At 35.3% G+C, this 115,343-nt stretch carries 96 protein-coding genes, 1 tRNA gene and 2 pseudogenes (2 of these 99 cut by a window edge); 42 read left to right on the forward strand and 57 right to left on the reverse strand.

Annotated features, from left to right (window positions below):
• Together NBT05_RS04465 and NBT05_RS04470 are read right to left on the reverse strand one after the other, a co-directional pair.
• Nucleotides 1-307, reverse strand: the start of a protein-coding gene (locus NBT05_RS04465; RefSeq protein ID WP_265772254.1) for a thiopeptide-type bacteriocin biosynthesis protein. Its footprint begins 563 nt before the window's first position; the window shows 307 of its 870 coding nt (coding positions 1-307); its start codon is at nucleotides 305-307; the stop codon falls past the left edge of the window.
• Nucleotides 308-313: 6 nt separating this feature from the next.
• A complete protein-coding gene (locus NBT05_RS04470) occupies nucleotides 314-2,548 on the reverse strand; it encodes a lantibiotic dehydratase family protein (RefSeq protein WP_265772255.1) in 2,235 nt (744 codons plus the stop codon).
• A 140-nt stretch (nucleotides 2,549-2,688) separates the two neighbouring features.
• Between NBT05_RS04470 and NBT05_RS04475 the strand changes: the two genes are divergently transcribed.
• A complete protein-coding gene (locus NBT05_RS04475) occupies nucleotides 2,689-3,453 on the forward strand; it encodes a UDP-2,3-diacylglucosamine diphosphatase (protein WP_265773208.1) in 765 nt (254 codons plus the stop codon).
• A 122-nt stretch (nucleotides 3,454-3,575) separates the two neighbouring features.
• On the opposite strand, the gene NBT05_RS04480 is transcribed toward NBT05_RS04475, so the two are convergent.
• Nucleotides 3,576-3,649, reverse strand: a tRNA-Ala gene (locus tag NBT05_RS04480).
• Between the two features lie 272 nt (nucleotides 3,650-3,921).
• Between NBT05_RS04480 and NBT05_RS04485 the strand changes: the two genes are divergently transcribed.
• The 7 genes from NBT05_RS04485 to NBT05_RS04515 all read left to right on the forward strand — a co-directional run bounded on the left by NBT05_RS04485 (nucleotide 3,922) and on the right by NBT05_RS04515 (nucleotide 9,179).
• Entirely contained in the window at nucleotides 3,922-4,422 is a 501-nt protein-coding gene (locus NBT05_RS04485) for a GNAT family N-acetyltransferase (protein WP_265772256.1), read from the forward strand.
• Nucleotides 4,419-5,756, forward strand: a complete 1,338-nt coding sequence (locus NBT05_RS04490) for an MATE family efflux transporter (protein ID WP_265772257.1) — start codon at nucleotides 4,419-4,421, stop codon at nucleotides 5,754-5,756. The genes NBT05_RS04485 and NBT05_RS04490 overlap by 4 nt, the downstream gene beginning before the upstream one ends.
• Nucleotides 5,757-5,760: 4 nt before the next feature.
• The gene (locus NBT05_RS04495) at nucleotides 5,761-6,528 is read left to right on the forward strand and encodes an enoyl-CoA hydratase/isomerase family protein (protein ID WP_265772258.1); all 768 of its coding nucleotides are present in this window, start codon (nucleotides 5,761-5,763) and stop codon (nucleotides 6,526-6,528) included.
• Nucleotides 6,529-6,709: 181 nt separating this feature from the next.
• The gene (locus tag NBT05_RS04500; RefSeq protein ID WP_265772259.1) at nucleotides 6,710-7,162 is read left to right on the forward strand and encodes a 6-pyruvoyl trahydropterin synthase family protein; all 453 of its coding nucleotides are present in this window, start codon (nucleotides 6,710-6,712) and stop codon (nucleotides 7,160-7,162) included.
• 176 nt (nucleotides 7,163-7,338) lie between these two features.
• Entirely contained in the window at nucleotides 7,339-7,641 is a 303-nt protein-coding gene (locus tag NBT05_RS04505) for a nucleotidyltransferase family protein (protein WP_265772260.1), read from the forward strand.
• Nucleotides 7,631-7,972, forward strand: a complete 342-nt coding sequence (locus NBT05_RS04510) for a DUF86 domain-containing protein (protein ID WP_265772261.1) — start codon at nucleotides 7,631-7,633, stop codon at nucleotides 7,970-7,972. The genes NBT05_RS04505 and NBT05_RS04510 overlap by 11 nt, the downstream gene beginning before the upstream one ends.
• Before the next feature lie 274 nt (nucleotides 7,973-8,246).
• Nucleotides 8,247-9,179 carry an alpha/beta fold hydrolase gene (locus NBT05_RS04515; protein ID WP_265772262.1) on the forward strand — a complete coding sequence of 311 codons (933 nt, stop codon included), beginning with the start codon at nucleotides 8,247-8,249 and terminating at the stop codon, nucleotides 9,177-9,179.
• A gap of 2 nt (nucleotides 9,180-9,181) precedes the next feature.
• On the opposite strand, the gene NBT05_RS04520 is transcribed toward NBT05_RS04515, so the two are convergent.
• Nucleotides 9,182-9,526: a hypothetical protein gene (locus tag NBT05_RS04520; RefSeq protein ID WP_265772263.1), complete on the reverse strand. Its 345-nt coding sequence runs from the start codon at nucleotides 9,524-9,526 to the stop codon at nucleotides 9,182-9,184.
• A gap of 56 nt (nucleotides 9,527-9,582) precedes the next feature.
• Nucleotides 9,583-11,277 carry a single-stranded-DNA-specific exonuclease RecJ gene (recJ, locus tag NBT05_RS04525; RefSeq protein WP_265772264.1) on the reverse strand — a complete coding sequence of 565 codons (1,695 nt, stop codon included), beginning with the start codon at nucleotides 11,275-11,277 and terminating at the stop codon, nucleotides 9,583-9,585.
• 526 nt (nucleotides 11,278-11,803) lie between these two features.
• Between recJ and NBT05_RS04530 the strand changes: the two genes are divergently transcribed.
• Nucleotides 11,804-12,394, forward strand: coding sequence for a carboxymuconolactone decarboxylase family protein (locus NBT05_RS04530; RefSeq protein ID WP_265772265.1), 591 nt, complete (start codon nucleotides 11,804-11,806; stop codon nucleotides 12,392-12,394).
• A 318-nt stretch (nucleotides 12,395-12,712) separates the two neighbouring features.
• Here the strand turns inward: NBT05_RS04530 and NBT05_RS04535 are convergent, their stop codons facing one another.
• The 5 genes from NBT05_RS04535 to NBT05_RS04555 form a co-directional block, all read right to left on the reverse strand.
• The gene (locus NBT05_RS04535) at nucleotides 12,713-13,306 is read right to left on the reverse strand and encodes a uracil-DNA glycosylase family protein (RefSeq protein ID WP_322874207.1); all 594 of its coding nucleotides are present in this window, start codon (nucleotides 13,304-13,306) and stop codon (nucleotides 12,713-12,715) included.
• A 102-nt stretch (nucleotides 13,307-13,408) separates the two neighbouring features.
• The gene (locus NBT05_RS04540; RefSeq protein WP_265772266.1) at nucleotides 13,409-13,882 is read right to left on the reverse strand and encodes an RES family NAD+ phosphorylase; all 474 of its coding nucleotides are present in this window, start codon (nucleotides 13,880-13,882) and stop codon (nucleotides 13,409-13,411) included.
• 1 nt (nucleotide 13,883) lies between these two features.
• Nucleotides 13,884-14,369: an antitoxin Xre/MbcA/ParS toxin-binding domain-containing protein gene (locus tag NBT05_RS04545; RefSeq protein ID WP_265772267.1), complete on the reverse strand. Its 486-nt coding sequence runs from the start codon at nucleotides 14,367-14,369 to the stop codon at nucleotides 13,884-13,886.
• Between the two features lie 136 nt (nucleotides 14,370-14,505).
• Nucleotides 14,506-15,177, reverse strand: a complete 672-nt coding sequence (gene rsmI / locus NBT05_RS04550; RefSeq protein WP_265772268.1) for a 16S rRNA (cytidine(1402)-2'-O)-methyltransferase — start codon at nucleotides 15,175-15,177, stop codon at nucleotides 14,506-14,508.
• Between the two features lie 3 nt (nucleotides 15,178-15,180).
• Nucleotides 15,181-16,077 carry a hypothetical protein gene (locus tag NBT05_RS04555; protein WP_265772269.1) on the reverse strand — a complete coding sequence of 299 codons (897 nt, stop codon included), beginning with the start codon at nucleotides 16,075-16,077 and terminating at the stop codon, nucleotides 15,181-15,183.
• 143 nt (nucleotides 16,078-16,220) lie between these two features.
• Between NBT05_RS04555 and NBT05_RS04560 the strand changes: the two genes are divergently transcribed.
• The 6 genes from NBT05_RS04560 to NBT05_RS04585 all read left to right on the forward strand — a co-directional run bounded on the left by NBT05_RS04560 (nucleotide 16,221) and on the right by NBT05_RS04585 (nucleotide 23,318).
• Nucleotides 16,221-16,856 (forward strand): thymidine kinase, encoded by a 636-nt coding sequence (locus NBT05_RS04560; RefSeq protein ID WP_265772270.1) that lies wholly within the window; start codon nucleotides 16,221-16,223, stop codon nucleotides 16,854-16,856.
• Nucleotides 16,853-17,965 (forward strand): alanine racemase, encoded by a 1,113-nt coding sequence (gene alr / locus NBT05_RS04565; protein ID WP_265772271.1) that lies wholly within the window; start codon nucleotides 16,853-16,855, stop codon nucleotides 17,963-17,965. Before NBT05_RS04560 ends, alr begins: the two co-directional genes overlap by 4 nt.
• A gap of 84 nt (nucleotides 17,966-18,049) precedes the next feature.
• Nucleotides 18,050-18,475: a large conductance mechanosensitive channel protein MscL gene (mscL, locus tag NBT05_RS04570; RefSeq protein ID WP_265772272.1), complete on the forward strand. Its 426-nt coding sequence runs from the start codon at nucleotides 18,050-18,052 to the stop codon at nucleotides 18,473-18,475.
• 195 nt (nucleotides 18,476-18,670) lie between these two features.
• Nucleotides 18,671-19,675 carry an aspartate-semialdehyde dehydrogenase gene (locus NBT05_RS04575; protein WP_265772273.1) on the forward strand — a complete coding sequence of 335 codons (1,005 nt, stop codon included), beginning with the start codon at nucleotides 18,671-18,673 and terminating at the stop codon, nucleotides 19,673-19,675.
• 499 nt (nucleotides 19,676-20,174) lie between these two features.
• Nucleotides 20,175-22,325, forward strand: a complete 2,151-nt coding sequence (locus tag NBT05_RS04580) for a prolyl oligopeptidase family serine peptidase (RefSeq protein ID WP_265772274.1) — start codon at nucleotides 20,175-20,177, stop codon at nucleotides 22,323-22,325.
• Nucleotides 22,326-22,343: 18 nt separating this feature from the next.
• The gene (locus NBT05_RS04585) at nucleotides 22,344-23,318 is read left to right on the forward strand and encodes an ABC transporter ATP-binding protein (protein WP_265772275.1); all 975 of its coding nucleotides are present in this window, start codon (nucleotides 22,344-22,346) and stop codon (nucleotides 23,316-23,318) included.
• 192 nt (nucleotides 23,319-23,510) lie between these two features.
• On the opposite strand, the gene NBT05_RS04590 is transcribed toward NBT05_RS04585, so the two are convergent.
• From NBT05_RS04590 to NBT05_RS04700, 23 genes and pseudogenes are all read right to left on the reverse strand, one after another.
• Entirely contained in the window at nucleotides 23,511-24,872 is a 1,362-nt protein-coding gene (locus tag NBT05_RS04590; RefSeq protein WP_265772276.1) for an ATP-binding protein, read from the reverse strand.
• Complete coding sequence (locus NBT05_RS04595; RefSeq protein WP_265772277.1) at nucleotides 24,850-25,692, reverse strand: N-acetylmuramidase family protein; 843 nt, start codon at nucleotides 25,690-25,692, stop codon at nucleotides 24,850-24,852. The genes NBT05_RS04590 and NBT05_RS04595 overlap by 23 nt, the downstream gene beginning before the upstream one ends.
• A gap of 48 nt (nucleotides 25,693-25,740) precedes the next feature.
• The gene (locus tag NBT05_RS04600) at nucleotides 25,741-29,910 is read right to left on the reverse strand and encodes a hypothetical protein (protein ID WP_265772278.1); all 4,170 of its coding nucleotides are present in this window, start codon (nucleotides 29,908-29,910) and stop codon (nucleotides 25,741-25,743) included.
• A gap of 53 nt (nucleotides 29,911-29,963) precedes the next feature.
• Nucleotides 29,964-31,568 carry a contractile injection system tape measure protein gene (locus tag NBT05_RS04605; protein ID WP_265772279.1) on the reverse strand — a complete coding sequence of 535 codons (1,605 nt, stop codon included), beginning with the start codon at nucleotides 31,566-31,568 and terminating at the stop codon, nucleotides 29,964-29,966.
• Nucleotides 31,569-32,483 (reverse strand): DUF6734 family protein, encoded by a 915-nt coding sequence (locus NBT05_RS04610; protein WP_265772280.1) that lies wholly within the window; start codon nucleotides 32,481-32,483, stop codon nucleotides 31,569-31,571. It abuts the gene before it with no gap.
• Nucleotides 32,446-34,098 carry a DUF6734 family protein gene (locus tag NBT05_RS04615; RefSeq protein ID WP_265772281.1) on the reverse strand — a complete coding sequence of 551 codons (1,653 nt, stop codon included), beginning with the start codon at nucleotides 34,096-34,098 and terminating at the stop codon, nucleotides 32,446-32,448. Before NBT05_RS04615 ends, NBT05_RS04610 begins: the two co-directional genes overlap by 38 nt.
• Nucleotides 34,099-34,125: 27 nt before the next feature.
• Nucleotides 34,126-34,965 (reverse strand): DUF6734 family protein, encoded by an 840-nt coding sequence (locus NBT05_RS04620; protein WP_265772282.1) that lies wholly within the window; start codon nucleotides 34,963-34,965, stop codon nucleotides 34,126-34,128.
• 16 nt (nucleotides 34,966-34,981) lie between these two features.
• Nucleotides 34,982-38,149 carry a PKD domain-containing protein gene (locus NBT05_RS04625; RefSeq protein ID WP_265772283.1) on the reverse strand — a complete coding sequence of 1,056 codons (3,168 nt, stop codon included), beginning with the start codon at nucleotides 38,147-38,149 and terminating at the stop codon, nucleotides 34,982-34,984.
• Between the two features lie 384 nt (nucleotides 38,150-38,533).
• Complete coding sequence (locus tag NBT05_RS04630) at nucleotides 38,534-39,166, reverse strand: hypothetical protein (RefSeq protein WP_265772284.1); 633 nt, start codon at nucleotides 39,164-39,166, stop codon at nucleotides 38,534-38,536.
• Between the two features lie 15 nt (nucleotides 39,167-39,181).
• Nucleotides 39,182-43,672 carry an eCIS core domain-containing protein gene (locus NBT05_RS04635; RefSeq protein ID WP_265772285.1) on the reverse strand — a complete coding sequence of 1,497 codons (4,491 nt, stop codon included), beginning with the start codon at nucleotides 43,670-43,672 and terminating at the stop codon, nucleotides 39,182-39,184.
• Nucleotides 43,673-43,706: 34 nt separating this feature from the next.
• Nucleotides 43,707-46,469 (reverse strand): hypothetical protein, encoded by a 2,763-nt coding sequence (locus NBT05_RS04640; protein ID WP_265772286.1) that lies wholly within the window; start codon nucleotides 46,467-46,469, stop codon nucleotides 43,707-43,709.
• Nucleotides 46,457-49,744: a baseplate J/gp47 family protein gene (locus NBT05_RS04645; protein ID WP_265772287.1), complete on the reverse strand. Its 3,288-nt coding sequence runs from the start codon at nucleotides 49,742-49,744 to the stop codon at nucleotides 46,457-46,459. The genes NBT05_RS04640 and NBT05_RS04645 overlap by 13 nt, the downstream gene beginning before the upstream one ends.
• Before the next feature lie 9 nt (nucleotides 49,745-49,753).
• Entirely contained in the window at nucleotides 49,754-50,170 is a 417-nt protein-coding gene (locus NBT05_RS04650) for a GPW/gp25 family protein (protein WP_265772288.1), read from the reverse strand.
• Between the two features lies 1 nt (nucleotide 50,171).
• Nucleotides 50,172-50,462 (reverse strand): PAAR domain-containing protein, encoded by a 291-nt coding sequence (locus NBT05_RS04655; protein ID WP_265772289.1) that lies wholly within the window; start codon nucleotides 50,460-50,462, stop codon nucleotides 50,172-50,174.
• A 25-nt stretch (nucleotides 50,463-50,487) separates the two neighbouring features.
• Nucleotides 50,488-52,233 carry a type VI secretion system tip protein VgrG gene (gene vgrG, locus NBT05_RS04660; protein ID WP_265772290.1) on the reverse strand — a complete coding sequence of 582 codons (1,746 nt, stop codon included), beginning with the start codon at nucleotides 52,231-52,233 and terminating at the stop codon, nucleotides 50,488-50,490.
• Nucleotides 52,234-52,959, reverse strand: a complete 726-nt coding sequence (locus NBT05_RS04665) for a LysM peptidoglycan-binding domain-containing protein (protein WP_265772291.1) — start codon at nucleotides 52,957-52,959, stop codon at nucleotides 52,234-52,236. It lies immediately after the preceding gene.
• Nucleotides 52,960-52,970: 11 nt separating this feature from the next.
• Nucleotides 52,971-53,132, reverse strand: a complete 162-nt coding sequence (locus NBT05_RS04670; protein ID WP_265772292.1) for a DUF5908 family protein — start codon at nucleotides 53,130-53,132, stop codon at nucleotides 52,971-52,973.
• 10 nt (nucleotides 53,133-53,142) lie between these two features.
• Complete coding sequence (locus NBT05_RS04675) at nucleotides 53,143-53,589, reverse strand: phage tail protein (protein WP_265772293.1); 447 nt, start codon at nucleotides 53,587-53,589, stop codon at nucleotides 53,143-53,145.
• On the reverse strand, nucleotides 53,589-54,032 hold the full coding sequence (locus NBT05_RS04680; RefSeq protein WP_265772294.1) for a phage tail protein: 444 nt from the start codon (nucleotides 54,030-54,032) through the stop codon (nucleotides 53,589-53,591). The genes NBT05_RS04675 and NBT05_RS04680 overlap by 1 nt, the downstream gene beginning before the upstream one ends.
• A gap of 37 nt (nucleotides 54,033-54,069) precedes the next feature.
• Nucleotides 54,070-55,983, reverse strand: a complete 1,914-nt coding sequence (locus NBT05_RS04685) for a phage tail sheath family protein (protein WP_265772295.1) — start codon at nucleotides 55,981-55,983, stop codon at nucleotides 54,070-54,072.
• A gap of 28 nt (nucleotides 55,984-56,011) precedes the next feature.
• Nucleotides 56,012-56,986, reverse strand: coding sequence for a hypothetical protein (locus tag NBT05_RS04690; protein WP_265772296.1), 975 nt, complete (start codon nucleotides 56,984-56,986; stop codon nucleotides 56,012-56,014).
• Between the two features lie 26 nt (nucleotides 56,987-57,012).
• The gene (locus NBT05_RS04695) at nucleotides 57,013-57,609 is read right to left on the reverse strand and encodes a DUF4255 domain-containing protein (RefSeq protein ID WP_265772297.1); all 597 of its coding nucleotides are present in this window, start codon (nucleotides 57,607-57,609) and stop codon (nucleotides 57,013-57,015) included.
• A 431-nt stretch (nucleotides 57,610-58,040) separates the two neighbouring features.
• Nucleotides 58,041-58,932: pseudogene (locus NBT05_RS04700) on the reverse strand (IS1595 family transposase); the annotation flags it as partial.
• 95 nt (nucleotides 58,933-59,027) lie between these two features.
• Between NBT05_RS04700 and NBT05_RS04705 the strand changes: the two are divergent.
• Nucleotides 59,028-59,537 carry a helix-turn-helix domain-containing protein gene (locus NBT05_RS04705; RefSeq protein WP_265769609.1) on the forward strand — a complete coding sequence of 170 codons (510 nt, stop codon included), beginning with the start codon at nucleotides 59,028-59,030 and terminating at the stop codon, nucleotides 59,535-59,537.
• A gap of 36 nt (nucleotides 59,538-59,573) precedes the next feature.
• On the opposite strand, the pseudogene NBT05_RS04710 reads toward NBT05_RS04705, so the two are convergent.
• Together NBT05_RS04710 and NBT05_RS04715 are read right to left on the reverse strand one after the other, a co-directional pair.
• Nucleotides 59,574-60,692 (reverse strand): annotated as a pseudogene (locus NBT05_RS04710) (transposase); the annotation flags it as partial.
• Nucleotides 60,693-60,736: 44 nt separating this feature from the next.
• The gene (locus tag NBT05_RS04715) at nucleotides 60,737-61,051 is read right to left on the reverse strand and encodes a transposase (RefSeq protein ID WP_265771900.1); all 315 of its coding nucleotides are present in this window, start codon (nucleotides 61,049-61,051) and stop codon (nucleotides 60,737-60,739) included.
• A gap of 101 nt (nucleotides 61,052-61,152) precedes the next feature.
• Here NBT05_RS04715 and NBT05_RS04720 point away from each other — a divergent pair, with 101 nt between their 5' ends.
• The 4 genes from NBT05_RS04720 to NBT05_RS04735 all read left to right on the forward strand — a co-directional run bounded on the left by NBT05_RS04720 (nucleotide 61,153) and on the right by NBT05_RS04735 (nucleotide 63,970).
• Entirely contained in the window at nucleotides 61,153-61,539 is a 387-nt protein-coding gene (locus NBT05_RS04720; RefSeq protein ID WP_265773210.1) for an IS630 family transposase, read from the forward strand.
• 115 nt (nucleotides 61,540-61,654) lie between these two features.
• Nucleotides 61,655-62,635 carry an IS30 family transposase gene (locus NBT05_RS04725; RefSeq protein ID WP_265770627.1) on the forward strand — a complete coding sequence of 327 codons (981 nt, stop codon included), beginning with the start codon at nucleotides 61,655-61,657 and terminating at the stop codon, nucleotides 62,633-62,635.
• Between the two features lie 273 nt (nucleotides 62,636-62,908).
• Nucleotides 62,909-63,418, forward strand: coding sequence for a helix-turn-helix domain-containing protein (locus NBT05_RS04730; protein WP_265769609.1), 510 nt, complete (start codon nucleotides 62,909-62,911; stop codon nucleotides 63,416-63,418).
• A gap of 213 nt (nucleotides 63,419-63,631) precedes the next feature.
• Complete coding sequence (locus tag NBT05_RS04735) at nucleotides 63,632-63,970, forward strand: transposase (RefSeq protein WP_265772299.1); 339 nt, start codon at nucleotides 63,632-63,634, stop codon at nucleotides 63,968-63,970.
• A 1,363-nt stretch (nucleotides 63,971-65,333) separates the two neighbouring features.
• On the opposite strand, the gene NBT05_RS04740 is transcribed toward NBT05_RS04735, so the two are convergent.
• The 6 genes from NBT05_RS04740 to NBT05_RS04765 form a co-directional block, all read right to left on the reverse strand.
• On the reverse strand, nucleotides 65,334-65,942 hold the full coding sequence (locus tag NBT05_RS04740; RefSeq protein ID WP_265772301.1) for a type 1 periplasmic binding fold superfamily protein: 609 nt from the start codon (nucleotides 65,940-65,942) through the stop codon (nucleotides 65,334-65,336).
• A gap of 11 nt (nucleotides 65,943-65,953) precedes the next feature.
• A complete protein-coding gene (locus NBT05_RS04745) occupies nucleotides 65,954-68,329 on the reverse strand; it encodes a TonB-dependent receptor (protein ID WP_265772302.1) in 2,376 nt (791 codons plus the stop codon).
• A 509-nt stretch (nucleotides 68,330-68,838) separates the two neighbouring features.
• Nucleotides 68,839-69,687 (reverse strand): alpha/beta hydrolase family protein, encoded by an 849-nt coding sequence (locus NBT05_RS04750; RefSeq protein WP_322874197.1) that lies wholly within the window; start codon nucleotides 69,685-69,687, stop codon nucleotides 68,839-68,841.
• 19 nt (nucleotides 69,688-69,706) lie between these two features.
• Nucleotides 69,707-72,439, reverse strand: a complete 2,733-nt coding sequence (locus tag NBT05_RS04755) for a PD-(D/E)XK nuclease family protein (protein ID WP_265772303.1) — start codon at nucleotides 72,437-72,439, stop codon at nucleotides 69,707-69,709.
• A 383-nt stretch (nucleotides 72,440-72,822) separates the two neighbouring features.
• The gene (locus NBT05_RS04760; protein WP_265772305.1) at nucleotides 72,823-74,223 is read right to left on the reverse strand and encodes an OmpA family protein; all 1,401 of its coding nucleotides are present in this window, start codon (nucleotides 74,221-74,223) and stop codon (nucleotides 72,823-72,825) included.
• 502 nt (nucleotides 74,224-74,725) lie between these two features.
• Entirely contained in the window at nucleotides 74,726-77,875 is a 3,150-nt protein-coding gene (locus NBT05_RS04765; protein ID WP_265772306.1) for a UvrD-helicase domain-containing protein, read from the reverse strand.
• Nucleotides 77,876-78,034: 159 nt separating this feature from the next.
• On the opposite strand from NBT05_RS04765, the gene NBT05_RS04770 reads away from it, so the two are divergent.
• Nucleotides 78,035-78,643: a superoxide dismutase gene (locus NBT05_RS04770; protein ID WP_265772307.1), complete on the forward strand. Its 609-nt coding sequence runs from the start codon at nucleotides 78,035-78,037 to the stop codon at nucleotides 78,641-78,643.
• A gap of 65 nt (nucleotides 78,644-78,708) precedes the next feature.
• On the opposite strand, the gene NBT05_RS04775 is transcribed toward NBT05_RS04770, so the two are convergent.
• The 5 genes from NBT05_RS04775 to NBT05_RS04795 form a co-directional block, all read right to left on the reverse strand.
• Nucleotides 78,709-79,533 carry a DUF5694 domain-containing protein gene (locus NBT05_RS04775; protein WP_265772309.1) on the reverse strand — a complete coding sequence of 275 codons (825 nt, stop codon included), beginning with the start codon at nucleotides 79,531-79,533 and terminating at the stop codon, nucleotides 78,709-78,711.
• Between the two features lie 243 nt (nucleotides 79,534-79,776).
• Complete coding sequence (locus NBT05_RS04780) at nucleotides 79,777-81,675, reverse strand: amidophosphoribosyltransferase (protein ID WP_265772310.1); 1,899 nt, start codon at nucleotides 81,673-81,675, stop codon at nucleotides 79,777-79,779.
• A gap of 242 nt (nucleotides 81,676-81,917) precedes the next feature.
• The gene (locus NBT05_RS04785; protein WP_265772311.1) at nucleotides 81,918-82,844 is read right to left on the reverse strand and encodes a PfkB family carbohydrate kinase; all 927 of its coding nucleotides are present in this window, start codon (nucleotides 82,842-82,844) and stop codon (nucleotides 81,918-81,920) included.
• Between the two features lie 309 nt (nucleotides 82,845-83,153).
• Nucleotides 83,154-83,789 carry a ribonuclease H family protein gene (locus NBT05_RS04790; RefSeq protein ID WP_265772312.1) on the reverse strand — a complete coding sequence of 212 codons (636 nt, stop codon included), beginning with the start codon at nucleotides 83,787-83,789 and terminating at the stop codon, nucleotides 83,154-83,156.
• Nucleotides 83,790-84,067: 278 nt separating this feature from the next.
• Nucleotides 84,068-84,652 carry a phosphoribosylglycinamide formyltransferase gene (locus NBT05_RS04795; protein WP_265772313.1) on the reverse strand — a complete coding sequence of 195 codons (585 nt, stop codon included), beginning with the start codon at nucleotides 84,650-84,652 and terminating at the stop codon, nucleotides 84,068-84,070.
• A gap of 148 nt (nucleotides 84,653-84,800) precedes the next feature.
• Between NBT05_RS04795 and NBT05_RS04800 the strand changes: the two genes are divergently transcribed.
• The 5 genes from NBT05_RS04800 to pyk all read left to right on the forward strand — a co-directional run bounded on the left by NBT05_RS04800 (nucleotide 84,801) and on the right by pyk (nucleotide 89,118).
• Nucleotides 84,801-85,034, forward strand: a complete 234-nt coding sequence (locus NBT05_RS04800) for an acyl carrier protein (protein ID WP_025742158.1) — start codon at nucleotides 84,801-84,803, stop codon at nucleotides 85,032-85,034.
• An 18-nt stretch (nucleotides 85,035-85,052) separates the two neighbouring features.
• The gene (fabF, locus tag NBT05_RS04805; protein WP_265772314.1) at nucleotides 85,053-86,306 is read left to right on the forward strand and encodes a beta-ketoacyl-ACP synthase II; all 1,254 of its coding nucleotides are present in this window, start codon (nucleotides 85,053-85,055) and stop codon (nucleotides 86,304-86,306) included.
• 8 nt (nucleotides 86,307-86,314) lie between these two features.
• Complete coding sequence (rnc, locus tag NBT05_RS04810; protein ID WP_265772315.1) at nucleotides 86,315-87,049, forward strand: ribonuclease III; 735 nt, start codon at nucleotides 86,315-86,317, stop codon at nucleotides 87,047-87,049.
• 150 nt (nucleotides 87,050-87,199) lie between these two features.
• Entirely contained in the window at nucleotides 87,200-87,691 is a 492-nt protein-coding gene (locus NBT05_RS04815) for an IPExxxVDY family protein (RefSeq protein WP_265772316.1), read from the forward strand.
• On the forward strand, nucleotides 87,691-89,118 hold the full coding sequence (gene pyk / locus NBT05_RS04820) for a pyruvate kinase (protein WP_265772317.1): 1,428 nt from the start codon (nucleotides 87,691-87,693) through the stop codon (nucleotides 89,116-89,118). The genes NBT05_RS04815 and pyk overlap by 1 nt, the downstream gene beginning before the upstream one ends.
• Before the next feature lie 80 nt (nucleotides 89,119-89,198).
• Here pyk and NBT05_RS04825 read toward each other — a convergent pair whose 3' ends face one another.
• The 4 genes from NBT05_RS04825 to NBT05_RS04840 form a co-directional block, all read right to left on the reverse strand.
• Nucleotides 89,199-89,603 (reverse strand): response regulator, encoded by a 405-nt coding sequence (locus NBT05_RS04825; RefSeq protein ID WP_265772318.1) that lies wholly within the window; start codon nucleotides 89,601-89,603, stop codon nucleotides 89,199-89,201.
• Between the two features lie 6 nt (nucleotides 89,604-89,609).
• A complete protein-coding gene (locus NBT05_RS04830; protein WP_265772319.1) occupies nucleotides 89,610-91,061 on the reverse strand; it encodes a PAS domain-containing sensor histidine kinase in 1,452 nt (483 codons plus the stop codon).
• A gap of 141 nt (nucleotides 91,062-91,202) precedes the next feature.
• Entirely contained in the window at nucleotides 91,203-91,598 is a 396-nt protein-coding gene (locus NBT05_RS04835; RefSeq protein ID WP_265772320.1) for a DUF2721 domain-containing protein, read from the reverse strand.
• A gap of 55 nt (nucleotides 91,599-91,653) precedes the next feature.
• Complete coding sequence (locus NBT05_RS04840; protein ID WP_265772321.1) at nucleotides 91,654-94,470, reverse strand: VPS10 domain-containing protein; 2,817 nt, start codon at nucleotides 94,468-94,470, stop codon at nucleotides 91,654-91,656.
• Between the two features lie 132 nt (nucleotides 94,471-94,602).
• Here NBT05_RS04840 and NBT05_RS04845 point away from each other — a divergent pair, with 132 nt between their 5' ends.
• On the forward strand, nucleotides 94,603-95,895 hold the full coding sequence (locus NBT05_RS04845) for an aminopeptidase P family protein (RefSeq protein ID WP_265772323.1): 1,293 nt from the start codon (nucleotides 94,603-94,605) through the stop codon (nucleotides 95,893-95,895).
• Nucleotides 95,896-95,994: 99 nt separating this feature from the next.
• Here the strand turns inward: NBT05_RS04845 and brnQ are convergent, their stop codons facing one another.
• Nucleotides 95,995-97,278: a branched-chain amino acid transport system II carrier protein gene (gene brnQ, locus NBT05_RS04850; RefSeq protein WP_265772325.1), complete on the reverse strand. Its 1,284-nt coding sequence runs from the start codon at nucleotides 97,276-97,278 to the stop codon at nucleotides 95,995-95,997.
• A 109-nt stretch (nucleotides 97,279-97,387) separates the two neighbouring features.
• Here brnQ and NBT05_RS04855 point away from each other — a divergent pair, with 109 nt between their 5' ends.
• Entirely contained in the window at nucleotides 97,388-98,173 is a 786-nt protein-coding gene (locus NBT05_RS04855; RefSeq protein WP_265772326.1) for an alpha/beta fold hydrolase, read from the forward strand.
• Nucleotides 98,174-98,376: 203 nt separating this feature from the next.
• Complete coding sequence (locus NBT05_RS04860) at nucleotides 98,377-98,652, forward strand: hypothetical protein (protein WP_265772327.1); 276 nt, start codon at nucleotides 98,377-98,379, stop codon at nucleotides 98,650-98,652.
• 9 nt (nucleotides 98,653-98,661) lie between these two features.
• Here the strand turns inward: NBT05_RS04860 and thiL are convergent, their stop codons facing one another.
• Complete coding sequence (gene thiL / locus NBT05_RS04865) at nucleotides 98,662-99,711, reverse strand: thiamine-phosphate kinase (RefSeq protein WP_265772328.1); 1,050 nt, start codon at nucleotides 99,709-99,711, stop codon at nucleotides 98,662-98,664.
• 226 nt (nucleotides 99,712-99,937) lie between these two features.
• On the opposite strand from thiL, the gene NBT05_RS04870 reads away from it, so the two are divergent.
• From NBT05_RS04870 to NBT05_RS04925, 12 genes are all read left to right on the forward strand, one after another.
• Entirely contained in the window at nucleotides 99,938-100,267 is a 330-nt protein-coding gene (locus NBT05_RS04870) for a HesB/IscA family protein (RefSeq protein ID WP_265772329.1), read from the forward strand.
• A gap of 129 nt (nucleotides 100,268-100,396) precedes the next feature.
• Entirely contained in the window at nucleotides 100,397-101,842 is a 1,446-nt protein-coding gene (gene sufB, locus NBT05_RS04875; RefSeq protein WP_265772330.1) for a Fe-S cluster assembly protein SufB, read from the forward strand.
• Between the two features lie 29 nt (nucleotides 101,843-101,871).
• Nucleotides 101,872-102,309, forward strand: a complete 438-nt coding sequence (locus tag NBT05_RS04880; RefSeq protein WP_265772331.1) for a hypothetical protein — start codon at nucleotides 101,872-101,874, stop codon at nucleotides 102,307-102,309.
• A 38-nt stretch (nucleotides 102,310-102,347) separates the two neighbouring features.
• Nucleotides 102,348-103,100: a Fe-S cluster assembly ATPase SufC gene (gene sufC / locus NBT05_RS04885; RefSeq protein WP_265772332.1), complete on the forward strand. Its 753-nt coding sequence runs from the start codon at nucleotides 102,348-102,350 to the stop codon at nucleotides 103,098-103,100.
• Between the two features lie 259 nt (nucleotides 103,101-103,359).
• Nucleotides 103,360-104,673, forward strand: coding sequence for a Fe-S cluster assembly protein SufD (sufD, locus tag NBT05_RS04890; protein WP_265772333.1), 1,314 nt, complete (start codon nucleotides 103,360-103,362; stop codon nucleotides 104,671-104,673).
• A gap of 223 nt (nucleotides 104,674-104,896) precedes the next feature.
• Nucleotides 104,897-106,111, forward strand: a complete 1,215-nt coding sequence (locus tag NBT05_RS04895) for a cysteine desulfurase (protein WP_322874208.1) — start codon at nucleotides 104,897-104,899, stop codon at nucleotides 106,109-106,111.
• 170 nt (nucleotides 106,112-106,281) lie between these two features.
• On the forward strand, nucleotides 106,282-106,989 hold the full coding sequence (locus NBT05_RS04900) for a DUF4377 domain-containing protein (RefSeq protein WP_265772334.1): 708 nt from the start codon (nucleotides 106,282-106,284) through the stop codon (nucleotides 106,987-106,989).
• 39 nt (nucleotides 106,990-107,028) lie between these two features.
• Entirely contained in the window at nucleotides 107,029-107,454 is a 426-nt protein-coding gene (locus NBT05_RS04905) for a SufE family protein (protein WP_265772336.1), read from the forward strand.
• 12 nt (nucleotides 107,455-107,466) lie between these two features.
• Nucleotides 107,467-107,793 (forward strand): SUF system Fe-S cluster assembly protein, encoded by a 327-nt coding sequence (locus NBT05_RS04910; RefSeq protein ID WP_265772337.1) that lies wholly within the window; start codon nucleotides 107,467-107,469, stop codon nucleotides 107,791-107,793.
• Nucleotides 107,794-108,107: 314 nt separating this feature from the next.
• Nucleotides 108,108-108,620 (forward strand): DUF2480 family protein, encoded by a 513-nt coding sequence (locus NBT05_RS04915; RefSeq protein ID WP_265772338.1) that lies wholly within the window; start codon nucleotides 108,108-108,110, stop codon nucleotides 108,618-108,620.
• Nucleotides 108,621-108,781: 161 nt separating this feature from the next.
• Nucleotides 108,782-109,735, forward strand: a complete 954-nt coding sequence (locus tag NBT05_RS04920) for a DUF3078 domain-containing protein (protein ID WP_265772339.1) — start codon at nucleotides 108,782-108,784, stop codon at nucleotides 109,733-109,735.
• Nucleotides 109,736-109,891: 156 nt separating this feature from the next.
• On the forward strand, nucleotides 109,892-110,914 hold the full coding sequence (locus tag NBT05_RS04925) for a DUF3078 domain-containing protein (protein WP_265772340.1): 1,023 nt from the start codon (nucleotides 109,892-109,894) through the stop codon (nucleotides 110,912-110,914).
• 254 nt (nucleotides 110,915-111,168) lie between these two features.
• Here the strand turns inward: NBT05_RS04925 and hflX are convergent, their stop codons facing one another.
• A complete protein-coding gene (gene hflX / locus NBT05_RS04930) occupies nucleotides 111,169-112,377 on the reverse strand; it encodes a GTPase HflX (protein ID WP_265772341.1) in 1,209 nt (402 codons plus the stop codon).
• A gap of 154 nt (nucleotides 112,378-112,531) precedes the next feature.
• Between hflX and NBT05_RS04935 the strand changes: the two genes are divergently transcribed.
• Nucleotides 112,532-113,500, forward strand: coding sequence for an endonuclease (locus NBT05_RS04935; RefSeq protein ID WP_265772342.1), 969 nt, complete (start codon nucleotides 112,532-112,534; stop codon nucleotides 113,498-113,500).
• Nucleotides 113,501-113,838: 338 nt separating this feature from the next.
• Here NBT05_RS04935 and NBT05_RS04940 read toward each other — a convergent pair whose 3' ends face one another.
• From NBT05_RS04940 to NBT05_RS04955, 4 genes are all read right to left on the reverse strand, one after another.
• Nucleotides 113,839-114,606, reverse strand: coding sequence for an IS5 family transposase (locus tag NBT05_RS04940; RefSeq protein ID WP_265770084.1), 768 nt, complete (start codon nucleotides 114,604-114,606; stop codon nucleotides 113,839-113,841).
• A 71-nt stretch (nucleotides 114,607-114,677) separates the two neighbouring features.
• Nucleotides 114,678-114,959: a type II toxin-antitoxin system RelE/ParE family toxin gene (locus tag NBT05_RS04945; RefSeq protein WP_265772343.1), complete on the reverse strand. Its 282-nt coding sequence runs from the start codon at nucleotides 114,957-114,959 to the stop codon at nucleotides 114,678-114,680.
• Entirely contained in the window at nucleotides 114,944-115,189 is a 246-nt protein-coding gene (locus tag NBT05_RS04950) for a hypothetical protein (RefSeq protein WP_265772344.1), read from the reverse strand. Before NBT05_RS04950 ends, NBT05_RS04945 begins: the two co-directional genes overlap by 16 nt.
• Before the next feature lie 77 nt (nucleotides 115,190-115,266).
• On the reverse strand, nucleotides 115,267-115,343 hold the 3' end of the coding sequence (locus tag NBT05_RS04955; RefSeq protein ID WP_265772345.1) for a DUF5689 domain-containing protein. 1,327 nt of this gene lie beyond the right edge of the window; only the last 77 of its 1,404 coding nucleotides appear in the window; its start codon lies off the right edge, out of view; it ends in the stop codon at nucleotides 115,267-115,269.

Below are 115,343 nucleotides of genomic sequence, written 5' to 3' on the forward strand. Positions count from 1 at the left end.
AGGTATCTATTTGGATTTTATGTACTATCTCATGTTCTACATAAGATAGTATCAGCGACTGTACAGTCGTCATTACTTTTTCTAAAAAATTATTGTTCGTTAAACGAAATCGAACGCGAATATGCGTATCCGGGTCAGCGTACCGGATAAAAAACCAGCGATCGATCCAATCTTGTGCCAAAGCTTGATCACTAATAACCGAAACCATTTCATTTAAAATCATATCAGATGACCTCGCACCGCAATAGATTTTATAATAAAGCCATGAATCCCCAGGAATAAAAGTTCGTTGTATTTCGTTTGTCATTACTATTTAATTGTTACTGGTATGATCCATATTTTTATAAAGCGAAATAATAATCTGATTGGTAAAAGGTTTTTTCTCTTTATTTTGCACCACACAATGTTCCGGAAGGGACAGAAATTCTTCAAAATAACAAGTATTCCTGTTTTTAACAGTATCCCAAAGCATATGTAAACAAGTCGAATTATCCGAATCTATTAACAACGTATTATCTCCATCTACCAGCGAGAAATATTGAGGAATTTGCCATTGCTTTTTCCATTCAGTAAAAGCCTGCTGATCTTCGTTTATTTTAGTAAAATTTGGTTTTATATCCTTCACTCGAAATTTCCATTGTGCTTTCGAAATAATAAAGTCACGGTAACAAACACGTGGGAGAAACGTATTTTCTTCTAAAAATGACCCCCAATTAAAACCTACCGAAGAACGTTTGTTTTGATTTTGCAAGTCACAAACAAACTGATAAATGGGCAATGCATTGTAGCTGTAATTATGGGCGTTACTTAACCTGGGTTTTACCTCTTTGTTTAATTTTTTGGAACGTAATACAATACGATTGTTCTTTACAGAAATTAGCAGATCCTCGACAAGTATCTGTTGATCCACGGGTAAACTAGACTTCGCGAGATAAGGGATTTCATAATCTCGGTTTACTTCCCTTTTTAAAATATTCCCGGTTCGGGATTGCGGTAAATGGATAATTTCGGCTAGAATACATTCTTTATCATTATTTTCTTCGATACTTACAATCTTATTTACTTGTTCCCTAATTTCAGGATGACCGGTAGTAAACCTTCCCAATAAATTTGCAGCCGAACTCCCCCCGATCGAAGATAAAAACATACGTTCTTCCCCGTTAATCTTTAACAAAGTACCCATGGCAGACATGGTGTCCGGCAGATCATCATAATGCTCAGGAAAAGAAGCAATATCTTCAGCTAAAATTTCGATCTGATAGGTATTTTTACTTTCTTTTAGTTTTTTCTCAAGAATTTCCTGGAAAGTACTTTTTGTATAGCTTTTTTGTTCTGAATAACGTATGGGAATGTTAAGATCATCTAAAAAAGGGGTAGTATCTGAAGCTTCCTGGTTTTGTAAATAACCAATACCTACCTCCGTATCTAAAGCAGTAGTCAATGGAACTTCCCGCGTTTCGTATCGCTTCACAAACGCATTTCTAAAAATATCCAGATTGGTTTCTCTAGGTGCCGGGGTAATTTTACTAAAAAAGGCTAGTAATTTGGCGGTTTTATACCCCCATTTTTTAGCTATTGACTTTTTAGTTACTACTGGATAAAGGTCGGTTTGCAGTTTATATTTATGATCCGTTTTTATTTGTAGGGTATCAATGAGATTGAGTAAATCCGAATAAATCGCTACTGAATTACTTACAACATGATCGATTTTAGAAAGTTCCTGGATAAATCTGCTTAATGTTTTCGTTATCAAATTAGCAGGGACAATATCTTGAAGTATATTCTTTACACCAGTTAATAAATCCGAACCCGTTAAAGCAGGCTCCAATTCGCTAACTAAAATCTGATTACTAATTAACTGATCTATAAATTCTGTGGCTACTTCTTCTGAAATATCAGGATCTTTACATAATAGTTTAACTAGAGTTTGTAAACTTGTTCCTTTTTTAGCAACATCTAAAATCTTGGATACATATTCTGAGTCATAAATAGCTTCAATAGCATGTTCTCGATCCGCCTTCTCATTATAAGAGTATTCTACGTAGCGATATTGGGAACCAATCCGGTATAAACTGGAGTTTGGGAACCATTGTAACCGTTTTTTAATAGCTACGTCTTCCGCTAATTTTTGCGATAAGCTGACCAAAAGGTTCATGTCCAGACGGGTTTGCCGCCGATATTCCTTACTAAAACCCAACTCCATTTGGGTACTTTTATCAAAAGAAATCATACTACATCCCGCAAAAAGCCCGAAGGGAGTACAACGTGAAGTACTCCGGGTGATATATTTTAAAATGGCATAGCGCAATTTATCTGATTCCTTTTTAGAAAAGGTAGTAGTAGCATCGTTCCATCTTTTCCATTGTTCATACAAGGCAGGAGAAGCAATAAACAGTGCCTCTTTAAAAATGGTATTATTCCAAAATTCAGCAAGAAAATCTCTGTTGACACCTTCATTTTCAAAAAACTCTATATAAAGGCTAATCGGAAAAACTGGAGTACGTAGACAAGCCTTTTCTAAAAAAAGGTAGGGGTTTTCAGGTTTCAAAAAGTTACGGTTTGCGTAGTTAAGTTGCAAATATAAAGGATTCTATAGAATTCTAGCGTACGTATATGCATCAGATACGTGGTTATACTTGTAAAAAGCCATTTTCAGAATTAGTATCTTTAACCCATAATTTATGTTTTATGCATATACCGCCGGGTAAAAAAATATATTTTGCCTCTGATCAACACTTGGGTGCACCTACTAAAGAAGAAAGCAGGATTCGGGAACGTCACTTTATCAATTGGCTGGATCAAATAAAAGCAGATACTGCGGTACTTTTTCTATTGGGTGATCTTTTTGACTTTTGGTTTGAATACCAAACCGTAGTCCCTAAAGGATTTACCCGGACTTTAGGAAAATTAGCAGAATTTACAGATCAGGGGATCCCGGTACATTATTTTGTAGGAAATCACGATTTATGGATGAGTGGCTACTTTGAAGAAGAATTAGGAATTCCTGTTTATCACCAACCTAAAGAATTTACTTTTAACGGCACTACTTTTTTTATAGGTCATGGAGATGGTCTTGGACCTGGTGATAAAGGTTATAAACGAATGAAAAAGGTGTTTACCAATCCGATAGCCAAATGGTTTTTCGGATGGTTGCATCCCGATCTGGGGGTAAAACTGGCTCAATATTTATCGGTAAAAAATAAGCTTATTTCCGGAGATGAAGACATTACATTCTTAGGGGAAGATAACGAGTGGTTGGTACAATACTGCAAGAAAAAACTACAACAGAAAAAAAGGGATCACTTTATTTTTGGTCATCGGCATCTACCGCTACAGATACCACTTGGGCAAAACGCTGTATATACTAATTTAGGTGACTGGATTATACATTATACGTATGCAAGTTTTGATGGTCAAACTTTACAATTAGAGAAGTATCATACACAAGCCTAGCTTAATCTGTTAGAATAATATAAATGACGAGTTGATTGTAGTTATAATAAACTCGTGGGCATTACAAAATCCTATTTTTATACTCGTATAAAATAAAAAACCACCCTTTCAGGTGGTTTTTGTGGAGCATATCGGAGTCGAACCGATGACCTCTACGCTGCCAGCGTAGCGCTCTAGCCAGCTGAGCTAATGCCCCCAGGGATAAAGCTTTTTTAATTTCCGGTCAAAAATACAAGAATATTATTAACAACTGCTAAATTCTTTACAAAATCTATCTGTTCCTTTAGCATTTTTTATAGCTAAATGAATATTGAATGGCATAGAAGATTTATAAAGAAAAAAATTGAAGATCAAGGCAAAAAACGCAGGCATAGTCATAGCTAAGGCGAGGCTTTTTAACGCAGAGATTCAGGTTTTTTCTATGAAAAATCCTATTATTTGATGTTGATTTAGCTATATCTTTGAGCCATGATTAGAAAAGCAATCGAATCTGATATTGATATGATCCACCGATTAACGCAATCTTGTGCGAAAGCAATGATTGCAAAGGGTATTTATCAGTGGAACGAGCATTACCCTACCCGATCCCGATTTGAAAAAGATATAGCTTTAGGAGAACTGTACCTTCTGGAAGAAAACCATATGATTAAAGGAATTATCGTCATTACTCCCACCATGGATGAGGAGTATATTCCCATACAGTGGTTGACTTCTTCGGATGAAAATATATATATTCATCGATTGGCAGTACACCCCGAGTATTGGCATAACGGATACGCCCGAAAACTCATGGACTTTGCCGAAACCTACGCTCAGGAACAAAACTATCCATCTGTCCGCTTAGATACCTTTAGTAAAAACAAGCGAAACCATACATTTTATGAAAATCGCGGGTATCAACGATTAGGAAATATTTTTTTTCCAAAACAAAGTGAATTTCCATTTTACTGCTACGAACTGGTATTTTGAAAACGAATATTTCTTTTAAACAGATCAACAAACTGGCCGTTCCTGCCATTATCGCCGGGATCGCTGAACCTTTGCTTTCCATAACAGATACGGCAATTGTGGGTAATATAAAAGAATTCGGAACAGAATCCCTGGCAGCTGTAGGTATCGTAGGTTCTTTTTTATCCGCACTTATTTGGATTTTGGGTCAGACCCGAAGCGCTATTTCAACCATTATATCTCAATACCTGGGTGCTGATAAAATAGAAGAAGTAAGGACCTTGCCAGCGCAAGCCATATTTTTAAACCTGGTATTAAGTGTCTTTTTGCTTGGCACCACCTTGTCTTTTGCTGAAACCATTTTTACCCTATATAACGCTTCTGATAAAATATTGGAGTTCTGTAAACTGTATTACGGCATTCGGGTATGGGGGTTTCCATTGACCTTATTCACATTTGCCGTTTTTGGAATTTTTAGGGGTTTACAAAATACGTTTTGGCCTATGGTCGTAGCAATTTTTGGGGCTTTACTTAATATTGTTTTGGATATTTTATTAGTGTACGGAGTTGAAGACTTTATTTCTCCTATGGGTATTGCCGGTGCCGCCTGGGCCAGTCTTTTATCACAACTGCTGATGGCAATCATCGCCGGAGTACTTCTGGTGGTAAAAACCTCGATTTCCTTACGATTGACCCTTCCTTTTCATAAAGAACTACGCACGTTGATCTTTATGAGTCTAAACCTCTTTTTACGTTCTATTGCCCTCAATATCGCATTATACCTTGCTACTGCGTATGCTACGGATTACGGGCCTGAATATATCGCCGCCTATACGATTGCCATGAACATCTGGTTGTTTGCTGCTTTTTTTATCGATGGGTACGGAGCCGCAGGAAATATTATGGGCGGACGGTTATACGGTGCAAAAAAGTATCAAGAACTCTGGGAACTTAGCAAAAAAGTTTCGTTATATAGTATTTTGGTGAGTTTAGGATTAGCCCTGATCGGTTTCATTTTTTATTATTCCACAGGTACGTTGTTTACCCAGGAGGAAGAGGTATTGCACCAATTTTATGCTGTCTTTTTTATCGTCCTTTTGGCACAACCCATTAACGGCTTTGCTTTTGTATTTGATGGGATCTTTAAAGGTTTGGGGTTTATGAAATATTTACGAAATGTCTTAATGGGAGCTACTTTTTTAGGATTTATCCCTACCTTATTGATCTGTGACTATTTTGGGTTAAAATTATACGGAATCTGGATTGCCTTTGTCGTTTGGGCTATCTTTAGAGGAGTTGCTTTAACCATTAAGTTCAGAAGAACTTTTTTACCTTTACTCCCTACTGAATCCTAAACTCATGACAATACAAAGAACTAACGGAAGTTTATACACACATATTGAAAACCGAATTGCAACTATAGAGTTTGGACATCCGGCCAGTAATGCTTTACCTGGCGAACTCCTAAATAGAATGGCAGATACTTTCCGTGAATTGTCTAGAAATGATCAGGTGCGTGTTATTATCCTCAAATCCGAAGGGGAACGTGCTTTCTGTGCCGGAGCATCTTTTGACGAACTTATGAGCATAAGTAACCAAGAAGAAGGAACCCTGTTTTTTTCAGGTTTTGCAAAGGTTATTAATGCAATGCGAACTTGTACAAAACCCATTATCGGAAGAATCCAGGGAAAAACTGTGGGTGGTGGCGTTGGATTAGCTGCTGCCTGCGATTATTGTCTGGCTACAGAAGCTGCTGCTATTAAACTAAGTGAATTAACTATTGGCATTGGACCCTTTGTTATTGAACCTGCCGTTTCCCGAAAAATCGGATTAGCCGCTTTTGAAGCCTTATCTTGGAAAGCCACAGATTGGCAAAACGCCTATTGGGCCAAAGAAAAAGGATTGTACGCTCAGGTTTTTGAAAAAATTTCAGAAGTAGATAAAGAAGTTCAATTTTTAGCGGAAAAAATTGCAAGCTACCACTCAAATGCTGTCAAAGCATTAAAGAAAATTACCTGGCAAGGTACGGATCATTGGGATACCCTTTTACAAGAACGGGCAAAAATCTCCGGAGCCTTAGTGCTTTCTGAGTTTACAAAAGAAAAGTTGAAATCTTTTAAAAAGTAAATAACCGTAAGAAACTGCGTACTAATTTCGTTATTTTAAATAAAAAATATGGACATATTAAATTTTTTAGGAGGAAACGGTCTTTTCTTAATTTTAGGAATCGTATTGGTTGTTATTTATTTTATTAATAAAAGAAAACGACGCTAATCTTCGTTACTTTTGTTAAAAGTTAAGTCATACGATGAGTAAGATTAGGATTACCAAGCAGTTTTCATTTGAAACCGGACATGCCCTTTATGGATATGATGGTAAATGTAAAAATGTACATGGACATAGTTATAAACTAGCCGTTACAGTAATTGGAACGCCTATTACCGACACTAATCATGTTAAACTAGGAATGGTTATTGACTTCGGGGATTTAAAAAAAATCGTAAAAGAAGAAATCGAAAGCGTATTTGACCATGCTACCGTATTTAATAAAAATACCCCTCATGTGGAGTTGGCTAAAGAACTTGCAGATAGAGGACATAACGTAATTCTGGTTGATTACCAGCCAACCAGCGAAAATATGGTCATTGATTTTGCGAATAAAATAAAAGCACGCCTTCCTAAGAATATAACGTTATTTTCTCTAAAGTTACAGGAAACTGAAACCTCTTTTGCAGAATGGTTTGCCAGTGATAATTTGTAATCTTGGTCAAAAGATATGTATTACTGGAAATTAAAGATTTATTGGAGATAAACATAAAACAAAAGCAGTGTTGAATTTGGAATAGTAGCGACAGGACATGACTGAAGCTAATCTTACCTTCTTGCTTCATACAGTAAGATTCTAAAGAATAATTAAAAAAGTGATATTTTTGAAACATGAGGATTGATGATCAAAATATACGTCTGATAAAAAACCTTTGTAAAAACTACAAAGTAAAAACACTCTCGCTTTTTGGTTCTGCTACAAGAGAAGATTTTAACAATGAATCAGATATAGATTTTATCGTAGATTTTAATGAAAATGACCCATTTAAATATGCCGACTTATATTTTGACCTAAAGGATCAACTTGAAGATTTACTCAAACGAAAGATTGATTTAATAGAAATCAGAGCAATACAAAATAAGTTCTTTAAAAAAGAACTTGAAGAAACTAAGATCTTGCTATATGGACAATAAGATCCATACCTGGCTTGAAGATATTGACAGGTGTATCAACGAGATTTTCGATTTTCTACCGGAAGAATGCAATTTTTTAGTTTACAAAGATGATTTAAAAACGAAAAAAGCGGTTGAAAGAAATCTTGAAATAATTGGCGAGGCAATTAACAGAATTTCAAAATATAAATATTGCAATATACAAATTGGTAATGCCGAAAAGATAATTGGAACCAGAAATAGAATAGCTCATGAGTACGATGCAATTTCTGATGAAATTATTTGGACGATTATAATTAGAGAGCTTCCAAAGTTACAACAGGAGATAGTCCTACTAAGGAAAAAATACTAGTTACAGCACAATTTAAAGAATTTTTGTTCAAAAATAGATCTCAGCAGGCGCAATTAATACTAACACGACTACCTACTTTACATTAACCTGTGACTCGCCTTTAGGAAAGGTTTTTCTGGGTCAAGAAGCGGGAGCTACTATTCAGTTTAGAAATCAACGGATTAAGATTACGAATGTTTATTAATTTCACATTGTATATAAACGGTTTTCTTGCAATTACTTTAGTATAAAAAGATGGTTTTAAATACTTTTGCATTCCATAAGCAAACTCACTATGTTAAAATTTATAATTCCATTTTCATCTGTATTTCTATGGGTAAGTTGTAAAACTACCGCTCCGAAGGTAGAACCTAGAAGAGATCAGATTACTTACGAACAATTTACTGCTGATCAACAATTTTACAGAACTAAGGATGGAGTTATTAAATATATTGATAAAGGAGAAGGACCGGTTGTAGTTTTATTGCATGGCGTACCTACTTCCGGTTGGCTATTCAGAAAAATGATGTATCCGTTAATTGCCGGGGGAAACCGGGTTATCATTCCGGATATGTTAGGTTTTGGTAATAGCGACTCCCCGGAAGGTTATGAAATATACGACGAAGTACATCATGCCAAACGCTTAATAGCACTAATGGAACATCTGGAAATTGATAGTTGGAACCAGGTAGTACATGGTACGGGAGGTTTGTGGACCTGTGAACTTTTAAAACAAGCTCCGGAAAAAATTGATAAATTGGTGTTATTGAATTCTGTGATATATGATAAGGGATATTATCCTTTTTTATGTTACAAACCCGGAAGTACGGCTAGATCTAAAATGTGGGCTTTAAGTAATGGTATACAAACCAATGCATTCTTAAAAAAGTTATTTGATAGAGGCTTGCAGGTTAATAATCTTAATGAAACGGATTTAAAGGGGTATGCTCAACCTTTGTTAAAAAGAAAAACAAGGGCTATGTACTATTACTATACAAAAACCTGTAGTAATCTACCTGATTATACAGAAACGCTTACTTCCTTAAATATTCCTACCATCGCAATTTGGGGAACCCATGATATTGTGACCCAGTGGTCGCCACAACAATTTTCAATCATGGATGCTTTCAACTTAAACAAATCAGATGTATTCTTGATAGATGAAAGACATTTTATACCAGAAACAAAACCCCGGGAAATTACCTATAAAATTTTAAACTTCTTATAGTTTTAGTTAGTATGAATATTCCTAAGAAGTTGTGAAATGGTTACTTTATCAACAGTATGAACCAGTAAATCATCAATGTCTTTCAACTCGTTTTTACTGACTGCCAAATCAATTTTAGAAGATGGGGTCTTAAGTAGATAAGATTTACAATTATCGTTACCACATTCACTACATGTTGAAGACAACAAAGACTGTTGGCATTGAGATGAAAATAAAAACAATTCAGAAGTATTTAGTAAAAAACCTACGTCTTTAAAAATCACCTGAATTTTACTTTTGTTTGTACAAGCCTTCCAATAAAAAGCCATTCCAATATTATTTTTATAAATAAGATCAATTTCTTCCATTTGAAAAGTATTTGTTCAAATATACATTTTATTTAGATTTAGTCTAAATAAATGAATTATAAAATTGACTTAATATCTTTTACTTTTAGTTGAAGGGTAATCTCATCGTTCCATTCATTTTCATCAATGGTATAAGCAATAGAACATGAACATTGATTTTCTATAAAATCGCATTTCGACCCTAAATTAAACCCGATTGCATTAAAACGACTATTTCTTTTTACAAATGTTGCTTTTAAATGTTTTGAATCAGATCCCACACATTTACCATATCCGGTATCTTTAACACCCTCCGTCATAAAAACCGGCATCATATTACCGGGGCCAAATGGTGCAAATTGCTTTAGAATACGGTGTAGTTTAGGCGTGATTTCAGAAAATTCTAATGTATTATCAATGATAATTTCAGGTTCTTTTAGGTTAGTAGATAACGTATTTAAAACTACTTCTTCAAATTTATTTTTAAAATCTTGATATTGGTGTTCATATAGAGTTAATCCCGCGGCATATTTATGTCCTCCGAATTGTTCCAAATGATCTGCACATTGTTGTAAAGCTTTGTAGACATCAAAACCTTTAACTGACCGTACTGAAGCTGCTAGTTTATCTCCGCTTTTAGTAAAAACAACCGTAGGTCGATAGTAGGTTTCTGTTAATCGGGAAGCTACAATACCAATAACCCCCTTATGCCATGCTTTGTGATACACTACGGTGGATGCATTTGCTTCTTCATTATTTTCTATAATTTGGGTCAAAGCCTCTACAGTCGTGTGCTGATCCGTAACACGCCGGTCACTATTAAAATGTTCGATTTCTTGTGCATACTGCCTTGCAGTTTCCGGATGTTCTTCTTTTAAAAGCATGACTGCATGCTGACCGTGTTTCATACGTCCGGCAGCATTAATTCGTGGGGCAATGATAAAAACCACATCAGTAATAGTGAGTTCTTCTTTCTTTACCGAACTTAAAAGTGCTTTAAAGCCTATTCTGGGTTTTGTATTTAGTAACCTTAATCCATGATAGGTCAAAATCCTATTTTCACCGGTCATAGGTACAATATCCGCAGCAATAGCAGTTGCAACCAAATCCAGGTAAGGAATCAAATTTGAAAAAGGTTCTTGTAAATAAAAGGTGATGGCCTGAATCAGCTTAAAACCTACTCCGCAACCACATAATTCTTTATAGGGGTACGGACAATCTTCTCTTTTAGGATCTAACACAGCAATAGCATCAGGAATTTTAGCGCCGGGACGATGATGGTCACAAATAATAAAGTCAATGTCTTTTTCTTTTGCGTAAATTACTTTGTCAATAGCTTTAATCCCGCAGTCTAAAGTAATAATTAGGCTTATATCATTATCCGAAGCATAATCGATCCCCTGATAAGAAACTCCGTAACCTTCCTGATACCGGTCTGGTATATAGGTGGTAATTAAAGAAGATTTGGTTTCTAAAAATGAAGACAGCAGGGCTACTGAGGTAGTTCCATCTACATCATAATCACCGTATACTAATATTCTTTCTTTATTTTGCAAAGCTTCCACGATACGATCTACTGCTTTTTGCATATCCTTCATTAAAAAAGGATCGTGCAGATCTTTTAAGTCCGGACGAAAAAAGGCTTTAGCTTCTTCAAAAGTTTTGATGTCACGTTGCACTAATAAACGGCTGATCTGATCCGGAACTCCCAGGGCTTTAGAAAGATGTTGTACCTCATTAAGATTGGGTTGTGGTTTTATAGTCCACCTCATAGAACAGGATAAAATATTAGTATGATTGCGATACAAAATTACCGTTTTTCTTAGAATTTAAGGTATTATTAACTTTTATTAGAAGTTAATTAGTACTGGTAAAGATTCAAGACCCACCTGCGGACGGGCAGGTCATTATCACTTTAAGAATCAGGAGTCAAGACTGGTTATTATAATATTGAAAATCAAGTTATTATTTTTTCTATTTCGTTCGAATTGACGGAAAAAATTAATTTTTCTGAATACTTTACAAATAAAAAGAGTGTCGACAAATTTCCGTAAATAGAGATTTTTATAATTTTTCAATTTCTAAAATTGCTTGATTTTATTAAGTTTTTGTTTCTGAAAAAATCAAGTTATCAGCAAAACCGGAAATTTGTCGTACACTCAATAAAAACTATTTTACAAAATTAGGAATATTCAGGTAACTAAGCTTAAAGTTGCATGATCATCTTTAAATCTAAGAAGCTTATAACTAAACAATGAATTATTTTGTACTTTCATAGCAAATTTTAGAACTCATTTTATGCCTTTAGTAGCTCCTTTATCCCCTGAACATAGCCCCGAAACTAAAAAATTAGCCGAATTCTTTAACGAGACGCTAGGTTTTTGCCCGAATTCTATATTGACAATGCAATATCGACCTGCAATATCTAAAGCTTTTATTAATTTAAACATGGCGGTAATGGCTAATGAAGGGCGGGTAACTTCAGCGTTAAAAAGAATGATTGCCTGGGTGAGTAGTAATGCCACGGGTTGCCGGTATTGCCAGGCTCATGCGATCCGGGCAGCAGAACGTTACGGGGCAGAACAGGAGCAATTGGATAATATCTGGGAATACAAAACACATCCTGCTTTTAGTGATGCGGAACGAGCTGCACTGGACTTTTCGCTAGCGGCTAGCCAGGTACCTAATGCCGTTGATGCGCAAATTAAAGAAGAGCTTTATAAATACTGGGATGAAGGCGAAATCGTGGAAATGCTAGGTGTCATTTCCCTCTTTGGATACCTAAACCGATGGAATGATTCTATGGGAACTACCTTGGAAAAAGATGCTATAGCAAGTGGGAATCAATATTTAGGGAAACACGGTTTTGAAGTAGGGAAGCATGTATGATATGAAGTAAAAGAGTTTAGATCGCTATTGCTTTTATAATCAAGAACCAGGACTTTTATTAAAACTTATTAGTGTCCGGTAAAGATTCAAGACCCGCCTGCGGACGGGCAGGTCGCTATCGCTTCTAGAAACAAGAATCAAGACTAATCATTATAGTATTGAAAATAAATATTTACGTTAAAGAGCAAATTACTTTTAAAAAGTAAAAAAGCAACCTCCAAACAGTTCAAAGTTTGGAATTACCTTATTTTACTATGCCTTCTAAACTTTTATTTATTTTAACCAGATACTGATGATTAAAATTAAAAAACTTCTAACTTAAACCTTTAGAATTTCTTTCACTAAAACCCTTAACTCCGGAAGTACTTCTTGTTCAAACCAGGGGTTTTTTGCCCGCCAGATTCGGTTACGAGGAGAAGGATGTGGTAAAGGAAAATAGTCCGGTAGATACTCTTTAAAATTTTTGACCGTTTCGGTAAGTGTTCGTTTTGCTTTTTTTCCTAAATAATATTTTTGTGAATATTGTCCAATCAAAAACCTAATTTTTAAATGATTAAGCTCAGAAAAAACGGATGAATGCCATAAAGGGGCGCATTCCGGTCGGGGAGGTAAATCGCCACTTTTTCCTTTTCCCGGATAGCAAAACCCAATAGGTATAATCCCAAAATTGTCAGGATTATAAAAAACATCTTCGGTAACCTGTAACCAGCGTTTTAATTCACGACCTCCCGGATCATCCCAGGGAATTCCTGATTTATGAGCAATGCTTCCTGGAGCTTGACTTACTAAGGCGATTTTAGTACTCTTTGATGCAGAAATAATAGGATTAGGACCCAGCGGCAGATGCTCGGAACATAGGGTACAGGATCTTATTTCAGATAATAGTTTTTGAATATTCGGTAAATTTAAAATTCAGTTTTAGCAGACTTCAACAGTGACTTTCAAGCACCTGTATGAACTATTCATTGCAAAGTAAATCTTATTTATATACCATGTGCTTCTAATAAAAATAAATTAGTGCTGTTTTTTAAGTCTTTGGTCAAATTGTAAAGCTTGCGTTTCTAAAATTTTAATATTGCCACTTTCACTATGATTTGGGTTGATAAGATAATTATATTCTGAAGGTACAATACAACTGGGTACTTTTAATACTGCTGCTTTTTTGTATAAAATAAAATCATCTCCAATAAACTTTGTACCCAGTCCGGGGGGTTTGGCATCCCAGTTTTCAGGCAAATCTTCCAATTTGATTTCTGCGATGCTTACCGTATCCGGGATTTCAATAGTAAGGTAGTTTCGATCTGAAGGTAAATCTTCACTGGTATCTAAGTGCATTGTAACTTCTAAAAGTGAAAGCGCCCGAGACTCCGAAGTGTAAACCATAAAAGTGTTTTTACTATTCCATCGAAATCCACCGGAAGAAGCTGCCCCTATACCTGTTAATGCTGTTTCTAAATATTTGGTTCTTTCAATTCGATAGACCAGCATATTAAGCAAAATTGCCGTATTCCAGACGATCTAGACTGTTTTTAACCTGTTGAATACCTAGTAACGAGTCAAAAAGCGAATCCGGAGAAACACCTCCTAACGAAATATTAGGTTTTTGTAACCACCTTTGAAATTTTTCAATTTCATTATTAAAAACGATACATCCGTAATCAAATAATTCAGTTAAGGTTAGTATGAATTCACTGTCCTTTTTACTCAATATACTTTTAGCCTTTTTCTTTTTATTATAAGTGGTCTGGACAATTTGCAATGCATTCAAATAGTGTTTTACCGGGATATTAGAACGTTTGCTTAGGGCTTCAATAGCTCCGTAGGGTAATCCTTTTCTGATAATTTGAATTTTATCTTCATACCCTGACCAACTGAAATTCTTATTGTCAATAGTTAAATAAAAAAGTGACTTTTTTTTATCTCTTGAATTCCTATCAGCTCTTTTTAAGCTATTTTGTATATCTAACTTTTCCATAGATCGCAACTAGCATTTATACTATAAATATACAATATATTTACTGTTTTAATTGTTTCAATTAGGAAGTTTTATTAACTTTTCTATTTCAAGATTTGACTTTTCATTAGATAAGAAGATATAAAAAATTCTTATTTCACTTCTTCCCTGCAACCACAAGTACAATTTCGCCTTTTGGTGCTTTTTCTTTAAAATGAGCTATCATTTCTTCTAAAGTACCCCGAATAGTTTCTTCGTAAATTTTACTAATTTCACGCGAAACTGAGGTTTGCCGATCTTTTCCTAAAAATTCTGATAGATGGGTTAGGGTTTTAAGTAATTTATGCGGGGATTCATAAAAGATTATCGTTCTTGTTTCTTCACTCAACATCTGTAACCGGGTTTGCCGGCCTTTTTTTACCGGTAAAAAGCCTTCAAAAACGAATTTATCATTAGGTAACCCACTATTTACCAAGGCGGGAACAAAAGCAGTGGCTCCCGGTAAGCAGTCCACCTCTACCCCTTGTTGAATACAAGCCCTGACCAGTAAAAACCCAGGATCACTAATGGCGGGAGTTCCGGCATCACTAATCATAGCCACAGTCTCCCCTTGCTTGATACGGTTGACAATACCTGCTGTTACCTGATGCTCATTATGCATATGATAACTTTGCATGGACGTGGTAATCTCAAAATGTTTTAGAAGTTTACCGCTGGTACGGGTATCTTCTGCCAGGATACGATCCGCATTCTTCAAAACACTAAGCGCACGTAAAGTGATATCTTCCAGATTTCCGATGGGAGTCGGCACTATATATAATTTGGACATCGGTTATGCTTCAAATCGATTGGCAATAATATCCATAAACCGCTGTTCATATTCTTCTTTACCTTTCCATTGTCTGTAATCCGGTTTGACCATTTCATTAACAAATGCAAAAGCTTCTCCCTTACTATGTTTAGTATTTAGCTGTGATAGCACTCGATTATAATCCGAGGTGCTATTATCAAATAAATGTTTAATAAAAGCTAATCGATCGTTTAAGCCGATTTGGATACTTTTTTTTAGCTGATCGTTTAAAGATTTTGGTTTATTGGTAGCTGTCGCATTAGTATATCCGCCGATATCCTGCATATCATTTTTTATAAATCCGGTAGTGGTAAGAGCATCGTTTTTATTAAAAACAGCAGTAGCCGGTACAAATAAGTCTTCGCTTATCTTTTCATTGATATTTTCAATGACAAATTCGGGTCGGGTTTCTTTTTCTTCCGGAATTTCTTCTGTTTTCACTTCGGGTTTATCGTGAGCATCCTCTATTGTAATACTTTCTTTTATGGTTTCTTTTGATGTATCTTCGAGTAGCTCTTCAATAGGTTTGGACTCAACTTCAACCTTTTTTTCTTCCCTACTTAATTCAAGTATAGGTTCTGTTTCTGCTTTTGTATATGGGGTTTCGGGTTCTTCTGAAGTCTCAACAATTATAGTATCCACCTCGGTAGTTTCAGAAATAGTTGCTATCGTTTCCTGGTTTTTATGTTCCAAAGCTTCGTAAACACTTCCCAGGGTAGGTTGCGGACCTTTAAAATGTTGTTCGCTAAAATGCAGAATGGTCAAGGTTTCGTATAGCTTTCGGGTTTCTGCTAATAAGCTTTCCGTATCCGACTTATCTTTTATCTGTAATAGGCGATGTGCAATACTAACTAATTCAGCTTCCAGCTTTTTTTTCATAATCTTTATAAGGTTTGGGGTACGATTTTGGATTTTTAATAAATTTACCGCAACTTAAAAATTTCAGCAAATTATTAGGGTACGAATTTTAAGTATTGTACTTTTTGTTTTAAATTAATTAGTTAAACTCTCTGTAAAAATCTATGTTTTTAGAAAACACCGTAAATCATAAAGAACAATTCGGATGGATAGAAGTCATTTGCGGATCTATGTTTTCTGGTAAAACCGAAGAATTAATACGACGTCTAAAACGGGCAAAGTTTGCCAGGCAAAAAGTAGAAATCTTCAAACCTGCCATAGATACGCGTTACGATGAAGAAATGGTCATATCTCATGATGCCAATGAAATCCGGTCAACCCCGGTACCCGCTGCTGCAAATATACCTATATTGGCAGATGCTTGTGATGTGGTAGGAATTGATGAAGCCCAGTTTTTTGATAACGAAATTATTAAAGTCTGTAATGACCTAGCTAATAGTGGTATCCGAGTGATTGTTGCTGGTCTGGATATGGATTTTAAAGGAAATCCATTTGGACCTATGCCCGGATTAATGGCTACTGCCGAGTATGTGACCAAAGTACATGCGGTTTGTACCCGAACCGGTAACCTGGCGCAGTATAGCTTTAGAAAAAATCAAAAAGACGACCTGGTTTTATTAGGAGAAACCGAAACCTACGAACCTTTAAGCCGAGCTGCGTATTACAAAGCCATGCTGAGAGAAAAGGTAAAAGATATTAAAGTCCGGGATGCGGAGTTGGTACAAAAGAAAAAGAAATGACAAACATGTACCATGAAACCGTTCTGGAAATTCACTTACCGCATCTTACCCATAATTTTAAGTATTTAAAGAGTAAAATCTCAGCCGAAACTAAATTTATGGCCGTGGTGAAAGCTGCGGGCTACGGAAGCGAAGCAGCGCCTGTTGCAAAACACTTGCAAAGCCTTGGCGTTGATTATTTTGCTGTTGCCTACACGTCTGAAGGTGTAGAACTGGTGCAAAAAGGTATTACTACTCCTATCCTGGTACTACACCCACAACCCACACATTTTAAAGAACTGGTTACACATCGATTGATACCCAGTTTGTACAATCTGTATGTCCTAAAGGAATTTATTCAATTCTGTACATCTGAGGGTATTACTCAATACCCGGTACACCTTAAATTCAATACCGGATTAAACAGGATTGGTTTTTCTATGGATGATATTGATGCATGTTATGGACTAATCAGGAACACAAAAGCTGTAATAGTAGAAGGGATCTTATCACATTTAGCCGCCAGTGAAGATTTAAAAGAAAAAGAATTCACATTAGGACAAATTAAAAGTTTTCAAACAATCGTGTCAAAAGCGCCATCCCTTTTTGGTACTATCCCTTTGGTGCATCAATCAAATACTTCCGGTATTTTAAATTATCCGGAAGCCCATTTTACCATGGTCCGAAGCGGGATTGGCCTTTACGGATTTGGGAACGATGTTAAGTTTGATAAAAACCTAAAACCCGTAACTTCCTTAAAGTCGGTCATTACCCAGATAAATACTATTAAAAAAGGAGAAAGTGTAGGCTATAACCGGGCATTTGTTGCTAATAAAAAAACAATTTCAGCAACCATTGCCCTGGGTCACGCAGATGGTATTGGCAGAATTTTTGGAAATCAAAAAGGCTTTGTTTGGATACACGGTAAAAAAGCTCCTATTTTGGGTAATGTCTGTATGGATATGTTGATGGTTGATGTAACAGCTATTCTTTGTTCTGTAGGTGACGAAGTCATTATTTTTAATGCTCATCACACCGCAGCAAGTGTAGCTGAAATATCCGGTACTATTTCTTATGAATTGCTTACGGCAATCTCACCCAGGGTTAAAAGAAAGATAATAAATAGGTAAAAAGCACAAATTATTGGCATAAAGTTAACTATTTAAAAAAATTAGTAAATTAGCGCACTAATTAATCACTAAAATTATTTCACAATGGGTTTTTTCGCAGATTTTAAAAAGTTTTTATTAAAAGGTGACATCGTTGCTTTGGCCACTGCGGTTATTATTGGAGGGGCATTTAACAAAATTGTTGGTTCCTTAGTAGCAGATGTTATTATGCCTATTATAGGATTATTTATGGGAGGGCAAAATGTTAATAACCTATTCTTTACACTAGATGGTAGCGAACATGCAACGCTAGAAGCAGCAAAAGAAGCAAATGCTGCAATATTGACCTATGGTAATTTTCTACAGGCCATTATCGACTTTATTATTATTGGTTTTGTCATATATTTGTTATTAAAAGGCTATGAAAAAACCAAGAAGAAGGAAGAAGCAGCTCCGGCAGCACCAAAAGGACCTACTCAAGAAGAACTTCTTATTGAAATTAGAGACGAATTAAAGAAAAAGAATATGTAAAAAACGTGGCTTCACCGCTATATTACACTTTTTATTCATTAAATCCCGCCTAGTGCGGGATCTTTTTTACACAATCATTCTTGTTAAATATATAACAAAGTGTTTAAAATTGATGATTTTTAAACTTTTTATGGTCATTCACAATTAATTACGGATTTTTGTATTCTAAATAAAATAAATAGCTAAATATAGTATATGAAAGTAGCAGTGGTAGGTGTCACCGGTATGGTAGGTACCATTATGTTAAAGGTATTGGAAGAAAGAAACCTTCCCATTTCAGAATTAATTCCCGTAGCTTCTGAAAGGTCGGTTGGAAAAAAAATCACGTATAAAGATAAAGAATACGAAGTAGTAGGATTGGCTACAGCAGTAAGCATGCAACCGGATATTGCCTTATTTTCTGCCGGAGGAAGTACTTCTGAAGAGTGGGCCCCTCAATTTGCTGAAACAGGAACTATAGTAATTGATAATTCATCTGCCTGGCGGATGGACCCTACTAAAAAATTAGTGGTTCCTGAAATTAATGCGGATGCACTTACCACGGATGATAAGATTATTGCAAACCCTAATTGCTCTACAATACAGTTAGTAATGGCACTAGCTCCTTTACATAAAAAATATAAGATTAAAAGGATTGTAATATCTACCTATCAATCGATTACTGGCACTGGAGTAAAAGCCGTACAACAGTTAGAAAATGAGTATAAAGATGTAAAAGGTGAAATGGCGTATCCCTATCCTATTCATAAAAATGCCATTCCGCATTGCGATGTATTTCAAGAAAACGGATATACTAAAGAAGAAATGAAACTCGTCAACGAAACTCAAAAAATCCTGGACGACCGGACGATTGCAGTAACAGCTACGGCTATTCGTATTCCAGTAGTAGGCGGACATAGCGAAAGTGTGAATATTGAGTTTGAAAAAGATTTTGATGAAAATGAGGTACGTACAATTCTAAACGATACTCCCGGAATCATTGTACAGGACAATCCGCAAACCAATACGTACCCAATGCCCATTTATGCCGAAGGGAAGAATGAGGTTTTTGTAGGTCGAATTCGAAGAGATCATTCACGTGAAAATGCATTAAATATGTGGATTGTATCAGATAACTTACGTAAGGGAGCTGCTACCAATGCGGTACAAATAGCAGAATATTTGTATGAAAATAAATTAATACCTGCGGTTACTGTGTAGAGACAGATATCTAATAAATTTCCTATGTAATAGTAAGTAACTCGTTCGCTTGAAAGGGAGGGTCGGGGTAGGATATCTACCAAAGTTAAAATATCCATCTCTAGCTTGAAGAGAGTTAAAATAGTAAGATTCGTTTTAAACCCATAACTATAAATCACCTGAATTCTTTAGAATACAGAATTCGGGTTTTTTATTATAGTTTTACATTAGTGCCTAGTTAAAATGGATAAAACTGTACATTATTTAGAAGCTGTTTTTTAAAAGTAATTTGTGTTTTTAACGTGAATGATTTTATAATATTGATTTTCAATATTGTAAAAGTTAGTCTTGATTCTAGAAGCGATAGCGACCTGCCCGTCCGCAAGCGGGTCTTTGATCTTTACTAAGTAATTTTATTCAATTCATATTAGTTACAACCCCAGAAACTTCTTATATTCCCTGTAAGAAATTAACGGATTATGTAAACATGCTTTTTATAGCTAAATCATCACTCAAAATCATGAAAAATTCATTCTTTACTTTTAGTCTTATTCTATTTTTATCGTTTGTTATGAATGCCCAACAGAACAAGTCTTTATCTTATCCCGAAACCAAAAAAGGAAACGTAGTTGATACTTACTTTAATACAGAGGTTGAAGACCCCTACCGTTGGTTAGAAGACGATCGTAGTCCTGAAACCGAAGCCTGGGTCAAACAACAGAATCAGTTTACCCAATCTTATCTGCAAAAAATACCGTACCGGGATGCTTTAAAAAATAGATTAACCGAAATCTGGAATTATGAAACGGTTTCTGCTCCTGTAAAAGAAGGAGATTATTATTATTTCAGAAAAAACACCGGGCTTCAAAATCAGTATGTAATTTTTCGTTTTAAAGAACCCGGAGCTACTCCTGAACTTTTTCTAGATCCTAATGCTTTTAGTAAAGACGGAACGGTTTCTTTAGGTTCGCTGGAATTTACTAAAGACGGAAGCCTTGCAGCCTATACCATTTCAGAAGGAGGAAGTGACTGGCGTAAAGTTTTGGTTATGGATACTAAAACCCGTAAAATTATTGGAGATACGCTAACTAATGTTAAATTTTCCGGTACTTCCTGGAAAGGAAATGAAGGTTTTTACTATTCTAGTTACGATAAACCGGAAGGAAGCGAACTTTCGGCGAAGACCGATCAGCATAAATTATATTTTCATAAACTAGGTACTTCTCAAAAAGAAGATCAGGTTCTTTACGGAAGTACCCCGGATGAAAAGCACAGGTATGTAGGAGGTTATGTTACTGAGGATCAACAATATTTAGTACTTAGTTTGACAAATAATACTTCGGGTAATAAACTGTATATTAAAGAATTAAATAATGACAAATCTGATTTTGTTCCTATCCTACCTACTGAAAATAGTGATACCTACGTAATTACTTCAGAAGGTTCTACCTTATATTTAATGACAAATTTGAATAGTCCGAATTATAAAGTGGTTAAGACAGATATTAAAAACCCTTCAGTAGAAAATTGGATAGATGTAATTCCGGAAAAAGAACAAAAACTAACCATAAGCATCGGGGGTGGCTTTATGTTTGCGGAGTACATGTATGATGCCATTTCCAAAGTTTTCCAATATGATCATCAGGGTAAATTAATTAAAGAAATTGAATTGCCTGGTATTGGAAGTGTCAGTGGTTTTGGAGGTACAAAAGAAGATACGATTATGTATTACAATTTTACTAACTACTATACGCCTTCTTCTATTTACTCTTACAATTTAAAAACTCAAAAAACCAAATTATACCGTAAGTCCAAATCTAAATTTGACAGTGATCAGTATACTAGTAAACAGGTATTCTATACTTCAAAAGACGGTACTAAAATACCGATGATAATTACTCATAAAAAAGGGATTGAATTAAATGGTAAAAACCCAACGATGCTTTATGGTTATGGAGGTTTTAATATTAGTTTAACCCCGGCATTTAGTATATCCAACTCCCTATGGATGGAGCAGGGAGGTATTCTGGCAGTTCCAAATCTTAGAGGGGGTGGGGAATACGGAAAAAAATGGCATCTTGCCGGTACTAAAATGAAGAAACAAAATGTTTTTGACGATTTTATTGCCGCAGGTGAATACCTTATTCAAGAAAAATATACTTCCAAAGAATTTTTGGCTATTCGGGGTGGTTCTAATGGTGGCTTGTTAGTAGGAGCCGTAATGACCCAGCGCCCGGATCTAATGCAGGTAGCACTTCCCGCCGTAGGTGTTTTGGATATGTTGCGCTATCATACTTTTACCGCCGGAGCAGGATGGGCTTATGATTACGGAACTGCAGAAGACAGTAAAGAAATGTTTGACTATTTAAAAAAGTATTCACCCGTTCATGCGGTTAAAAAAACAGCGTATCCGGCAACCCTGGTAACCACTGGTGACCATGATGACCGGGTAGTTCCGGCACATTCGTTTAAGTTTGCCGCTACATTACAAGAACACCAGACCGGAGAAGCTCCTGTACTCATCAGAATAGAAACCGATGCCGGTCATGGAGCAGGTACCCCTACTTCAAAAACAATTGAACAATACGCCGATATCTTTGGGTTTACTTTATATAATATGGGGTTTAAAGAATTACCGGTTATTACTCAAAAATTATCACAGGGACAATAGTTATAACTATTATTATATATGTTACAGGTACATAACCTTTCTTTTGCTTATAAAGAGACTAAGGTGTTAAAGCATATTAGTTTTTCCATCAAAAAAGGAGATCACATTGCACTGATTGGAGAAAGTGGATGTGGTAAAAGTACGTTACTCCAACTGATTTATGGAATATTAGACCCCGCAGAAGGTAAGCTGTCCTGGAATAACAAACCTATTTTAGGCCCCCGGTATCACTTAATCCCGGGAGAAGAAAGTATGAAATACCTATCCCAAGGATTTGAACTTTTACCCTATAGGACCGTTGCGGAAAATATAGGGTATTATCTTTCAAATACAGATATAAAATTAAAAAGAGGAAGGGTTAGTGAACTATTAGACATTGTCGAATTACAAGAATATGGCAACACTCGAATTGAACAATTGAGTGGAGGACAGAAACAACGGGTAGCTCTAGCAAAAGCATTAGCTAAAAAACCGGAATTACTGTTACTAGACGAACCTTTCGGTAATATTGATAATTTTAGAAGGAGTTCTTTACGACGAAATTTGTATGCCTACTTAACCCGAAATCAAATTACCAGCATTACCGCTACCCACGACCAAACAGATATTTTATCTTTTGCTTCGCAAACACTGGTATTACAAAGTGGAGAATTAATAATCCAAAAAAATACCAAACAGTTGTATCAAAATCCTGGTAGTTACTATATTGCTTCTTTATTTGGTGAAGTAAATAAGATAAATGCACATCTTTTATATACTGAAATTAGTAAAGATGTAATTGCCTTAATCTATCCGCATGAAATTATTTTACAGCCCAAGAGTGTTTATAAAGCCAAAGTTAGAAATTCCTATTTTAATGGTAGCCACTACCTGATTGAAGCTGTTTTTGATAAGAAGATTTTATTTATTCATTCGCCTGTCACCTTTGTAGAAGGGGACTTTATAGGATTTCAAATTCCTAAGGAACTGGTGTTATCCAGAATTTTAAAATAATTGAGCTGAGATTAGGCATTTTATTATTTTTTTACAAACTTCTATAAAAAAGCGATCCCCGGGTTAACTACTCCCACAGGTTGCCTCTTATAGCACCCATTTACTGGGGTTTTAGAAATTTTAGCAATGAAAAAACTAGGCAAATATAGGTAAAACCCTGCTCTACATTTCTTTTAACTAATTATAGCAACCTTACTTTAAAGGAGAAATCGAAATTGTTTTTCCTTCTTTATTATATTCTTTTTTCAATCCTTCATGTAGATAAGTTAAATTGATTGTTTTATCTTTGCCTGCTATTGTTTTAAGGCACGAAAACTGTACAATATTTACAATATTTGCACCGGTGATTGCATATTTTTTTGCAATTTCTTCCAAAGAAACTTCATTTTCTAATTGGATCGTATTTGGAAGTATATTTTTCCATAATCTGAGTCGTTCATCCGCTCCGGGTAACTGAAATTCTATAATAGTTTGAAACCTTCTGGTAAATGCCCCATCAATATTTGTTTTAAAATTAGATGCTAAAATTACTAATCCAGGATGTGCTTCAATACGCTGCAATAAATAGGAGACTTCTTGATTAGCATATTTATCATGCGCATCTCTAACATTGGTTCTTTTACCAAAAATGGCGTCGGCTTCATCAAAAAATAAGATCCAATCCTTATTTGCAGCCTTATCAAAAAGAGAAGATAAGTTTTTTTCTGTTTCACCTATATATTTTGAGATGACCATAGACAAATCTATTCTGTATACATCTCTATTGGTATATTTACCCAGTAAGCTTGCTGTCAGCGTTTTTCCCGTACCTGGGGGACCATAAAACAATACTCTATACCCAGGTTTTATTTTACTTTTCATATTCCATTGATCCATTAATACTTCATTATACTTTAACCAAATTTCTATTTCACGAATTTGATCTAATGTTTTTTCCTGAAGTACCAGATCTTCCCACTCTAATCTGGTATCAATTAAACTAGCCGGAAAATTTTGACTAAGTGTTGGTTTTGAAACTTTTCCCAAAAGAAACAATGATAAATACTCTTCATCAATACATAATTTACCGCTCATTTTAGGTTCTCCTATGGGAACACTTTCTATATAAAGTATTTTTTCATTAAATAACCTGGATCCAGTACTTATATATTTTATCAGTTCTAATCGTTCATTTACATCATCACCTGCCATCATATACAATGCTGTTTCTCCAGTAGGGATAATACCTCTATAGTTTTTCCCTGTGACTCCACCAAATTTCACAAATTGCCCGCCCTCTGGAAAATAGGATGAAACTATTTGTTGTAATAAAGAAGGTGTGATATGTGGAGCCAGTGCCAGTAACAATAGTAGTACTTCCACCTCGGACAATTCATGATTACTAATAAAGGATCCCAAAGGGGATTCCTTAGAACCTAAATGCAATTGAGGTGCTTTTTCATTTTCTTTTTTTAAATCTACCCCCAATCTATATTTAAGGTAGCCTTCAAGATATTGAAATAAGGTTTGTACTTCAGCTTTATGGATGGTATTAACCATTACTGTACTTGACATAAGCATTCTTTAATTTTAGATCATATTTATTTTTCTTGTAGCCTGGACCATTATAACCTTCAGCAAATCTGGCCCAATTCTTTTCCTTGATCCAATTAATTAATTTTTTGCCTTTAAAAGATGTTTTTTCGATAAATTTGCCAAAAGCTTTAAGATGTTCTCGTTCATGTTGATACATCTCAGAAACGAAATGATCTACAGATGCATATCCTAAATGTTTATAATGAAACCCCATGATCTGAAAAGCCCCCCAAGAGGAAGAACAATAGGCTGCATCATGAAATACCGGTAAATCCGAGATCCCCGAAGCTTTTTCCAGTCTGTCATATTCACCAGCTCCTCCTCTATAATGTGTTCTTTTCCATGTTTTGTACAACACGTCTGCGGTATGTTGAGACACATATTGAGCTGGATTAACACCTCTTTTTTCCAGTTCTCGCCAAAATACATGTCCTTCGAACAAAATCACAGGTCTACCGTATAATAAAAAGCCCTTGCCTCTGCTTTCCACTTCATTCACGGCTTTTACCATCGCAAGTTCCAATCCAGACTGACCTGCAAAATCTTGAATATCTTGTTCCGATAAAAATTTATCATTAAATGCGGTTAGTTTTTTTTCTGCTTCGATAAGTTTTGACCAAGATTTAAGACCTACTATGCCGTCTACAACTAAATTATTTTTAGACTGAAAATCTTTTACAGCCTTGTTGGTATCTTTACCAAAATAATTCGACACATATACGGTATAGCCTAACTTTGTTAAAATCTCCTCGAGATAATGTACTTCTTGTCCTCTAGAGCGGTATCGTATTGTTCTCATTTATATCCTTTTAATTTTATACAACAATGAAGTGGTTGATCCTTTTTTTTAAGCGCTAATAGAAAGGTTTATTTTTTGTTTAATTTCAGCATCGCAAATACCATCAGACACTTTTAAAATAACCTCAACGGTCACATTATTTCTATATCTATAGAGATGGGTTGGAGTTTTTTCTGTTGAGGTATCATTGTCTCCAAAACTCCATAAATAAGTGAATTTTTCTTCATTAAACTGATTTAAATTTTCTATATTAAAAACATATAATTCTCTTTCAATAAAATTCCCTTCCGAACCTAAAACATCTCCTTTGGTAGCATCAATATCTTCATCCCCAATCGGTATAGGTGCTATTTTGGCTACAATGGTAAGAGATGGCTTTTTGGCAACGGTAATAGTTACCATTACAGGCTGATCATCTACAGTAAATGCAATTGGGATATCATAATTGACAAAATTAGTTGGTATAAAAGTAATTTCATTAGTTCCTATGCGCATCCCATTCATGCGTCTTACAGCACTTACTTTACCATCCGCAGGGATTACACTGAATGGTATTGATATACCTGTATCCTCGCTGCCGTCTAAACACAATGACGACACAATTGATAGGAAAACTTCCTTGACCTTATCAAAAACCACCCGAACGGTCTCCGAAATTATCATACAAACTTGGTTGTCGATTGTAGCATTTACTATCGCAGTTCTATCTTTTAGAATTGATAAATTGGTATAGGTATATTGTTGTATAAATGATGTTCCTTGCTGAGTAGGTCTTCCATCTCCAAAATCCCATTCTATTTTAGGTGAATCTGGTAAAAATTGTCCTTTAAATTGAAAAGTAACCGTTGCTTCTGTTTTATCATCATTATACGTAATAGTAGTAGCTTCAAAATTTACATTTACTGGAGCTCTTTCTACGAGTAAAGTTTCATCTGTATCAAATCCATCTACTGTAAATTCAATACTCTCTCCAAAAGCAGTAAATTCTTTTGGGTTTATTATTATTCGATCTTGAATTTGCAAGCCTGAATACGGAGTGTTACCCACAGTTGCCACTAATCCATCTGCTGGTTGTAATGCTGTAATATTTACTGTTTCTATACAACCTATGGCGGTATCTAAAATCTGTTTTAAATTATTTAAAAAGTTTCCAAGCTGACCAAAGTTTGTAAACGAGAAGTAATCGGTTTTATCAATATCCGAAAAATCCGGTTGACTCAATACAGGGGTTCTATTTAATAATTGAGTAAGGGAGGGTACTAAATTTTCACTGGTATTTCCAGGAGTTACATAAGATCCTTCAGACAAGCAATAATAGAAAATGTGAGTTTTCGCCCTTAACTGTTGTATCTTGTTCCTTAATATATCAAAATCACCTACAGAACCATTGGCAATAACAATGACAATATCCGGGATGGTGTTTAATCCTGTATTTATATAATTGAGAGCGTTTGCCCAACTAGCAGCTCCGCTAGGAACAACATTCCCCGTAGTTCGATACTCCGCGATCCATTGCAAGAAAAGCTCCTTATTAGAGGTTGTAATTTTGGTTTCTGGAATAATCCTGGATGGCGGTTCATCTTGTCCAATAGTATCGTTCATATTTATTAAAGAAATAAAATTATTCGATCCTTCCTGATCATTTACAAAAGTGGTAAGTCCATTCTTAATTTTAGGAATCTCTTCTTCTCTTATTGATCCAGACTCATCAACTGTGAGAGCAATATGAATTGATATATCACAATCTGCTGGATTCACACATAATTTATTTCTATCAAAATCAAGTTCTATAACAATCGGATCTTCAAAAGTAATTGGATCGATACTGATTTCATTTTCACAAAACCTGGATCTTACCCTTAACTTAGGGATAATCGTATTAGGTGCCGATTCAACAGAGTTTTGATACTGCCTCACTACATTGCCCGAAGCCTTTGGTTCGTCATTTACAAAAGTGTCGTCTCCTAAGAAGTCCCACTCAAACTCTTCTATCTCATTTAAAAACAACCCAGAAACCGTATAGGTAACGGTAACTTCTGTTCTAAATGGATTATCGTAAACCACCGCAGTACTTACTATGGGTTCTGGTAAACGATTTATAGTGATTACGGCTTCTGTATCTTGATTATTTAGTTCAAAACGTATAGGTGTATTTATGAGTTCTGGGCTAACCATATTTGGATCGAAATAAGAATCTCCCTTATCATCTCTTATCACTCCTCCATTAAGACCTCTGGGTATATCTGCTGTTACAAAACCATTTGTTGGACTTGCTTTAAAAGGAATAGGTTCTGTATCGCTACCAAAACAAAGTGTACTTACTGGTAATTCTAATTTTAAAACACTTTCGTCACAACATACATATGGCACCATAAAATCTGCAATCACAGGATTTGTGGCAAGTTCCATACGAACGGCCGGTGAAGATAGCTCTCGTCTGCGAGATAGTCCTCCTTCTCCTTCACCGCCTCCTGGTAGCACTGCAATATCATCCAGAAAAACAAGTACAAAAGTTCCTTTTGGTGTAACCCCGGCTTTATGTTCAAGACCCGGTCTTCTTGATACATAATATGAGGTGTAATCTTCTGCAAGTTCTCGTAGCTCAGTTAATCGTGTAGCAACTGTACCTTCTGCTTCTCTTCTTACTTCACCACCGATTAATCCTATGGGATTAGAAATACGTAACGCCACAATATTAAAACTTACAGCATTTTGTGTTTTAAGGTTTTTGAGTTCTTCAATGACGTGTTTATAATCTTGTCCCAGATGACCTTCGATTCGGTAGAAATCTTTATCAACACATAATGTTAATGGGTTATCCGAATCTAATAAATCTCTATGATAACTAACATTTGATTTTTCTATTTTTTTTGCTGATTTATCAAAATTCCATAGCTTGATTAGCTCTTCGTCTACTTTATAATAAAAAGGGATTGCCTTTTGACTTAAATCCCCAAGCAGTCTTGATGGCGTAATTTTAACCTCACCAAATACAAGATTATAGCCTTCTAATTGTTTTAATGTTCTTAATAAAAGGCTAAATAATTTTTGCTCAGGTTCGTGAATATCATAGCATACCGTAAGCCCACCATCTCCATTGCTGTTGGCATCATCACAATTAAAACATCCTTTACCCGCCTTTGCGGTATGTGCCACAGATTTATAAAAACCATGTCGACAATCGTAACAATTCTTTTCATTGACTAACTCTCCTAACATCAAATGTTTTGGAAAATCACTTAAGTTAGCATAACAAATTCTAGAAGACAGCTTTAGCATTATCCTCTTTATTTCTTGATAGGTATTCACTATATCTTTTAGAAGATCATACCTATATTGAATATCTGGTCGTCTTAGTTGACCTGAATCTGGATCGAAGAGCGTAGTTATGCGATTTTCAAATTCTGTACCAAGATCTGACAATTTTAACGTTTCAAATATCGTTTTATATCCGATCAGCAAATCATCTAATACTTTTGTATTTGAAAAAGGAGAAGTTAATTTATCTATAAGCGTATTAAAATCCTCAAAGTCTTCAAGCTCAACAATAACTTTTGGAAGTAAAACTTCTGGAAGCTGGTAATACAGTTTATGATAATTTATTCTATTAATAGTACTATCATGGCTATTAATTAATGCTGCATTAGCTTTTGTTGTTAGAAGTACTCGATAATTTGCAACTACATCAATACCTTCTCCATCACAGTTTAAGCTACTACATTGGTTAATATTTCGTTCATAATTCTCTATATAAATTAATACAACCATATCCTCGAGGGCAGGTCTTCCATCATTTGAGAAATTTATTAGACTCGATGTCTCACTATCCTCATCTGTGGTAAGTAACTCGTATAACTCGATTTGAGCTTCATTATGAAAAAAAAATGGAAAATAATTAGATTTACTATTATCATATATCTTAAAATACCGGTAATCAATACTTGGAAAATCAATTGTTTTATTACCCTTAATATCTTTATAGAGATGCAGTAAGTCTCCATCTGTAGTAATTCCTAATCCTTGATTTATCGTTATCACGCCAAAAGTGCTGCTTATCTCAAAGCCGCAGACAATACCAACTCCGCTCAGATTGACCCGGGATAGCCGTATCTGATCATCAAAATGATCAAATATTTGGTTAAGATGGCTGTCTGTCAAAAATTGACTTCTCGAAAATCTTCTAAAACCTGGCTCTATTTTGTCTAATTTTGTGATCATGATTTGTGTATATATTTTTTATATTTTCTTTCTATATGTACTAAATGTATTCTCTACCAATCAACAAAGATTAGTTTATCCTTCCATGGTAGTTTAAGAATACTCATATTCCATGGTAATTGATCTAAAAGAATGTCCTGAGTCTTTCTTTCTACAATAATTTTAGGGTTTTTACCATTCAAGATAAGTTTGCCTGGTCTTTGCAGAAACTCATTACGCATTAAATCTGAAGATGCATTTTTAAGTGCCCCCCAGTTTTGGATCATGGCCTCAAGTAACTCCTCGGATTGCGTTTTAAATTCTTGAGAAATCTCTATATTTCTATTTATTGATTGATTTAATGGAATATTACATAAAAACTTTTCGGACATCATTTGATGTTCGGGTTGCTTTTCTTCTTTGGTAGCTAAATAATGCAATAAATGAATTGCCAATTCTGGATCGCTTATTTTATTTTTATCATTAATTAATCGGCAATGCTCAAAGAAGTTTTTTAGAAATGGGTGAATCAGAATTAAACCGGCATTCTGTATATAATATGCTTCTTCTGTGATATTATCTTCATTTTTAGCGAATTCTTCCTGATGCCTATTGGTTTTATCGAATTGTGTTGTGCTAACATTCTCTTCTGTGATGATAATTTCTTCCTTTGTTTCTGTAGACTCTTCAGGTATTTTTTTAACAATATTCTCCCTATTTTTAGCGTCTTTAGAAATTTTATTTCGAATCTTGGGAAACTCTTTTTCAATTGACTTAATTACGGTTTCTAACCAATATAATTTCTGTTTATCAATTGCGGAAAGCTCTCCTTTTCCCTTTTTATCTATTTCATTTACATTACTATTACTATCGGGTATACGGTCTTGATTTTGATAAAGTGCTCTTATCAGAATCTCCTTTTGATTAGACAGTGTTTTATAAAACTTCTGAATGTTATTAGTTTGAAAAAATTGAATAATTTCATCCCAAATTTCAAGTCTTAACTCAAGTGAAACCGAAGTTATAAATACGTCAAATTCAACATTTAATTTCTGAGGATTAAGGATAGTTGTCTTCGGTGTTTTAAAAACTTCACTCAGCGTCTTTTTTATGGCTATATCAGAGAATTGTTGAACAAATCGTTTTCTAATCTTTTTTTGCTTCAACTTTTCGTAAAAAACACTTACCAAACTATTAGTTTGAAGTATTTCTTCTAGCGCCTTTTCATCAAACAAAAAGGCAAATAGTTCTTTATTGCCCCACCAAGGAGAAGTTCCTTTTTCGAGAAAATACATCAGAGCTCTGGCGGCATTACTATCGGTATTAAACAATTCTAAATTTTCTTCTTCAGTCCATTTAATATCATCTTGTAAACTTTGGCTTTTAGACTTTTGAAGTTGTTTTTTTATTGAATTTTGTATGCCAGTAACTACCTTTTGTTTTACATCTATTAATTTAAAATCATTTTTTAACTCAATCTCGAAGTCCAACTTATCGATTCGTAATATCTTGTTCGCAACTTGCTTTTCAAAGGTTTTCAACTTCTTTTCTATTGCAGGAAAAACTTCTTCTTTCAAAAATGAATCCAGATTATCCTTAATACGATACCCTTGTTCTTTAGAGGTCGTATTCACTTCTAGATACATTTTATTGATGATATATTTTTCCGTTTTCATCATTTAGCAAAGGCATTTCATGTTTACCATTAATTTTGCGAACTTTTTTGGATAATTCTTGAAGGCATATTCAGCTACATCTTCTAGCACTTTGTCCTCGATTTTGAAATACATTAAATGTGTATATCCTGTTTTTTCTATATTATTAATATCAGAAGGTGAGTGATAATATCCTTCAAAATCTAAATCAGTATTATGATAGGCGTCCATAATTGCATTTGCCTTATCCAGTTCGATATGCAATTCTACATCATTAAATTGATTGATATGTCGTGGATAATGTTCATATACTTGATCTAATAATCCATTTTTTTGCAACACTTTATAAATATAGGTTTGTTCTAAAAACATTACATACTGTGGGATAAGAACGTCATCGAGCTTTACGTATTGATTTTTATACTTTGTGGTAAAATAAGATTCGTAATACTCGTAGATAATGCTTTTGTCTAAACATCGAAACAATCCCATATTAAAAAACCTCAAATCTTTGAGTGCATAATCGAAACAAAATTCAATTCCCTTATCCCGTAAATACTTATAAATTCGGTACGGATATGGTGTTGCACCTTCATCACACTGAACAATAATATCCTTTTGGGGTACCGGTTTGGTTATAAACACATCAAAATCGAAATACAGATATCCCGGAATAGCATCAGACAATAGTTTGTATGCTATAACTTTTGCATCCGGAAAAGTAAAATCAGGTGTTGCCTGATCTAGTCCTAAATGCACTTTATCATAGGGTAACCCCAGATTTCTTACCAAATACTCACCATATCTATCTGTAATAATATGAACCCCGCCATAGACCTCTTTGATCTTGGTAGCACTTAAGAACATATGAATACACGATTCTATTTTTTTATGGTTATTCTTAAATGGCTCTGTCCAGAGTAGGTGTACTGGTGTCATATACTTTATTTCTTTTTTTTGTATGATCAATTTTATACAAATCAATATCAGACGATTGGTCAGTATTTGGACAAAGTTCAAAATCAATCATTTTATTTTCATAATCAGAATCTTCTAACGCATCATCAAAACGTACTTTGTCTCTAGGTTTTTCGTTCGCAATTCTCTCATGATCCCCATGGTCTATAGTATCCTGACACAAATGAGGCGGGGTATCTATTTTTTTTACTCCTAATTTTCGTAATCGCAACGAAAACTCTGTATCCTCATAACCATAATTTGAAATTTTAAGGTTATATCCTCCCAGTTTTTTAAAGTCATCCCGATGCACCATAATACGACCAAGACTACCTTTTGCGCTTGGTAATGTAGGTCTTAGAAAGAAATTCTTTTCATTTTCGGCAACAGTGATACAATATGTCAAAAAACTAAGTCCTACGTAATTATCAGCATCTACATTAATTAGATATTCTCCTTTTGCCAAATTGTGGATCACATTTTTGGGCAATGTTCTGTGATAATATTTTGCTGTAGTATTCTTGTAGTAATGCACTACTTCATCTTTTACACCTTGAACGAACCAATCTTGATTAAATAGGTAGGCTTCTAATCCATCAGTAGAATTATAATCCAAAACATTTACATCTACTTGCCCTCTAAATTGTCTCGCAACCTTTACATTATTTTCTAATGTAGCCACCAAATGATCAAAGCGATTCATTACAACCGTGCATAGACTTAATTTAATCGGATTTTCTATTGTACTCTTTGAATTTACCAAATAACCATACTGGGGAAATTCTTCATTAATCTTATTTATGATTTTGTCTTGTACTGTTCTCGTATATTTACTAATGTGCGAAAAATGGGTGTATCCAATGGCATTAGCCGTTTCCTGAAGGGTATCTTTATCAGGCAATATCTGCTCAACATTAGAATTATTAGCCTTTACAGAACAATATAGAGAATACTGATCTATCACTCGAGAAGAATCTACCCATGTAGTTGTATCTGAAACCTCAAGGCATTTTAAGTAATTTGATACATATGAATCTTTTAGCTTCATATCATTAAACCCTACAATTCCTGTATTACAAACTGCATCGTAGGTTCTAATAATTTCTTCAACAGCATGTAGTTTAAAATCAACAAGCCATTTAATGTTTTTTACATCTTCGAATGTAATATCATTACTCTTAGCCAGGTAATCTTCAAAAACTAAGGTGTCTATGCTTTGTACGATGACATCAGACGTGCATTGTCGTACTTGATTGGCTACTTCTTTTTTTCTAAGAATAACATCCCAATCCATATGAACAAATGGCCTATTTTGTTTTGCAATAGCAAATATCTTACCCTTGGTCCATGTTCTATTATAATCCAAAAACGTAAGCTCTATAGAAAGATTGTCGATTGGAAGGTCTCGAAAATGATTAACACTATCTAAATCTGTTACAATTTCTACTTCAAACCCCCATTTTTTAGCAAATAAAACAGAAAGGTACAAGCAGTTGATTGAGGACTGCAAGATGTCTTCAATATTATGATTTTTTTTATGTTTGGCCCATCTTTTGAGTAAAGGTGCGGTCCAGAAACTATAAACAATTTTGTTCATCTATTTTATATTCTTTTCTTGTACAACCTAAAGGGTTCCGATAGCTGCTGTTTCTAATCTATCTTGGATAGATCTATAATAATCAGGAAATTTCTTATGTAACAATCTTTTAATTTTATTAATGTTTTTTGGATGGTACTTTGATGCTCCCAGCAAATGTGTATACCCTAAATTATTAGCATATTCTGACTGTTCCTGAATAGTACTTCCTGGTATTAAAACCGTGGGATCAATCCCAATAACTTTTAGCATGCTTGTTAGATTATATTGTTCTAACAGCAATGCTATTTCTAGATATCCGGGATAATCTTCTATAAATTTGTCATAATCCCCTCTATTATCACTTAAGGTATTTTTTAGTATCCGGTAAAAAGAAAGGAATTCATCTCGTAAAGCAAAATCTTTAAACCCAATCACCCCACAACTCCATGCATATGGTATAGTTGAGTCCCATAAATGTAAGTCTTTACAATAGTCATCAAAAAAATTGATAAGAGGCTCGTAGCAGTAATATCCTATATCTTTTCTTTCTACTATTACTTTTTCAAATTCGAACTCGAGTGGTTTTTTTAAAAAAACATCGGTATCTAAATGAACAAAAGGTTCTCTTTGCTCCTCTATTGCGTATAATTTTGATTCCATCCATAGTTCTAAATCCTGTTTAAAATCAACCTTAATAACTCTACACGGTAATCCTGAAAGGTATTCATAACCTATGGGATCTACATACAAAGTAATATCTTTATACCACATTTGGGTATACAAAATACTTCCTGCAGTCATATAAATAGTATTGTCGAATCTATTTCCCATATTCCATCGATTATTGGCAATAGGGTATGTATTTAAACTATAAATAATCCTCATTAATCTCTTTTTTTATTTATAAATCTCCAACCGACATAGATAATGTGTCATCTCCTTCAAGGCTACTGTCACCACCGTAATAATAGTAATATGTAGATTCAAATGTTATTGATTCTATTTCAATATCTGTATCACAAAAATCTCGTGATATGGTAAGTCTTGGAAACACTGTATTACTAACATTTACCGGCAAATTATAAGACCTGCGTACCTGTCCTGATGCATTTGGCCTTTCATTCGACAATGGTGATCCGTCTCCAAAATCCCAGGTAAATTCGGTAATTGTATTGAGGTCAACACCAGAAACCCTAAAGTTTACAGTAGCAACAGTCTTTGTATCATTATATGAAATTGATCTGGTAACAGATGCTTCTGGTTTTTCATACACTCGTACTCCAAAATTTGCGCTTTGATTGTTGACTATGAATCGTATACTGGTACCATGTAATTGTCTACTTACTCTTCTTGCATCAAAAGAATATGTGCCATCTGAATTTCTAATAACCCCTCCATCTAGACCAGCAGGAACATCGGCCCTAACTACAGCCGTCGCAGGTACAACATTGAACGGTATAGGTTGCGTATCTTCATCAAAACAAATTACCTCGTCTGGTAAGCTTATTTCATTTTCATTTTCATCACAACATAAATAAGGCAGGCAAAAATCTGCAACTACAGGATCTGCTATTGCAGGGTCAATTTCAAAGGAAAATGCTTCTAAACCACTATCACTATCTGAAACTCTTGCTGCTCTAGCTACTGCTTTATCTTTTTTGCGAGCAGCAATTTCGTCTCTTTCGCTCACTAAAGTAGCTCCTCCATCTCCATTAGATTGCGAGGTTTGTAAATAAAACAACACTAAAGTCCCTCCTGGAGGCACCCCTGCTTTGTGTTCTAATCCCAAATTACGGTTGAGATAAAAGGATTTAAAATTTTCGCCAAGGATATCATCGTTTTCTATGGGTAATGCAACTACATTAAACCCTAGGCTATTTGATTTTTTGATAGTGTTAATTCTGCCAACTACTTCTTTATAATTTCTTCCCAAATGCCCCTCTACTCTATAAAAATCACTATCGATACAAAACTCTAATGGCTTTTTTATCGCCAACAAACTATCGTGATAACTTAGATTGGTTTTATGTCTTCCTTGTATGGTTTTATCAAAATCCCAGTATTCGATTAACTTTTCACCGACATTGTAGTAAAACGGAATAGCCTTTTTACTTAATTTACCTAAATTTTTTGAAAGTGTTACTTTTATAAATTGGTAATCTGCATTGTAGTTTGCTAGCTGTGTAACAGCTCTTTTTATCAAAGTAAATAGTCTTTGCTCGCTTTTTCCTGCACTATAACAAACAGTAAGTTCGCTATTATCCTGATCAATCACGACCTCATCTTCTGTAGTTTCGGGACATAAAACACCCGAATTAATAAGAGATTCATTTAAATTGATAATTTTCGTTTCAAGATCATTGAAATTACTCGTCAAAAAATAATCAGTTTTATCCAGATCTGTTTCTCCATCAATACTGGCTATAACATTTGCTGGCATAGATCCAGAGGCACGTGAGTCAAGAATACCAGGACTTCTGGAATCCACAATATAATTGAATATTTGTGTTTCTTTTTTTATATTTTTAAATCTTTCAGCAGATAACCCTTGATTTCCTGTTGGCAATTCATCTGCTAACGTTATCACTATTGTAGGATTTGGAATATCGGTTTCCAAAATACTTTCAATCACAACCTTGTATCCTGTTTCCCACCAGTCAAAACTCGGTGATGTTGGAAAGTTTGATATCCAGGTTCTAAGTTCTGGATCTGTAGCTCTTACATATATTAAATTGTTTGGATTCATAGCATTGTCTGAGCCTGTCATCATTATAAATGAAATATAAGTATTTGAATTCCTTACAGAATCCAAATAACCATTTAAAGCATTTCTTACATTATCTCTCTGATTCGCAAAAGAACTAGAACCATCAATAGTGAAAACGATATGGATATCGACGGTACTACCACCATCTACACAGGGTGAATCATCATCACCTCCAGTATCAATATCATAAGTAAGCTCGATAGGATCACAACTATCGCAAGTAGTCGCTATTAGATCTGCCAGGATTGGTGATTTATAAAACCCATGTCTACATTCATAACAAGGGCCAGATTTTTCTACTTCGCCTAACATAAGGTGTTTTGGAAAATCTTTATATCCCGCACAACAATCTGATGTTTCGACACTTAATAATATATCTTTAATTTCGTTATAGGTATCTACAAAATCTTTTAAGGCATCGTAACGATACTGGAAATCATCGGGAATACTAGAAGCATTAAAACCGAATAGTTCGGTAAGTTTATCCTGTACAACAGTTAGTATACTAGGAGCTTTTAGAGCGGTTAAAAGTTTAGTAAATCCTTCTTCTAATTTTTGCACCGTATTATCTGCGATGATAACATCCAGGAAGCTTTGTTTTAGGTCAGTATAGGTATCAAAAATTTCTGGGGTCGCTACGACCTTATTCATAATCACCTCTGGCAGGCTGTAATATACATTGGCATAGTTCGTTTTTTGTATGGTTGGATCCTGACTAATAATATATTCGGCATCGGCTTTGCTAACCAGTAATACACGATGATTTACCACACTACTTTCTCCCTGGTTGTCACATCCCAAGGTAGTACATAAATCAGCATCTTCGATGTAGGACTCGCGATACAACAAAACTATCCTGTCTTTAAGGCCCGATAAGCTGCTTAAAGACGTAATCCCTTCGCCACTTGATTCTTCAACAAGTTCGAGCAGATTAATTTGTGTTTCTTCTCTATAAAAGAAAGGCTTATAATCTGCATTAGTATTATCATATGTTCTATACCCTCCATAGGTGATAGACTCAAAATCAATGGTATAATTGCTCTTATCGGCGGGGCGAAACAGATGCATTAAATCTCCGTCTGTGCTGACTCCTACTCCCTGGGTGATGGTAATCTCACTGGTGCTTTCATCACAGCTTACTTCAAAACCGCAAACGATCCCTACGCCACTAAGGCATGTTCTGGACAATCGTATTTGATCATCAAAATAATCTACGATCTGGTTTAGGTGCCCCTCGGTAAGTACCTGGTTTTTGGTAAACCGTCTAAAGTTGGTGGTTATTGCCTCTAATGTCGTTGTCATAACCTTATGTGTGTTTTGTTATTGTATGTTTATTGTCTTTATTTACCTTTTTCATGTATTTTGAATACATAATCATATATCTATTCTTACTTTTTGTTTTTTTCTTACAAAACAGCTTTATATCGCCCAGCGGTATCTGACTGCCTTCCCGCGGACTACATATACCTCTCCCCGTCCTACAAAAACTTGTCACCATACTATTTTTATCGATCAGCGGTATGCGGACTTTTATTTAGGTACCGATGATCGGGTTTTGACCTGCGCTGCTTTAATTTTCTCAACCGTTGGTCGGTTTTATACTAGGCTGCAAACGTCTATGACTTTGCAGTATTGGTATTATGATCAGTTGGCACGGATTGCAAATCTGTGCTATCTGTTCAATTACTATTTTTTATCTATTCTCAAAGATTCATAGAGTTCAATAAATTGATCATAATCAAAGTCCGGGAATAACTCTGGCATTATTTTTTTAAAATTTTGAGTTATTGGACCTGGGGTTTTTGCCAAATGATCCAGAATCACTTTTTGCCAGTAAAAAAAACCTCTAGTTTCGGCTAGCAGCTTCATGTAACCCTCAAAATCTACATGCAATGGATAGGTTTGACTCTCAAATTCAAAAAAATGCATCCCTGGAAGCTCTGGATGATCTTTATACATCCCAACACAAGCTTCATCAACAAAAAAATCGACAATATGAAAATCTCGTAAAGGTGAGTCTTCTGGAGTATCATCGAAATAAACCAGGTTTTTCCCATCTGAAAAAATTTTATCCACCTTTAAAATTTTTATTTTACCTAATCCATCAATCTCCTTTGCATTCCAATTAATTATTAATCCATTATATAATTTAAAGTACTCCTCAAAACCATTCTCTTTAATTTTATTCTCGGTAATTATTTTTTCAACTTTTTTTTCTGTTAGAGATGACGGCGAATCACACTCATGCAAATCAAACTTATCATGGGTGAATAATTCAACCATTATATTTTTTACTATTTCATAGAATTTACCATTCATTACCTTACATTTTTTTTAATTTGCAAAAGTTATAAGTCCATTATCATACCAAGAGTTTACCTCCGTCGAATTCAAACCTGATACCCTGCTTGTTAAACTTTCCCGTGTTCTAAAGGATCCATTTTTATCTCTTTCCGTGACTATTTGCGTAGCTAAATCAAGGGAAATTGATAATCCTTTTGCTAATTGAACTTGATTAGCCTTATTGACTTTAATCGGATCAGGTTTTGCAACATCTACCAATTGATATTTATCGGGCCCGGATTGATCGATAGCGTTATCGACTGTAATCGGCGATTTAATAGAACTGCCCTTTACTTCTTTAGTTTTATCCGTAGGATCTATTTCTACTATAGTACATTTTAATGCAGTTGGCACAAAGCGTTCTGCTCTTACAATTTCTTTCTTTGTCTGCTTATCTGCAGGTGAATCACTAGAAGCATCTATATTAGCCAAAAGACCAGAGTTGACACTTCTACCATAATTAGGAATTACAATATATCTAAAGGCCCTGTTTCCAGATTGCCCTTCAGGCGGAATTGCGTTTTTAATTTGTGATTCTACATCAGATTCATGTTTCCTATTACCACTTCTAGAAAGAGGAGTTAGGTTTTTCCAATCTGATCCAGTTCCGTGTAGTTTTTCACTAAGTAAATGACCTCTTATATAATAAGAACCTTTACCTTCTCTTCTTTGATTTAAAGTATTATATACACCGCTTCCAGTAGCGCTTGCTGCCGTTCCTGTGGTTTCACCCGTCAAATAGTCAATTCTCATAGAGCTTCCAAATTCTCCAATCAGTCCTCCAAATATAGGTTTTGAAGATGGCCCTGAGGTGCCAGAACCTGACATTAACTCGGCCGTTAATGGAGACAATTTATCTAACTCCTTTTGTATCTTCTTACCATTATCTTTGTTTTCATTAGTTATACTTTCATTGACCAATAAGTCGATTTTTTTCGCAATAGTAAGTGCCGATTGTTTTTTTGACTGTAATTTATTATCGGTTAACTTAATATCATTTATGAACTTTTCATAAGTAGTAGGAGTACTAGCTACCATAAGTTCATATGATTTTCCTTTTTTCTTAAAGAATAACTTATGATTCTTACCGTCTTTGGCTTTAAATTTCTTCTTCGCCTTCCACCACTGCACTATTCCTTTTACAACTCCCTTCACCTTCGCCTTTCCTTTTCTAAGGAGCTTTTTAAAGGCTTTCTTCACCTTCATGATCACCTTAGTAATGGCTTTATCAATCTTTTTACGAATCTTTTTAATGATCTTGGTTACTTTTTGGGTGAGCCCAGAAATACCTAATAATGATGCTAGGAATCCGATCACCACAGGGATTGCTATTTTTAACGCATTTTCTATAGCTCCTGCCACTCTACTTACATTGCCAGATGCAATCGCCTTTACTGCATCGATAAAGCCACGTACCATTTCTATAATTTGGCTACCGCGCTCGATAAAGAATTTAACGATGTCAATGATCGCCATAGCTGCTTTTATAAAGGCACCTGCGGGACTTAATAATCCTAGCATCCATTTGATACCCGCTTCAATCACCTTGGTAATCACCATCTCTTTGATGGCATCAATGACCATCTCTTTCAGGTTATTAAATTCTTCTTTGATATATTCCCAAAGACCTGCAGCTCCATCTCGACGTATCACCTGGAAGATTTCTACTCCGGTTTCTACAACTTTAACCACAGGCTCTCCTAATAATTTTACAGCTTTACGGCGAATGAAATCCCAGGTAATCCCCAAAATTTGAGCTACGAGATCAAATATGCCAGAAAGGCTAAATAGATTATCTGGTATCTGAACCCCCATTGGACCTAGCGATCCAGTCAACCAACCTACAAGCCCTGATTGTAAATGTTGCCCAATGTTACTCACAAAGTTGTTTAGTCCCTGACCCACTCCCTGGATCAACATGCTTAAAAAACCAATAGGATCCGTAATAATTGTGGTAATCACACTTAGTGCAGAGCTTAGAAGGTCCATCAACATATTTTTGATGTTGATGATGGTTCGAATCACCCCGGCAACAGCGTCTAATGCCATATCTATCAATCCTCGATTGGCAGCTTTCATCTCTTCGATGCGTGCATCTACGGCTTCGAGGCTCTCGTTATACTTATTGGCAAGGCTATCGATTAATTCGTCTTGTTTATCGTTAACTGATTGTTCTAGCTCATCAAACTGCTCCTGGATACGCTCTGCGGCTTCTCGACCAATTTCCTGTAGATTTCCTGGTAGCGCCGTTACATAATCTTGTACTTCCTGTTTACCTTGAGTAATACGATCTTTGGCTGCAGTTAACTCTGTGGCAACCACATTAGCGATATCGGTAATTACCGAATCCATACGCTCGATAAAAACCTCTCGTCCATCTATAAAAAATTGGTTCACCTCATCAGGTAATCCTGTAAAGACATCACTTACTCTTCTAAAGAAACCACTTACTCCACCATATCTTCTATCAAGATAATCGTCCATTTCTTTCTCAATATGATCTTCAAAGGCTTGTTTAGCTCGATCTGCTCCAGCCGTAAACATATCATTAACCCTGGTATCAAGATCACTAAGAATGGTTTCTACATCGGTTTTAGTATTTTCATAGATCGTATTGATCTCTCCTGCAATACGTTCACGTTCGGCAGTATCTGTGGTACCGGTTTGTACTTGATCACCTGCTACCTGATTTAATAATCCGGTGCGATCCTGATGCATACCCTGTAAGGTCTCCTGACTATTGCCCTCGGCACTGGTTTGTACATTTTGTAAGGTACTTTGCTCTTCAGTTCTAAATTCTCCTGGTGCCTGGGCTGTATTTTCTCGTGCTTGATGGGTAGAATCCAGTGCCCCTACAAATTCTGGTTCGTTAGAGTTTGCTAATTGGTCATCGGTAATTTCGTTTTCAGCCATTTGTTGGTCTACCTCTGCCATATTATCCTGTAATGGCCGGCTTACCTCAGATTCACCTCTGGCTGGAGGCATAGCATTTTGTGCTCGTACGCTATTTGGTGTATTGCCTATTGGAGCCGGCGGTAATGGTGTTACTTCTCGCTCTGGTACTGCTTCAGTATTTGGTTCTTGAGCAGTAGCTTCTGAAATATTACCGGCTGCTGTAGCTTGTTCGTTTTGTACATCTTGTGTTGCAGCATTACGAACCTCATCTATGTTATTATTATTTTCGAAATCAACAGCTTCTTCTTCATTAGCCGGAAGCTGCATACTTTCGATGCGCTGCATAAGCTGCGCTTTGAAAGCTTCGGCACTAAATTCTCCTACCTCTTGCTCTTCCATTGTAGCTACCTGAGCTGCTTGTGCACCACCAACACGTTCATTGGATGGTGATACTGCAGCGGCCTGTGCTCCTCCGGTCACTAATGTTGCCGGCTCGTGTTCTTGTTGTCCTTCGGCAGTATTCGCTACACGCTCTTCTAATTGTTGGAAGTTAGGATCTTCTTCTGGACTACGTGGTGTTGTAGGCTCTGCGGCTACACCTGTTTTTTCTGAACCTGGTTGAGCCTCTACTTGGGCTTCTGCTTCTCCTGATAGAGGTGTACCAATAGCTTCTCCTTCAGTTTGTTCTACCTGAGTTTCGGGTGTTGCTCCCGTTGTGGGCACCGCAGTTTCAGATTGAGCAGCATTGCTTCCACCCTCGGTTGTAGCAGTACCTTCTTGAGATGCTGGTCCTGATGCTCCCTGTTGTATGGTATGGGTAAGCTCGTGTGCTAAGAGCGTCTGTCCTTCGGTCGTTGCCGGATTGAATCGATTTTGGTTAAAATGAATATCATTCCCATTGGTAAAGGCTCGTGCTCCTAATGCCCGATTCATAGCTACAGACTCACTTCCTGTGTGAATTCTTACACCACTAAAATCAGCTCCAAAACCAGATTCCATTTGGGTTTGCTCACTTCCCGAAAGGGGAGATCCCTGGCCTCTTGTATTTCTTAGAGATTGGCCAATGTTAACTCCATTTAGTCCAGAACTACCAGGGTTTTCTCTGGCTTGTACTTCTTCATCTTCCTGAAGTTGTACATCCTCATCTTCAGATTGTGTTTGAACCTCTTCATCCTCTTGCATTTGTACCTCATCCTCTTCATCCTGCATCTGTACTTCCTCCTCTTGCATTTGCACCTCTTCTTCGGGCATGGTTTGAACTTCTTCTTCCATACGTTGTACAGAAGAAGCGTCTGACAGGTTGGTTAACGGCTGTATACGCTCTGCAATTGGTTTTTCCTGGATGGTTTCCTCTTCGATCATGGTTTGTACCGAAACCGGAGTAGGGGAGATCGTAGATTGTGCACCGTTTTGATGTTCATGTACCACCTGATCGGCTACTTGATCTGCCTCTACCTCATATTTATCACCCGACTGGCCTACCTTCAATTTAGGCTGGATAAACAAATCACTCCTGTTTTTTGGTTTAAAAACAGAAGGCGTATTGTTTCCTTTGGTAACAGTATGTGCCGTCTTTGGTGTAAACATGAAAATTATATTACATCTCTATTGTCGTTTTATTTTAAAGGGATCCTAAACTTGTTCTGCCAAGTATGATTTGTCCTTCGATATCATCATCATTATCACAATCAATTAATCTACCTGCCGGATACAGCGTTTGCAGACTATATAGCTTGTCGAGCATCTCTTCGAGTTTTGAGTTTTCTCCTTCTGGTTTGATTTCTTCCTCCCCTAAACTATTGGTTTTTGCTTCTAAATATTCTTTATATGCCTTTTCGAACCTGAACAATCCATTTTCTTCATCCGGCACTTCGCTTTGTCTATGACCAATCCAACAGATACGTGCCACTACATGTGCCGGAATCTCTTGTCTGATTACATTTTCCATATAGTTTCTAAAATTGGAATCAGAAAATCTAAATGTATACCCGGGTAAAATAATACTCACTCTATATGAATACGGGTCTATAGGTTCGCAATTCTCGCAAGTATCTGAGCATATGGGTATAAACTTACTGGGTTCTGGATACACATCTACTCCATCTTTCTGAAAACCGGGTCTTAGTAAAATGTGTTCTACCAAAAACAGGCCTTCTTCGGTGAAATCATTTTCGATAAAAGCCAGTGTATCAAATATGCCCTTTTTCAATTTGTCTTGTGTATCATAAAATCTAGAATGGATTGCTATAATATGATCTGTACTTGATGCTGGAATTTCTGGATTAATCACGCTAAATGAATACACTCCTTTTTTACCAGATATATTCAATTTGATATTACTAACTTCGGTATCATCTTTTAACGGTTCGGAAAATGCTGCATCAAGTTCAAAGGTGCTGGTTTCAATAAGTTGTAAAACTGTAAAGTTTAGCTCGTTGATCGCTCCTGCTTTAGAACCATATCCCTCTGTAGCTCTCAGAATTGGCTTTCCTTCTTTATCCTTTATTTCCCATCGATAGGCTGTAGAATCGTTATCATCGATACTTTCATTTATCATAATAAAGGAATCCGAAATATTCCTGCGATTATAGTTTTTTATTCCCAATAATCGTGCTAATCTTTTTTGAGTTCCGGAAATATTATCAGTATTCCATAAATTAGAAAAAGGTTGTTTATAGTAATTAAATGCATTACCACGTTCTGCGCTAATCACTTTATAATCTCTTAAAAAAGCCTCTTTATTGCGAAGCACTATCTCATCTGTACTATCGCCATACAAGGTTTTCATCAAAAAAGTATATTCACTAAAACGCTCTGCAAAACGCGCCAATAAATGATCAAGTATTTGATTTCTACGGTCGACACTGTTATCCATTTCTTTAAACAGCTCATTGGTAAGTACCTCATCATTGTTAGTGATGTAATCACTTACCAAGTCATCAAAATCTGCAATATCTTTTATGGCTTGCGTAAAATAGGTATTTGAAGATCTTCCGCTTACCGATAACAATTCTTTTACTTTGCCCAGATGCTGAAAATAACTAGCTAAAATCTGATCAAAAAACAATAGATATCCTTTTAATTGTCTTGCTTTAGCTTTTCTTTCTGTGGTAACTCTGGCCGACAATCCATTAATTCCAATACCGTAGGTATCTGGAAAATCATTTTGAATGGTAGTATACTCTTCATTTTTAAAATATTGACCCCTTGGAAAGACTAAACTTTGATCTAAAATCTGATCTACGGGTGGTTTTAATTCTTCAATAAATGCATCTACTTTATCTTGATTGATATTTAGTGGTAAAAACCCCTTGTTATAATTGATAACACTTTTACTGCAAAGTGCTGGCTTTTTACCATCATCTATACAAATAATCCAATCGTTAGCATCTGCAATATTATCATCACAATTGCCTATAGTTATATCTTTGATGAATTTCACTCCATCGATATCCATGATAAGTTTTATAATATCTGAAAGCCGAACTTCTTCTCTGAGATTAGCATTTTCTAACTCCTGTCTATCGATAAATCCCTTTTTAAGGATGGGACCTTCAAAAATTTGATCGGTAGTATATCCCTTGTCTAGCATCTGCTGTATTGAGTAGAAGGGAACCGATGGCGAAAAGTAATTGTCTATGGCAAGTAATATTTTGGCATGAATCAATTCCTCATCTGCTTCGTTTTCTACTTCTATACTGGCACATATTGAGATGTCTTGTAGCTCTATCTCACCAATATCTACCAAATCTTCACAAAGATTTCGGTTTTGATGATATGCCATTCGAGCGGCTTCAATAAGTTTTTCTTTTTTTACATTGATAAAAACTTCCTGATCTTCTTCGGGGATATCGTCTATACCTTCTTCCAGAAAATCTTCATCATATTCAAGCGTGATATTATACAGCCCTTGCAAAGTGAACTCCCTTTTAAAATCGACAGACACATCGGCTACATCTACAGTATTATAGGATAAAAGATCCTTTTTACAATTTAAGAATACTTGCTTTTCATGTTTATGTAGCCAACAATTTTTTATCCCGGGAATATCAATCAACAGCTTCCTATAATCTAATGCAGTAATAGGTTTCGAAGGAAATATTTCTGCAGGTTTAAAAAATTGAGTTTCGATCCCAGTACCTTTATTATCTGAAGCCAATAGATTTTCTATTGGCATATTAATTCGCATACCAAGGTCTGAAATGGCATAAGACAACATTTCCAGAATAGTGATCCCTGGGTCATGAGAATTATAATCCGTCCATAATCTACCTCCTAACTGAGAAATATATTCTATTCCTTTTTCCCTCAAAAAATAGAAATCCAGGTCATCCCGAGTAGTGACATCTTTTGGGATATTGAAAACGGCATCTAAATTTCGCATGTCTCTATTTTTTCTTCGTTATTCTCTTTGCATTTTTCTATATTGGTGGATACCTGATGCTGTTTCGCTGATACAAGTATTGATGCTGGATTAGAGGGTTGGACACTGCTATTAAATATTTCTCCGTCTCTTTTTACAATTACGTCTTGTAAATAGTCCACATAAAACAACTCTTCCAGATAGTCTATTAAAACACTACGATGCAGTGTTGCTCCAAAATCTATTGTTCTTGAAGTATTAAATGCCCATGGAGATAAAAATTTGGTAATATCTTCGCTTAGTTGTTTGGTATAAAAGTTTTCATCGTATTGATCATAAAACTTGACCGATAACGAAACTTCAACTTCTTCGTAAGTTGGATTGACCACCTGTGTTTCGACCTGTATGGTGTTCAATTTATTTATATACCGCATTACTTTATTTAATGTTGCCTTGCTAACTCTAGGTTGAAAAATATCAAATACATTTTTATCAATAGTATCCGGAATCACCACCAAAGTCACATATCCGGGTGCTAAAAAAGAGGGACCCTGAGAGGCTTTCATGTTGGTATGATTCAAACATTTTACCTGATAGATCTCAGGAAATTCTTGTAACACCAGATTTTCATAATCCCAGAGAGTAACTGCCCTGTTTTTATGCCGAAGTCGTTCGCTAATGCGTCTGTAATATGCTTCATCAGACTCTTGCGGACTACCATCAAAAGAATTATATGGTTGCGTAATTGACTTTACTTGTGGTACCCTGGTAATTAGTTTGCTTATAGTGCCATCAGGTAAACTGGTTTCCAAATGTGACAGATCGTTATCCTGGTCTTCAAAAGTGGTCAATACCGCCTGTGGTAAAATTGATTTTATCTTGCTTACGGCATCATAGTTTTTATGAATTCTGGCACGTATCCAGATATAACCTTCCGGAAGTCTTGTATTATTGGTTGTTGCTTGCTTTGGAATAGTAAATCGTATAATTCCGGAGGTCAATAAATTATCCGTACTATTGATTAAGATGTTATCTTGTAAATCTTTCCAGTGGTTATTACTTAAAACCGCCCATTCAACACGCTGATTGCCCAGAAAACCTTCGTCATCTGGATTTTCGCTCCCTTCTAAAACTTGTATTAATAACGATATCTGTTGGTTGATTTCGGCATTTTCTAAGCCGATAAATAAAGATCCTCCTCTACAATGTTTAGGAACCAAGTGATTAGTTAAGAAATCATTTCGCTCTTGAGTACTCCCGGTAATAATTTCTTGTATACTTTCTTTAAGGAATCTATGTTCTTCATGTTGCCCGTACGGATCTTCATGAAACAATTTAATTTGATTGTTGGCATAAGCTACTTTATTTCCTTGCAGATTAGTTGATGCCTCTGCATTATAACTCATACTGATGGTTTCTATTAAAGGAATATAAGGCTCTTTAGGTATCTTTGACTCCTCTTTAGCATCTAAAATAGCTCTTGAGATTGCAAGTGCATAGGTTTTTGGAAACCGTTCCTGTAAAAAAGACTGATTCAATGACAACCGCAATGGGCCATTTTTATACCCTGCACTTTGCGAACTAGAAAATGAGAAATCTGTTTTATAAAGATCACCGGATTTTTTGAATAACACAACATCTGATTTTTCTATGATATATCTTTTTCTATTATTCTCAAATACTGAAGAAGTCGCTTTAAAATAACTATCATTTACCGTAGGAAGAGTACCATAATTAGTATATTGATCTGCGAAATTTACTTCGGGGGTATCTTTCCAGGTAATATCAATATTGATACTTTTCCAGGGTTTAGAGAAAACCTCGGGATAACCAATGTCAAAATTTGATTTGTTTATCGGATCGGTAGTAAAAGGATAAAAAGGCTTATCTACATTAATAATACCTGTATCATTTTCTAATTCTAAAGAAACAATACTATCTACATGAACCTTTGCCTGCATCGAACTCAAGGTATTTAATGCTAGTCTTCGGTTTAAATTATATCCGGCATAGCTGTATGTTGCTTCCCCATCTTGTGTAGTCCCAATCTCTTTTTTGTTAGTATCAATTAAAAAGCGTACTACAGGCAAATCGGTAGTATAGGGTTCAAGATGAACTTCTTTGTTATATCCAGTTATAGAAGGTGCGTCTTGTGGTATTTCAAACAACAAAGAAAGTTTATTGCTTTGCATCCTAGTTTCATACGATGCAGTACCAATAGTTTTTGATTCTTCAAGTTTCAGAGGACCATACCAACCTTCTTCGGTACTACAGTAAATAGTTATGTTTTCATACAAATCATCAAACGCAAAGGTTTCGGGGGGAAGCTCTAGCTGTGCTTCTTTAGGATCACAAGGTTCTGTATCATCTCGACTTGGGTTCCTTTTTGGCACTTGGTTTATGGTGATCTGAACTGTTCTCTCTCCTTCTTTAAGTGAAAACATTTGAGATGCCAGACCAAATCCAGTTTTCACGTTATCCAAATCAGGATATGTTCCTTCGTTAGACGGATATCCAAAAGCCCACCAATCAGCAAATCCTTCGGGAAATTCTTCGCCTTTACCATCAAAAGAGTTGGCAATATCTGCCGTTTTTATTTCTGCATCAATGATTTTTTCTGCACAATCTGCTGGATCTAATTCTCGTTCTTGATGATTGTATACATTTTTAAGCAAGGCTACAGTCGCTTTGTTGGCAACTAATTCTTCTGAAGTTTTATAAATACGCTTTTTTCGGTTAGCATCTTTTCCACCATCAAGCTTAGTTCCTTCAGGAATTCTTTCACTTATACTCTTTTTGGCAATTTCGAAAAGCAGGTGTACTTTATCTGCTTTTGCAGAAAGTTTCTCTACTTGTAAAATTTCAGAAAAATAAAAATCAAGGTGCCTTTTGGTTAAGGTATTAAATCTATTTTGTGATAATTCTAGCAATCGAAGAAAGCACACAAATAGTGTAAAATGCGGTGTAACTTCTCCATTATATTCTTGCTCCTGAAGCGTAGCTGTGATTTCATCCTTTAACTTTTGGTATGTCGTTTCGCCTCTAAGCGGTATAGTATCCTCATTAAAATCAAAATAGCGAAACAAATCTTGCCAATCTCCTAAGGGTGAATTCTCATTTTCGGTATTGAAATAATTTACATGTTTGGCGAAGTTATAAGCAAACAACATCCAATCTTCTACACCTAGATCATGGAGTTTTAAACTATCAGGATTCAGTATTTCGTTAAACCGTTGTTGCTGATCCCTTCCGTTTCTTCTTAAGATACTATCGATATAACTGCAATTTTCACTCATTTGTTGGTTTTAAGATTTTATATCGGTTCCTTCTTCCAGATAAAATGGGAACACCACATTGTTTCGTGAATTGGTCGTTCTTACTGTATAATCTACCTTAATAAAAAGTTCACCTTGTAGTGTGTCACTTTCGGTAATATTTATAAGGTCGACATCGATTCTTGGTTCATGATAAAGAATAGCTGTTCTGATTAACTCTGAAACATAGGTAATCAATGTTCTGTTTAAGCTTTCAAACAGTAATTCATCAAGATTACATCCATAATCGGGGAACATTATTCGCTCTCCCAAACGAGTGGATAATAAAATCTCTAGACTACTCTTAATATCTTCTTCGTCAGAAATCATTTTCACTCTATTTGATTTCTTACTAAATTCTGGAGGGAAGCTCCAACCTATTCCTAAAAAAGACTTTTTATTTTCCATATTATCCTATCATTACTGTAGGTTCTCCTGCCACTATTGTACCTCCATGAGCGGTAGAATCACCCATTCTGGCGGCTGGCATTCCACCAATCATTACTGTTCCTGATCCCGCGACTATAGAATCTGGAGGACCACTACAAGTAGCCATATCTCCAACTCTTGCTGCTGGCATTCCTGCAATCAATACTGTGGGCTCTCCTGCGGGTAAAATAGGACCTCCTACGTGAAGTGCTCCTCCTGGATTTACCATCGGACACACATGCATGTCGTTTACTCTTGCTGCTGGTGGCATATTTTTTTATTTAATAATGTTTTTACTAATTTATTTGTACCAATGAGCCTTTTAAAACAGCCGTTGCCCCTGAAGAGACTTCGGCTCCCGAAGACCCTTCGGCTTTGAATGCCGCACTTGCGGCAATATTTACATTGGTACCTTCGATGGTAACATCTCCTGATGCTTTGAGTTCGATATTACCGGCACTTTCCATTAAGATTCCAGCACTATCGATTGTCACTACATTCGAGTTTTCATCTTCAATAATTATGGTCCCTGCATCTTCATCCAAAGCGATGTGTTTTCCCGCCGGAGTTGAAATATTGATTGTTTTCTTGTCATCGTCAAACAACACCTTCATTTCGCTTCGGGTAACGAATCCTTTCTCGTGATTATCATCGGCTGCTGTAACGGGTGCAGGTTTTGCACTACTATGTAACATGCCCAGAACCACTGCATCGTTTGGATCTTCATTGATAAAACCTATAATAACTTCGTCTCCTATTTCGGGTCTAAAAAATGCTCCTCTGTTTTCTCCTGCATCTAACGAAGCAACCCGGCACCAGATACCCTGCTCTTCATTATTTACAATAGGGATTTGAACCAAAATACGTTCTTCACCATCGGGATCATCTTGTAATTGCGAAACAATTCCTATTTGTAACCCTTGTATTGCCGGCATTAAACCAGAAGCTGGAGGAGAAGTGATATCAAAGGTTTCTGAAAACCATTCTGGATTTAATCCAAACTGGGCATCGACAGTCCAGTTTCCCTCAGAAAGATTATGTCTAACTCCAGTAACATATACATTACCATTAAATCGATCCCCTACTCCTTCTAACTTTAGAATGGTGTTAGGTTTTACTTGTGCTATTCCTTGAAATTTTACACGCCCACGTACTTTGGATAATTGTTGAAACAACCATTTTGCATCAGCCCAATCCTGTAATTCGGTATCGGTAACGGCACCACCATGCCTTAATTCTAAGTTTTCAAGTCCGATGGCCTCTGCTAAATCTTCAGGGCTTAAATTTCCATTTAACGAAACCCCAGGATCGGCTCCTTCAATTTCTAATAACTCTTGATCAGCATAATTCCATGCATACGATGAAACCTTACTGATTTGATGTCGGGCATCAATTTCGGCGTCAAAATCAAGTAATGTGGCTCCATAAGTAACAGTTTCGATTTCAGATTGACCAATGTCTGGTTTTGCAATAGTAATAGATCCATCATCAATAAAGCATAGCTTACCATTTGCTTGAGCTCTAGAAATGATAAAGTCCCAATCTGAGGCATTGTATTGAACCAATTCCAAATGCGAAACATTGGTTGCCTCTATATCATTTTCAAGACCATATGTCCCTATAATCTCTTCAATAATATCGCTATCGGTACTTTCATAAAAATACTTACTTTTCTTTCCTATAGTGAGCTTTACAGCTTCATCTTTGCACTCGATAATCAACTGACTGGTATGTGTTCTAATTTTGAGATTATGCTTAATAACGATACCTTTAAAAATGGTTTCCTCGTCTGAGTGATACCCTGCGGTAATCTCGATTTCTTTGCCTGGAATCAAAAGATCTTCATTGCTTAATTCGAAATCTCTGGCAGAAGGATCTCCGTCAATAAGTACAATTTGTGCTATAGGTATCCTGTTGACCTCTTTTTGTACCATAATACTTTTGACCTGATATACTTTGGGCAATTCGTCACCTCCTATCAGAATTTTGAAAGTGATTAAATCAGGACTTTGAGTAGTTTGTATGATACCACTATTATTCATTTATGATTGTTTTTGTAAAGGTGGAAAATAGAGTTCTTGTCCGACAGTAAGCTTTCTGAAGTTGCTTATATTATTTGCTCGCGCAACCTCCAGATAATACTTTGGATCTCCATAAATGCGATGTGTCATCAAAGGTAAAGTATCACCTGCCTTGACTATTCTATAATGTGTAAGATCAGGAGATTGATCATTTTGTTCTCTGACTCGTTGTTCTTGCTCTACAAACTTCTTGAACTTGGCTTTGACCATTGCTCTTAATGGAGTACCATCTGGCTTAAAAAGTTTATATTCTATATCCATTGAAACCAAAAGACAAGGAAAAGTTAGTGCTCCCCAAACTATTTTCAGGTAATTGGGTTTATGAGTATCACCGTTATACTCGTATACCGCTTTTCTGAAAGCATCAAGGTCATCGATAATTCCGTCTCCTTGATCTTTATACACCTTATCGTCGCTAGCTGAACTTGGATCATTGCCATAGTGAATTATAACTCCGGTGCGATCAAAAAGAAATTCAAAATCCAGATCTTCGGGTATTGATCTTATGAATTTTATATCGTTAGAACTGGTTCCTTGTGCCTGATCTTCCTGTACTTCATTTTTAAGAGAAAAACTATAGGTTTCGGGATTCAGTAATGCAGTGTATTTTAAGTCTGGAATTTCTTCATTAAACTTTTCATCTTTAAAACATCGAATGACCAGTTTTTGTAATTTACCTTCAATCATGATCAAATAGTTTAGCGTTCTTGTTGTTTTTCAAGAATTTCCATCACCTGTTCTACACAAGCTTCAACCAAGGCAGATTTTTCTTTTTTGCTATCTACTTCTACCGGCGGCCGTTTACCTTTTCCTTCATCGACATTAATTTTGATATGTAATTCTTTGATTTCTATCGGCATCAGAGATGTTTTATAAAGTTTGGAAATAATTATAAGTAAGCTCTAGTGATTCTATAACCAATTTATTTTCTGTGGCATGAAAATCCTCTACAACCCATTTTACCGGATAGGCATGTGTAACGTTCCATGTTAACAAAGCTTCATGTTTTTCGTTAAGCAGCATCACTGTAAGATTAATAGGTTTTATCTCAAAATTTTCAATAGCATTTCTGCACCATTCTATTAATTCAGAATCGATTAAAAGTCCTCGTTTCAGGACCAAATTAGGATACTTGGTTCTTGCAGGAATTTTATGTTTAAACCTATTTTCTCCTCCTTCGGCAATTTCTTCGGTTTCCAGATCTACTGACAGACCAGAAACCGATTGAAATTGATAGTCATTAATTTGAATTTTATTTTCTAAATCTTGAAACTCAACTTTAAAATGAAAGCCTACCGGTGGATAGTAAGAAGCCATTATAATAATGATAATTTCTCATGAACAAACTCTGCCGTTTCGATAGCGATTTCGTTACCGTCTGCTTTAAGATCTGTAGACTGAATTTTGGTTACATAGGCTCTTTCGGCTTTCCAGGTTACAACAGGTTCGTGCTTCTCATCCAGAAGGCTAATCGTAAGATCTCCTCGATATTGTTCTTCACCTTCCTGGAAATACACAGTTTTAACCCATTGGTCATAAAACTCTTTGTTGGTGTCTGAAAACGTTCCTCGTTTTATAGTGATGTTACTATACTTAGAAAGTCCAGGTTGCTTAGTTTTATGATATTCGGTATCAGCACCTGCTCTATATTCGATTACTTCTCGTTCAAAATCCAATCCAGAAACTTCGGTACAATTGAATTCTGAATCTCCGAAAGACACTCTAAAATGAAACTTTGGTAATGGATATGTGGTAGCCATGTTTTTATACTTTAAAAATTATTAGATGATTTGTTAATTATGCCTCTTGCATTTTGTGAGAGAACTTAAGAATGATAAATTCTGCGGGACGTACCACAGCCATTCCTATTTCTACGAACATATTTCCTTCAAGAATATCTTGTGCTGTCATAGTTTCACCTAGCCCAACATTTACATAAAAAGCTTTATCTGGAGTTGGTCCAGCCAAAGCACCAGCTCTCCACTGTAAATTAAGGAAGTTGGTAATCATAGCTTTCACTTTTACCCAAGTGTTGGCATCATTTGGCTCAAATACAAATTGTTCTGTAGCCTTTTTGATAGATTCTTCAGCAAAATTGAAGAAACGTCTAACAGATACATAACGCCACTCATTATCGTTACCAGCAAGCGTACGAGCTCCCCAAACCAATGTTCCTTTACCTGCAAAAGTTCTAATGGCATTTATGGATTTACCTGTACCATGAATATTTAAGTCTTCTTGCTCTTCATGTGATATATGAACTGTTGGTTTAATTACATAACTCATTCCGACATTAGCAGGTGCTTTCCAAACCCCTCTAGTATTATCGGTACGTGCATAGACTCCTGCCATACCACTACTTGGTGGTAAAATTACTGGTACTTGTCCTATTTCTGCTTTTACTCTATTAAATAGTGCATTATCTGTACCTTCTAACGCATCTAAATTTGAAGTAGTGACACTACTTGATGCAGCACCAAGCGCGGTAATTAAAGCTGACAATTCGCCAGAAGATTTTAATGTAGTCAGATCGGTTACTGTAGTTGAGTCTGCAGGAGTTGCAGCATTCACTCCAAGGTCATCATAAACGGTATTTGTAGCTTCAGAAATGGTATTCATAATCTTGGTCTTCGTATCATCTGCTTGTAACTTTGTTAGCCTCGTATTTAAATCTGTATCAAGGCTATCGATGTTAGACCATGCTCCTAACGCTGCAGCTTCGGTTGCAGCATCTGCAGTACCAATAGTTTCTGCATCGCTAAGTGCTTGTTGCGTTGCAGTAACAAAAGAAATGATTTCTTGTAGTTTTGATTCTACTGATGGCTTAATTGCTAGGGCCGCGGTATCATCTGCTGCTGCATCTACATCATTTCTTAAGCCCACCATGTCGGTTATCAACTGTGTAAGAGAAGTGGTATTAATACCATCAGATATTGACTGAACTTGTTGTGCAGGAGTTGTACCAGCAGAGTCGCTTACATTAACAGTGACATCGGCGTCTTTATAATTGTAATCAAGAATTGTTTCTACAAAAGGATAATACGCTGCTCCGTACTTTACGAAATCTTTTCCAAGATTAATTCCATTTCTTAATCCTGCGATATTAGCATCTACTGGATTACTGTTATCATAACTAAAGGTATCTATGATTGCAAAACGATCTTGTAGTTTATTACATTGTGTAAGGGCAAGATTATAAAGGCTATAGAAATCGGTACTACCGCCGGTTAGGGAAGTAGCATCAGGGAAAAGAATTAATGTAGGCTCATCTTCTTTTTCTAATAACTTTAACCCCTTAGCGAGACCTTCAGTTGTATCTGATCCAAGGGCCACTGTAGTTGCAGGAGAAGTTCCTTCACCATACTGTCCTACAGATACAATATAACAAGGTCCACCTCCATTAGCGAAATACAGTTGTAAAGAATAATACATCAAAAAAGGTGATGGAGAAGTTAAAGATCGTACAGAGATCACATCATCGTTAACATCGACAACCATACCCTGTTCTGCCAGAGCAAACCCAAAATAGGTTTCATACTCTAGCATTGAAGAAATACGCGTCGGAATTTCGCTAAGATCTCCTTCTGTTTTATTTGTAGCTTTTTCGGTATATCCTAGAAAAGCCGGAATAGCAGTTTCTACTTGAGCTACCGAAGGAGGAAACTTTGCGATCTCCTCGATGTAAACTCCTGGTGTACTGTACGTTGCCATAATTATAAATTTTAATTTGTATAAAAGTTTAAATAAATATTTCTGAATACATGTTGTCTTCTTCTATTCTTATATTCTCTTTCCCGGGATTAAGAAGAAAAACGTCTTTTAATCTTGGATCTAAATCATTTGGTCTTAATTCTACAAAGCCATTTTGAGTGAGTGGTTGTTCCTGTTTGGTAGTAAAGGCTTCATCTTCATTGATATCAATATACCTCCAAAATGTTTTTCTGTTTTCGAATCTAAGAGTAGGACCTGGCACCTCATCTGGTAGTCCTAGCAATGTTTCATTAGGGCCATTTGCAATCTCGACTGTAGTATCCACTAAAATATCATTATTGCCTCGACCATCTATCGCAAAACGAAAATATCCTATTAAACCATCGAGTTTTTGCGTTTCGATATACTCGTTTAAAAGCTCCACGTTTTGAGGTTCATTAATATCTTCTGGATTGATCAGGACTATATTCTCTAGACCCAAAGGATCTATAGGAGCAATTTCGTTTATAAGAATCTCATGCATAATCGACCTACTAGTTTCTGGTTGAAGCAAGAATCGTGTATGAACTTTGGTGTTTTTGAAGAAAATAGAAAGCGAATTGTTTTCACCATCCGGTCTTACGTTAGAAAAGTAAAAGAATCTGTTTTCTTCACTATCGGTATTGTTTGTATAATTTCTAAAATAGGTATCCTTAAATCTAAGTTTGAAGGTAAGCATCAAATCTTTTGTAGGTTGTATCTTAGAACAAAAAACTTGTGCACTATCATTAGCCCTGGTATACTCATCAACATTTGCAAATAGCAAAAAACCTCTATTGGTTTGTCTAAAAACAATTTTATGATTTCTGAGATCTGATTGCGTTTTTAAAACGGGTGTAATTGTAAGATTATCCGAAATGTTATAATTAGCAAGTCTTACATTTTTCTGATCCTCTAATAAATCGTCAAATTTGGTAGTGCCATCATCGAGAAAATAATCATGATTAATCTTGACATCGATCAAAGGTTTGTATATTATCTTAAAACTCATTAATTCTTGTTTATTATAGTATCTATTTGTGTGATCACCGATCCTTGTGCCTGTAGAATATCTCTTTCAATCTCGAGTAACCTTAATTTATAGATAACCGACGGGTAATGTTTACCTCCTAATATACCCCACACATAACTAAGCTGCTCAAACGAAGGGGTATACAGCTCTGTGACGAACTTAAAATCCCCAATACCTTGCATATCTGCGTCCTCTCTATCGTAATTACTGTTAGCTTGTGTAAACACATTTTTGCCTTGAAAAAACTCAATGACTTTAGAAATACTTTTTAGTGATTCGGTATACCTATTATTATTCGCACTAAACAAGAGATATAAATTAATGTTCACTTTGGGGTTTTTATAAGAGACAGTAGTGCCTTCTATTTTATAGTTCGGCACATTCTTTAGTGTAGGCTCTTCATCTATATTTATTAAGGTCAAAACAATATCGGGATCCTCATCATCATTATCTCCTGAAGAAATTGTAGCAATATTAGCTAGCGCAACTGGATTGTCATCTTCAAAATATGCATTTACTTCTTCCCTAATAATTTGTAACACCTGAAATATCATATCAAAAAAATTATACGGCATTTTTTTAGCCGAAAACATGCTAATGGCTCTACACTTTAAAATATAAAATGCAATACCGCGAACTATTTAACAAAACAATACTTGCCGCATAGACTTATGAAGAATGGTACATATAAGCCTTCATTAATAGAAATTAAATAGGAAAAGGTTTATCTCTAATTTAAATGAACCATAACGGTTAAAAAAGAAATAAAATTTTACTTTTTGAGGGGTAATCTGCTCAAATATACAAAAAAAAGTGAACCAAAGATGTTATCAAAAAATTAATTTTTCCCTTTATTGTTTTGCCATTTTAAAAGTAAAAAACACAAATTAAATAGTGTGATTCATTTTTTATCGTTCTATTGAACTTTTAAAAACCTTTTCTGTTTTACTGTTTTCGATATACATCGACTTCTATTGGTGTAGCTGTGGTTGGCTTTAGTTTACTATCACGTTGATAATAATTTCTTATACTTGGCTTCTATTATTAGATATTTATGTTGAGCCTTTATATCTTCTGTTACCTTATTGATAAATGCATTTAGCTTGTCATTCCTATGCTTTAGTTTTTCCTTTATTCAATACCAGTTCAAGTATTGCCTTAAATATTTTGTGAATACACTCCAAAAAGTGTTATTTATCCATTTCTTAACCTTATTGTGTGTTGAGTTGACATGCTGGATGTGGTATATGTTATCTTTAACACGTGGTTTTATAATGCCTTTTAAAGTGTGGTGTTCAAGGTTGTTATCAATAGCAAAGCCTTTATAACTTACATAGGCATCGCTACAGAGTATACTTGAACCTATGGCGTTTTCAATATCTATTTCCTTTATTCTTCACATTGTGGCTACACTAAGGCTTAATTAAGATTTTCTCTTTTGAGTTACAATAATAGCGACCTGATCCTTACTTATGCTTTTTGACTTAGACTTACCGCCGCGTTTTCTAGGGGCTCTATCAGTAACAAAGCATCCTTTTTCAGAATTAAAGAAGAATGTCTCATCACTTTCCGTGATACCTGTAAAATCATCATCATCGTCCTCTTTTAAAGCTGCTAAGATTTTATGACGCCAATCAAAGGCTGTTTTCTTATTAATTGACAAGGTTTCTTTTATCTTATTTAAGCTCTTTTCTTGGTGCATTAAAGCTAGGTAACCGTCTATCTTGTCTTTCTTTTGCAACCCTGCCATCCAAGTCCCTGTATACTCAGTAAAACTTCGATTACAAGATTTACATTTATAACGTTGAGAACCCTTATCGATGCCAAACTTATCATACTTCTTGTGATTACAGTCGGGGGCAATAACCTAATTTATTGTCCGACAAATAACGCCTAGACTCTTAGCTTTTGGGAATATATAAATTGGTAGTTGATAGTTGTTCTAAAGCTTGTTGTAATACGATTTACGAGATAATATTTCGTATATTTAGATATGGGAAAACACATATCATTTGAAGTATTAGAGACTTCTTCACAACTACGTTCTATGATTGGTAAAGCATCACATTCTAAGAATGTTTTGCGGTTACAATCCTTGCTTTATATAAAAGAAAAGACTTTTAAAAAGCAATCTGATTTAGCAAAGCATTTGGGTTACAATGTCCGTACAATGGAGTTGTGGTTAAAAACATATAAAGAAGAAGGTATTGAAGCTATGTTAATTGGTTCAAAGCCTAGGAAGGCTAAAGAGCGTAAAGTTACCAAAGCTGTTCACACTGGTTTATCCAAAAGGTTGAATGATAGCTATCAAGGTTTTGAGAGTTACGTTCAGGCAGTAAATTGGGTCAAGGAGCAATACGGAATTAGCTACCCATACAATACCCTACGTGAATATATGATTGATGTTTTTGGTTCTAAGATCAAACAACCAAGAAAATCCCATATTAAAAAGGATCCAGAAGCTCAGGCTGATTTTTTAAAACTTACCAAATCTAATTTCTGAATTAAGATTAAGTCTAAATAGGGTCTGCTGAAAAACTCAGCCTTCATTGATTTTCAAGTTTATGATCGAATTGGTTTGGTTTTGAATAAAGTTTTCACTGAATAAGATTGCTTTTATCCAATAGAGTGCCACCTCAGCCAAATGGACTAAGTTGAGCACTAATATGATACTTGCAATCCAAGACTCACTGGTGTTTTCAAGCCTTGCCCTTATACGGTTTAAACCATATGCTGTCTTTGCTTGACCAAACTTTCCTTCAATTGGATTGCGTTCCCCAAGGCTTACTTGATTTGACAAAGCCTTTTTGGAGGGCCTTCCAAGGGGTTTGGCCCTGAGATTGATACCTTTTTCTTTTAGGTACTTACGGTTCTCTCGGGTACCATATATTTTGTCAACCAAAACGTTCTTTGGATAATGACCAAACCGCTTTCGGTACTTCTCCACACAATCTTTCAATCTGGTACCCTCATTGTAGGCTTCCCAACTAGTATCATCCAAAAATGAAAAACCATCTACCAGTGCCATGTTTATCTTGGCACCAAACTCCACTTTTGCATTTGTTTTCCCACGCACTATGGGACGAACATGAGGTTGGTGAATGCTCACAATCCTATGGTCTACACTTTTGGTTTTAGTATCGTACATCAACTTTTGTTGCCTGTAGAGTTCCTGGATGACCAGCCAATATTTATACTCTTGCCTATCGAAAGGGATCCGGTCAAGGGTATCCAAAATACCTTCGATGGAACGTATATTCCTATGGAGATACTTTAATTGCTTCCCTATAGCAGACCGTATCTCTTTATGTGTTTTTCTTTTCTTTTGCGCTGTCTTTAGATATTCTTTCCTTGCTTTTTCCCTGTAGTTCCTCGGTTTAGTCTCTAAAGGGGAAAGTTTATAGGCAATATCCAACAACGATTCGGATTTCTCGCGCGCATCATTGAGCAAATTTAGATCTGTAGGATATGCTATATCTTGTGGACAAACTGTTGCATCAACGATCAAAGTCCCTTTGTGAGGTGGGTCTTCACCATCATCCCTTGCATCATTTGATCCTTTTTCTCTAATTTGTTCTGCTTCTCGTTTTATTTGTAAAATTCGCTGGTTAATAGCATTAATCTGTTCCAGGCCAAGACGCTTGCGGAACTCTACGAAAAGAGAAGGGTCGAACGCAGGTGCATCACTAAATGAAGAATAGCCTAGAAATACTGCATATAGATGTTCTCAGAAATCTGGTCAACCGTCTCCCTATCATCTAAATTGCATAAATGTTTGATGATGATTGACCCCAAAACAACTCTTGGGCTTAAATCAGGACGGCCTGTCGATTTTTCCGGAAAATGTTTGCGATAAATGGAACACAGTTCATCCCAAGGAAGTAGCTTAGCCAAACGAACCCAACGGTTAGCAGGGTTCAATTCTCTCTCAAAAGGACTCTCAAAACCTTCTAAAACCAACTGGTTTTGACTTACATATTTGGGAGTAGGTGCACGCTTTTTTGAATGTTTTGTCATAATAACCTTGCACTTGATTGCCTAAATATAACTATAATGCCTTATAAAACAATAGATAAATAGTTTCTCAGCAGACCCTAAATAAAGATATCTACGGTTCTATAAACCTTTACTTTCAAGATGAAGCCCGTTTTGGCTTAAAAACCCAGGTAGGTACAGTTATTACAGCTAAGTCTGTTGCCCCTAAAGTTAAGTTTCAATATAAATTTAAAAACACCTACCTCTATGGTGCGTACTCCCCAATAAATGGGGACAGTATAGTCTTAGAGGTAGAAAATGTGAACAAAGAAATTTTCCATAACTATTTAAAGCAACTATCAGAGCATAAACCTTGTGAGTTAAAGATAGTAGTAATAGATAATGCAGGGTTTCATTCAACAAAAGATATGCTAATACCTAATAATATCAAACTCCTTAGGATACCACCATATACCCCTGAATTAAACCCTTGTGAGCAAGTCTGGGCTTATCTTAGATTCAACACATAAATGCAACAGTTTATCTGTTGATAAAAAGCCCCCACCATAGTTTTAGCCCTAGGGCTAAAACTATGGTGGGGGCGGCGAAAAATCTCATACCTTTGGGTTGGAAAACTTAAAGAATATGGAACATTTAACGCTGGAGGAAAGGTACAAAATATCAGCGCTTTTAGAACTTAAAACCCCTAAAAAGGAAATAGCAGAACAGTTGGGTCGGGATCGCTCTACTATATATAGGGAAGTAGGACGCAATGCTGATCACCGAAGTGGGAAGTACAATGCTGAGCTAGCCCAAAGAAAAGCCCAAAAACGCCATAAGGATAAAACAAAGCATAAGGTTTTTACCCCTTCCATGGAGAAGCTTGTTTGTGATGGGCTTCAAGACCACCTTAGCCCGGAACAGATCAAAGGAAGGGCTATGCTAGAGGGGACCCCTTGTGTATCGCATGAACGTATTTACCAGTTTATATGGCAGGATAAGAAAGCAGGCGGGAGAACATACCTTTGTTTGCGTAATAAGGGAAGGAAGTACCAGAAAAGAGGCGGTAAGCAAGCAGGTAGGGGGTGCATCCCTAATAGAAGGGACATAACAGAACGCCCCCGGGTAGTAGACAAAAAAGAAAGGATAGGTGACCTTGAGATTGACCTGGTGATAGGTAAAGACCATAGAGGTGCCCTTGTCACTATAAACGATAGGGCTACAGGGATGCTAAGGATGGGACATATAGAAAACAAATCAGCCCGGGAAGTCCAGGTGAAAACGGAAGAACTACTGGAAGATTGGAAGCCCTTTATTAAAACTATTACCAGTGACAACGGGAAGGAGTTTGCAAACCATCAGGAAATAGCAGAGGAGCTTGACATTGATTTCTACTTTGCAAAACCCTACCATAGCTGGCAAAGGGGTGCCAATGAAAACCTCAACGGGCTGATAAGGCAGTATTTCCCAAAAGGTAGTAGCTTTGCAGAGATAACTAAGGAAGCGGTAGAGAAAGTAGAAAACATTTTAAACAATAGGCCTAGGAAAAGGTTCGGGTATAAAACACCCAATGAGGTATACGCAACTTTTATCAACAAAACCCAAACTGTTGCATTTATAACTTGAATGTAGGTATATAAAAAAGAGGTTTAAAAATAAAACGTATAGAAATTTAGAAGACCTAAAAGATTGGTTGAAGCAATTCGTTGAAAGTATGAGCCAAGAAACAATAAAATCTATTGTTGGGAACCATCACTATTTAAATGCCTTTTATGCGAAATAAATAACCGTAAATCGTATAACTCCAATATCTCTAAAGATGTAAGTGACGGCAAACCGTTCTTTATTACTAATATATTCATAATACGATTTACGAGATAATATTTCGTATATTTAGATATGGGAAAACACATATCATTTGAAGTATTAGAGACTTCTTCACAACTACGTTCTATGATTGGTAAAGCATCACATTCTAAGAATGTTTTGCGGTTACAATCCTTGCTTTATATAAAAGAAAAGACTTTTAAAAAGCAATCTGATTTAGCAAAGCATTTGGGTTATAATGTCCGTACAATGGAGTTGTGGTTAAAAACATACAAAGAAGAAGGTATTGAAGCTATGTTAATTGGTTCAAAGCCTAGGAAGGCTAAAGAGCGTAAAGTGACCAAAGCTGTTCACACTGGTTTATCCAAAAGGTTGAATGATAGCTATCAAGGTTTTGAGAGTTACGTTCAGGCAGTAAATTGGGTCAAAGAGCAATACGGGATTAGCTACCCATACAATACCCTACGTGAATATATGATTGATGTTTTTGGTTCTAAAATCAAACAACCAAGAAAATCCCATATTAAGAAGGATCCGGAAGCTCAGGCTGATTTTTTAAAACTTACCAAATCTAATTTCTGAATTAAGATTAAGTCTAAATAAAGATATCTACGGTTCTATAAACCTTTACTTTCAAGATGAAGCTCGTTTTGGCTTAAAAACCCAGGTAGGTACAGTTATTACAGCTAAGTCTGTTGCCCCTAAAGTTAAGTTTCAACATAAATTTAAAAACACCTACCTCTATGGTGCGTACTCCCCAATAAATGGGACAGTATAGTCTTAGAGGTAGAAAATGTGAACAAAGAAATTTTCCATAACTATTTAAAGCAACTATCAGAGCATAAACCTTGTGAGTTAAAGATAGTAGTAATAGATAATGCAGGGTTTCATTCAACAAAAGATATGCTAATACCTGATAATATCAAACTCCTTAGGATACCACCATATACCCCTGAATTAAACCCTTGTGAGCAAGTCTGGGCTTATATCAAAAAGAGGTTTAAAAATAAAACGTATAAAAATTTAGAAGACCTAAAAGATTGGCTGAAGCAATTCGTTGATAGTATGAGCCAAGAAACAATAAAATCTATTGTTGGGAACCATCACTACTTAAACGCCTTTTATGCGAAATAAATAACCGTATATCGTATAATATAAAAGATGCATATAATAGCTGAATCAAACTAGAGCCCTGGGGTTGTATAAAGCTTTAATAATGAAGTGGTTGAAACCTCTTGTGTTGTGAAGGAAATATTTTTTCCCATTAATCCTAAATTTACCCTATTTCTAAGATGATAAAACAGAATAAGTAAGATGTAAGTGGTCTTATAGGGACGATATACAAGTTTATCAGCAAAAGCTTAATAGTTAGGAAAATATACCATTTAAAGTTTGCATTGTTATGCCACGAAAGATGTAAGTCTATAAAGCTCTTAATATTACCAAATATGCCCCTAAACATATTCAATACAATTTAACAAATTCATATATTGATATACTGAGATTAAAAGGTTTTAAAAAGAACCTGCTCCCAAATCATGCTCTACAAAACATTAATTTTCGTAATTATCTGTTATTTATCTATTTACATAAAAACCTTCAGGATAGCACAAAACCAGATAAAATAAAAACAAAAAAATATTAGCTTCAAATAACTCTAAAATAAATTTTAAACAATTGATTTTCAATATTTTAAAATAAAATTAACTACGAATAATTACAAAAAAGCGATCCCCGGGTTAACTACTCCCAGGGATCTAAATTGAAACTTAATTATAATATTTAACACAAACTCAACTTATACATAATTATGAACGTTTCAATTGTTCTATTATCATATTTTTGCAAGGCAAATATAAATCCTATAATTTTAAATCTACCTATACTTTAGATTTCTGTTCTCATTTTTGCCATAATCCTAAAATACGTAGGTAAAAACTATCATATTCTAGTCAAAGACTGGTCATTTTGTATTAATATAAACGATACTTATTAAAAATTGTTACACAATTCTCAATATAAATTTAAATTACAAAATTAATTATTAACAGCGCTATGGTTATCTAATAATAACCACCCGGTATTACTACTAATTCCTGATTCAAATATAGTTAATAAATTATTTAAAAAAGGGAAAAAACCCAGAAATTTAATGCGGTAATTCGATAAAAGGTGATTTTTATCGTTTTTTAACCTCTTTTAACAGTAGTTTAATAAGTGCAATAGTGATATTACATCAAGTTCTATTAATTTATCTTAAAAAAAGCGTTGATCGCTCGATGACAAGTCCTATAATTGGGTTGAAATTATCTTTAAAATTCAGTTAATTTCTAATTTGATGAAATTATCGAATGCTAAACTTAACGTAATGCCAGTTCCCTACCCTTTTTATACATATATAGAATAAAATACCACCCCTAGAAAACCCAAAGGTGGTATGGTTTAAGTTTAATTGTGAAACTATTTTATAAACTATTATAGTTTATAAACTTCGTTATTATTCTACGGTAATATTAAAAGTAACCTCAATATCCGGTTCACCTCCTGCATTATCAGTATTTCCTCCGGCTACTCCTTCAGCGTTTTTATCTAATTCATGCAATAATATAATTTCTAACTCTGCATCACCTATTTGATCTGTAGTAGTAAGAGTAAAATCAATACCTACAGGGTTGTCTGATTCAAATTGCATTCCCTGAGAATTCTCAAAATCTGACTCTTTATCATCATACGTAATTGTAATTCCTAAATCATCTGTTAAATAAAAAAACTGATGTTCATCTGCTTCGGCTTTAATTTCATCATTAACATCTTCTACCTCTTCTTCTGAAGCATTTAATAATTGTATCGTACCATTATAGGTAGTATTTACTTTTAAATCACCCTCTACACTTTTTACAGGAGCAATAGGTCCATTTTCACCATCCGGATCAAAAAAGTTAAGAGTGACCGTGTCACCTCCACCAGTTAAGGTTACTGTCATCGTGGTAATTACCTCTTCTTCATTTACTGGATCCGGATTATCACCTTCGTCATCATCAGAACAAGAGGTTATGAAAAAAGTGCCTGCCAGGAATAATGCTAAAAATTTACGTGTGTTTGTCATGTCAATAATATTTAATAATTAATTAATACTCGGATTGAAAAATTTCTACCTAAATCATCCGCAAAAAATCGCTGACGATTCAGGTAATTTCTGTAGGTTATATCCATTAGATTACTAATTGCTAATCCTACTTGTAAAGAACTCTTGTTTTTTATGGGAAACTCCGTTGATATATCTAAGTTTAGTAAATGATATGCATCCGGAGGTGTATTAATTTCTAAAGTAAGTTCTTCCTGCGTATCCGGAAGAAATATGGTAAAATTGGGAGGAACTTCGTTTTGCCGAAAATGATATTGACTTTCTAAAGAAACTTTTAATCCTGACCAATTTGGTTTTGTAAAAGTGACTGAATTTATAGTATTAGGAGCAGGTATGTTAATTAAGGCTTGATCATCATCTCTTTCATATCCTTTAACTAAAGAGAAACGATGTGAAGTAGTCCAATTTGTATTCCAATTTAAATAACCCGTTGCATCAATACCATAGAATTGTGCATCTGTCTGTCTGTAATTCCATACTGGAAATTCACCTCTAATTGTAAAGTTAACACCAACGGGTTCTAAAATAATAAAATCATCTATTTGATTTATAAAAGGAGCTATTTCCCATCCGAACTTTTCACCGTTTTTATGAAGTGAGACAGATAGTTTATTAGAGGTTTCCTGTACTATTCTTAAATCACCTACTTCTATTCTGGATGAAGAATGATGCAATCCATCACTAAATAATTCCGAAGGATTGGGAGCTCTTTGTGCTAATGCATAATTGGCACGAAACTCGTATTTTTCTTTGAAATCATATCCAACTCCAATAGTGCCCGAAAAGCTATGATAATCAAAAATCGGATTGGCTAAGAGCTGAGATCCCGAAACATTATTATCTATTATAATTTCTGAAAAATCCTCTTGGTAGTTTCTTTCTTCCCATCTTGAATTCTGATAAAACTTTTTAGCGTTTATATAATTATAGTCATAACGCATACCTGCTTCAAGGGAAGTATTTGAATTTATATCCAGTTCTCCGGTTATAAAAGCTCCTGCATCGTATTTATCGTAATCCGGAATTAAACGTCTTACTCCCGTTCCCGGGTCCGCAAAATTATCTTGATACCTTCCCATGAATCCAACGTTAAGCTCATAATTACTTTTTGAATCAAATTTAAAATCCGAAGTTATGGTATGTGTAGTCAGTTCTAGATCCAGACTTGGCTTTTTACTTAATTCTTCTGTTCTTCTAATATCAAATTCAAATCGTTGGTTATCCTGAAAATCATATTGAGTAGTCCACTTCCCTAATTCTTCAAATCTTTTAAAGATGCGTAAACGGCCCAGGTGATGGGTAACATTTTGTTTTGGATTGCCAATATCATATGTAAAATCCCTTATAACATCGGGTTGCATATTATTTATAGATTCCAGTAAAGATCTACGATTGCCTACATGAGAAGCTTCTAATACTCCTATTTCGTTTTCGAAATAGGAATAGTAAGCATCCCAACCATATGTAAATTTATTTACACCAAATGCAGCAGAAAGGCCTCTCTCAGATATCCCAGTATTAGTTAATACATATTCAGAAGCCTCAAAATCCCCGAATCTTTTAACCGTTCCTTGTGCTTTTAAAAACCATCCTTCTTTGTATCCTTTTACTAATTGTGATGTTAGGGAACCTCCCCGCCCATTAGTATGACCTGTTATCACCGTTTTACCAAAAATGGTATCTTTTGCAGGAACCTTACCAGGTTCCATAATCACAGTTCCTCCAATGGCGTCCCCGCCATACTTTAAAGCAGAAGCTCCTTTTACCACAGTTATTTTACCTGCTGTATTCACATCAACATTAGGAGCATGTTCATCTCCCCATTCCATATCCTGCATACGCACCCCATTGTTTATAATAAGAACACGGCTACCGTACAATCCTTGTATAATAGGTTTTACAATGGTAGCACCTGTATTTAGTGAAGAAACCCCTGCTATTTCTTTTAAGGCATCACCCAGCGAAGCACTGCTGTAGTTTTCTAATACGTCCTGACTAAGGGTTTGCTCCTGAGCGGAAAGGGTTTTATCCAATGTTCTTTTAGAAATAGTAACTTCTTGCAATTCATTTAGGTGATGTTCCAGGTAAAAGTTTTTAGTACTCTCCTTTTTCATATCTACCAGCACTACCTGCGAATTACACGCTTCGTGTTCGATAGTAAAAGCATAACTGGTAGGGCACAAACCCCGAATCGTAAAGACCCCGTTCTCATCTGTTTCTACCACTTGATCGTTAAAGCTTATTGTTGCGCCTTGTAGCGGTATCCCATCATGAAAATCAATCACATTGCCTGAAAGCGTCTGCTGACAATCCTGTGCCGTTATATGTGAAACACTTATAAATAGCATAATTAATACTATATTTTTTATCATTATATCTTCAGAAGATTAAAGAGAGCCTATTTTAGAACGCTTTATAAATAGCGTTATACTACTGATGTATAGTATGTTTTATAAAATAGAATGATTTATAAAAGACTTAGGGAACACTAAAAGTTACCTTATTCTTTTACCATTAAGAAAAAAGATAAGCAGGTGGTGCCTTATTAAGAAAAGAATGGGTTATAATACGATCTATGCTTATAGGAAAAAAGCCATAGACTACGTTGCTAACAAGCGGTATTCTATCTTGAGCTACATAAGCCGGTTGAGGTAAAACATAGTCATCAGGATGTATATCATTTGATGTTATACAGACTATACAATCAGAGCCACCATCAGCATCATGAGATAAAACATGCAAATCCATTACCTGAATGAACCCGAAATAAATCAGGAAAATTATAGCTATTATGGATTTTATGCTTTTCACGTGTCAAATAAACGAAAATAACTATGTTAATAATATGTACACATTGTTAAATTATTACAAAGGACACCGTTTTAGACACTACTTCCCGTAAATTTTCAGGCAATTTGCTCTCCGTCCACGGATGTTGTGCTTCAAAAACATGATTTGAACCTTCAATTAATTCCAATTTGCTTTGTAAATTCCAGGAATGTAAAGCCTCTGCTTCTTTGTAATGTACCGTAGTGTCATCCGTTCCATGAATAATGAGGTAAGGGATATTAAGTTTGTTTACTGCTTTTTTAATGGTTAACCTGTCTTCGTTTTCTTTAAAGTCTGTATAAAACTGATAATGATGGGGCATTTGTTGTTTAGTACGTGAATTTTCTACATAGACTACTCCTTTCTTTTTCCAATCTTCTAAGCCTTTTTTATCCGGAAAGCGAACGGCATAATCTGATACTCCAGCCCAGGTAACCAACTTGGTAATTTTAGGTTCTTCCGAAGCTTTTATACAAGCAATACCGCCCCCTCTTGAGTGACCGATAAGCGCAATATGATGTACATCAAGTTCATTATGATAAGGATTCTTTGTATCACTGATCCGGTCGATGATAGTTTGCAGGTCATCCAACTCCTTGCTGTAATTATTTTCGGCAAAGGCATCCAGGTCCGGGAAGTCTATAGGTTGAGATAAGGTACCGCCATTATGAGAAAAATTAAATTTTATAAAGAACATACCCTGTTCGGCAAAGGTAGTAGCCATTAAGTCCCAGGCACCCCAATCTTTAAAACCTTTATACCCATGACAGAAGATCACAATTGGTTTTTTCTTATTATTTTCCTGATAAAAAACGTCCGTAACAATACTTTTTTGATGTCTACCGGGGATTGCCTGATTCTTATGTATCTTTATCATTATATTTTTAGTAATTAGTCTATACCGCCTTTTCTATAAAAGGTAGATTCGGATTAAATATTTCTTTTAGCAGCGTTTCAAGCACTTGATGAAATTCGGTCATACAATTTACATCCATATTTTCATATAGTTTTTTATCGCCTTCCATTTTATATTTTAATTGTAAAAACCCTTCTTTTAGATTTTTAAAAGAAACGATACTTCCGTAGATATCTTTTTCTTTGTTTCCAGGTTGGTTTTTATACAAATAACCGTACATCAATACCTGGAAAGCTTTACTATACTTATAATCCGTAATCACTTCGGTTATAGTATTGATTTTGAGTTCTGATGCACTTACCCTTCCGGTTTTATAATCCAAAATTCGTAGGTTACCATCAATTTCGTCAATACGATCTACTTTTCCTCTTAATACTACTGGAAAGTCAAAAGCTTCGGACATAAAGTTTACTTTTAAATTTTCTTCAACCCCTTTCACCTTTATAACTTCTGTTGCAGATACTTTTTTTTCTAATGCTATAAAGCGTTCTATGTAGCGTTTGGCAACTTCATAAATTAATAAGTTCTTTCCTTTTTTAATATGGATCGTACTGTATTCGCTTCGAAATTGTTGTGATACTTCATCTTCTATTTTTTTAAGGAAATCTTTATAATCACTAGCGGTTACACAATTACCCTTTAAAGGTTTATATAAATTCTCTAGTGTATTATGTACAATAGTTCCTAATGTATTTGCGGCCACAGTCTCTTCTACAACATTCTCTTCTTTAATTCTTAAAACGTATTGGTAATAAAAATCAATAGGATTACGAATATAAGTAGTTAGTGCAGAAGGTGAAATGCCGTGGGCTGCCCATTTTTTTAGCGAAGAAAGCACTGCTTCATTCTTAACAATCTCTAATCTGGGTTGAACTATCGAAGATATAGAAGCAATTCCTACTTTCTCTACCAGATGATGATTAGGCTGTTTGTCGATTATTAACTGACGAATAAAACGGCTTTTTTCTCCACCTCCCACTCCTTCATTCTCAGTATTATAAATTAAATACACCTTTTTAGCTCTTTGAATCAAACGATAAAAATTATAAGAGAAAATAGCATCTCTATCTTTATAAGTAGGAAGTTGATACAGTTTACGAAGATCATAAGGAATAAAAGAGGACTCCGTTTTTCCTGCTGGTATAATACCTTCATTCATAGAATTTATAATGACTGTGTCAAAATTAAGGCATCGGGTTTCTAACATTCCCATGATTTGTAAGCCTTGTAAAGGTTCTCCAATAAAATCAACCGATTGATTTTTTACTATTTCTCTGTAAAAATACAACAGGACTTTTAAAGATTTAATTGCCTTGTACCTATCCTGAAAATCAAGAAGTTGGGTAAAAATAATATTGAAATGATACAGATAGGTATGCGTAGTGGCATCTTCTTCTTCAGAAAATTGATTTTTACAAAAATTAATAAACTTTAATATGTTTTCCAAAGCAATAGAGACCGTTTGATAAGGGGTAAATAATAATTTAAGGGTTTCATCTTCAGTACTTTTACTAATTGCCTCAATTTCTTTAAAAGTAATATAAAGTAAATTCTGATCTTTAATAAAGGTATTAAGAGCTGTAACTTCGGGTCGTATTAATTTTTGTAATAAGGTATGAGATATAAGTAGTAATACATCCTGATAATAAAAACCTTCTTGAGTAGAAGACAAATGTGCATTTAAAAGATTTGCAAAAAAGTATTGAAAAGGAACATCTTTTACCGGCATCCCCATGGTAATATTTACCGTCCGGATGTTGCCTGGTATGGCATTAAGCACAGGTAATAATACAGACTCGTCTGCTAATACTACTGCTGTTTGTTCCTGATTTTCCTGAGGAATATCGGATAGAATTTTTTGTAAAACCTTAGCCTGACCCACTGCTTGAGAAGCTCCGATAATTTCAATTTGTTTGGGTTCTGAAAATTGATTTTTAGGATGTATAGGATAATCTTTAAAATACTCCCATTCTTTTATATATTTTTTAAGAAAATGGGCTGCGCTATGGAAAGGGGTGTGTAATAAATAGGCATCGGTATCTAAAAAAACCTTTGCTCTACCTGTATGTATCAAATTGGTAATTATAAGTTCTTCTGCTTTATTTAAGGCATTAAAACCTACAAACAGATGTGTTTTGTCTGTAATTGTACTATACTCCTTACTTGATTGAGCAGCGGTTCTATACATTAGCCCGGTATGCGCCATACCTTTGGAAAGTAGATGATTGGTAAAAGCATCGTAGAAAACGGCTATATTTTGCCAAAACTTTAGGTAATTTTCCATCAGTTCCGTTTTCTGATCTTGTATATACCAATGTTCTTGTTCTTTAATATCTGATAGATAAGAAAAAAAACGGTCTACGGGTAAACAGTGACTATCAACTTCAAAAAAATCTTTTAAAACAATGGTAGCCCAGGAAATAAAGCTTTCGAAAGTTTCTTTAGTTTCATCTGGTAAGGTGATAAGATAAATTTTATAAAATTCAAATAACAACTGGATATATTCTATCGGTTGTAAATCTACCAGGGTTCCAATAAAGTCTTCAATTCCGTAAATTTCAGGAAGGATTAGAGTTGCTTCGGGATTTTGTTTTAATATTTCTTTCTTTAAAAAAATACCTGCCCGCTTATTAGGAACAATAAAAATACATTGATCCAGTGATATCTCTTTCTTATATACTTCTGTAACAACTTCTGCTAAAAAACTTTTCATAGGGTAGGAAAGAAAAGAGATTATTTATTGTACTGGTTCTAGTTTGTAATAGCGCTAGTATGTCAAAATTGAACCCAACTATTTTATTTACTGCTATCTATCCTATCCTAAGTCTTTTCTAAAGGAAAGGACTTTTAGCTACCTTCCCTTTAGGAAGGGCTAGGGATGGGATTAATTTATTTAAATAGAATTATCTATACTATTTTAAACTAAAGCCATTGCATTCTACGTTATTAAAAATCAACTAAATATGTCTTAACAAACATACATCTTTTATATTGTTTACTAAATCTTTAGTTGTACTTGTAAAATTACTTATTAAAAAAAGCGCCTCCAAAAGGAAGCGCTTTTTATATCATCAAAAATTAGTTTAGTTCGAATTATTATTCTTTTACTAAGTTAATTTCAACACGTCTGTTTTGTGCTCTACCTGCTCTTGTTTTATTTGTAGCGATAGGTCTTGCTTCTCCATATCCGATAGCAGATAATCTAAACTGATCAACACCTTTATCAACTAACCAAGTTTTTACAGCATTTGCTCTGGCATCAGATAATTTTTGGTTCAGTTTATCACTACCTGAACTATCTGTATGACCTTCTACAGTAAATTTAGCAGTAGGATATTCATTTAAAATCGTTTGAATTTCAGTAAGCTTTTCAGTAGATTCTTTCTTAATGGTTGCTTTTCCTAAATCGAAAAGGATCTGAGCCGCATACTCGTTTAATTTGTTTTGTACTTCTTCAGTTACTTCAGGACAACCATTATTTGCCACAGTACCTGCTACGTCAGGACAGTTATCATCTTTATCTAATACACCGTCACCATCTTTATCCTGGTAAGGACATCCGTTATTTTCGGCAGGACCGAATTCGTTAGGACATTCATCAGCAGAATCCTTAATTCCATCTGCATCTGCATCAGGACATCCGTTAAGATTTGCTAAACCAGCTTCTGTAGGACATTCGTCTTGAGGATCAGGTACTCCGTCTCCATCCGTATCAGGACATCCGTTAAATTCAGCTAAACCTGCTTGATCAGGACAATCATCTTTTGCATCAGGAATACCATCAGAATCTGTATCAGGACATCCGTTAAATTCTGCAAGACCTGGAGTTTCAGGACACTCATCATCCTTATCATATACTCCGTCACCATCCGTATCTTTACCTCCGAAAGCGAAAGTTAAACCAGCTGTATGTTGAAAGTGGGTAGGAGGATAGCTATTATCAGGAGATTCATATTCTTCAAATACATATTTATAAGTAGAAGAAAGATCTAAAGCTAAGTTTTCAGAAAACCAAAATCTTATTCCTAAAGTTCCGTTACCTGTACCGATTCCAATTTCGTCAATCCAGGTATAACCACCACCAATTCCGATATGTGGGTCAAACCAGGTTTGCTTTAATAGTGGTTTAAGGCTAAATCCGATTTTACCATCTATAGAATAGTAAGATAAATCATCAACACTTACATCTACACCATCTATTTCTCCAAAATTTTCAATCTTGTTCACTGCTCCGGCTACCCCAAAGGTAAAGCCATCTCCAATATATCTGTCCACAGATAGTCTGGAAACCGAAGGAAGAATATTCCAGTGATCACTTACGTTAAAATACTCGTCGAAGATACCTCCCTGTGATGGAAGATCACCTCCGGTAGGATAAACATCAACGGCATTTACGCCTATCGACACCGCCCAAGGGTTGTTTTCATCTTGTGCGTTCGCCGTACCAAATCCCAGTACTAGTAACGAAGCAACTAAAAATCTGCTAAGATGTTTCATATTTAATAATTTAATTTTTAAGTGTTAATTCGAAGCAAATGTAATATGTTAAAGTTTACTGTCAAAGGTAAAATCTATAAAATTTTCTTAATAGCCCAGTGTTCATCAATGTTTACAGGGGTTTTGAGGTTTTATTAATTTGCCTTTATAACTGTTAAATTTAAGAATTCAGTACTTATTGTATTGCACTTGCAACCTATAGTTGTTATTTTATCAGCTACAATTATAGTACTTCTATCACAACTAAATTCCTTTTTTAGCTTGTATTTAAGAAAAAAATAGGTTTAACGTTATATTTTCTATGTATTAGCGACATCTTTTAAAATACCTGACTTGTTTTTGAGAATTTTGAACAAAAAATCAAGTTGGTCAGTCGTATTATTTGTAAAATTTTGGAGTTTGACAGTAAAGCCCATCTAATGCAAATCTTTACAGTAAAAACACGAGGCTCCTGTTATACGACCTAATCAAATTCTATTTAAAAACTACTTTATCAAATAGATTAAACTTCCTGTATATTGATAGGTATGGTAAGGCTGCATAGAATTCTTTTTGTAATTTGATATCCCATTTTTTCTAAGATTATCGTATGCTTTTGAATACGTTCTTTGTCTTTTTGTACGGGCGTACTTAGGCTAAAGTTAATAATTACAGCTGTCTTATCAGCTATAGTAATCCGGTCAGGACAATATAGTCTTCCTTTATAAAATAATTCCCTTTTTATTAACACAGATACCCCTTTTTTATAAAATGGGGCTAACTTTGGATGGGTTACAATTTTTTGTAATCGTAGTTTGTAATATGTTTTCTGATCAACAGATATTACTCCTTTGACATAAAAATTTTCAACAGTGCGTTCTATATCAACTTCAGTTTTGATGTACGTAAGTAATTCACGAATTTGCCGGGTCGTAGCTTTTTGTTTTGAAAGATCAGAATTCCATAATTGACTGGCTGTAGTTGAGATTTGTAGCTGGTAGTTATTTTGTTGGTTTAAAGAAGCTGTATCCAGACTCATCATTTCAACATTTTGTTCTTCTTCTTTGCTATTTTCTTTTTTACTTCCGAAAGGATAATGAAAAGTGTTAATGTTCCATCTGCCTAACTCTTCTAAATAGGTAATAAATTTACCTGAAAATTTATCGGGATTACACTCGCCTTTTGCGTTTAGCTCAAACTTTGATATAATATGTAATTGTACTTTTGCCCGGGTTAGTACTACATACAATAGGTTAAATGCATCTAATTCTAATTGAGACCTATGCCTTTCTACAATATCATAGTATACTTCGTTGATTGTTGCCAGGTCTTTTTTATAATTTACAAATACTTCATTGAATCCGTTATATTCCTTTGGTGTAACGGGTAACCATAAGGTGGGTTCGATTTCTCGATAGACATCAGTATTGGCAAAGGAATAAATTACCACAGGGAACTCCAAACCTTTGGATTTATGAATGGTCATGATTTCAACAGCATTTGTTTTTCCGGGGCTTGAAATACTTAATTTGTCTTTTTTCTGTTCCCAAAAATCTAAAAATCCGGTAGTACCCGTATCGTATTTTTGGGTAAACAGGAAAGCTTCATTAAGTAAGGATTGTAAATAGGCTGCATTATTTAAATCCAAAGAAAGACTACGTATACCATATTCTAATGCTTCGTATAATGATAAAGATTGAAATTTATAAAAGTCAACATAAAGGTTATACTGATCATTTAATAGAAAGGACAATTCTGTAAAATTCAGTTTTAACCCCATTTCCAGAAAGTCATGCATCTCTTTAACTTGTAAATGCATACTCATAAAATAAAGGAAATTTGCTTTAGCAATAAGATTATCCTCCTCTACCGTCCACTGCACTAAAGAAAGTATACCTGCTACCTGCTTATCATTTTTAAGTAATAAGGTTTCTGATGAGGTAATGGCAATCTGTTGCTCTGCAAGGTAAGAAGCAATAGCCGCACCTTCTTTTTGTTTACGAACCAAGATGCAGATATCCCCAAGTTTAAAACCTTGTTTTAATGCTTCTTGTATAAGCTCATAAGTTCTTTTAGTATAAGCATCCGTTTCTTCCGTACTGGTTTTTGCATCAATAAAATCAATACTTACATATCCCCCGTTCTTATCATTACCTTCTTGCTGATTTCCAGAAAGGTACAACTCCTCATATTGAGCAGATGCAAAGCCTTTGGCTATAAAAGAAAAGAAGGAATTATTAAAACTTACTATTTCCGAATAACTCCGGTAATTTTTGGGAAGATTGGATACCCGTTTATCCGGATTTGCAAAAGGATTTAGCGTACCGGATAACTCAATCAACTGCTCTGCATCTCCCCCACGCCATCGGTAAATGGCCTGTTTAGCATCTCCCACAATCGTTATGGTTCCTCTTTGTCCGTTAAAGTCTTCAGTAGATACGGCATTGTCTATTAAAGGGATCAGATTTTGCCATTGTAGTACAGAAGTATCCTGAAATTCGTCTATAAAAAATTCTTTATACCGTTCGCCTAACCTTTCATAAATAAAAGGGGCGGGTTGATCTTTAATGGCATTACTAATAGTAGTATTAAACTCTGAAATTAATACCAGGCTTTTTTCTTTCTTTAAGAGATCAAGCTCTTTATGAATAATTTGAAGTACTGCTAACGGAATTAGATTTTTTTGAATATTGGCTATAAAATCCAGTTCGCCCAGCCAGGTTTGGGTTTGAATAATCGTAGCTTCAATTTGTGGACGGATACTATCTATACGTTCCTTAATGTTCTCCTTTGTCGATTTATTATAAAAGGAAGCTTCTGTACTATTTTGTTTCCAGCCAGTTCTTGTATTAAAAGTGGTATCGCCCTGACTTAGTTTAGTAAAATGTTTAGGAATGGAACCTCTTGTAAAATCTTTTTCGTGTAAGCCGGAGTTTTCTATAAGGGTTAATATATGATTTGCGGCATCTTTGATGCCAGTTTTAACGGTTTTGCTTCGTTGCGTAAGTTGATGGTTGAGTTCTTTAAAATCTGCAAAGGATTTATAGTAAATTTTATAAATATGTTTTTGCTGATTCTCACTTTGTAAAAGGTTTCCTATTTTTTTTAATTCGATAGCAATGTCCCAGCTTTTATCCTGATCCAGTTTTGATAACGAAAATTTGATTAAAACCTGAGTTAATTCTTTATGTACTCCAATTTGATTAATAACCCTCTGAATAGCTTCATCCAGTAATACTTCAAAATCCATTTCGATTTCAAAATTAGAAGCTAGGTTCAGGTCTTTTGCAAAAGTCCTTAAAATCCTATGGGTAAAGGTATCAATGGTGACTACATTAAATCCCGAGTAATTATGCAAAATATGCTTTACAATGGTAGCTGATTTCTGCTGAATCTGTTTACTGTTCAAATTTGTTTCTAACATTAGTGTTAATAGTAAAGGGTCGGTAGTTTTATTATCAGTTAAAACACTTAACTTTACTAATTTTTCTAATATCCTGGATTTCATTTCTGCTACCGCTTTATTAGTAAAAGTAATAGCCAGGATTTGCTTGTAACCATCAATTTCCGGATTGCGTAGGATAGAAATAAGATAATCTTTTACAAGGGTATAGGTTTTTCCTGCTCCCGCCGCCGCGTTGTAGATGATCAGACCATTAGATGCTATAGCCAAAGTGGTAATTTAAAAGTATTATTGGATTCATATTGTTTAAAAAATGATGTAAGAAAGATACCGGTTTTATTAAATAATTTATAACAAATTATAGTTTTAATTGCAAAGCCGAATCCCTAAATTTGAAATCTTTTAGTATTAACACTTAAAAAACAACATATGTCTTTTGAAGTACAAAAATTAAACTATGCTTTTGATGCATTAGAACCTAATATTGACGCTCAAACTATGGAAATTCACCATGGTAAGCATTATGCCGGATATACCAATAAATTAAATAATGCCATTGAAGGTACGGACCTTGAAGGAAAAACTATCGAAAATATTTTAATTAACCTGGATAAGTCAGATAGTGCAGTCCGAAATAATGGTGGGGGATATTATAATCACACTTTATTCTGGGAAGTAATGTCTCCGGATGGAGGCGGACAACCGACAGGGGCGGTAGCTGATGCAATTACTAAAAAGTTCGGTTCTTACGAAGCTTTTAAAGACGCTTTTTCTAAAGCAGCGGCTACTCAGTTCGGATCCGGATGGGCCTGGTTATGTGTATTAGAAGGTGGAGAAGTAGAAATTTGTGCTACTCCTAACCAGGATAATCCGTTAATGCCAGGGGTAGGATGCGGAGGCACTCCTATTTTAGGTTTAGACGTTTGGGAACATGCTTATTACTTAAAGTACCAAAATAAAAGACCTGAATATATCGATTCTTTCTTTAATGTTATTAATTGGGAAGAAGTAAATGCAAAATACGCACAGGGTAAATAATGATAAATTTTCTTTAAGGGAAGTAGTTTGCTAGACTACTTCCCTTGAAGTTTATTATTTACAAGTTAATCCAATAAACTGTTTAATTCTACTATTTCCCAATCCGGATTGTATTGAATAAGTAATTCCAATACCGCCATGTGACTAGATCCTAGTAATACCATAATTCGGTTATCTTCTTTTTCAATGTATTTTTGTATGTTCGAATAGATATACATGTTTCTTCTCATCCATTCTGAAGCTAAAAAGGAACCAACAGTATTATCTAACCCACCGGCTTTATTAGCTACATTCAAGTACCATCCTAAGTCCAGTTTACGTTGTTTCTGACTATTGACATAAGCAAATATTTCTTTTAAAGAACTTCTATCCTTTACCAATTGATTGTATTCCTTTTCAAAAATTTCTGTATCTCTCTCATCTTGTTCTAATAATTCGGCTTGACCGGAAGATTTCATGACAGTAAGCAAACTATCATACGGAAAATAGGTTTCTCTATAATCTATGGCATAAACCTTTTTATAATTTAAAAGCCCGGCAACTCTAAATCCTAGTTGTTGAATTTCATTCCGTGATGTTGTAATTTGATTGTTATTTAGAAAGCTATTATAAAGGCTATCCAATTTGGGTTGATATTCAATTGTTCTTTCTACGAAAACTTTATCTGGTTTAAAATCAGCTATTTTTAATGCTATTTCCATTAATTCTTTCTGGTAGGTTTTAGAAAGGATATCAATTTCATTAGTTTGAGTCACATCTAATCCTTCATTTTGATAATTAGCCCAATGAGAAGTCCCAATTAAGAGAACTTCTACTTTGCTTCCATCTTGTTTATTTTGAGTATATAAAGAAATCGTAAAGAAGATAAGTAAAAATGTGGTTGACTTCATAGATTGATCGATGAGTTAGTTTTTAAAATATTGTTTTTAAAGAAGTAAAAAGTATATAAAATAAAAAAAGGTGGAAGATCCACCTTTTTTTGCCCCAAATCTACCATGAACTTAACCTACTTATGCTATGGCTCTGCTAATATAAGTTCTAATTATGTATCTATGAAATCTTTTAGATAAACAACCTGAATACTTGTTGAAATACACAAATTAATGTTTTTTAACATATTGTTTTATAAATTTCTAATACGCTCTTTCGTTTTTACCTTCATAAAAGTTGATAAATGCTTTATTTACCACTCGATTTCCTCCTACTGTAGGATAGTTTCCGGTAAAATACCAGTCTCCCAGGTTTTTCGGACAAGCTTGATGTAAATGGTCCACGGTTTGATAGATAATCCTAACTTCTGCTTTTACATTAGTATCACTTAATAAATCCGCTATTTTATCACTAATCTGTTGGTCAGTAAAATTTTCGTAAATCTCTTTTACAAAATTTTCTACTTTAGCGTCATCGTAACTTTCCTGGGACTTACATTTTTTATAAACTTCTTCTATTTTATTTGAATTTCCCTGATCTTTTAGTAATGACAATGCTGCCCTAAAAGCAACTAAACCTTCTAACCGGGCCATGTCAATACCATAACAATCGGGATAACGTATTTGGGGTGCGGATGAAACTACTACTATTTTTTTAGGACCTAAACGATCCAACATTTTAATAATACTTTTCTTTAAGGTCGTTCCCCTTACAATACTGTCGTCAATAATGACCAGGTTATCCTTAGACGTTACAATTCCGTAGGTAATATCATAAACGTGCGCTACCAGGTCATCTCTACTGCTATCTTCGGTAATAAAGGTTCGGAGTTTAGCATCTTTAATAGCTAGCTTTTCGGTGCGTAACCTATGGGATAGAATTTCGGTAAGTCGTTCGTCTGTTAATTGCTCTTTTTCCGCAAGAATGGTTTCTGTTTTTTGTTTGTTTAATTCATCCTGTGCGGCTTCTACCATTCCGTAGAAAGAAGTTTCAGCAGTGTTAGGTATAAAGGAGAAAACCGTATTCACCGTATCGTGATTGATTTCTTTTAATACTTGTGGCATTAACAGTTTGCCTAATTTCTTCCGTTCTTTATAGATTTCAGCATCACTTCCTCTAGAAAAATAAATTCTTTCAAATGAACAGGCTTTACGGGTCAAGGGTTCTAATATCGTTTTAATATCTACCTGTCCGTCTTTTTTTGTAATAATCGCCTTCCCCGGTTCTAATTCTTTCACTTTGTCAAAAGCTACGTTAAATACGGTTTGTATCACCGGTCTTTCTGAAGCTACAACCACTACTTCGTCATCCTGATAATAAAAAGCTGGCCGAATCCCGGCAGGATCTCTCATAACAAAGGAATCGCCATGTCCGAACATCCCTGCCATTACGTACCCACCGTCCCAGTCTTTAGATGACTTTTTAAGTATTTTTGAAATATTAAGTCGTTTTGCAATTTCGGGGGAAGCTTCTACTTTGCTAAAACCTTCTTTTTTTAGCTTTTTATAGAGTTTGGCTACTTCAGAATCTAAAAAGTGCCCTATTTTTTCCATTACGGTAATAGTGTCCACTTTATCTTTAGGATGCTGACCCAGGGTTACCAGGTTTTTAAATAGGACATCATTATTAGTCATGTTAAAGTTACCGGCTACAATCAGGTTACGGTGCATCCAGTTATTCTGTCTTAAAAACGGATGTACGCTTTCTACGCTATTCTTTCCAAAGGTTCCGTAGCGAACGTGCCCGAGAAGCAATTCACCAATATAAGGTATATGCCTTTTTTGTAGGGCAACATCGTCCTGGTATTTAGCATTAGCAACCAGTTCATTGTTAATACGTTCATTGATCTGACCAAAAATATCCTGAATGGGTTGTTGTGCGCTGGATCGTACTCTGCTGATATAGCGGTCACCGGGCTTTGTATCTAGTTTTATACTGGCAAACCCCGCACCGTCCTGCCCGCGGTTATGTTGCTTTTCCATCATCAGGTACATTTTATTGACTCCGTAAAATGCACTGCCGTATTTTTCTTTATAGAATGACAATGGTTTTAATAATCTGATTAATGCGATTCCGCATTCGTGTTTTAAGGCATCACTCATAACGTTCCCTTCGGGCTAATTGAACTATTTTCTTATAACTGAAGCTATTTAAACTTCTCTCAATTGGCTGCAAAATGTTCTTTTTCACTTACTTTTTATCATTTTTAAGTTCCGTAGCTATGGCTATGCAACTGAAAAATGACTTCAATTAAGCAAAAAACACCTATTTTTCGCTTCAATCAGAAAAGTTTAAACTACTTCACTAAAAAAGTCCGGTAAAATTACAGGACTTTTTTTATTTATTATGTTAATTCGATTTCGAACTGCGTAAGTTCTTTAAATTGCTGTAATCGTTGTTGCACTTCTTTTTTAGTGAGTTCCTGCATTCGCTCTGTTCCGAATTTTTCTACACAAAAGGAAGCCAAATTTGAAGCATGGATAATTGCCTTTTTCATATTATCAAACGAAATATCATTGGTTTTGGTCAAATAACCCGTAAAGCCGCCAGCGAACGTATCTCCTGCCCCGGTAGGGTCAAATACTTCTTCTAGCGGAAGGGCTGGTGCAAAGAAAATTTGTCCTTCATGAAACAGTAAAGCTCCATGTTCACCTTTCTTGATCACCACATATTTAGGTCCCATGGCTTCAATGGCGCGGGCTGCTTTTACTAATGAATATTCTCCACTTAACTGCCGGGCTTCTTCGTCATTGATGGTAATAATATCCACTCTGGCAATGACCTTTTTTAAATCCTCTAGTGCATTATCCATCCAGAAGTTCATGGTATCTAATGCCGCCAACTTTGGTTTTTTGTTCAATTGGTTTAAAACGTCCAATTGTACAGCAGGATGTAAATTACCTAACATGACAATTTCTACTTCTTTATAAGCATCCGGAACCTTAGGGTTAAAGTCTGCCAGTACATTTAACTGGGTTTCTAAAGTATCTCGTGAATTTAAGTCGTTATGGTATTTTCCTTTCCAAAAAAAAGTTTTTCCTCCCGGAATCCGTTCAATAGCCGTCGTATCCACTTTGTGCTTTCGTAACATTTCTAGGTACGCTTCCGGAAAATCATCTCCGATGACTGAAACGATGGCGGATTCAATGTCAAATTGAGAGGCGGACAGGGCAATGTAAGGTGCTGCTCCCCCCAGGATTTTGTCGGTTTTCCCAAAAGGGGTTTCAATAGCATCAAAGGCTACGGAACCTACGATTAAAAGTTTGCTCATAAAGCCGTTTTAAGGTTTTGGCAAAGATAGGTTTTTGGTTTTAAAACGCGTAAAGACCCCAAAGGTTTTAAAAACCTTTGGGGTCTTTATTAGATTGTCATTTTGATTGGTACTACATAAATCAAGCTTCATCCCTTTCAACCAAATAAGTTAAGGATTGAATTTTTTACTTTCTGAAAGATTTGCTGTTCTCAACTTAACTAATGTTTTATCAAGTAGTACGCTAAGTTCGAGAGTCTTAATCTGAAACATTAATATGGAATCCAAAAAGAAAATTCATAATTCACAATTCTAAATTCATAATTAGAATCACTTCCTCCCAAAATCCGCAGGGATTTCACCCCAGGCTTTGGTTTCCCATTTGACGATTTTAGTATCGTAGGTATTGCTTTTAAGCCAAGTAATAGCGCGTTCTACCAATTCAAATAACTTTGCATTTTTTGCAGATTGTTTTAGCTTGGTATTACACTGCTTCTTTTTTACCCAACCCATGGCAATTCGAGAATCTGTGTATAAAATACGATCACTTTTATGCTGTTTTAAATAAGCCAGGCCATGTACTAAAGCCAGAAATTCACCGATATTGTTAGTTCCTTGTAAAAAAGGACCCTGATGGAAGAGTTGTTTTTTCGTTTGAGTATCCACCCCACGATATTCCATTTTACCTGGGTTCCCACTAGAAGCGGCATCTACCGCAATTGAATATAAGTTAGGTTCCCCGTATTTTTTTAATTCGGAAGCGCTTAATATTTTGGGAGCTTCCTTTTTATTTTTATAATCATTATAATCCTCGTTAAAAGCTTTTTTAGCCGTAGCAAAATTATCAAAAGATTTAAATTTTGCCCCGGAGTATCCTTTTACCGCCACCTGGCAATCCGCCCAAGATGTATAAATTCCCGGTCGGTGCCCCTCCCAGACCACATAGAACTTTTCTTTTTTTGACATGGTATTTTTATTATTTCTTAGTTAATTAGCCATAAGGCACTAGCCAAAAGTTACATTCATTATTTTCAACTATCCCTTTATAATTTTGTCCCTTTGAACCTTTGCCTCTTTGCAACTTTGTTCCTTTGAAACTCTACACCTCTGCCACTTTGCATCTTAGTACCTTAACATTTAAAACCCCAACCTATCCACTATAGTATATATAAAACTTCTTCTTTAAAACAATTACCTAGGTCGTAAGACCTAATCAACAGTTCCCCCTTTGGGGGCGGAGGGGGCTAGGGGCTTAGTAGTTTTTCTATCACCTCCGGGAAATGTTTGTATTCTAACTCATGAACCGAATGTGCCACTTCTTCAGGTGTAGTTCCGGGTTTAATATTAGTTTTCGCCTGAAAAATAATGGCACCTTCATCATAATTTTCGTTTACGTAATGAATAGTGATCCCGGTTTCTTCTTCCTGATTTTCTACAACTGCTCTATGGACATAATCCCCATACATTCCTTTACCTCCGTATTTAGGTAATAACGCAGGATGTATATTAATGATTTTACCTTCAAAATGCTTGATAATATTTTCCGGGAATTTCCACAAAAAGCCGGCCAATACAATCAATTGTGGTTGTACGTCAATCAATAAATGTAACACCTCATTAGATTTATAAAAGGCTTCTCTATCAAAAAACAGTGCTTTGACTTCTAAATTATGAGCTTTTTTTAGCACTCCGGCGTTTTTTTTATTAGAAAAAACATAGGTGACTTCTACCCCGGGATGATCTTGAAAATACCGGATGATATTTTCAGCGTTTGTACCATTACCAGAGGCAAAAATGACTATTTTCTTGACGGGTACATCTTGTTGCATACTTAAAATTATTAGCTTTTTATTAGGAAGATACCTGCAATACTTTTTTATATTTGATAAATTACAAATACATTTTAAAGGGATTGTGGAGTTTTAAAATAAAGTTTTTTATTTTTGCCACCTAATTAAAAAAACAAAATTAAATATTATGTCAGACATTGCATCAAGAGTTAAAGCGATAATCGTTGACAAATTAGGAGTAGATGAAAATGAAGTTGTGAGCGAAGCAAGTTTCACAAACGATTTGGGAGCTGATTCCTTAGACACTGTAGAATTAATCATGGAATTCGAAAAAGAATTTGATATACAGATACCAGACGACCAGGCTGAGAATATTGCTACCGTAGGTCAGGCTATTTCTTATATAGAAGACGCTAAATAATTATTACCCCTTATTTTTATGAACCTTAAGCGAGTTGTTGTTACAGGACTTGGTGCTCTGACCCCAATTGGTAATACCGTTGAGGAGTATTGGGAAGCCCTGGCAGCCGGTAAAAGCGGTTGTGCGGACATTACCCATTTTGACACGGAAAAGTTTAAAACAAAGTTCGCCTGTGAAGTCAAAAATTACGACCCGACTACCTACTTTGACCGGAAAGAAGCCCGTAAACTGGATAAGTTTGCTCAATACGCTATAATTTCGGCCGAAGAAGCGATTAAAGATGCACAACTGGACTTGGATAAGATTGATAAGTTCCGGGTGGGAGTTATTTGGGGTGCGGGTATCGGTGGTATTGAGACCTTTCAGCAAGAAGTTACTAACTATTGCGAAGGAGACGGAACACCACGGTTTAACCCGTTTTTTATCCCTAAAATGATCGCGGATATTGCTCCCGGGCATATTTCTATCAGAAATGGGTTTATGGGTCCTAATTATACCACAGTTTCAGCTTGTGCCTCCTCAGCAAATGCCATTATCGATGCCCTTAACTATATTAGGTTAGGGCATTGCGATGTTATTGTAACAGGAGGTAGTGAAGCAGCGGTAACCGAAGCCGGAATGGGAGGTTTTAATGCCATGCATGCTTTATCAACCAGAAACGATGATCCTAAAACGGCTTCCCGTCCGTTTGATGCCAATCGGGACGGATTTGTATTAGGTGAAGGTGGTGGTGGATTGATTCTTGAAGAATATGAACATGCCAAAGCCAGAGGCGCTCAGATTTATGCTGAAGTTGTAGGTGGTGGTATGTCTAGTGATGCTTATCATATGACTGCACCCCATCCGGAAGGTATTGGAGTAGTTCGGGTAATGCAGAATTGTTTAGATGACGCTCATGCAAAACCGGAAGATATTGATACGATTAATACGCATGGAACTTCAACTCCACTAGGGGATGTGGCCGAGTTAAAGGCAATTACCAAAGTATTTGGAAAACATGCTTCTCAAATCAATATTAATTCGACCAAATCGATGACCGGTCATTTATTAGGAGCTGCCGGTGCTATTGAAGCCATTGCTTCTATTCTTGCTATGAAGTACAGTAAAGTACCTCCTACCATTAACCATAGCACTTCTGATGAAAACATTGATCCTTCTCTAAATTTGACTTTAAATAAAGCCCAGGAACGTGAAATTACCTATGCAATGAGCAATACATTTGGATTCGGAGGACATAATGCGTGCATCTTATTCAAAAAGTTAGATGAATAAAATAGGTTATGGGTGTAATAAAGAACATATTAAATTCCCGCTCTGAAAAGAACGGGATTTTTTTTACCAGAATTCAGGATATTGTTGGTTTTAAGCCTAAAAGTATTCTACATTATGAAAAAGCATTCACCCATCGCTCCCTGAACCTTAAAGATAAAAACGGCAACGCTGTTAACTACGAGCGTATGGAATTTCTCGGAGATGCTATGTTGAGTAGCGTGATTGCCGCTTATTTATTTAAAGAAGTACCTGAAGGTAATGAAGGATACCTCACTAAAATGCGAGCAAAAGTAGTAAGCCGTAAGCACTTAAATGAATTGGGGAAAGACTTAAAACTTATTGAATTAGTCCGTACTAATATTTCTAAATCCCAGTTTGGGGTCAATATTCATGGAAACCTATTTGAAGCCCTGATAGGAGCTATTTACCTGGATAGGGGGTTTAAGTATTGTGAGCGTTTTATCAACGAAGCCGTTATTAAACCTTACGTGGATATTGATAGTCTGGAAGGACAGATTATTAGTTATAAAAGCCTATTAATTGAGTGGTGCCAGAAAGAAAAGAAACATTTTAACTTTGAAGTATATGAAGATACGGGTAAAGATGAAATGAAACATTTTGCGGTAAAACTATGGATTGCACAAAAAGTAGTGGCTAAAGCCAGGGCAACTTCAAAAAAGAAAGCGGAAGAAAAATCTTCAAAACGAGCCTATTTTGCACTGCAATCCAAAATTGATTCGTAAGGGTTCTATGTGATTTTAAAAGAATTATCAAAATACATTTCACTATTTTAAAAACTCAATCGTTTTCGTCTTATAAATTTAAAGATCAGATAAATCATTAGGAAAATTAAATTTGTATATTTCGGGTTGATTTAAAAGAGAGAAAGTATTATGGGTATCCAATGTCTTGATCTTGATACGGCTTCAGAAGATCAATATGATTTGATAGCCATACATAGTTCTTTACCATCTTACCGTTTAGCGTATTTACTAAACAGAGAATTAAGTATTTTGCTTTCGCGAGAAAATGAAGACGTTGTATTTCATTATAGCGACTGCCGGGCGTATTATCCCAAGTATCAATATAAAGATGTAGTATATTATACTACTTATGACCTGGTCGCTAATTATTACCAGTATGAGGTAGAAGTACCCAATGATAAGGCAAATGATTTGTTCGGTAATACTAATCCGGGCATGGTAAAAAAAGTTTTAATGCCGGAATTAAAAAAAGCAGAATACCTTTTAAAAATTACTACTGAAAGCTCTTTTTTAGAAATTAACCATTTAGTAAAAAAAATAACTGATATAACTCAAATTATTACCGCTTATACGGTAGATAGCACTCAATTAAAATTTAAGAATTACTTAATATTCGAATAATGCCAAAACACAAAAAGACTAAAATTGTAGCTACCCTAGGCCCAGCTACCAGTTCTAAAGAAGTACTCAAAGAAATGCTGGATGCGGGGGTAAACGTTTTTAGAATTAATTTCTCACATGCTGATTATGAAGATGTAAAACAAAAAGTAACCATGATTCGTTCTCTTAGCGAAGCGCATGGATACAACGCGGCTATTCTTGCTGATTTACAAGGCCCTAAGCTTAGGGTTGGAGTTATGAAAGGAGATGTTATCGTAAATGACGGAGATGAAATTGATTTTGTGACCGGTAATGCTTTTGAAGGGACTTCAGAAAAAGTATATATGAATTATGACAATTTTCCTAAAGATGTAAAAGCGGGAGAACGTGTTTTACTGGATGATGGAAAATTAATTTTTGAAGTTGTTTCTTCAAATAAAAAAGATACGGTTAAGGCAAAGGTTATCCAGGGTGGGCCTCTAAAGTCCAAAAAAGGTGTGAATTTACCTAATACCGCTATTTCACTACCTGCTTTGACGGAAAAAGATATTAAAGATGCTGTATTTGCCTGTAGTCTTGAAGTGGATTGGATTGCTTTATCTTTTGTACGGAATGCCCAAGATTTAATGGATTTACAAGAGATTATTCAAGAAAATAGTGCTTATAAAATTCCTATTGTTGCTAAAATTGAAAAACCCGAAGGCGTTGAAAATATTGATAAAATTGTCGCCTATTGTGATGGTCTGATGGTGGCCCGGGGTGACCTGGGAGTTGAAATCCCGGCGCAGGAAGTACCTTTAATCCAAAAACAATTAGTGTTGCGTGCTAAAAAAGCCCGTATACCCGTGATTATTGCTACCCAGATGATGGAAACTATGATTGATAGCTTAACACCTACCCGGGCAGAGGTAAATGATGTAGCTAACTCGGTTATGGATGGTGCTGATGCGGTAATGTTATCCGGAGAAACCTCTGTGGGTAAATATCCGGTACAAGTGATTAAAACCATGTCCAAAATTGTAGCCAGTGTTGAAAATTCGGATTTAATTTCAGTTCCTCAAAGTCCTCCGCATATTCGTACAAGTCGGTTTATTACCAAATCCATTTGCTACCATGCAGCTACTATGGCAAATGATATTAAAGCCCGGGCTATTTGTACCTTAACTAATAGTGGATATACCGCTTTTCAGATATCAGCCTGGCGACCGGATGCAAATATTTTAGTCTTTACCAGTAACCGTAGGATTCTTTCTCAATTAAACTTATTATGGGGGGTTAAGGCTTTTTATTACGATAAGTATGTAAGTACTGATGATACCGTTGATGATGTAAATCAACTGGCACTAGAGCGCGGATTTGTAGATAAAGGAGATATGTTAATTAACCTGGCAGCAATGCCTATGGCTTCTAAAGGAATGGTAAATACCTTACGGGTTTCTCATATATAAAAGTTGAAACCCTGAGTCTAACATAAGTTAGGCTTGGGGTTTAGATATATAGCTAAATCAACATAAATAAGGGATACATTTTATTTAAGAAAGACTGTTTCCAACTCCTTAAGGCTGATAGGTTTTATTAAATAATCCGTTACGCTGTTAATCCCTTTAGCCTTGCTTACATCGACCGGATTGATAGAAGAACTGACCACGTATAACGTAATAATTTTTCCAAATTTATTTTTTATTTGCGTGAATTTGTCAAGAAATTCCCATCCGTCCATGATAGGCATATTTAGATCTAAAAAAACAATCTCAGGAATTTGATGTTCATCAAAATTTTTTAATAAGGTTTCAAAGTATTGTAAGGCTTCCTGACCATTTTTAAAAACCAAAAGTGTTTTACATAACTTTCGTACCTCTACAATTTTTTTCATTAGGCTGATATACATATTGTCATCATCGATAAGGCAGGCGAGTTCAATTTTTTTTGTCATCTGCTCTTATTTAAATTGAATTGTAAACGTTGTTCCCTCTTCCAGTTTGCTTTCTACCTGAATATCCCCACCTAAGGAAATTACTTGATTTTTTGTTAAAAATAATCCTATACCTACAGCATCCTCGTTATAATGAAAGGTTTTATACATTCCAAAAACCTGATCCTTAAAAAGGGTCATGTCAATTCCTTTCCCATTATCTTTAATCTCCAGAAATTTCTGTTGATTACGGATATAACTTCGAATTAAAATAACTGGATCTCGATTTTCATGCTTGTACTTAATTGCATTTGTAAGGAGATTGAGGAAAATACTCTCCATATATGCAGGAATAAACTGAACGCCTTCACATTCGGTAAAATCCGTTTGTATCTGAGCGTTTGAGCTGTTAATTATCTGTCCAATACCGTTCATCACCAGGTTTAAGGATTGTTTAAATGAAACAAATACTTTTTCCTGTTTTTCATTAGTATAAATCGTAACCAGTTCATTTAAATGATCAATAGTAGTATTTAAATTATTTGAAATCCCTTTAATTTGTCCTAATAATTCACTTTTTTCTGCCGGATCATCTATATCTTCAATCAATTGGGTAATTAAGGACAGGTTGCTGGTATGAGACCTTAAATTATGAGATACAATATGTGCAAAATTAAATAAGCGCGAATTCTGAGCTACAATGATATCATGGGATTTTTGCAGGTTAATCTCCCTTTTTTTTCTTTCATCAACATCTTGAAAAACTCCCCGAATCCCTATAATTTCTTTATCATCGTTATACACCGGTTTCCCAATGGCTTTTGCCCAAAACTTCTTATTTTTAGCAGTAACCATTTTAATTTCGGTATTAAAAGGAGTTCCCATCATGGCACAATTAAAGAAACAATCTGCTGCGAGTTGCTGATGTTCTTTAGCGTAATACGCCGCCGAATCCTTAAGGGAAGGCCTGTAATCTTCCGGGTAATCCAGGATACGGTAAGTCTCAAAATCCCAATAGCTTTCCTTTTTCTTAAAATCTACGTACCAACTACCGGTAGCTGTCATTTGAGCGGTTTCCCGATAGTAAAAATTATCCTTTCTTAGGGTAGGTTGTTCTCCTTGTATTTCGAAGAAAAAAAGAAACGGTTTTTCAGATTTTATATCTACCGGAAGTTCTTCATTTGTTAGGCACCTAAAAGATTGATAGTTCCCTTCTTTATTTAAGATAGTAACATACTGTTTGAAGTCTTCCTGATGTTGTTTATAGTTTAGAAAATTATCACGAAAGGTAGCTACTTCTTCCGGATGAATTAATTTTTGCAAAAAAGTATTTAAATCAGAAGAAAATTCGGCTTTGTTATATCCTAATAGGTCCAGAAACGAATTTGACCATTCCATTTTATCCGAATCCTCATGAATTAACCAATATCCATACCTATTCTCTTGTATAACCTTATTAAACAATTCATTTTGAAGCATGAATATCCTTTTGATAATAACAACTTACTATTTTAACCGTATAGTAATATTGTAATAACGTAAAATTTTTATATAAATATATGCTAACCTATAAAAATTTTCCCTTTACTACTTAAAAATTGCCATTGAAGATACTGATTTTTAACTATTTTCTTCCATATTATCCAGTCGTATTGACAAAGCCTTTGTGGATATCTGTACTTCTATTAAAGATAGAATCAGAGAAACCATAAGTGCTAATAAGCCAATCCCAAAGATGATATTTGCAAATTGCAGGTAGTTGACGTATAGTAGTGCCATAGTAATAACACTGGCTAAAAAGCTTAAAATAGCAATAGCCTGCATATATCGGATTAACCAAAGCCTTTTTCTTAGGTTAGCAATCTGAAGGCTGGTATTAGCAGATTTTGTTTTTAAATATTCCTCATATAATTGTCGGATTAAAGCAGCAATTGCCAGGTAACGTGCATTGTATGCCAACATGGTTAAAGAGATCGCCGGGAACAACAAAGCCGGTATACTCATAGTTAGGTTCATACAATTAAGCTTTTAAAAATCACTTAAGTTTATTGTTTAAAAATTAAATACCTTTTTAATAAATAGTAAATTTTTCTTTTGAATTTTGTTTATCCCGGCTAATTTCGATTTGATATGCTCCCTTTGGTAAGTAATACTTATCATTTTTCTTTTTTTCAATATCCAACTCTTTATTTTCAGCTAGTAATACTTTTCTACCTTCTTCAGATACTGATAAGTCATACTTAAATTGGTTTATACCGTATACAGCTTCTACATTAAACGAATACAGTTTCACTCCTTTTTTATTAGTGATAACCACTTTTGCCTTGCCCGGGGATTTAAAATAACCCTGAACATCTAATGAAGGTGTTTCGGCTTCAAGCCATTTACTCCACGAATTCCCCCAGTCCTTATTGTGTTTTATACTGTCTGTAGGAAATATATGAACCTCTTTAGCTAATATATTATCATCTAATAATTGTAAAGCTTTAACATCTGCTTTATAAATACTACGGCCATGAGTACCCAGTATTATATCTCCAGCTTCGGGATGAATCACTAAGTCATGTATTGCCACATTAGGCAGGTTTTTAGAAAAAGGCTGCCAGGATGCTCCCTGATCCATTGAAACATACGTATGATCATCCGTACCGGCATATAAGATATTTGGATTTACCGGATCTTCTTTAATAACATTTACCGGAGAATTTGTAATTCCGTTCGTTATTTTTTGCCAGGTAGTACCGTAATCTTCGCTTTTATAAATATAAGGAGTAAAATCATCATTTCTATATCCGTTCAAACTGGCGTATACCCTTGATTTTTGATGTGCGGATGCTACCACTCTTGAGATCCATAGGTTTCTTGGTAAGGAAGAGGTAATTATTTTCCAGGAAGCCCCTGCATCTTTAGAAACTTGTATTAATCCGTCATCACTACCTGTATACAAAAGCCCAAATGTAAATGGTGATTCAGAAATGGTAGTAATGGTTCCGTAAGCTACATTCCCCTTTTTGCCTCCATTCGTCAAATCCGAAGAAATTTCAGTCCAGTCCGTACCTTTATTCATCGAACGCATCAGTTTATTGGCACCCATATACAGAATATCCTGATTATGTGGGGAAAGTAAGATTGGCGTTTGCCAGTTAAAACGATAGGGAGTTTTACCCAATTCATGCTTGGGTTGAATATAGGTTTGCTTTCCGGTTTTTCGATCAATCCGATAATAATTACCAAATTGGTACCCGGTGTATACGATAGAAGCATCCCGACTATCTACCTGTACCTGCATTCCATCGCCACCCATAATACTTTTCCAGGGATATTCTCCGCTTTGATGCCAATCAAAATCCTGTTTAACGGTTACCGGTGCTGTCCAGACTCCGTTATCCTGCAAACCTCCGTATACATGATATGGCTTTTGGTTATCAACTGTAATACTATAAAATTGTCCGACTGCAGGTTGGTTTGCTTTAAGCCAATGTTCCCCGTTGTCATAGCTAATATTTACCCCACCGTCGTTTCCGTTAATCAGGTGATTCGGATTCTTTGGGTTAATCCATAAGGCATGGTGGTCTGCATGTACATTTTCTTTGGAAATACTGGTAAAAGACACCCCCCCGTTATCTGAAGTTAGAATAGGAACTCCCATGATATAAATCCGATCCGGATTGGATGGACTTACCCTAATTTGAGCAAAATAATAGCCGTAACTATTAAACACATCGTCGATATACTCCTTATTCATTTTCTTCCAGGTTTTACCGGCATCCGTACTTTTATAAACTTCGGCACCTATAACCGGGGTATCAAAAAGCAAACTGTTTGCATCCTCCAGGTAAGTAGCCAGTGCAACGGGAGCTAGAGAATCCGCTCGAACCAGTTGCTTTATATTTTCTGCCCGGTACTTTTCCTGAAAATTATTCTTCTTTAAGAAAGTATCTAAGTTTTTATTGTCTAAGGCCAAAAATTCTTTAACCGTCATTTTCTTAAAATCTTCTTTATTTAACCCGTCCGCCTTGTCCTTTTTCTCTTTAGGCCTTCTAAATTGGTTGTCATGAACCGCATATAAAGTCTGGCTATCTACCACTGCTAGTCCAATACGCCCTACTCCTTCTCCGGTAGGAAAACCACTGGAAGAGGTTGTGATTTTCTTCCAACTTTCACCGCTATCTGTACTCTTATAAATTCCTGATTGTAGTCCATTGCCATTAAAGTTCCAGGCTTTTCGGTCTTTTTGCCAGGCGGCTGCATAAAGAATATTAGTACTGTCCGGTACAACTGCTACGTCAATTATTCCAGTGGTGTTATCAATAAATAAGGTTTTTTTCCAGGTAGCACCGCCGTCTGTAGTTTTGTAAATACCTCTTTCATTATTAGGTGTATATAAATTTCCAGCAACTCCAATAATGACTTCTTCTTTATTGTTAGGATTTAAGATGATTCTTCCGATATGTTGTGATTTAGGTAACCCTGCAAATTCCCAGGTTTTACCTTTATCCGTAGATTTAAAAATTCCTTTACCAGCATAAGAAGAGCGTGACGAATTATTTTCACCAGTTCCTACCCAGATAATATGATTTTTCCAGTCTACCGCAATATCCCCGATAGTGATTGTAGGAGCACTATCCATCACTGGCTCAAAACTGGTACCGTTGTTATGCGTGTACCATAATCCTCCGGAAGCATAGGCTACATAAAATTCAGAAGGCATCTCCGGATTTACATCCAGATCTACTACCCGTCCGCTCATGATAGAGGGTCCAATATTAGTAAAAGGTATACCTGAAACTATAGATTTATCTGCCTTTACGGTTGTTTTTTGAGCAAAAACTAAATTTGGCAAGTAGAAGAACAGAAAAATGAGTTGAGTTAACTTAAAAAGTTTCATAAAATACTGTTTTAGTAAGATAGTTATCGCGTTTAAAGGCTTACAACTTTACATATTGTTTAACAGTAGTTATAAGTGACCTTTGTATTTTTGAAAGCTTCTGAAACCAGAAGTGCCTAAATTTAAAACAAAATGAAGTACCACCCTATAGACAATACGCTTTTTATTAAAAATCGAAAAAAGTTTATGGCTCAAATGAAGCCAAAGAGCATTGCTGTCTTTAATAGTAATGATATCTATCCAATTAGTGCGGATAGCGGGATGCCTTTTCAGCAACATCGGGATATATTTTATTTAAGTGGTATTGACCAGGAAGAAAGTATGTTGTTACTCTTTCCGGACGCTCATAAGGAAAAGCACCGCGAAGTCTTATTTTTAAAAGAAACAAATGAACATATTGCTGTTTGGGAAGGAGCAAAATTAAATAAAGAAGAAGCTTTCCGGGTATCCGGTATTAAAACGGTTTACTGGTTACAAGACCTGGAAAAGGTCTTTTATGAGATTATGGCAGATTGTGATACGGTTTATGTGAATACTAATGAACACTACCGGGCAAAAGTAGAAACCCAAACCCGTGAAGACCGTTTTACCTTATGGTGGAAATCCAAATATCCTGCACATAGTGTGGCTAAAAGTAATCCGATTTTACAACGACTTCGTTCGGTAAAAGATCCGATTGAAATTGACCTAATACAAACCGCATGTAACATTACTGAAAAAGGGTTTCGGCGTGTGTTACCCTTTTTAAAACCAGGCGTCTGGGAATATAACCTGGAAGCTGAACTTTTACATGAATTTATAAATAATCGTTCACGTGGGTTTGCCTACACTCCTATTATTGCCAGTGGCAACAATGCCAATATATTACATTATACAGAAAACAACCAACAATGCAAAGAGGGTGAATTAGTTTTACTGGATACAGCTGCTGAATATGCTAACTATTCCAGTGATTTAACCCGGACGATTCCGGTTTCCGGACGTTTTACTCAACGACAAAAGGAAGTATACCAGGCAGTCCTGGCGGTAAAAAAAGAAGCAACGGCTATGTTAGTTCCAGGTACCATCTGGGAAGATTATCATGTAGAAGTCGGAAAACTAATGACCTCACAATTACTCGCTTTAAAATTACTGGATAAAGCCGATATTCAAAACGAAAATCCCGAATGGCCGGCATACAAACAATATTTTATGCACGGAACTTCCCACCATATTGGCCTAGATACTCATGACTACGGGTTATTAGCTGAACCTATGCAAGCAAACATGGTATTTACCGTTGAACCGGGAATTTATATACCAGAAGAAGGTTTTGGAATCCGGTTAGAAGATGACGTAGTTATTCAAGAAAAAGGAAACCCTATCAACTTGATGAAAAACATACCTATCGAAGCCGAAGAAATCGAGGAACTGATGAATGCTTAATTTTTAGATGTAAGACCGTTATTAATTAAGGAATTAGGGAAACAAGAATAAATACTAGTATTTAAAGATCCTTTCGGAAACTCGTGGTGGCTTTCTACTTTAAACTGAAAACTTATTTTGATTGAAATAAGTATACATACTAATTATTATACCAGTAACTAAGGAAGGCAACAACCATCCTAACGTATAGTCACCTAACGGAATGTTATGTAAAAAAGGAGTTACTTGTTCTTTAAAACCAATACTCCCTAAAAAGTCCGGTAATACCCCTATGGTAGTAATAAGCACTACCCCCCGAAATAATAAAGTGGTTTGAATAGATGCCGGTAATAGATGAAGTATGATTAATACAATCGTAATCGGATAGATAAAAAGTAAAGCTGGAATGGCAACTTTAATAATTACACTGACATCTAACTGACCTACAAAAACACCAATAAAACAAGCAAATACTGCGGTAAAATAATAAGCAAGAGGAGATTCTTTCCAGATACCTTTGACAAAATCAGCCGTACCCGTGATAATACCGACAGCAGTGGTAAAACAAGCTAACGTTACCAATAAACTTAAGAAGTAAGTACCTATCCTACCCAAAGTTTCCGTACTTAGCAAGGTTAAAAATTCCGTACGGTTCACCGTAGATGTATCTACCGTACTACTCAGTAATGCACCGCTGTAGATCAGTCCGCTATAAATTAATAGTAATCCGATAGCAGCGACAAAGGCGGATTTAAAAAGTAAATTTTTCAGGGTTGGATAAGAATAATTAAATTTTTGTTTAAGAGAAATAATTATAACACCTCCTACTACCGTTGCCCCAATGGTATCAAAGGTTTGATAGCCTTCCAGCAATCCACTGATTACAGGTGCTGATACAGATACGGGAACTACTCCGGTATCGATTGTTACCGTTGCCACGGTAATTACACTGATTACTACTAGAATTAATAGCGGGCCCAGGTACTTGCCAATAATGTTTAAAATACGGGATCGGTTTAAGACAAATAAAAGTACCAAGGCAAAGTACAAACCACTAGTTAGTAAAGATCCGGTATTAGAGATGGGTGCAATTGCCATTTCATGAGTTACAGAAGCCGTTCTGGGGGAAGGTAAAGTAATAGATATGGCATAAATCAAACAACAGTACACTAAACTAAATACCGGACCTACTTTTTTACCAAAATCCATCATAGTCCCCTGAAGTCGGGCATGCACTAAAATTCCTAATAAGGGAAGTATAACTGCAGATATTAAAAACCCTAAGGTAACCCATAACCACTGATTTCCTGAAGTTAAACCCAAATAAGGCGGAAGAATTAAATTCCCAGCTCCAAAAAACAAAGAAAAAAGTGCAAAACCGGTGATCCAGATATTTTTAGTCATAATAATTAGAAGATGTAATGCTAAAGTGTTGGCATTTATCAAACAAGTATAGTAATTTTAAACAAGAAAATTTTAGCTCTTTTCTAAAATTATATAATTTTCCCCTGTCTTGAATTCGATTCGTTCCCTTGCTTCTTCTACTTTCTATAAAACTTACGGAAGTACAAACCATCCCTACATTGTCTTTTTACATGGTTTTCTGGAAGATCATTCTATTTGGCATAGCCTTATTGAACGGTTAAAATCGGAATACTTTTGTATAAATATAGATTTACCGGGTCATGGGAATGCTAAAGATGATACAGTAGCTACTATAGAAGAGATGGTGAAAAATGTACTTACTATTTTAAAAACTTGTAACGTAAGCAACGCACATTTTATAGGACATTCTATGGGAGGTTATGTGTTGCTTGCTATTTTAGAAAGTCAAAGTGACCTGGTCAAAAGTGCCGTATTATTAAATAGTACTTCATACCCGGATTCTATGGAACGAAAAAATGATAGAGACCGCGTTATAAGCCTTGTAGAAAAAAATAAAAATGCTTTTGTACACATGGCTATAATGAACCTGTTTACCGAACAAAATCGATCTTATTATAAAAAAGAAATTAATTTGCTGATTAAGAATGCTGTAAAAACACCTTCATCTAGTATCATAAAATCATTAGAGGCAATGAAGGTGCGGAAGGACCGCAGTAAAGTATTTCAAAATTTTAACGGACAAAAAGCAATTTTTTCAGGTGAAAACGATACTATTATTAAAAATACAGATAGTAAGGTGGAAGCATTGCAAACCGGTTCCATATTTAAAACTTTTGCCGGAGGGCATATGACATTTCTGGAAGATACTGATAATCTTATTATTGAACTGAACAAAATATTTAATAAAATTTAGGAGAATTATCATTTCAATTATTGTTAAAAACTTAAAGAAACAATGTTTATTTATCGTTGAAACGTAAAAATTATAGGGTAAAACTTAAATTTTTCCTCTTTTTTAGCCTAAAATATATAGTATTCTAAAAAATTTCCTACATTTTGTTGTTAATATCTTCTTAATATATTATTATTGTAGTATGAAACATTCTAAAACTAAACATGATGATGAAATCTACCCCAAACGCTTCGTTTTCTTTTTCTAAATTATACTGTTCTGTATTTAGTCACCACTATGCATTATCAAGAGATGTAACGGATCATATTAAAGAATTTACCTGTACAAATTGTGGTCATCAGGCAACTACAAATAGTAGAGGCAGATTAGAAGCTATGACCCCAAAATTGAAAGAAATTAATGATGCGCTTGCATTTGTTCACGCTAAACGAGTCGCCAGAGGGCCAGTTCTTCCCGTTCAATTTCAAAAAGCCTCTTAATTAAGTTTACTAACTGTTTTTTATAGGGTTCCACCCTTGTGCTTTTAAAGCTACCGACTCATTTGACCGGGTTACCAAATAATTTCCTGAATTTTTTTCGGTAATATGTCCTATGACAGTTAGGTTAGGGTTGCCTTTAATTTTTGTATAGTCCTCTTGAGAAATAGTAAATAATAATTCATAATCTTCTCCCCCGTTTAAAGCGACAGTCGTACTGTTTAAATTAAATTCCTCGCATGTATTGATAACTACCGGGTCTAAGGGTAGTTTTTCTTCGTATAGTGTAACACCTACTTCAGAATTTGAGCTTAGATGTAAAGCTTCAGATGAAAGTCCGTCACTAATATCGATCATACTGGTAGGCTGAACTTCTAAGGCTTCTAATAAAATTTGTATGTCTTTACGAGCTTCGGGTTTTAATTGCCTTTCGATAAGATATGTATACAGATCCAGGTCCGGCTGAGAATTTGGGTTTACTTCAAAAACCTTTTTTTCTCTTTCTAATATTTGTAATCCCATATAGGCAGCTCCCAGATCTCCCGTTACCACGACCAAATCATTTGGTTTTGCCCCACTCCGATATACTACTTTATTTTTATCCTGATATCCGATAGCAGTAATACTCATAATTAATCCCCGGGTAGAGGTAGTAGTATCTCCTCCCACCAAATCTACTTTATAAATCTTAGCTGCTGTTTTTATCCCTTGATATAATTCTTCTAAGGCTTCAACCGGAAACCGATTGGATATGGCAATAGAAACCGTGATTTGCGAAGCGGCTGCATTCATCGCATAGATATCAGATAAATTGACAACCACTGCTTTGTATCCTAAATGCTTTAACGGCATATAGGATAAATCAAAATGTACTCCTTCTACCAGCATATCCGTAGAAATTACACATTCTTTGGCTTTAAAGTCCAGAACCGCGGCATCATCCCCGATTCCTTTTAAAGTAGAAGCTTGCTTAAGTTCTACATCTCTCGTAAGTTGTTTTATTAAACCGAACTCCCCTAAATCTTCAATATTAGTACGCTCTGTATGTTTATCTTCAATCATAACACAAAGGTAAGTAACCCATTTATAAAAGTAATTGATTGTAGGTTATTTTCAAATTCTAATCATACGTAAGCATAGGTTTTAAAAATTTGTTTAAAAAGTTGCCGATCTTTTATAAACAAAATTTATCTTGCTATTCTTAGAATATTGTTAGGAAACGAAGATAAAACCTACATATATAGTATATTTGCATTCTGATAAGAATGTATCCTAACAAGTAAGAATTATGATAAAAGTTTCAGATACAGCAAGACAAAAGGTAATCGAATTGATGCAGGAGGACGGATTTGATAGTGCTTCTGATTTTGTGAGGGTTGGCGTTAAAAGTGGCGGATGTTCCGGATTATCTTATGATTTAAATTTTGATAAAAACAAAGAAGAGGCAGATAAGGTTTTTGAGGATAACGGGGTGAAGATTATTGTGGATAAAAAAAGCTTTTTGTACCTGATTGGTACAACGCTTGAATATTCCGGTGGATTAAACGGTAGTGGCTTTGTTTTTAATAACCCCAATGCGAGTAGAACCTGTGGATGTGGGGAGAGTTTTTCTCTTTAAAGTCCCTAGTTCTCAAAAGGGAAGTATGTGTTTAGAGGGTTTAAAATGAAAAGATCAAATTAAAAAGAAGATGAGAAAGATATATAGTTTAACAAATATAAATACCCTTGTAAGAGGCTAAGTGGAACTATGGCATATACTGAAGATGATTTAAAAAAAGAGCTGGAAACTAAGGAGTATGAATATGGGTTTTATACCGATATTGAATCTGATACGTTTCCGGCCGGATTAAATGAAGATATTGTTCGGGCTATTTCTAAAAAGAAAGAAGAACCGGAGTGGATGACTGAGTGGCGTATTAGCGCTTTTAGATACTGGCAACAAATGGAAGAACCGGAATGGGCAAATGTTACGTACCAGAAACCGGATTATCAGGCTATATCGTATTACTCGGCACCTAATAAAAAACCGAAATACGACAGTATTGATGAGGTTGATCCTGAATTACTGGATACTTTCAACAAACTGGGTATTTCCCTGGATGAACAAAAAAAGTTAGCTGGGGTTGCGGTGGATATTGTAATGGACTCTGTATCTGTTGCCACTACTTTTAAATCTACCTTGGCAGAAAAAGGAATTATTTTTTGTTCAATTTCTGAAGCTATCAAAGAGCATCCGGAACTGGTGAAGAAATATATTGGTTCCGTGGTTCCGGAGAAAGATAACTTTTATGCAGCATTAAATTCGGCGGTATTTAGTGACGGATCTTTTTGTTACATTCCTAAGGGAGTTCGATGCCCAATGGAACTGTCCACGTATTTTAGGATCAATCAAGCGGGAACCGGACAGTTCGAAAGAACGTTGGTTATTGCAGATGAAGGGAGTTATGTAAGTTATTTGGAAGGTTGTACGGCTCCGTCAAGAGATGAAAATCAGCTACATGCGGCAGTGGTGGAACTAATTGCATTGGATAATGCTGAAATCAAATATTCAACGGTACAAAACTGGTACCCGGGAAATGAATCGGGACAAGGTGGTGTCTACAATTTTGTAACAAAACGGGGTCTTTGTGAAAAGAATGCTAAAATCTCTTGGACACAGGTAGAAACCGGTTCTGCAGTTACCTGGAAATATCCTTCTTGTATCCTAAAAGGGGATAATTCTATTGGTGAATTTTATTCAATTGCCGTGACTAATAATTATCAGCAGGCAGATACCGGGACTAAGATGATTCATTTAGGAAAAAATACTAAAAGTACGATTATCTCTAAAGGAATTTCAGCCGGAAAATCGCAAAATAGTTACCGTGGATTGGTACAAATCAACAGTCGGGCTACGAATGCCCGAAATTTTTCTCAATGTGATTCTTTATTGATGGGCAATGAATGCGGTGCGCATACGTTTCCGTATATAGAAACTAAAAATAAAACAGCACAGGTTGAACATGAGGCAACAACCAGTAAAATTGGAGAAGATCAAATTTTTTACTGTAACCAGCGGGGAATTGATACTGAAAAAGCAATAGCTTTGATCGTAAACGGTTTTAGTAAAGAAGTCCTTAATAAATTACCTATGGAATTTGCCGTAGAAGCACAAAAATTACTAGAAATTTCTTTAGAAGGTTCGGTAGGATAACCCACCTTCAGCTAACCAAATTTTATTTAATGAAAAAATCCGTAATTCTATTATTTGTAAGTTTTTTAATCCTATCCTGTAAAAATGATAAAAAGGGAGGAGCTGATGATACTGAAGCTACGCTCATACGGGGTGAATTTATTTTAATTAATGATGCCGGGGTAATTAAGGGTGAAGATTTTATCTACGGAGTGGTTCTTAATGAAAAAGCTCATGAACTAAATGAAAAAATTAAACCTATGCAACGGGAAGAATACGATATGGTTCCGGTTGTCATTAATGGAAAAATCAAGGATAATACTGAAGAAGGTTGGCCAGAAGTGGTAGAAATTACTGAAATCCTGGGGGTAAATACTCCTACTTCAGAATTACCTACTAAAATTAATGCTTCCGGAGGTGAAGAAGAAGGTGAAGTCCTACTAGAGGAAGAAAATGAAGAAGATCATGAAGGGCATGATCACGAATAATAGTATTATAAAATTCAGCTACTAATTTAGAGATACACATGTTAGAAATTAAAGATTTACATGCGAGTGTAGAAGGTAAAAAAATTTTAAAGGGATTACAATTACGTGTAAATGCCGGAGAGGTTCACGCTATTATGGGTCCTAACGGAGCTGGTAAAAGTACATTAGCAAATATTATTGCTGGTAAAGAAGAATATGAAGTTACTCGCGGGCAAATCCTTTTAGAAAATGAAAATGTAGAAGAACTGGCAGCTGAAGAACGTGCGCATAAAGGTATTTTCTTGTCCTTTCAATATCCTGTCGAGATTCCTGGAGTTACGGTGACCAATTTTATTAAAACGGCTATAAATGAAAGTAGAAAAGCCCGAGGTCAGGAAGAAATGCCGGCAAAGGAGATGTTAAAAAAAATTAGGTCAACTTCTGAACTATTAGAAATCGATCGTAAATTTTTATCTAGGTCCTTAAACGAAGGGTTTTCAGGTGGAGAGAAAAAGCGTAACGAAATTTTTCAAATGGCTATGCTAGATCCAAAACTAGCAATACTTGATGAAACGGATTCCGGGCTAGATATCGATGCATTGCGAATTGTAGCCAATGGGGTTAATAAATTAAAAAGTGCGGATAATGCTGTAATTGTTATTACCCATTATCAGCGGTTGTTAGATTATATTGTACCTGATTTTGTTCATGTGCTATATGACGGACGTATTGTTAAATCCGGAACTAAGGAGTTAGCTCTAGAACTGGAAGAGAAAGGATACGACTGGATTAAAGAAGAGGTAAACGCTTAGACTGGTTTTTAGCTGATCGTTGGTAGTTGTCAGTTGATTGTTTTTAGTTGATAGTATATTATTGTAACTGCTTTCTTTATTAAGTAGATAAAATAATAAGTATAGGCTTCCCTCCTATTTATCCTTAGAACGATAGTTTGGAGATTGCGTCTATTTTAAAATGGACATAGGGTAATTCATAATATATGTTATGAACCTGCGGTGCATTTAAACACTTAAATTAATAGGATACTTTAAAAGGGATATTTAGAGAAAAGACATGGAATTAAAAGAGAAACTGGAGTCCTCCTTCATGGTTTTTGAAGATACTGTTAACGTCAATACGGCAATACACGATATACGCAGTAATGCTTTTAAAGTTTTTGAAGAAAAAGGCTTCCCTACTAAAAGAGAAGAAGCCTGGAAATACACTTCTTTAAACGCAGTGCTAAAACATGATTATACGGTTTTCCCTAAGGGGGAAAGTACGCTGGAATTTAAAGATGTAAAAGAATACTTTTTATCGGATATTGATTCTTATAAAATTGTATTTATTGACGGAATCTACTCTTCGCATTTGTCTGAAACTACACATGATCAGATAGATGTATGTTTAATGTCTTCCGCTCTAAATTTTGATAAGTACAAGCCTGTTATTGAGAATTATTTTAATAAAATAGCGAAGGAAGACAGCCTTACTTCTTTAAATACTGCTTTTGCAAGGGAAGGTGCTTATATTTATATTCCAAAGAATAAAGCGGCAAATAAACCGATTCAGATAATCCATTTTTCTACCGGAAAAGAATCTACGCTTTTATTACAACCGCGTAACCTTATTGTAGTAGAAGAAAATTCGCAAGTACAAATTATTGAGCGACATCAAAGCTTGACTTCTAATCCAGTACTTACCAATTCAGTAACTGAAATTTTTGCTGATAAGCGGGCAATTGTTGATTATTATAAGATTCAAAATGACCAGGAAAACGCTTCGCTGATTGATAATACCTATATCTCACAAGAAAGTCAAAGTAATGCTTCTGTACACACTTTTGCCTTTGGAGGAAAAGTAACGCGTAATAACCTGAATTTTTATCAAAACGGTGAGCGTATTGATTCCATTTTAAACGGAGTTACTATCCTGGAAGGAAAACAACATGTAGACCATAATACGCTGGTACACCACCAAGAACCAAATTGCGAAAGCCACCAGGATTATAAAGGTATTTTTGATGAAAAATCAGTAGGTGTTTTTAACGGAAAAATTATTGTAGATAAAAAAGCCCAGAAAACAAACGCTTTTCAATCTAATAATAATGTGCTATTAAGTGACCAGGCTACGGTTAATTCAAAACCACAACTGGAAATTTTTGCTGATGATGTAAAGTGTTCCCATGGTTGCACGATTGGGCAATTAGACGACAATGCTTTATTCTATATGCGAACCCGTGGGATTGGTGAAAAGGAATCACGTGCGTTGTTAATGTACGCATTTGCTAATAGTGTTTTAGAAACCGTTAAAATTCCACAACTCAAAACCCGTATTAATAAAATTATTGCTGAAAAGTTGGGGGTAAACCTTGGTTTTGATTTGTAGTGGTGTTTTTAATTTTAAGGGGGTTGAAGATTTAAATAGATTTAGTAGAAGATACTAGAAAGTTGATTACCATATACTTTTATATAATTCACATCTTAATTTTAGCGAATATTTTGCTTAAACCAAAACTTACTTTTTTACGTAATTAATTATACTTCAACTTCCCACCAATTAAAACCCGGCATCTAAACTTTACTGTGTATTTTTGCAAAAAGAATTGAACATGCTGGATGTATATAAAATACGGGAGGACTTTCCGATTTTAAAAAGAAAGGTAAATGAAAAGCCCCTGGTATACCTGGATAATGCTGCTACTTCGCAAACTCCTACGGCCGTAATAGATACCATTGTGGACTATTATAGCAACTACAATGCTAACATCCACCGGGGTGTACATACACTTTCTCAAGAAGCTACGGATGCTTATGAACTGGCTCGAAAGAAAATACAGGAACATTTTAATGTAAAACATAGCTATGAAGTTATCTTAACCTCGGGAACTACACATAGTATTAATATTGTGGCTACCGGGTTTACTTCTTTATTATCTCAAGGGGATGAAGTAATCGTTTCGGCAATGGAACATCATTCTAATATTGTTCCCTGGCAAATGCTGTGCGAACGAACCGGAGCCATCCTAAAGGTAATTCCTATGAATGAGCAAGGGGAATTACTGATGGAAGTATATGAAGAATTACTTTCCGATAAAGCCAAACTGGTATTTGTCAATCATATTTCTAATGCATTAGGAACCATTAATCCTATTGAATTTATTATTGAAAAAGCACATCAAAAAGGAGCGGTGGTCTTGATTGACGGCGCGCAATCTTGTCCGCATATCAAACCGGATGTACAGGCATTAGATGCTGATTTTTATGTAGCTTCTGCCCATAAATTATGTGGTCCGACAGGAGTTGGAATGCTATACGGAAAAGAAGAGTGGTTAAACAAATTACCCCCTTACCAGGGCGGGGGCGAAATGATCGACCAGGTGACTTTCGAAAAAACTACCTACGCCGGGCTTCCCCATAAATTTGAAGCAGGTACACCTAACATTTGTGGGGGCATCGCCTTTGGAGCTGCCCTAGACTATATGAACGCGATTGGATTTGATGAAATTGCCACTTACGAACATGAATTGCTTACCTACGCTACTAAAAAATTACTGGAAATAGAAGGTTTAAAAATTTACGGAACTGCAAAAAATAAGACTTCTGTAATTTCATTTAATATAAAGGGAATTCATCCGTATGATATTGGAACAATTGTAGACAAGCTGGGTATCGCCGTACGAACCGGACATCATTGTGCTCAACCTATTATGGATTTTTATAAAATTCCAGGAACGGTAAGAGCTTCTTTTGCTTTTTATAACACAAAGGAAGAAGTGGATTTATTAGTAGCTGCTGTTAAAAAAGCAAAAGGGATGCTTTTGTAGCTTGATCCATAAATTCTAGACCACTTCTGCTACTAGAAACTAGATGCTAGCTAACACTGTTTTGTTCAATTATACAAATGTGAAAATTTCAAAGAGTCCTTCCCTTTAGGAAGGATTTAGGATGAGAATAGAGAATCCCGTACCTTGTAACCTCTATTAATCTTTAAGAAATGCACTTTTATCCAATAGTAACCTTCTTACTTTTCTTCGCGCTCAATACCTGTGAAGACCAAACCACCGAGGTTCAATCGGAAATTACTACTCTATACATTCACCACCAACTTATCGATTGTGAAGGAGTAGGTCCTCAACAATGTATGCAGATTAAAGAAAATCAAAATGCTGAATGGAACTTATTCTACAGTACAATAGAAGGATTTGACTTTCAGGAAGGATATCAATATACGATCGAAGTAGAAATTACTCCTGTGGAAAATCCAATGGCAGATGCTTCTTCTTTACGGTACCAACTTATTAAAATTATTTCCAAAGAAAAGGTTAGCGGAGACCTTCTTTCTCAAGAAAACCAACCTGAAAAAATTAGCTATAAAGCCTTTACCCGTGGTTTTACTAAAGAAATTAGTATTAGCAATAAGCGTATTACTAAAAAAGAAAATCAACAAATAGATACTCTTTCAATCAACGAAATAAATTGGTTGGCTTTACAAACATTGCTTATACAATCGGAACCTGTGGCTTGGGAGACGATTACTCCCCCCAGTACTGAGTATCAGTCTGATGCAGGTTTTCATACTACCCTTTCCGCATATCATTCCGGTAAGCAGTATACCACACAAACTTTTGACGAACATAATCCACCGGAACAGTTAGTACCTTTAATTAATGAATTAAGAACCTTAGCAAAAGATAAAGAATAAGCTATATAAAAATCGTATTTTTGTAGTAAAAAACAGGAGATGAGTATTAAAGAAGCTCAGGAAGAGATCGTAGAAGAATTTAGTATGTTTGATGACTGGATGGAGCGCTATGAATATATGATCGAACTTGGTAAAAGCTTGCCATTAATTGATGAAAAATATAAAACGGAAGATAATATTATAAAGGGTTGTCAGAGTAAAGTATGGGTACATGCTGAACTAGAAGACGAGAAGCTTGACTTTACTGCGGATAGTGATGCAATTATTACTAAAGGGATTATTGCTATTTTGATCCGGGTATTTTCCGGTCAGCCCCCTCAGGAAATTATAGAAGCCGACACCAATTTTATTGACGATATCGGATTAAAAGAACACTTGTCTCCTACCCGAGCTAATGGATTAGTAAGTATGATCAAGCAGATTAAAATGTACGCCATTGCTTACCAAACCCAAATTAAATCTTAAGCTTTACAAACTATGAGCGAAACTGTAATTGATACAAACGAATTGGGAGAAAAAATTGTCCGGGTACTTAAAACCATTTACGATCCGGAAATTCCAGTAGATATTTACGAACTGGGATTGATTTATGATGTTTTTGTGAATGAAGATCACGATGTGAAAATTTTAATGACACTGACTTCGCCTAACTGTCCCGTAGCTGAATCTTTACCTGAAGAAGTACGTGAAAAAGTAAAATCCCTGGATGCGGTAAATGATGTCGAAGTAGAACTTACCTTTGAACCTACCTGGACTCAGGATTTAATGAGTGAAGAAGCAAAACTGGAATTGGGAATGTTATAAATTTTTGTAATTATGATAAATAATATTTATCTGATTTTTAAGATTTCAATTAATATGTTCTTTAAAAACTTTTATTCCCGGCACTTCCTTTAAAAGGAAAGGAGCTAAAAAGTCTTCCTTTGAAGGGAGATTTAGAGAGATGTCTTAGGTTATATTTACTATTAGTGCAATTATAAACTAGACCTATTGTTAAAGCTTCCCGTCTTAAATCTTTTTCAAAACAGACGATAGCTTAAAATTTTTAATATTATTGAACCTAATAATAGATCCATTAAAACCAACAGTAATCACTATTTTTAAAACTTACAACTACTATGGAAACCATACGAAATAAAGTAGCAGAAAATACCAATCTGGTTACCATCGACCTTGAGGACTACTACCCAAATCAAAAGCGGGTTGTAGTCGATATTAAAGACTGGCTATTTCAAGAATTAGTAGTTCGTGAAAAAGAATTCAGGGATTATGTAAACAACCATAATTGGGAACAATACCTGGATTGCTATGTGGTATTTACCTGTTCTGTAGAAGCCATCATACCAGGTTGGGTTTACCCTTTACTTATGAGCAAAGTAGCACCTTTTGCTTTAAAAGCCATTCATGGTTCTTATCAACTATTAGATATTCTACTTTATCAAGAGGTAATTAATAACTTAGATATAACCATTTATAAAGATAAGTTTGTTATTATTAAAGGCTGTGTAAATAAGCCAGTACCAGATAATGCGTATCTTTTTCTAATTGAAAAACTACAACCTGTTGTTAAAAGTATCATGTATGGAGAAGCCTGTTCTTCAGTACCTATCTATAAAAAACTAAAAGGTTAACCCTAAAAAAGCAGTTAAATAAACAACTGTTATTTCATTCTAAAAATTAACATTTTTCTGTTTTTATACAGGAATTACAATATCTTTATTCCCGAAATGCGAAAATTAAATTTATCGCATTTCTAAATACGCAAATTAAATAATTAACCAAAATTAGAATTATGCTTAAAAGATGTTACTATGCATTTTTATTTTTAATGGTAACTGCCGTTTCGGTAAATGCGCAAACAGAAGAAGAACTAAAAGCTGCACTTAAACAAAAAAAAGATTCTATTAATGCTATCACCGGTCGAGCTGATAAAATACAAGCACAAATAGATGCTTTACCCGGTTGGAAAATTGGTGCCTTTGGTACTGTAGGACTTAGTCTCTCCGAATTTGATAACTGGTATGCACAGGGTATTCCTAATAATAAATCAGGTAATATTGCCATTTCATTAAATGGATTTGCAAATTTACAGGAGGATGCCTATTTCTGGAAAAATAGTTTAATTGCAAATTTTCAGTGGATAAAATTAGATGATGAAAGTAATGATAACGACGAAGATGGTGATCCGGATGGTGATTTTAGAGAAGCTGTAGATGTATTTACGCTAACCTCCTTATTTGGTTATAAATTAAGTGAAAAATTGGCCGTATCTACCCTTGCAGAATATAGAACTACCGTATTAAGCAACTTCAATAATCCGGGATATTTTGATATTGGGGTAGGTTTTACGTGGACGCCTATCACGGATCTTGTAGTGGTAGTACATCCGTTAAACTACAATTTTGTATTTAGCGATGGTGATGCACAATTTGAATCTTCTTTGGGTTCAAAAATAGTTGCGGATTATACCCGTAAAATTGGAAATATCAACTTTAAATCAAATATTTCTGCTTTCTTAAGTTATAAAGATAGTGATTTTAGTAACTGGACGTGGACAAACTCTTTTAGCTATACCTTATGGAAAGCTTTAGGGGTTGGGTTTGATTTTGGGTTACGTAATAATAAGCAGGAAGCTCTTAATTTTGTAAATATGAATCTTGCTGACGGGGTACCTCTTATTGAATTAGAAGATGTAGATAACGATTTACAGACTTATTGGAATATTGGTTTAAGTTACGCTTTCTAATTTTTCACTCTCACTTAGTCTGACTAAAAGAATTAGCTCAGTTTGTTCTTATCTCTACACATTCAGATAAGAGTAAGCTGAGCTTTTTTATAATCCATAACCTTCCTTTTTTAAAAAATTTTATCTTTGCCCTTCTGCGGAATTAGGTTACGAAGTATGAGGTTTATTTTTTTCTTTTGTTGTGCAATTGCTTTTCAGCAAGGTATCAGTCAGGAAAAAAAAGAAATTATACAGTTGGATTCCATTCAAATTAAACTGGAAAGAAGATTAGATAGCTTGCTTGCTAAACATACCAAAGAACTTAATATTCGGGTGTTAAAGAAAGCCCTTAAAAAATTAAATCCAAAAGTTGAAAAGAAGCCAATTGAAGGATGGATGGGCAAAGGAAGGTTTTCTTTTCAGCTAAACCAATCTGCTTTTAATTTTGACTGGCAGGGAGGGGGTACATCCAATGTTGCCGGAAACATCTCTTTAAACTACGACTATAATTTCAAGAAGAATAGCTTTACCTGGGATAACCGTATTCTTGGGGATTACGGGGTTACCTTTTTAAAAGATGAAGAGTTCTCCCGTAAAACCAACGACCGCATTGAATTGAATACCCGTATCGGACAACAAATTGGAAAAAGTTTTTGGAACTATTCCCTTTTTATTAATTTTCGGTCTCAATTTGACAAAGGGTTTCGATTCGGGAAAGATCCGGATACCGAAGAAACCACCCGTACCGAAGAAACACGCTTTTTCTCTCCGGCATTTATACAAATTGGACCGGGTATTTTATGGAAAAAAAGTGATAATTTTAATATTAACCTGGCTCCGGTAACTTCCCGACTTATTTTTGTAGACGACCAATTTACTACCATTGAAGGATACGAAGATGGCGATTACTTTGGGGTAGATGCCGGGGAGAGTCGTCGGTTTGAATTTGGGGGATCTTTTGCAGGTTATTTAAAGTTGGATCTGATTAAAAACATTTCAGTAGAGCAGCTACTGAATTTATATTCTAACTATATAGAAGAACCTTTTAATATTGATATGGATTATACCTTAAATATTGATTTAAAAGTAAATAAATATATTTCCGGTAGTTTTGTCTTTCAATCTATTTATGACGACAATGCTACCAGTGCTTTTCAAATACGGGAAGTCCTAGGGTTAGGGTTAAAATATGATTTTTAAAGACTAAATTTGTACATTTTCAAATTTAGTCTTAATGGAATTGATGTTCTCTACATTTTTAATCTTTGAATCTGCATTTCTTTGCAACTTTGTTTCTTTGCAACTCTGTAACCTTTGTTTCTTCGTAATTTAGTAATTCAATTTCTCAAACATATTTAGCTTTGTAAAGCGGTTTTTTTAATCACTAATACACATATAAAATGTCTATCTCTGATTCTTTGCATCTTAGGTTCTAAGATTCTTAAAAAGCGAAACTACTCTTCAGATACTTCCGGGTATAAAAACTTGTTGTAAGGAAAACGGGTAACATGTATTTCCCGAATCTCTTTATACACTCTTTCTTTAAAATCACTGAGGTTTTCTTTGTTTAAAGCCGAAATAAATAAGGCATTATCCCCTATTCTGGACATCCAGGTTTGTTTCCATTCTTCGAGTGTATAGTGCAGTTTAGTCCGTTCGGTTACCAGGTCATCTTCTTCAATAGTTTCGTAGGTATAGGCATCAATTTTATTAAACACCATAATGGTAGATTTATCCGCGCTTTTGATTTCGTTTAAAACCTGATGTACGGATTCAATATGGTCTTCAAACTGCGGATGTGATATATCTACTACATGCAATAGCAAATCGGCTTCCCGAACTTCATCCAGCGTACTTTTAAAACTTTCAACCAATTGCGTGGGTAATTTTCTAATAAATCCTACGGTATCACTTAATAAGAAGGGTAAATTACCAATCACTACTTTACGAACGGTGGTATCCAGGGTAGCAAATAATTTATTTTCAGCAAAAACCTCACTTTTTGCTAATACGTTCATTAAAGTAGATTTCCCAACATTCGTGTACCCTACTAAGGCTACGCGTACCAATTGACCCCGGTTACTTCTTTGGGTAGCCATTTGTTTATCAATCGTTTTTAATTTCTTCTTTAACAAAGAAATCCGGTCGCGAACGATCCGACGATCTGTTTCAATTTCAGTTTCTCCCGGTCCGCGCATACCAATACCTCCACGTTGTCTTTCTAAATGCGTCCATAACCCGGTTAACCTAGGAAGTAAATATTGGTACTGCGCCAGTTCCACCTGGGTTCGGGCATAACTGGTTTGCGCCCGCTGGGCAAAAATATCCAATATCAAATTGGTTCGGTCAATGATTTTAGCTTTAAGTGTTCGCTCTATATTTCGTAATTGTGCGGGGGTTAATTCATCATCAAATACTACCGTTCCAATATCATTTTGCTCTACAAAAGCTTTTACTTCTTCCATTTTTCCACTTCCAATAAAAGTTTTGGGATTAGGCATCTCCATTTTTTGGGTAAAGCGTTTGACCACTTCGCCCCCGGCGGTATAGGTTAAAAATTCAAGTTCGTTTAAAAATTCAACTAACTTATCTTCATCCTGATGCTTAGTAATAATTCCAATCAAAACCGCTTTTTCATAAGCGATACTTTTACTTTCTAACATAGTATTGTTTTGAACTTAAGCCCTTCTTTTTTTAAAACATTAAAAACAAACGGGTATCTACAAAATTACAGGTTTATCGTAAAGGTATTGTGCTTCTATTCACTTTCTTTATACTTATTTGTACATTTGGGTATTGAGTGAACTTAATTTGTATATGAATAACCGTTTTGCACGCCGGCAGCCTTCTTCTATAACTACCATAGCATTTTACAACCTCGAAAATTTATTTGATACCATTGACGATCCGCATACCCTAGACGAAAATTTTTTACCCAACAGCGATCGCGAATGGAACCTAAAAAAATATGAAAGTAAGCTATTTAAGTTAGCGACAGTTATTCCCAAAATTGGTGTTGCATCTGCCGGAACATCTCCAGTACTAGTCGGAGTGGCTGAAGTCGAGAATAAAAAAGTACTAAAAGACCTGGTCGCTGTAAAATCTCTAAAGAAAGAAAAATATAAATTTATACACTACAACTCCCCAGATGAAAGAGGCATTGACGTTGCGCTACTTTACCAACCCAAACATTTTGAAGTTTTATCCTCAGAACCTATCTCTGTTTACGTAGAAGATGAACCTGAAGTAAGGGATTACACACGTGATATTTTATATGTAACTGGTAATTTACACAATGAGAAGGTACATATACTAGTCAATCACTGGCCTTCTCGCCGGGACGGAAGTGCTTCTACCCAGCATAAAAGAATAGCCGCGGCTATCAAGAATCGAGAGGTTATTACCAACATCCGAGAAACCGAACTGGAAGCTAAGATTATCATTATGGGCGACTTTAACGATGATCCTAAAGATCAAAGTGTACGTGAACACCTGGTACAGGATGATTTTTACAATCCTATGGAAAAAATACATTCCCGATATCGCGGATCTCTAAGTTATCGGAAAAACTGGAATCATTTTGATCAAATTATTATCAGTAATAATTTCCACCGTTTTGAAAAGAATAAGCTTTCTTTTGCTAAAGCAGATGTGTTTGATGCGGATTTCTTAAAGGTGTATGAAGGAAGATACAAAGGCGTTCCTTTCAGAACTTACGTAGGTGATGACTGGCAAGGCGGATATAGTGATCATTTTCCTGTGTATGTACAGTTAAAGTTGAATTAGGTTTATTCATATTAGTGTACAGTAAAGATTCAAGATCGCTATCGCTTCTAGAACCAAGAATCAAGACTAATTATTATAATATTAAAAACCAATACTTTAAGATTATTTACGTTAAAAACAAGTTACATTTAAAAAAGTGACTTAGAACGAGTTTTATTTACACTACCATAAGCAGCTCCTAAATACTTTAAAGTTTGGAATTATCTTATTTTACCATACTTTTCAAACTTTTATTTATCTTAACCGAACACTAATGGTTTATTTATTTTTTAGTAAAATTGAGGCTTTCTTCTAGAGTGAATTACCTTAAGAGCATGTTTAAATAAGATTCTTATAAATTACCTTATTCTATTGAGAATGATTTGACAATTCTGCCATAATACCCAAGATTCTTGACTTTCCTTCGTTTTTTCATAGTCTTTATCGAGTCTTCTGAAGAAGTTGAAGATACCGAAAGTCCTTTCAGTTACCCATCTCCACTTCAAGGGAACAAAACCTTTTGTGGATGGGGGAGTTGATGATATCTTTACCTCAAGTCCAATTACATTTTCTTCAGCCCACCTCTTAAATATTGTTTTGTAGGCATGATCAGCTACTATTTTTTCCATCCTATCCAGGTACCCTAATAAAGGTTCCACAACTTTGTTGGCTACTACCCCATCAGCTTCATTGGCAGCCCCTACAACAACCCCCCAAACTAAACCTAACGTATCAGTAATTACGTGACGTTTACGGCCATTTACCTTTTTATTACCGTCAACCCCTTTTGACATACTTGTAAAAGGACCGGACTTTATGGATTGACTATCAATGGATAACAAGCTAGGTGTTGGTTCTTTCCCTTGTCGGTTCCGCTCCATTTTGTTAAGCTCAATATTTAATCTCTCTTGTGTCCCATCTTTTTGCCATTTGCGAAAGTAATAGTATACACTTTGCCATTTTGGAAAACTATCCGGGAGGTTACGCCACTGAGTACCTGTACGGAGTTGCCATAAAATAGCGTCTACAATATCCCGTAGTTTATAATGCCCCCGGGTTTTCTTAGGTAAAAATAATTCCATATATTCCCATTGCTGGGTAGTTAATCTGTTATATTTAGATTGCATAAACATTGTTGTTTTAGTCAACTACAAAGTTTAGACTATCCAGCTTTTTAACAAAAAAATTATCCGAAAATTTAGTTTAAACATGCTCTAATAACATATACCGCTTCTCTTTCAATTTTATAAGATATTCGGTAGCTATGTTTCTCATAGAAACGGATTGTACCATCATTATTAGATTTAAGTGGATCTAACTTAAAAATTTCTGAGTTGTTTTCTAAAATAAAAGAAGATTCGAATACTTCTGTCATCACTCTTATAGTGGTTTTAACAGACTTCGACCTTTCTAGTAACTCTAGATATAATTCGCTTAAATCTTTATCTGCCTGATGTGTCCAGATTACCCTTTTCCCCATTGACTTATGCGTTCTTTCATTTCTTCACTCGTATAAAATTCCCCTTTATCAATTTGAGATATTGATACATCCAGTTCCTGATTATACTGTTCAATGCTGATCCTATCTTCATCAGTTGTTTTGGTAGTTCTTCTATAGGTAAGCAAGTTTTTAAATGCTTCTATAAGCAATGGGTCTTTTACATCGTTCAATTCATTTTGAATCCATTTAATATCTGCCTGAACATCCATAGTTTTTTATTTTAAGCTCTCTCAAAGATACTTAATTTCTTAAAAAGGTAAAAGAGCGCAGTAAGCGGAATTCCTGATCAATCTACTAAAACCTTTAGGTTATCTATATGATAACGGGTGGTGGCTTCGGGGTCAGACCCCTTATAGACAAATG

The organism is Aquimarina sp. ERC-38, assembly GCF_026222555.1.
In the GTDB taxonomy this organism is placed as follows: Bacteria; Bacteroidota; Bacteroidia; order Flavobacteriales; family Flavobacteriaceae; genus Aquimarina.

Bases quoted from the DNA above. Each gene is read 5' to 3' on its own strand.
- NBT05_RS04640 (WP_265772286.1), bottom strand. From the start codon at position 46,469: ATGCGAAATTTAGATGCCGTTTTCAATATCCCAAAAGATGTCACTACT.
- NBT05_RS04830 (WP_265772319.1), bottom strand. From the start codon at position 91,061: ATGCTTCAAAATGAATTGTTTAATAAGGTTATACAAGAGAATAGGTAT.
- NBT05_RS04630 (WP_265772284.1), bottom strand. From the start codon at position 39,166: ATGAATGGTAAATTCTATGAAATAGTAAAAAATATAATGGTTGAATTA.
- NBT05_RS04860 (WP_265772327.1), top strand. From the start codon at position 98,377: ATGATGATGAAATCTACCCCAAACGCTTCGTTTTCTTTTTCTAAATTA.
- NBT05_RS04910 (WP_265772337.1), top strand. From the start codon at position 107,467: ATGAGCGAAACTGTAATTGATACAAACGAATTGGGAGAAAAAATTGTC.
- NBT05_RS04685 (WP_265772295.1), bottom strand. From the start codon at position 55,983: ATGGCAACGTACAGTACACCAGGAGTTTACATCGAGGAGATCGCAAAG.
- NBT05_RS04580 (WP_265772274.1), top strand. From the start codon at position 20,175: ATGAAAAATTCATTCTTTACTTTTAGTCTTATTCTATTTTTATCGTTT.
- NBT05_RS04615 (WP_265772281.1), bottom strand. From the start codon at position 34,098: ATGAACAAAATTGTTTATAGTTTCTGGACCGCACCTTTACTCAAAAGA.
- NBT05_RS04715 (WP_265771900.1), bottom strand. From the start codon at position 61,051: ATGACAAAACATTCAAAAAAGCGTGCACCTACTCCCAAATATGTAAGT.
- NBT05_RS04925 (WP_265772340.1), top strand. From the start codon at position 109,892: ATGAGGTTTATTTTTTTCTTTTGTTGTGCAATTGCTTTTCAGCAAGGT.
- NBT05_RS04905 (WP_265772336.1), top strand. From the start codon at position 107,029: ATGAGTATTAAAGAAGCTCAGGAAGAGATCGTAGAAGAATTTAGTATG.
- NBT05_RS04795 (WP_265772313.1), bottom strand. From the start codon at position 84,652: ATGCAACAAGATGTACCCGTCAAGAAAATAGTCATTTTTGCCTCTGGT.
- rnc (WP_265772315.1), top strand. From the start codon at position 86,315: ATGGGTGTAATAAAGAACATATTAAATTCCCGCTCTGAAAAGAACGGG.
- vgrG (WP_265772290.1), bottom strand. From the start codon at position 52,233: ATGAATAATAGTGGTATCATACAAACTACTCAAAGTCCTGATTTAATC.
- mscL (WP_265772272.1), top strand. From the start codon at position 18,050: ATGGGTTTTTTCGCAGATTTTAAAAAGTTTTTATTAAAAGGTGACATC.
- NBT05_RS04675 (WP_265772293.1), bottom strand. From the start codon at position 53,589: ATGGCTTCTTACTATCCACCGGTAGGCTTTCATTTTAAAGTTGAGTTT.
- NBT05_RS04740 (WP_265772301.1), bottom strand. From the start codon at position 65,942: ATGACAAACACACGTAAATTTTTAGCATTATTCCTGGCAGGCACTTTT.
- NBT05_RS04770 (WP_265772307.1), top strand. From the start codon at position 78,035: ATGTCTTTTGAAGTACAAAAATTAAACTATGCTTTTGATGCATTAGAA.
- NBT05_RS04485 (WP_265772256.1), top strand. From the start codon at position 3,922: ATGATTAGAAAAGCAATCGAATCTGATATTGATATGATCCACCGATTA.
- NBT05_RS04595 (WP_265772277.1), bottom strand. From the start codon at position 25,692: ATGAGAACAATACGATACCGCTCTAGAGGACAAGAAGTACATTATCTC.
- NBT05_RS04895 (WP_322874208.1), top strand. From the start codon at position 104,897: ATGCTGGATGTATATAAAATACGGGAGGACTTTCCGATTTTAAAAAGA.
- NBT05_RS04655 (WP_265772289.1), bottom strand. From the start codon at position 50,462: ATGCCACCAGCAGCAAGAGTAAACGACATGCATGTGTGTCCGATGGTA.
- sufC (WP_265772332.1), top strand. From the start codon at position 102,348: ATGTTAGAAATTAAAGATTTACATGCGAGTGTAGAAGGTAAAAAAATT.
- NBT05_RS04575 (WP_265772273.1), top strand. From the start codon at position 18,671: ATGAAAGTAGCAGTGGTAGGTGTCACCGGTATGGTAGGTACCATTATG.
- NBT05_RS04835 (WP_265772320.1), bottom strand. From the start codon at position 91,598: ATGAACCTAACTATGAGTATACCGGCTTTGTTGTTCCCGGCGATCTCT.
- NBT05_RS04900 (WP_265772334.1), top strand. From the start codon at position 106,282: ATGCACTTTTATCCAATAGTAACCTTCTTACTTTTCTTCGCGCTCAAT.
- NBT05_RS04760 (WP_265772305.1), bottom strand. From the start codon at position 74,223: ATGAAACATCTTAGCAGATTTTTAGTTGCTTCGTTACTAGTACTGGGA.
- NBT05_RS04510 (WP_265772261.1), top strand. From the start codon at position 7,631: ATGGACAATAAGATCCATACCTGGCTTGAAGATATTGACAGGTGTATC.
- NBT05_RS04780 (WP_265772310.1), bottom strand. From the start codon at position 81,675: ATGAGTGATGCCTTAAAACACGAATGCGGAATCGCATTAATCAGATTA.
- NBT05_RS04870 (WP_265772329.1), top strand. From the start codon at position 99,938: ATGATAAAAGTTTCAGATACAGCAAGACAAAAGGTAATCGAATTGATG.
- hflX (WP_265772341.1), bottom strand. From the start codon at position 112,377: ATGTTAGAAAGTAAAAGTATCGCTTATGAAAAAGCGGTTTTGATTGGA.
- NBT05_RS04815 (WP_265772316.1), top strand. From the start codon at position 87,200: ATGGGTATCCAATGTCTTGATCTTGATACGGCTTCAGAAGATCAATAT.
- pyk (WP_265772317.1), top strand. From the start codon at position 87,691: ATGCCAAAACACAAAAAGACTAAAATTGTAGCTACCCTAGGCCCAGCT.
- NBT05_RS04940 (WP_265770084.1), bottom strand. From the start codon at position 114,606: ATGCAATCTAAATATAACAGATTAACTACCCAGCAATGGGAATATATG.
- NBT05_RS04620 (WP_265772282.1), bottom strand. From the start codon at position 34,965: ATGAGGATTATTTATAGTTTAAATACATACCCTATTGCCAATAATCGA.
- NBT05_RS04945 (WP_265772343.1), bottom strand. From the start codon at position 114,959: ATGGGGAAAAGGGTAATCTGGACACATCAGGCAGATAAAGATTTAAGC.
- brnQ (WP_265772325.1), bottom strand. From the start codon at position 97,278: ATGACTAAAAATATCTGGATCACCGGTTTTGCACTTTTTTCTTTGTTT.
- NBT05_RS04935 (WP_265772342.1), top strand. From the start codon at position 112,532: ATGAATAACCGTTTTGCACGCCGGCAGCCTTCTTCTATAACTACCATA.
- NBT05_RS04645 (WP_265772287.1), bottom strand. From the start codon at position 49,744: ATGAGTGAAAATTGCAGTTATATCGATAGTATCTTAAGAAGAAACGGA.
- NBT05_RS04515 (WP_265772262.1), top strand. From the start codon at position 8,247: ATGTTAAAATTTATAATTCCATTTTCATCTGTATTTCTATGGGTAAGT.
- sufB (WP_265772330.1), top strand. From the start codon at position 100,397: ATGGCATATACTGAAGATGATTTAAAAAAAGAGCTGGAAACTAAGGAG.
- rsmI (WP_265772268.1), bottom strand. From the start codon at position 15,177: ATGTCCAAATTATATATAGTGCCGACTCCCATCGGAAATCTGGAAGAT.
- NBT05_RS04920 (WP_265772339.1), top strand. From the start codon at position 108,782: ATGCTTAAAAGATGTTACTATGCATTTTTATTTTTAATGGTAACTGCC.
- NBT05_RS04605 (WP_265772279.1), bottom strand. From the start codon at position 31,568: ATGATGAAAACGGAAAAATATATCATCAATAAAATGTATCTAGAAGTG.
- fabF (WP_265772314.1), top strand. From the start codon at position 85,053: ATGAACCTTAAGCGAGTTGTTGTTACAGGACTTGGTGCTCTGACCCCA.
- NBT05_RS04555 (WP_265772269.1), bottom strand. From the start codon at position 16,077: ATGAAAAAAAAGCTGGAAGCTGAATTAGTTAGTATTGCACATCGCCTA.
- NBT05_RS04785 (WP_265772311.1), bottom strand. From the start codon at position 82,844: ATGAGCAAACTTTTAATCGTAGGTTCCGTAGCCTTTGATGCTATTGAA.
- NBT05_RS04670 (WP_265772292.1), bottom strand. From the start codon at position 53,132: ATGCCGATAGAAATCAAAGAATTACATATCAAAATTAATGTCGATGAA.
- NBT05_RS04590 (WP_265772276.1), bottom strand. From the start codon at position 24,872: ATGTCAAGTACAGTAATGGTTAATACCATCCATAAAGCTGAAGTACAA.
- thiL (WP_265772328.1), bottom strand. From the start codon at position 99,711: ATGATTGAAGATAAACATACAGAGCGTACTAATATTGAAGATTTAGGG.
- NBT05_RS04790 (WP_265772312.1), bottom strand. From the start codon at position 83,789: ATGTCAAAAAAAGAAAAGTTCTATGTGGTCTGGGAGGGGCACCGACCG.
- NBT05_RS04540 (WP_265772266.1), bottom strand. From the start codon at position 13,882: ATGCTGGTCTATCGAATTGAAAGAACCAAATATTTAGAAACAGCATTA.
- NBT05_RS04610 (WP_265772280.1), bottom strand. From the start codon at position 32,483: ATGACACCAGTACACCTACTCTGGACAGAGCCATTTAAGAATAACCAT.
- NBT05_RS04495 (WP_265772258.1), top strand. From the start codon at position 5,761: ATGACAATACAAAGAACTAACGGAAGTTTATACACACATATTGAAAAC.
- NBT05_RS04840 (WP_265772321.1), bottom strand. From the start codon at position 94,470: ATGAAACTTTTTAAGTTAACTCAACTCATTTTTCTGTTCTTCTACTTG.
- NBT05_RS04880 (WP_265772331.1), top strand. From the start codon at position 101,872: ATGAAAAAATCCGTAATTCTATTATTTGTAAGTTTTTTAATCCTATCC.
- NBT05_RS04745 (WP_265772302.1), bottom strand. From the start codon at position 68,329: ATGCTATTTATAAGTGTTTCACATATAACGGCACAGGATTGTCAGCAG.
- NBT05_RS04585 (WP_265772275.1), top strand. From the start codon at position 22,344: ATGTTACAGGTACATAACCTTTCTTTTGCTTATAAAGAGACTAAGGTG.
- NBT05_RS04475 (WP_265773208.1), top strand. From the start codon at position 2,689: ATGCATATACCGCCGGGTAAAAAAATATATTTTGCCTCTGATCAACAC.
- NBT05_RS04530 (WP_265772265.1), top strand. From the start codon at position 11,804: ATGCCTTTAGTAGCTCCTTTATCCCCTGAACATAGCCCCGAAACTAAA.
- NBT05_RS04505 (WP_265772260.1), top strand. From the start codon at position 7,339: ATGAGGATTGATGATCAAAATATACGTCTGATAAAAAACCTTTGTAAA.
- NBT05_RS04545 (WP_265772267.1), bottom strand. From the start codon at position 14,369: ATGGAAAAGTTAGATATACAAAATAGCTTAAAAAGAGCTGATAGGAAT.
- NBT05_RS04755 (WP_265772303.1), bottom strand. From the start codon at position 72,439: ATGAAAAGTTTTTTAGCAGAAGTTGTTACAGAAGTATATAAGAAAGAG.
- NBT05_RS04730 (WP_265769609.1), top strand. From the start codon at position 62,909: ATGGGAAAACACATATCATTTGAAGTATTAGAGACTTCTTCACAACTA.
- NBT05_RS04665 (WP_265772291.1), bottom strand. From the start codon at position 52,959: ATGATTGAAGGTAAATTACAAAAACTGGTCATTCGATGTTTTAAAGAT.
- NBT05_RS04500 (WP_265772259.1), top strand. From the start codon at position 6,710: ATGAGTAAGATTAGGATTACCAAGCAGTTTTCATTTGAAACCGGACAT.
- NBT05_RS04635 (WP_265772285.1), bottom strand. From the start codon at position 43,672: ATGTTTACACCAAAGACGGCACATACTGTTACCAAAGGAAACAATACG.
- sufD (WP_265772333.1), top strand. From the start codon at position 103,360: ATGGAATTAAAAGAGAAACTGGAGTCCTCCTTCATGGTTTTTGAAGAT.
- NBT05_RS04915 (WP_265772338.1), top strand. From the start codon at position 108,108: ATGGAAACCATACGAAATAAAGTAGCAGAAAATACCAATCTGGTTACC.
- NBT05_RS04695 (WP_265772297.1), bottom strand. From the start codon at position 57,609: ATGCCGTATAATTTTTTTGATATGATATTTCAGGTGTTACAAATTATT.
- recJ (WP_265772264.1), bottom strand. From the start codon at position 11,277: ATGAGGTGGACTATAAAACCACAACCCAATCTTAATGAGGTACAACAT.
- NBT05_RS04680 (WP_265772294.1), bottom strand. From the start codon at position 54,032: ATGGCTACCACATATCCATTACCAAAGTTTCATTTTAGAGTGTCTTTC.
- NBT05_RS04600 (WP_265772278.1), bottom strand. From the start codon at position 29,910: ATGATCACAAAATTAGACAAAATAGAGCCAGGTTTTAGAAGATTTTCG.
- NBT05_RS04650 (WP_265772288.1), bottom strand. From the start codon at position 50,170: ATGGAAAATAAAAAGTCTTTTTTAGGAATAGGTTGGAGCTTCCCTCCA.
- NBT05_RS04775 (WP_265772309.1), bottom strand. From the start codon at position 79,533: ATGAAGTCAACCACATTTTTACTTATCTTCTTTACGATTTCTTTATAT.
- NBT05_RS04800 (WP_025742158.1), top strand. From the start codon at position 84,801: ATGTCAGACATTGCATCAAGAGTTAAAGCGATAATCGTTGACAAATTA.
- NBT05_RS04560 (WP_265772270.1), top strand. From the start codon at position 16,221: ATGTTTTTAGAAAACACCGTAAATCATAAAGAACAATTCGGATGGATA.
- NBT05_RS04725 (WP_265770627.1), top strand. From the start codon at position 61,655: ATGGAACATTTAACGCTGGAGGAAAGGTACAAAATATCAGCGCTTTTA.
- NBT05_RS04825 (WP_265772318.1), bottom strand. From the start codon at position 89,603: ATGACAAAAAAAATTGAACTCGCCTGCCTTATCGATGATGACAATATG.
- NBT05_RS04705 (WP_265769609.1), top strand. From the start codon at position 59,028: ATGGGAAAACACATATCATTTGAAGTATTAGAGACTTCTTCACAACTA.
- NBT05_RS04950 (WP_265772344.1), bottom strand. From the start codon at position 115,189: ATGGATGTTCAGGCAGATATTAAATGGATTCAAAATGAATTGAACGAT.
- NBT05_RS04750 (WP_322874197.1), bottom strand. From the start codon at position 69,687: ATGATAAAGATACATAAGAATCAGGCAATCCCCGGTAGACATCAAAAA.
- alr (WP_265772271.1), top strand. From the start codon at position 16,853: ATGACAAACATGTACCATGAAACCGTTCTGGAAATTCACTTACCGCAT.
- NBT05_RS04845 (WP_265772323.1), top strand. From the start codon at position 94,603: ATGAAGTACCACCCTATAGACAATACGCTTTTTATTAAAAATCGAAAA.
- NBT05_RS04520 (WP_265772263.1), bottom strand. From the start codon at position 9,526: ATGGAAGAAATTGATCTTATTTATAAAAATAATATTGGAATGGCTTTT.
- NBT05_RS04625 (WP_265772283.1), bottom strand. From the start codon at position 38,149: ATGACAACGACATTAGAGGCAATAACCACCAACTTTAGACGGTTTACC.